The sequence below is a fragment of the Parapedobacter composti genome, from assembly GCF_900112315.1.
GTDB classification, from domain to species: Bacteria; Bacteroidota; Bacteroidia; order Sphingobacteriales; family Sphingobacteriaceae; genus Parapedobacter; species Parapedobacter composti.
In genome coordinates this window covers 1-115,343 of record NZ_FOLL01000014.1, presented here as the reverse complement: position 1 = coordinate 115,343, position 115,343 = coordinate 1, and the positions used below count along the sequence as shown (strand labels likewise).

The following is a 115,343-nucleotide window of genomic DNA, read 5'->3' as shown; positions in this document are numbered from 1 at the left end:
GGCGCCAATGGTGTCATATTGGTTACGACCAATCGGGGGCAAATGGGCCAGCAGGCCCGGGTAAACTATAATAGCTTCACCGGCATAAAAAATGTATTCGGCAAATTTCCGATGATGACCGGGCCTGACATGGTGAAACTCCGACAGTTGAATGTGCCGTACAACACATACGGCCAGGATGAAGCGGAAGATGTAGATACCGATTGGCAGGACTTGTTGTACCGAACAGCTACCATGACCAGTCATGACGTTAGCATTTCCAGTGGCACGGAACGGGGCAACTATGCCTTCGGCGGTGGTTACTTACTTGATCAGGCCGTCATCCCGACTCAGCAATTCAGCCGCTATGCTCTGCGGGGCAGCGTTGATCAGGAAGTCGGCAGGTATTTCCGTTTCGGCATCACTACGAATAATAACTTTAACTACACGGAAGGCACTCAGGTGAACGCAGGAAACCTGCTTAGAATATCACCTCTGGCAAATCCGTTCAACGAGGATGGTTCATGGAAGCGAACCGTGCGATCATCCATAGATGAGCCATGGGTTTACTCAAGGGATATTGTAGAAAATTTGCGGGACCAGTGGTTAAGTGAAACCCGGGCATTTGCCAGTTTTAATTCGCTGTACGGTCAGGTGGATATACCGTGGATTGAAGGGCTGAAATACCGTGTCAACATCGGGTTAGACTATCGGCAGAGCAATGGAGGGGCGTATACCGGCGAGGGGATAACGAGTACTAATCCGACAACGATATCCTCCGCGTCGATCAGTAATCAGCATACATATCACTGGCTTGTAGAAAACCTGTTGACCTATGACCGCACCTTTGGTGGTGTCCATAATCTGAATGTGGTGGCCTTGTATTCGGCGGAGCAAAATAGGATGAACAGGTCGCGCATTGCAGCTACTGGCATCCCGGCAGACCACTTTCAGTTTTATAACCTGGGCCAGGCTACCGGAGAAATTACGATTCCTCCCGGCGACCAGTGGTATGAAGTATGGGGCCTGATGTCCTACATGGGGCGTATCATGTACTCTTATGACGACCGATATATGGTTACGGCTACTTTACGTTCTGACGGCTCTTCGCGGCTTGCTCCAGGGCATAAATGGCATACCTACCCTGCGGTGTCTGTGGGATGGAACATAGCGCAGGAGTCATTTATGCAGGGTATCAGCGCAATCAATATGCTGAAGCTTCGTGTAGGCTGGGGACAGACCTCCAACCAGGCCGTTAACCCCTACGCTACACTCGGCCGTTTGGATACCAGGCCATATAACTTTGGAAGCCAATATGCCGTCGGAAATTTGGTGAACCAGCTGCCAAGCCCGCATCTGGGATGGGAATTCTCCAATACAGCGAACTTCGGATTGGACTTTTCGCTGCTGAATCAGCGCCTGTCGGGCACCGTGGAATATTACATCACGAAGACCGAGGATCTTTTGTTAAATAAAGGGCTGCCTCCGACTTCGGGCGTGAGCTCCATAACGGAAAACGTGGGACGTACGCAGAATAAAGGTATCGAACTTGCGCTTAACGGCATTATTCTGGATAATCACAACGGTTGGACCTGGGAAGCAGGCATTAACCTGTATGCCAACCGTAATAGGTTGGTAGCACTGGCTTCGGGAACCGATAGGAACATAGATAACTGGTGGTTTGTAGGGCATCCGATTGATGTTATCTATGATTTCAAACGGATAGGGCTTTGGCAGGAGGGCGATCCTCACCGCGAGATTCTGGAACCGGGCGAGAACACGCTGGGCATGATCAAGGTGGAATATACCGGAGATTATGACGCCAACGGCGTGCCTACACGTGCAATCCATGAGAACTATGATAGGCAGGTTATCAGCCTGGAGCCCAATTTCCAGGGAGGCTTTAATACCCGTGTAGCTTACAAAGGATTTGACCTGAGTGCGGTGGGTATCTTCAAAAGCGGTGGGATTCTCAATAGCACCATTTATGGATCGGGGGGATACCTGAATTTGCTGAACGGACGGAACGGCAACGTTAAGGTGGATTACTGGACGCCGGAAAACACGGACGCCAAGTATCCCAACCCTGAGAGCATCAGGTCCGGCGATAACCTGAAGTACATGAGTACAATGGGATACTTCGATGCATCGTATCTGAAGATACGGACCATCACGCTGGGCTATGATTTCAGCCAATTCAAGCGGGCGGGCATCAACCTTCGGGTGTACGCCACTGCGCAGAATCCGTTTGTAATGTTTTCGCCTTATCATCGGGAGTCTGGCATGGATCCGGAAACGAATTCTTTTGGTAACGAAAATGCGGCCGTTAATCTTTCTGAAAGCCGGAGACGCATTTTGACCCTGGGTACGAATACGCCTTCTACGCGGAATTTCTTGTTTGGTGTTAACCTTACATTTTAAATGAATAGACTATGAAACGGATAAATGTAATATCTTATCTCGCAATAACGTTGATGACGTTGTACACGGTGTCGTGTTCCAAGATATTGGACGAGCAACCGCGCCATATTTTTGAGCCCGCTTTTTTCAGGACAGAAAAAGGGGTTTATGGTGGATTGACAGCCATGTATGCCCACCTGCGCTGGATTTATGGGCAGCCTTACTACTATGCGAGTCTGGAGTCTGGTACCGATGAATACACCTGGGGCCAAAGTGGGAACGATGGTAATTTCAGGTCGGTGGATTTTGATGGTGGAATCCAGCTTACATCCGAAAACAGCCGCAGTGACGCCATCTGGGGCGTAGCTTTCAACAATATTAATACCGCCAACGGCATTATTGAAAATGCAGAATCTGTAGGAACCATTTCGGCAGCATTGATTGCGGAAGCCCGGTTCTTCCGCGCATTTGACTACTTCCTCCTGGTGCAGACGTTTGGCGGGGTGCCGTTGGATCTGGGTGCAGGAGAGCTAAGGTTTAATACCAGTGCATCGACCACTTCGGTGAGAAACACCGTGCCCGAAGTTTATACCCGGGCGATATTTCCCGACTTGCTGGCGGCGGTGAACGATTTGCCCGTTGAACCACGAGTAACCGGCGGCGCTACCAAAACGCTTGCCCGCCTATACCTGGCAAAGGCTTACCTGACCTATGCCTGGTGGTTGGAAAACCCAAATAACATTCCGACTTATCCAGAAACCGCCCGCACCGACCCGGATGGGCATAATGCGCAATGGTATTTTCAGCAGGCCTATAATATTGCTACCCAGGCCATTGATGACCCGGGTCCATTTGGGCTGGAAGAGACCTTTTACGACCTGCACGTGGGCGGTAACGATCGGAACAAGGAAATGCTTTTGTATGCCGACCGCACGCAGGAAAGCGAATTTTACAACGGAGCATGCATAAATTGCTTCGATTCGGAGGGGGCTCCCCGAAATTCGGCCATCTGGATGGTCACATGGAATTATACCGAGATAAGAAGTGCGGCAAATCCGGACGGAACCGGAGGCGTGAGTTCAGTGCAGCGCGAAGCGGTCCAGGCGCTGGGACGGCCCTGGACACGCATAGCCCCAACGATCGGTGCGATACAGCATACCTTTGCAGACAAAACCTTTGATTCGCGATACGATGGTACATTCACCACCGTTTACCGCGGAAACTGGCCTAAGGGCGGAACACCCAATGCCGTTCTGTACAACGCGAATGATATGCCGATTTATCCGGGCGAACCTGTTTTGACGTTTCTGGACGACGAATCGCAAGCGGCCAACATTGTGTATCCTTCCGGAGGAAATTTTCCCGGTAAGGCTTATCCCGGAGTAGGGGCGGGTGTGTTACCCGGCCGGGCGGATTTCGTTATTTCCCCGCGTGGCATAGGCCGCAGGGTATATCCAGGGCTTTGGAAAATGGGCGTTTATCGAACAGATAACGGCAGCGGATTGGGAGAACCCAATGCCACCAGTACACGTCCGTTCAAGATTGCAAAATTTTCGGAACTTTACTTCGTAGCGGCTGAGGCGGCGGTGAAGGGGGCAGCCACGGTGGCGGGTAAAAGTGCACGCGACCTCATTAATGTGATTCGGGCACGAGCCGGCAAGTGGCGTTGGCACAATGCTGGAGATGTCGAAAAAATCGAAGATAACAGCGCAGCGATGATCGCTGCTACGCCGGCAACGATAGATATCAATTATATACTGGCCGAACGTTCGCGCGAATATTTCGGCGAAGGGTATCGTTGGTATGACCTTATCCGTACACAAAAGTGGAATGAGCTCGCCGGCACCTACGAGATTTGCGGTACTGAATTTGGCGATCATACCCCGCAAACGGTGACGCGCAATATGCAGCCGCATCACTACCTGCGCCCTATACCACAAGGTCAGCTCGACGCTTTGGAAATGAGTCCTGAAGAAAAGCGGGCTTACCAAAATCCGCATTATGATTAACAGATCTGGCGCTGTGGCGACCAAAATCTCCAAACCGGTAAGGATAGCCGCCAGGAAAAAGGCCATCCTTACCGGTATGCTGACACGTTATTGACTCCGAAGTACTTCACGTGAAGGCAGTTTTGTGATTATGATGCGATATGTCTCTGTTGTAAATGCTATGGATATAAAACGGCAATGAAACTTTCCCGATACTTGTGGCTATCCGTGACGTTAGGACACTTCACAGGTTTCCATGAGCACTGTGATGAAAATTGGTCTTGCGAATGCCGATGATTATTTTTTTAAAACACTCTTGTTGTCTTTTTGTGTTGGCCGTAACTTACATGGGGTTTTCATGCAGGTTATCCGCACAACCCAGTTCAGCCCGGAACCCCATCATATATGCCGATGTTCCGGATGCATCGATGATTCGGGTAGGTGGCAGTTATTACATGAGCAGTACCACCATGCATATGGTTCCCGGTGTACCCATCATGAAGTCGGACGACCTGGTCAACTGGAAACTGGTGGGGTATGCTTATGACACGCTGGCAAATACCGATGAGTTTAGTCTTGTGGATGGTAAAAATGCCTACGGGCAGGGCTCATGGGCCAGCAGTATCCGATACTACAACGGTACTTACTATGTGTCTACGTTCTCCCAAACGACAGGTAAAACATATATCTTTTCTACGAAGGATATCGAATCAGGACCGTGGAAACGGTCTGCATTCAGCCCAAGTTATCACGATAACTCGCTGTTTTTTGATGATGACGGACGTGTGTATATGATTTATGGCGGAGGGACGCTCCGCTTACTTGAATTGAATGACGACCTTTCGGGCCTGAAACCAGGTACTACCGAACGGGTGATCATCGAAAATGCGACCGCGCCGTCCGGCCCGAATGTCATGCTGCCTGCGGAAGGCTCGCAACTGTTCAAGGTGAACGGCTTTTATTACCTGTTTAACATCAGCTGGCCGCGGGGTGGGATGCGCACGGTAATTGTCCACCGTGCAGACAAGTTGACCGGGCCGTGGGAAGGGCGCGTAGCCCTGCAGGATAAGGGGGTGGCCCAGGGCGGGCTGATCAACACTCCTGAAGGGGACTGGTATGCATACCTGTTCAGAGATTACGGTGCGGTTGGCCGTATCCCGTATCTGGTGCCGGTAACGTGGGCTGACGGTTGGCCGGTGCTCGGGAAGGATGGCAAAGTGCCGGATGAGCTCGAACTGCCCGCATGTTCAGGGCCGATGCCGGGGATCGTCGCGTCAGACGAATTTGAACGGCGCAACGATGACCCCGCATTGCCATTGGTATGGCAATGGAACCATAATCCGGTAGACAGCCTTTGGTCCATCAGCGAACGGTCGGGTTACCTGCGCCTGCGAACGGGGCGTTTGGATACAGTTTTTGTACAGGCAAGGAATACCTTAACACAGCGTACATTTGGTCCGGAATCTGCGGCCGAGACCGTTATCGATATTTCTCAGATGAAAGACGGTGACGTGGCAGGCTTGGCGTTGCTGCAGCATAAATTTGGTTTTGTAGGTGTCGTTGAAGCCGAAGGGGACAGGTCAATCGTGATGGTCAGCGCCGAATCGGGCGAACCCGTGGAAATGGCGCGTGTCCCGCTAAACCAGCCGATGGTATACCTCAGAGCCGAATGCGATTTCACCGATCGCAGGGATATGGGCTATTTTTACTACAGTCTGGACGGAGATCGGTGGACTCCCATTGGTACCGCATTGCATATGGAATACACCCTGCCGCATTTCATGGGTTATCGTTTTGGCCTGTTCAATTATGCAACGAAGGTCGTTGGAGGGTTTGTTGATTTTGATTACTTGAGGATTTCAGGGAAATGAGCGATAAAATCAGTATTGGGTTGTATAATAGTCAAAAGGATACAAAATGTAACATACATACGTATTTGTGAAACATAAGCATGGACGCCAGAAGGTGTTTGCTGTGTAGATTTGTGCCCCGCTGCCCTCGATCGGAGCTGCGCTGACTGATATATATGTAAATGTAAAGGAATTAATTTGTTGTAAGAACATGAGAAACGTACTGGCATTTTCGATGGCACTGACAGCATTCGGCTATCTGGCTTGCAATGCACAACGAGGAGAACAGGAAATGGGGCCTGTTTTCAAGGAATTCACTTATCGCGGAGACGATCAGGTATACAAAGAACATCCGCTAGAACCCGATGAGTTTTACTCGCCGATACTCCAGGGTACCTATCCTGACCCCAGCATCACCCGTAAAGGAGGTGATTACTACCTCGTGTGTTCGTCGTTTGCCTTTTTTCCCGGTGTACCAATCTTCCATTCCACCGATCTGGTTAACTGGACGCAAATCGGCCATGTGCTGGATAGGACTTCACAGCTTAAGGTCGACTCCGCAGGTATGAGCATGGGCGTCTATGCACCCGCTATCCGATACAATCCTGTCAACGAGACCTTTTACATGATCACCACCCAATTTGCCGGAGGGTTCGGTAACATCGTGGTGAAAACCAAGAATCCCCATCAGGGGTGGAGCGATCCCATTAAACTCGCCTTCGATGGGATAGACCCATCGCTTTTCTTCGACGATGACGGCAAAGCTTACGTGGTACACAATGATGCGCCTGACAAGGGAAAGGAGCGGTACCAGGGGCATCGGGTCATCAAGATCTGGGATTACGATTTGGAAAAAGATCGGGTTGTGCCGGGTACGGATAAAATCATCGTAGATGGTGGAGTGGATATCAGCAAAAAGCCCATCTGGATCGAGGCACCGCATATTTACAAGAAGAACGGCCGCTACTACCTCATGTGTGCGGAGGGCGGTACGGGCGACAACCACAGCGAAGTCATTTTCTCCAGCGACCAACCGCGGGGACCGTACGTCCCGGCGGCCGAAAACCCGATATTATCGCAACGCCACCTGCCGAAAGACAGGCCGTACAAGGTAGACTGGGCGGGACATGCCGATTTGGTGGAAGGACCGGACGGACGGTACTACGGGGTGTTTCTGGGTATCCGGCCGAATGAAAAGGGCAGAGTGAATACGGGACGGGAGACGTTTATACTGCCCGTCGACTGGACCGGGGAATTTCCGGTTTTCAAGGGGGGCATGCAACCGTTGTCACCTAAGCTGAAAATGCCCGCAGGTGTAAAAAACAAGACCGGCGAGCATGGTTACTTCCCTAACGGTAACTTCATCTTCGAAGAAGACTTTAAGGGTGGTGTGCTGGACCTCCGGTGGTTTGGTTTAAGAGGGCCTCGTGAGCGGTTTATCAGTTTGACCGAAGAGGGTTTGCGCATCACGCCGTTTGCTACAAGTATCGACGAAATCAAACCGACTTCGACATTATTTTACCGCCAACAGCACAACGCCTTTACCGCAACGACCACGTTGGATTATGCGCCCGCGTCCGAAAAAGATCTGGCCGGACTGGTATGTTTACAGAAAGAGACTTACCACTACGTGTTCGGTGTGACGAAAATGGGAGACGACCACTACATTGTGCTGCAGCGTACCGAAGATGGTAACGCTGCCGTACTGGCCAGCGAAGTGGTAGATTTGGACAAACCGATACGGCTGCAGGTAACCGCTGAAGGCAATGATTATCGGTTCAACTACGCCGAGGGCGGAGGCGGCTTCAGAAACCTGGGCGGCACCGTTTCGGGAGATATTTTATCGACGAATGTGGCGGGCGGATTTACCGGTGCGCTGATCGGATTGTACGCGACTTCGGTAAATGACATTCTGCCCAATAAGTGAACGTGTTGAAGAGGAGCCTTATATACCTGTTATTATTGTTGGTTTGCTTGTGCCGTCCGGCGTTCGGCCAAGACAGTTTCTATCGGAGAACTTTTCCCTTGGAGCGTGTCAAGCTGCTGGACGGCCCTTTTAAACAGGCTTGCGAGCTGAATATCCGGGTACTACTTGCGTATGATGTCGACCGGCTGCTTGCTCCTTACCTCAAGGAAGCGGGATTGACCCCGAAAGGTGAGAGCTTCCCGAACTGGCTTGGTTTGGACGGTCACGTGGGCGGCCATTACCTGTCTGCGCTGGCAATCCACTATGCTGCGACAGGCGACACAGCGTGTAAACAACGCATGGAGTACATGATATCGGAGCTGTCCAAGTGCCAAGAGCATAACGGCGATGGTTATGTGGGCGGTGTACCCAACGGAAAGGAGGCGTGGGCCGAAATCCGCAGCGGCAATACCGCGGTCGTCTGGCAATTCTGGGTGCCCTGGTATAACCTGCACAAGACCTATGCGGGTCTACGGGATGCGTGGATCTACGCTGGCAATGAGACGGCCAAAGCGATGTTTCTGGAGTTATGCGACTGGGGGGTGGAGCTCATCGATCACCTTGATGACCAGCAAATGGAAGCGATGCTAGCCAATGAGTTCGGCGGCATGAATGAGGTGTATGCCGATGCGTACGGCATTACCGGGGACAGGAGATACCTTGAAGCCGCCAAACGGTTTTCGCACCGCGAAATCTTGGATTGCATGGCCGCGGGCATAGACAACTTGGATAACAAACACGCGAATACGCAAGTGCCCAAAGCCGTCGGTTACCAACGGGTAGCTGAGCTCGGTGGGGAACCAGCGTATGGCGAAGCAGCGAAGTTCTTCTGGCAGACAGTGGCCTATAATCGCTCGCTGGCCTTGGGGGGCAATAGCCGCCGCGAGCATTTTCCTTCGAAAGATGATGCCATCAGCTACGTATATGAACGCGAAGGTCCCGAATCGTGCAACACGAACAATATGCTGAGGCTTACCGCCGGACTATTCCGGATGGATCATGAGGCGGAATACATGGATTTCTACGAGAGGGCGCTGTATAACCACATCTTATCAACACAACATCCCGTGCATGGGGGCTATGTGTATTTTACACCTGCACGTCCGGCGCATTACCGCGTTTATTCGGCTCCGAACAGCGCTATGTGGTGCTGCGTGGGTACGGGGATGGAAAACCACGGTAAATACGGGGAAATGATATATGGTTATACGGGTGATTCGTTGCTGGTCAATCTCTTTATCGCATCTGAACTGAACTGGGAAGAACAGGGGCTGCGGCTTATCCAGGATACGCGGTTTCCGGATGAAGAAACCAGTAGGATGACAGTAAGGGTAGATAAACCTATGCACCTTACTGTATTAGTGCGGTATCCGCGATGGGTCGGCGCCGGGAAAATGCAGGTCAATGTGGGAGGACGAAACTATGCATCGGGTGCTTCTCCTGCATCTTACGTTGCCATAACCCGAGAGTGGCACGATGGGGACGTGATTGAGATGGCTATGCCCATGGAGATGGCCGTTGAGGAATTGCCGGATGTGCCGGATTACGTGGCCATTATGCGGGGCCCCATCTTGTTGGGAGCGCGGGTGGGCGACCACCGACTTGACGGGTTGATCGCCGACGATCACCGTTGGGCACACATCGCCCACGGTCCGTTGGTCTCATTGTTTGAAGCCCCAGCCTTGATTGCCGACCGCGAAACTTTGCTGAAAGCACTTAGGGCGATGCAACCGATGGTGGGTAAGCCGATGAGCTATACCGTACCGAAGTTTTTGCAACGCGAAAACGACAGCAGTTTGGTCCTGGAGCCGTTTTACCGTATCCACGACAGTCGTTATATGATGTATTGGCTGGCCGTAACACCTGAGCGCTACGCCGAAATCGTGGCCGAGAAGAAAGCGGAAGAAGAGCGGCGTTTGGCACTTGACCGACGAACCATCGATGCGGTTACGCCGGGAGAACAGCAGCCTGAGGTAGACCATGCGATGAAGACACACCAATCCCATACGGGCAGGCATCGCGACGCTTCGTGGCGGAGTGCACGCGACGGGGGGTATTTCCAATATGAGCTGGAAACGAAAGGTAGGCAGGACCTGGTATTGATGGTGAGATATTGGGGGGCTGAACCCGAAGGCCGAACCGTTGATATACTGATCGATGGCCAACGGTTGGGCGTGGAAGACATAACCGGTGAGCGGGACGAACAACGATTCAGGGATGTCGTATATCCCATCCCGAATACGCTGGTTAAGAATAAAGCATACATCACGGTGCGGTTTCAGTCGGCAGCAGGCCGAGAGACCGGGCGCGTGTTCCATATACGTTTGATGGAAAGTAATTGATGGCCGCTTAGATACCGAGCCGTAAAGCTAAGGCTTAAATAAAAGCTGGCTAAACCGAAATAAATCCTTTTTCCACACGGCAAAGTCATGTTTGCCGCCCGCTTCCACATGATAGACGTGGGGTATCCCGTTTGTGTCGAGGTATTCGTGCAACTGCTGGCTGATCCGGATGAGATTGTCCTGGCCGCCGCACGACACCCAAAGCAGGCTAAGCGCTTTGCCGGCAGCTTTTGGATCGGGAATCAATTCGACCGGCGGTTTGGTGTTCGGGGCGGAAGAAAAGCCGCCTACCCAAGCGAACTTATCGAGGTTACCCAACCCAATGTTCAGCGATTGTCCACCGCCCATAGATAGCCCCGCGATTGCGCGGTGTTCGCGGTCCATGTAAACCGGGTAGTTGGCTTCGATGTACGGGATGAGGTCCGTAAGCAAATCCTTTTCGAATGCTGCGAATGCTGCCACCTTTTCCCGGTCGAAGATATTACCCTCGGCGCGGTCATTTTTCATGGCCCTGCCGTTGGGAAGGACAACCAGCATCGGAGCCAGTTTTTCCCCGGCGTAGAGATTGTCCAGAATGACATGAGGTTGACCGTTGGTTAACCATTCAAACTCATCCCCTCCTATGCCGTGCAAGAGATACAGTACGGAATATTTGGCATCCTTGGTAAATCCCGGAGGGGTGTAAACCAACGCTGTCCGGTCGTTTCCGACCGTTTTGGATGGATAGTGAATCGTGTCGACCTTCCCTTTCATAATGTCCGCTGTGACAACGTCAAAGTAGTCCGGGATAGTGGGTAGGATTTCTTGGGACTGCGCTTGGCTTAGCCCAAGGGAAACATACAGCAAGAAGGCAATTTTCTTTTCCATGGTTTGATGATATTTATTGTGGTTTATACATTTAATCGCAGACAGCCTGACTGGTTGTTTGGCAACAGACAATTACAAACCTACATACTAATCTTGAATCGTACAACCCGATTGCCGACAATCAATGATTTTTAGATTTGATTTATATTGCTGATTTTCTGTTGTTTGTGTGGTAATGTAACATGCCCGATGATTTATGTAACATGTTTTTTTTGCTTTCTTTTTTTGCTGTGTTATCATTGCGTCTCAGTTTCAAAATCACAGGCTGAAGATTATTAACCAAGTATTATTAACCTTTTATTCGACTTTGATTATGAGAGCTGGCCGTTTTGTTCCCGTTTAAAAAAGTGTTTTAATAACATTTATAAAGGTGGCCCGTGTGAGCTAACGCTTGGTGCTACAGATAGTGCTACCTGAATTTTTGGACCATATAAACCAATGAAGTGATGTTAAACCTAATTGATACCTAAAGGGTAATTGAACCGCTAATACACACCGTTTACCTAGAGTGTCTTGATGCTGCACTCCATGGAAACGAATGACCTGACATTGATTAACTTAATTGAATAAACATGATCATAAATTTTTATCCGATTAAATGCTGGAAAGATTTATGGAGGTATACGCATCGAAAAGGGGGGGGGCTGTTGCCCTTTTTGGTGATGATTTATCTCCAGCTTTCAGCACAAGATTACCGGCAGGTACAGGGAATCGTAATGGATGCCGCTGAGACGCCGATAGCAGGAGCATCGGTAGCCGTGAAGGGAACAAGTATCGCTGTGGCGACGGACAATAACGGCCGTTTCGTTTTGCGCATACCCAGTGGAAAGCAGGTATTGGTGGTCTCCCATTTGGGGTCGGAACGGCTGGAACTGGCTGTCGAAAATGAAACGGACATCAAAGTGGTATTGAGCAGTGCGGATATTATGCTGGAAGAAACGGTAGTGGTGGGCTATGGCCAGCAAAAGCGTGAAACGGTGGTTGGCGCCATCACCCAAACAACCGGCAAGGTATTGGAGCGAACGGGCGGGGTCTCCAGTCTCGGGGCTGCGTTGACCGGTAATTTGCCGGGTTTGGTCACGCATGCGAGCACCGGGATGCCCGGCGAGGAAAACCCTCGTATTGTTATCCGGGGGCAAAACAGCTGGAACGGCAACGACCCATTGATATTGGTGGATGGCGTGGAGCGACCGGAGTTTTTCAGTCAGATGGATATTTTGTCGGTCGAATCTATATCGGTGCTTAAAGATGCGTCGGCGACAGCGGTGTTCGGTTCCCGGGGCGCCAACGGTGTCATCATCGTGACCACCAAACGGGGGGCTGAGGGTAGAGCGGAGATCACTGGGCGGGTAAACACTACGTCCAAATTTGTTTCGCAGCTACCCGGTAAGATGGATGCTTATGATGCAATAGGTGTTCGCAATCGGGCTATCGAATATGAGCTTTCATTGAACCCAGCCAGTTGGAACGATATCATCCCTTATGATATTCGGTATAAATACCGTTCGCCGCTTAATCAGGAAGAAGCCGAACGATACCCTAACGTCGACTGGCAGGATCTGATGTTTAAGGATTATGCGATGGCATATAATGCCAACGTTGCTATCCGGGGAGGCACGAGGGTCACCAAATATTTCTCGAGCGTCGATTACCAAAAGGAAGGCGATTTGTTCCGGCAATTTGAAAATAATCGCGGATACACGCCCGGATACGATTACAATCGGTTGAACTTTAGGAGTAATTTGGATTTCCAGTTAACACCGTCCACCAAACTGCAATCCAATCTTAGCGGTACCTACGGCGTTCGAAAAAGCCCCTGGGGCGGAGGGAATGAATACGGATTCTGGATCGCCGCCTACCAGAATCCACCCGATGCATTGATTCCACGGTATTCAGACGGAACGTGGGGCTATTATCAACCGAATGAGCAGGCAGCCTTGAATTCCATAAGAATACTGTCGCTCGGGGGAGTATCCTATACCACCACCGCCCAATTGTCCACCAATTTCGTGCTCGACCAACAATTGGATATGCTGCTGAAAGGCTTGAATTTCAAAGGGACGCTGGCGGTAGACAATCGTTTCGTGGAAACGGGGAGGGGTGTAAATGACCTTTACAACAGTTTTCAGCAAAAATGGATCAATCCGCGGACCGGTCAGGTCATTTTTAAAGAGGCTTTCGACAGCCAAACCGGCTTTGATTATTATGATCAAGGGGCCGCTTGGTCGCCTACCGGCGGAAGCGTAAGCGGCGGGCAGACACAGCGTAGGCTATTCTACCAGTTGCAGTTGAACTATGCGGGTACAGTTGCCAATGACCACAATTACACGGCGATGGGCTTGATGAGCCGTCAGGAGGAAGCTACCGGAAGCATGGTGCCGCGCTACCGCGAAGATTGGGTGTTCCGGGGAACCTATAACTTCCGCAACAAGTACATGGTCGAATATAACGGAGCCTACAATGGCTCGGAACAGTTTGCCCCCGAATATCGGTTCGGATTTTTTTCATCCGGCGGAGTGGGGTGGAACATTTCCGAAGAGCCGTTTATGAAGAAGGTAAAGGGCCTCGACCTGTTGAAGATCAGCGCATCTTACGGGGAAGTCGGTGCCGATAATATCGGTCCGGATCGCTTTCTGTTCATGAACCAGTGGGCATATGGCGATGCGTCTCAATTGGGCGTGGTTGGTGAAGCCGGAGAATTCAGCCCATACACTTGGTACCGCGAAACGATGGTGGGCAATCCTGCGGTTCGATGGGAAACTGCCTATAAATACAATCTCGCCCTTGATTTCGGTTTCCTCGATGGTCTCATCGGTGGAAGGTTAGACTTTTTCCAGGATAACCGCAAAGATATCCTAATGGCAGGCGATCGATCGGTACCGAGCTATTACGGCACGGACGCCCCCGCGGCGAACCTGGGCCGCATGCGGACCAAAGGTTTTGAACTGACGCTTAACTTCAACCATACGTTTAGCAACGGCATCCGCATATGGGCCGACTTTGCCATGACGCACGCCAAGGATGAAGTGCTTTTCCGCGATGATCCGCAGCTGTTGCACGATTACCAGAAGCAGCAGGGGTATCAGCTCGGCCAAGCACGCACGCACATCGGCCATGGGTATTACAACACTTGGGATGAGCTTTATGCCAGCACGCCGCACAATACTAACGATGCCAATAAATTGCCCGGGAACTACCATATCCTCGACATCAACGGGGATGGCATAATCGATGCATTTGATTCGGCTCCCTACGGGTATTCCGGTATACCGCAGAATACGTACAACACCAATCTCGGGTTCGAATGGAAGGGCTTCAACGTGTTCCTCCAATTCTACGGCGTTAACAACGTTTCCAGGCAAGTCGTATTCAACAGTTTGACAGGCCAGGTAAACCGGGTTTACGAAGAGGGAACCTATTGGTCGAAGGATAATATCCATGCGGACGTTCCCATGCCGCGGTGGCAGACACTGACCGCCGGGTTCAACGCCGGACACCGCTATTTCTACGATGGCTCTTACCTGCGGCTGAAAAATGCTGAAATCGGCTACCGTTTCCAACCTGAATGGACGCGACGGCTTGGCGTAGCCGATTTCCGCGTATTCGTCAGTGGCAACAACTTGTTGTTGTGGACGGATATGCCCGACGACCGGGAATCTAACTTCGCCGGCACGGGCTGGGCTTCGCAAGGGGCGTACCCCACCGTGAGGCGGTTGAACCTGGGCTGCAATGTTACCTTTTAATACAGATGGTTATGATAATGAATATAAAATCCAAGTTTATACGTAGCCTGCTGGTGCCGGCAGTGCTGGTAGTGTCCTCCTGTGAGCATTATCTGGAACGGACACCGGAGTCAATTATTTCAGAGGAAATTGCTTTCCAGAATTTTGTCAATTTCCAGGGATTTACCGAAGAGTTGTACCATTGTGTGCCCAATTTTGCAACCAGTTACTGGACCACTTCCTTCAACTGGGGCGACGATGAAATCCAATCCACAGCAAACAACTTCCATTTCGGCGTGAAAATCGAAAACGGTGATTTCTGGGGATGGCAGGTCGAACATGATGGGTGGGGAGCCGGTTGGATGGACAAAAGCTATGTGCGTACATCCTACAATTCGGGTAGTGTAGACCAGGATCGTATCGACAAGGGACTTTGGATACTGGCGTGGTATGGAATCCGTAAAACCAACCTGGGGTTGGAAAACCTGCATATGCTGACCGACGGTACACAGGAGGAGCGTAACTTGATTGAGGGGCAACTGCTTTTTTTCAGAGGATGGTTTCATTTTCAGTTGATCCAATATTTCGGAGGGCTTCCCTACATTGACAGGGTACTCCCGGCAGACGAACCGTTTCGTGAACCTCGCCTGAGCTACCACGAATGTGCGGAAAAAGCCGCGGCGGATTTCAGGCGGGCGGCGGACTTGCTACCCATCAATTGGGACGATACCGAGGCAGGCAGACGAACCCTTGGCAAGAATGCGTTGCGCGCCAACAAGATCATGGCGTTGGGCTACCTGGGCAAGAATCTGCTTTGGGCAGGTAGCCCATTGATGAATTATGAGTCTACGGGCAGCCGAACCTACAATACAGATTATTGCCGGCGGGCAGCGGACGCTTTCGGCGAACTGCTTCAATTGGTGGAAAGCGGGCAGACGCAATATGCATTGATGCCATTTGCGAACTATCACATGAATTTTTACACCTATGGTCAGAACTGGGCCATACCTGGTGGCACGGAAGCTATTTTCCGTCCACCTTACCACCGGGGCAACCATACAAACTGGGGCGCATCAAAACAGTATTTGCCAGCGCACATTGGCGACGGTGACATCAAGTTCCTGCCCACTGCCAACTATGTAAATTTTTACGGTATGGCCAATGGGCTGCCGCTTCCGGATGACATTACCAAGCCCGACCCGGAGTCCGGCTACGACCCGGAATTTCCCTGGCGTGGGCGTGATCCGCGGTTTTATAACAACATACTTTTTGATGGCGTGAAAGTGGTGCAAGGCTCCATACCGGCAAACATGGCGGGAGAACGGTATGCCAACCTATTCACCGGAGGAAGTTACCGCAACGTCAGTACGGGAAGCCGAACGGGCTACGTGAACCGGAAGTTCATTCCAATTACGGCCAACAACATCGACAGGGGATTCGACTATGGATATGCGCTCCATATCATGATTCCTTATATGCGGTTGGCCGACATCTACCTGATGTATGCAGAGTCGGTAGCAGTCGGGTACAGCTCGCCATCGGGGCAGTCTTCGACTTTTGCCAAGACGGCTGAGGATGCGGTGAATGTCATCCGCCAGCGCGCTGGTGTTGAACCGGTGCATGCCAGATTTTTAGGGTCAACCGAGGCCTTTTTGCCCGAATTGCGCCGCGAGCGCGCCGTTGAGCTGGCGATGGAAAGCCATCGGTTCAACGACCTGAGAAGGTGGTTGCTTTTGATTGAGCGGCCATACACCATCAAGACATCCATTGAATTTGATAGGGCCGGGGAGTTCAATACGGAAGATCCAGCAGAGAACCGGGTGGTAAACCTGAGGGAAGCAGTGATTTTGGAGCGTAATTTCAGCGAAAAGCATTATTGGTTGCCGCTGAAGGTCGCTGATGTGACGTTGTACCCGGAGTTTCACCAGAATCCGGGTTGGTAATGGCATGCTGAAAATTAAATGGAGAAATGACAATGAAAGATATACGATTAGCGATGGTGTGTAGTGTCACCATGACGCTGTTTTCGGCGACATTGCAAGCACAGGACACCATCAAAGCGAATATAGGTGATTCCGTCCAGGTGGCCTTCCGGACAGTCGAATCCCACGAGTTGACGGGAGGAGTGGCCTATGTGGACGTCCCGCAACTGCTGGACAAAAATTATTTTACCTACTCCCTATCGGAAATGGAAGCTTTTGCTGCTGGCTTTCACGGCAACCTGTGGGGGAATAATTCGTTTCTGGTGCTGGTAGACGGCGTGCCGCGCGATGCAGGCAGTGTAATGCCCACGGAAATCGAACAGGTAACCTTTTTGAAGGGCGTTGCGGCCGTAGCGCTTTATGGCAGCCGCGCGGCAAAGGGAGTTGTGATGATCACAACTAAACGAGGACGGGCCGCTGAGCAGACTGTTGAGGTACGGGCAAATGCAGGCCTGCATACCGTAAGACGCTATCCGCAATACCTGGGGTCTGCGGAATACATGACGCTATATAACGAAGCGCGGTTGAACGATGGTTTGGGTGCGCTATATTCAGCAGAAGATATTTATCACCATGCTGCGGGCGCCAACCCGTACCGGTATCCCAATGTGGACTATTATTCGCCCGAATACCTGAAGAATACCTACAATCGCTATGACGCCACTGTGGAAATAGCGGGAGGGAACCAGCGGGCAGCATATTACACCAACTTCGGTTACTGGTCAGAGGGCACGCTCCTGAACTTCGGGCAGGCTGCTGACAATAAAAATGAGCGGTTTAATATTCGTGGCAATGTAGATATGAACATCAACCAGTTTATTGATGCCAAGGTAGACGCAGCCGCAATTTTTTACAATGGAAAAGGGGTGAATACCGATTACTGGAACGGTGCGGCAACCCTAAGGCCACACAGGTTTGCACCGCTGATTCCAATAAGCATGATTGAAGCGGACGATGAGGAGTCGATGAGGTTGGTGGGGCTCAGCAGTAATCTGATCGATGGAAGGTTCCTTCTCGGTGGAACGCAACTGGATCAGACGAATCCGTTTGCTGATATCTATGCAGGTGGTTCGAACACCTACACCAGCCGTCAATTCCAGTTCAATACTGCGGTAGACTTTGACCTCCGGAATGTACTGCCCGGGTTGTCGTTCAGCTCGATGTTCGGAATGGACTACGCAACATCCTATAATCAATCGTTCAACCATGAGTACGCAGTATACGAGCCTGTATGGAATAATTATGCAGGGGACGACCTGATCGGCAGCCTGACCCGCTATGGCCAGGATGCCAGTTCGCGCACCCAGAATATCAGCAACAGTGCATTCAGGCAGACAATCGCCGCATCAGGCCAGCTCAACTACCGGCGGCAGTTCGATAGCCGGCACAACGTTTCGGCCACGCTGCTGGCCGGAGGCTTCCAACAGACTACTTCCGGTGTTTACCACAAGACGAGCAATGCAAACCTTGGTTTACATGCAGGATATAACTACCAGGGTACCTACTATGCCGAATTCAATGGTGCTTTGGTCCACTCAGCCCGGCTTCCCGAACGCAACCGGCAAGCCTTTAACCCAACTGCTACGATTGGATGGCGGATCAGCAACGAGCCTTTTATCGCTGGCTCATCGGCGATAGACAACCTGATGGTGTCGGTATCAGGCGGGATCCTGCATACCGATTTGGATATTGCCGACTATTACCTGTATGAGGCCATTTACGCGAACGCCGGGGATGAAGGTGGCGCATGGTATGGCTGGCGAGACATGTCGGCGGGCGAACGGACAACGGACTCCAGGCGTGGCGCGAACCCCAACCTGACTTTTCCCAAACGGGAAGAGGTCAGCGTAAACCTGAATGCATCCTTTTTCAACCAACTGGTATCCTTCAACGCGTCGTGGTTCGCAAGCCGGATGAAGGGATTGGTTGTCCAGAACGGAAACTTATTTCCGAGTTATTTTACCACGGGCTGGCCGGTGTCTTCTTTCATTCCTTATGTGAATTATGACGAAGATGAGCGTTCCGGTTTTGATTTCGATTTGCAACTGAATAAAAAAGTCGGCAATGCGGATTTGAGTTTGGGTTTGACCGGTACGTACTACAAAGCGATAGCAACCCGAAGGGCTGATATTTTTGAGGACAACTATCAGAACAGGATAGGCAGGGAACTGGATGCAATCTGGGGATTGCAGGCGGAAGGATTTTTCAGCAGCGTCGAGGAGATTGAAAATTCGCCTACGCAGGCATTCGGCCAGGTGCGGCCCGGCGACATTAAATACAAGGACCAAAACAACGACGGCGTTATCAATGCTCAAGACGCGGTCTATCTCGGTCGGGGTGGCTGGTTCGGCGCACCGTTTACCGCTGGGATACACCTGACTGCAAAATACCGCAACCTTACCGTATTTGTGCTGGGAATGGCCAGGACAGGAGCTTATGCCCTGCGCGACAACTCCTATTTCTGGATTGCAGGCGAAAGCAAGTATTCGGAGGTGGTGAGAGGGCGTTGGACCCCGGAAACCAGTGGCCAGGCGACCTATCCGCGGTTGACGACACTGAATGGAAATAACAATTTCAGATCATCCGACTTTTGGCTTTACAGTACAGACCGGTTTGATCTGGCCAGGGTACAGGTCTCCTACACGTTGCCAAAGCGTATCATCGGTGATGGCTTTTTCAACGAGCTTGGGGTATATATAAACGGGGCAAACCTGCTGACCATTTCCCCCAACCGGAAAATCATGGAGTTGAATATTGGAAGTGCACCCCAAACACGGTTTTTTAACGTTGGCGCGAAGGTGCTGTTTTAGTTAGCTACAAAAAATGAAAAGCGATGAATAAGAAACTTGTATATGTAGTTGTGGTGCTTGTCGCGGCATCGGGTTGTTCCGATCTTTTTGAACCGGCCATCCGGAACAACCGGGATTTGAGTGACATCCACGATGAGCCAAAGTACGCTGCCGGATTGTTGTACAATGGCTATACACGGCTCCCTACGAATGGCTGGTCTTTCAGCGATATGGCCACGGATAATGCCGTTTCCAATGACGAAACCAATGCATATTATACTGTGGCCACAGGGCAATGGGCTTCAGACAACAATCCCCTGAATCAATGGACAAATTCAAGGGCAGCTATCCAATACCTCAATCTGATGCTGGAAGAGGTCGATATGGTAAAATTTTCCGATGATCCGGTAATCAATCAGCTTTTTGTTGAGCGCACGAAAGGGGAAGCTTACGGACTGCGGGCGCTGTTCATGTATCATTTGCTCCAGGCACATGGCGGCGACGCCAATGGCGAATTGTTGGGTGTGCCAATCGTGCTGGAACCGGAAGACCCATCTTCCGATTTTAATCAGCCGAGAGCTACGTTCGAGGCCTGTATGCAGCAGCTGTACAGTGATGTGGAGACAGCACTCGGCTTGCTACCCCATGATTACGAAGATGTCAGCAACGTATCAGCAATACCGGCCAAATACACCTCGCTGGGCATTGGGGTTAGCGAATATAACCGGGTGTTCGGACAAGTGATGCGTTTGCGGCTGTCGGGGCGTATCCTGCGGGCGGTACGCGCACAGGCAGCATTGCTGGCGGCAAGCCCGGCATTCAGCCACGGGAACACCACCACTTGGGCTGATGCAGCGAACTATGCTGCCGAAGTGATCGATCTAAACGGCGGGATTACCGGATTGGCACCCAACGGGGTTACGTGGTACGACAACCGCAACGAAATCGATGGGCTTGGGTCTGGAGTAAACCCGCGTGAAATCCTCTGGCGTACAAACATCGAAGGAACAAGCAGCACTCTGGAGGCGCAGCATTTCCCGCCCACGCTATATGGAGCCGGATTGCTGAACCCAACCCAAAACCTGGTCGATGCATTTCCGATGGCCAACGGCTATCCCATTACTGCGGAACAGGCACAATATAATGATAACACACCCTATGCAAACCGGGATCCCCGGCTACAGCAATTTATTATTGTCAATGGAAGTACAGCAGGGGCCAACAATACGGCCATTTACACAGCAGTAGACGGAGGCACCAATGACGGGCTGAACCGGGTAGAGACATCCACACGTACCGGCTATTATATGCGTAAGCTGCTGCGGGGCGATGTTAACCTCAATCCAACCAGTGTTAACGCCCAACGGCACATCAAACCGCATATCCGGTATACCGAAATTTACCTGATTTATGCCGAAGCGGCTAATGAAGCATGGGGGCCGACTGCTACCGGTGGCAATAACTATTCCGCCTATGACGTAATCAAAGCTATCCGTCAACGGGCAGGGATTGGCCTCGACAATGGTGATGCCTATTTAGAGTCGGTCAAAGCAGATCAGGCAGCCATGCGGGAGTTAATCCGTAATGAGCGCAGGTTGGAACTCTGCTTTGAGGGATTCCGTTTTTGGGATCTGCGCCGTTGGAAGGCCAACCTTACCGAGACAGCAAAGGGCGACCACATCGAAAACGGAAATCACCGAATTATCGATGTAGAAGATCGGGTGTACCGGGATTTTATGATTTACGGTCCAATACCGTATAGCGAAATATTGAAATTCAGTGCATTACGGCAAAATAACGGGTGGTGAGTACTGCGGAGTCAATTGGAGGTTGTTTTAGAAGATAAATCATTTAGACATGAAACATATAGTTTATATCAGCGTAATACTTGTCACGTGCTTCACATCGTGTAAGAATGACGACTGGGAGTTCCCGGACTTTGACTACCAGACTGTGTATTTTGCCTATCAGTACCCGGTGCGTACCATTACGTTAGGGGAGGATATTTTTGATACGACGCTCGATAACGAGGGCAAATTTCGGATCATGGCCACCACGGGAGGCGTGTATACCACACGAAAGGATATCATTATTGATTTCGTGGTGGATGATGCGCTATGCCAGGGGTTGTTATTCGGAGGGGGCGACGGCGATGTGGTACCGATGCCGTCAAACTACTATGCATTGGCTTCTGATCGCATGGTCATTCCAGCTGGGGAAATCGCGGGTGGCGTGGAAGTACAGCTGACAGACGCTTTTTTTGCCGATCCTTTGGCGCTGAAGCGGACGTATGTGGTACCGGTACGGATGACGGGCGTCAATGGCGCAGACTCTATTCTGTCTGGAGTTCCGTTAGTCGCTAATCCGCAGCGGAGTGTCCCCGCGCATTGGGAGGTGGCACCCAAAGACTTTACCTTATACGCGGTGAAATATATCAACCCGTGGCATGGCTTTTACCTGAGAAGGGGCAAAGACGTCATTACCGGAAAGAACGGAAATGCTTCCCTGACCCGCACGGTTATTCGGCATGCCGAATTTATAGAGAACGACGAAGTCAATCAGTTGGTTACCCGATCCCGGGGCGAAGTGGAGTTTCCATTGGCATTTCCAGATGTCGACGGCGTCAATGTCACAGCTGATATTCTGCTGACGTTTGACGAGGATGGCAACTGCAACGTGACTTCGGCGGCGGCCGGATACACCGCATCGGGCAGCGGTAAGTTTGTAAAGCGTGGGGAAAAGAACAGTTGGGGAGCGCAGGACCGCGACGCGATTTACCTGGAATACGAGATCGACTTACCCCAGATGCATATTGCCGCAACGGATACACTGGTCGTCCGCAACAGGGGGGTATCAATGGAAACATTTACCCCCGTATTAAAGTAAATCTAACCATTTAGCAAAAGTAAGATGAACCAACTATGTAAAATGGGCTTACCGGCAATAGCGTTGTTCATGGCAGCCGCTTGTAATGAGTATGAGCCACTTGCCTTCCATGCAGTTAAGCCCGAGAGCGTGGTCCTGCAGGAGGATATTGATTCATACGATGCGCTAAAGTCGTATATCGATAGAAGCGTCCACAACCAGTTCAAATTAGGGGGGGCGACTTCCCTTTCCAGCTATGTCCAAAAAGGGGTGATGTACCGGCTGATGAACAGAAATTTTGACGAGATAACCCTGGGCTATGCAATGAAACACGGCGCAGTGGTACAGGCCGACGGCAGCCTTGCCCTGTCGGACGTGGCTGGTTTCTTGGCGATGGCCAACGCGGCAGGCTTATCCGTATATGGCCACACGCTGTGCTGGCATGCCAATCAAAATGCCGCTTACCTCAATAAGCTGATAGAACCAACGGTCATTCCCGGGACAGCCGAACCGACCTTGGGTGGTAATGAGATCGGAAATTCGGATTTCGAGTCGGGGATCGATGGCTGGAGCGGCTGGGGCAATAATTCCACAATGAACCAAAGCCAGCAAGGCGAGGGCGCTGACGGCTCGGGGTATGCACTTATGTTTATCAATCCATCCCAGGTGAATGCGTGGGAAGCACAGGTGGCCTATGACTTTGCGGTGGAGCTGCAATCAGGGGCAAAGTATGTGTTGAATTTTAAGGTGAAGGCCAATAAAACGGGGACCATAAGCGCTAATCTGCAGGATCCCTCCAATTACGCGGGGCGTGGAGACTTCGGGTCAGTAGATTTGACAACCAGCTGGCAGGAGGTCACCTTGGAAACCGTTGTTTCAGGCGAAAATGCTAAGCGTTTTCTTTTCAATTATGGAAACTTTGACGGTACGGTATGGATTGACGATATTTCATTACGAATATATAACGAGTCGGGCGGCGGAGGAGATGCCGGCTATGCGTATACATTTACCAATCAGTCTGCGGTAAACTTCTGGGAAGCACAGGTAGCGTATGATTTGCCGAATTTGGAAAACAATCAGGAATACGTGCTGAAGTTTGCCGTAAAGGCCACGGAAGCAGGGACTATACGTGCTGAAGTGCAGTCTACGTCGGATTATTCGTCCAATAGCTTCGGCACTTTCGCGGTAAGTCCGGCATGGCACGAATATGAATTTACGACTACTACAACCAAAGGCGACCGCAACCGGCTTGTAATCAGTTTTGGCGACTATGTGGGTACGGTGTATATCGACAATGTGTCGCTAACCGTTAAAAACAGTGCTTCAAATTTGATTGCAAACGGTGATTTTGAGAGCGGGACCGACCAAGGGTGGGCGGGATGGGGGAATGGATCGACCAGAGGCGTGTCAGCGTACGGAGAAGGCTTCGGTGGAGTGGGCGATCAAATCATTGAAAAGACCCCCGAGGAAAAGAAGGAGATTTTGACAACGGCTTTGGAAACCTGGATAGCGGGCATGATGGAAGTCGCGAAGGACCATGTACACGCATGGGATGTGGTCAATGAGCCCATGTCAGACTGGCCGGATCCTTATCAGTTGAAAACAGGCGTGGGAAAAACGGATATGGCCAGCGACGAGTTTTACTGGCAGGACTATTTAGGAGCGGATTATGCCGTAGTAGCTTTTAAGTTGGCGGAGCAGTATGGCAAGCCGGGTGACCTGCTGTTCATCAACGACTACGGCCTGGAATCAAGCCTGGATAAGTGCAAGGGCCTGATTGAATATGCAAAATACATCGAAAGTCAGGGAGCACGGGTAGATGGAATAGGTACGCAGATGCATATCAGCACATCCAATGACAAGGAGCGGATAGCAGAGATGTTCGAACTGTTGGCCGCTACAGGGAAGTTGATAAAAATATCGGAACTTGACATTGGTGTGGGCGTGCCGACAGCCCAGGCGACCGAGCAAGATTATCAAGCACAGGCGGAGATGTACCGATACGTGGTCGAAAAGTATTTTGAGCTGATTCCTCCGGCACAGCGTTACGGCATTACGGTCTGGAGTCCGCTGGATAGTCCCCAAGGTTCAAGCTGGCGGGCGGGTGAGCCGATTGGATTGTGGACGGAAGGGTATGTCAGGAAGCCGGCTTATGCAGCTTTTGCCGAAGCGTTAACCGGCCAATAAAATAACGCACGTGTGTATGACAAAACAGGTGCTTAGACTCTTTTTGCTTTTGGTAGTAGTGACAGGTTATGCTGCTGCGCAAGAACGATCACTGACGCTATGGTACGATGCCCCTGCGGGCGACGACTGGCTGCGTGCGCTACCCATTGGCAATGGCTTCCAGGGGGCCATGGTATATGGCAACGTGGAAAAGGACGAAATCCAACTCAATGAGGGTACGGTATGGACAGGAAGCCCAAATCGGAACGATAGTCCGACGGCACTGGCCGCATTACCGGAAATTAGGAAGCTGATTTTTGAAGGCAAGCACCGCGAAGCGCAAACACTTGCGGACCAAACCATGATGGCCGGGAAGTCGAACGGTCAAGCATTTCAGCCCGTGGGCAGTTTGCACCTAATCTTTCCGGACCATCAGGAGCCTACTTCCTACCGGCGCGAACTGGATATCGAGCGGGCCATAGCGGCGACAGAATATGAGATAGATGGGATTACTTACCGCCGGGAATATTTCGCGTCAAATCCGGCGCGCCTGATCATTATCCGGTTGACGGCCAGTAAGCGCGGGTCGCTGCGTTTTGATGTTGCGTTGTCTACGCCGCAGCCGGAAGCAACTGTCGAATGCAGCGGTAACATATGTAGTATTAGCGGGGCCACCGGGGGTTTTGAATCCGTGCCGGGCGGGGCACTTCGGTTTCAGTGCTTGGCCCAAGTGCGAGTCAGCGGTGGGAAACTGACTGCCACAAACGGGCGCCTCCATGTTACGGATGCAAATGCTGCCACAATTTTAGTCAGCATAGGCACCAATCATATCCATTACGCTGATTTAGGGGGCGACGAAGCAAAAAGGGCAAAAAAATACCTCATCAATGCGCGCGGCAAATCCTATAAGCGCCTGGTGGATGAACATGTCAAACAATATCAGCCGCTATTCAACCGGGTTGCCTTACAAATCGGCAAACCGTCTCCCTCGTCGAAGCCAACGGACGAACGATTGGCAGCGTTCCGGCAGGGGATGGACCTTGATATGGTCAATCTGTATTTTCAATACGGCCGTTACCTGTTGATCGCTTCTTCCCAACCGGGCGGGCAACCCGCCAACCTTCAAGGGATTTGGAATAAGGATATGAGTCCGCCCTGGGACAGCAAATACACGATTAATATCAATACGCAGATGAATTATTGGCCAGCGGAGCGGACCAATCTGCCGGAAACTCATCAACCACTATTTGACCTCATTAAGGATATTTCTGATACCGGAAAGGAAACTGCGCGGGTGATGTATGGAAGCGGAGGATGGGTTGCCCACCACAATACAGATCTGTGGCGTATTACTGGGCCGGTAGACGGTGTTTTCTGGGGTATGTGGCCCATGGGCGGTGCTTGGCTTTCGCAACATTTATGGGAACATTATCTGTACCATGGGGATCTGGAATTTTTGCGGCATGTTTATCCGATTTTAAAAGGAAGCGCGGCATTTTTTGTCGATTACCTTATACCGGAACCCACGCATGGCTGGCTGTTGGTGTCGCCCAGTATCTCTCCCGAAAACGCACCCCAAAGCCGCCCAGGAGTGTCGATTGACGCCGGTACGACCATGGATAACCAATTGGTTTTTGATGTATTTGATGCGACCATCCGGGCGGCCGATGTGTTGGGCACTGATGAGGCGTTTGCAACCTTGTTGAAGGAAAAGCAGGCCTTGTTGCCGCCGATGCAGGTCGGCAGGCATGGTCAGCTACAGGAATGGTTGGCCGATTTGGATGATCCGGAGGATAAACATCGGCATATTTCGCACCTATACGGACTGTTTCCATCCCGGCAAATATCGCCGTTTCGGACACCCGGCCTTTTTGCGGCGGCGCGGGTGACCTTGGAACAGCGCGGCGATGTCAGCACCGGTTGGAGTATGGGGTGGAAAGTAAATTGGTGGGCGCGTATGTTGGACGGAAACCGTGCGTGGAAGCTGATCCGGGAGCAGTTAAGCCCGGTGGGAACAAACAAGGACGGAGGCGGTAGCTATCCGAACCTCCTTGATGCCCACCCTCCATTTCAAATTGACGGTAATTTCGGCTGTACCTCAGGAATTGCCGAAATGCTTCTGCAAAGCCACGATGGGGCTATTCACCTATTACCTGCCCTGCCTGATGATTGGAAACCAACTGGATCGGTAAGTGGTTTGCGCGCGCTTGGCGGCTTTGTTATCGAACACTTAGCATGGAAGAATGGCCGGATTACCCGGCTCACTATACGCTCTGAACTTGGCGGAAACCTCCGGTTGCGATTGGGCGCGCCGATGCCACATGCTAACCTGAAGGCGGCATCGGATGGTGCAAACCCAAATCCATTCTTTTATGTGCCGGCAATAAACCAGCACATAGACAAACAATTGGTATATCCCGATGGGATGTCTGATGTGTTTGAATATGATATAGCCACACAAAAAGGCAAGACTTATCATGTTTTATAAGGTATTCGGTTGATAGTTGTCGAATAAACACTTAAATTCGCAGAACGCCATTTATATACCAAAAACGTAAGTTATGTTCCGATACATTTTCTTTTTATCAGCCGCATTGCTATGTTCGAGGTGTGCGTCTGCCCAATCAGGTAAACTCTTTACTGTAGACTCGGAACTTTCCAGCAGCATGGTCACGGACGTCCATCAGGGACGGAGTGGCTACGTATGGATTGCAACCGAAGATGGGTTAAATAGATTCGACGGTATCAAATTCAAGGTGTATAGGCACAACGAGCACGACCCTCATTCCGTGCTGAACGATATGGCGTTGGTTCTTGCCGAGGATAAGCAGGGGCAGATGTACGTAGGTTACATTAATGGTGTTCAATACTACGATGCTGCGAGCGATTCGTTTCATCATATCCCGCTTAAACTTCAGAATGGTCAGGAAATAGCTGCCCATGTCTTGACCATCGTCCAACGAAAAAACGGCCAGATGCTTATTGGAACGTCGGGCCACGGCATATTTGAACTGCAACAGAGGTCTGGCCGGTGGGAGGGTACTAAGCTTGAAGGGCTGGTGCCAAGCAATATGATCATCCGGATATTCGAAGACCAAAAAGAAAATCTTTGGATTGCGACGGAAGACAACGGGTTATTCAGGTTCGGCGACGGAAAACTAACGGATTACTTTGCAGCTAAAAAAGTCCAGAATAATGTGGTGTCCAGTATATGCGAAGACAAATACGGTACGATCTTCGTCGGCAATATGAGCGGTGGACTATTCCGATACAACACGATTGACGATGCGTTTGTTCGGGTACATTATAGTGGCGGAGGGGATCTTGCCGTGGCAGATTTGCTGGTCAGTTCGCGGAATGAGTTGTACATAGCTACCAACGGAGCGGGGATGAAACTATACGATGAGGAATCAGGCGTGGTTAAGGACATGGACCTGACGATGACGACGTTCGATTTCAATACAACAAAAATAAACTCGATCCTTGAAGACAATGCTGGAAACATCTGGATGGGTATGTACCAACGCGGAGTATTTTTGCTGCCCACGCATAAAAACAGCTTTGGCTATATCGGGTATAAATCGGTAAACCGTAATTTGATTGGTTCAAATTGCGTGATGTCGATATTTGAGGATAGTAAGGGCACGTTTTGGATTGGCACTGATAACGACGGACTATATGCCCTGGGTCCAGATGGCGGTTCGAGCAGGCATTACGGGTGCCGCGGTGGAGTACGGTCGGTACCTTCCACCATTATGTCCATTTATGAAGACTCATATGGAGATCTCTGGATTGGCTCCTATTCGGATGGTTTAGCAAAGTTTAACCCGCACACCGGTCAAAGCACCTACTTAACGGAGCTTGTGGATAAAAACGGAGATTACGTACAGCGCATATACGGGCTACGGGAGGATAAGGAACAGCGCCTTTGGATAGCCTCCATGGGATCTGGACTGTTCTGTCTCGATTTGAAATCCGGTACCATCCGTAATTTTAGCGCCGTTGACGGCACGGTATACCGCCCGGATGGCAACTATCTACCCAACGATTGGATCAATTGTCTACTGTTATCGAGAAATAATAAGCTTTACATCGGCACTTTTGATGGGTTAGCCTGTTTGGATTTGGAAAATGAAAATTTTGTGACGGCGTTTGGGACCAACCGGTTGCTCAGTAACACGGTGGTGTATTCACTTCATGACGACGATAAAGGGCATTTGTGGGCGGGTACTTCCCGGGGACTGGTATGCCTCAATATTGCTACCCTTGAAATGAATATCTTTGATATGGATAACGGCCTGCCCAGCAACCTCATCTGTGCTGTGGAGGGAGGTCCAAACGGGGATATCTGGGTAAGTACGAACCGCGGAATCGCAAAAATGGACGTATCGGAATCCCGATTTTTGAATTTTTATGCCGGGGATGGACTTCAGGGCAACGAGTTTATGACCAAGGTTTCGCTCGCGGCGAAAAACGGGGATTTATATTTTGGAGGAATACACGGCGTCACTTACTTCAGACCCGGCGAAATCCACATTCAAAATAAAAAACGGATCGTGAACATTGTTGATTTTTACGTGCGTGATAAGGCGGTGAGAAAAGGTATGAAATCCGGGCGCTATGCGATTGTGGATACCGCGGTAAACCATGCGCAAACATTTCATTTGGACTACCGTGACAATTCATTCAGTGTGGAATTTTCCACGATGGATTTCAATGACTCCGAAAGGGTTTCATACGTGTATTCACTAAATAACAACGAATGGCTTGCTTTGCGGCCGGGCAACAATCGCCTGGCGTTCGACAACCTGGAGGCCGGTGAATATCGCTTGCGCATCCGTGCCCGATCAAACGATACATTTTCCGATATTAAGGAGGCCCGGATTATCATTCATCCTGTTTGGTTCCAGTCTACATTGGCCAAATGGATGTATGCGCTGGTAACGATTATGATTTCGGTTGCCATTGCAAAGGCCTATCGAAACCGGCGACGCATACAACAACAAATGCAGGTCCATCAGCAAGCCGAAGCGGTCAACGAGGCCAAGCTACAGTTTTTTATCAACATTGCACATGAAATCCGAACGCCATTGACCCTAATCATCAGTCCGCTGAAAAAACTCATCGAAAACGATGGGGATGGTAAACGTGGGCATTTGTATGCTATCATGAATCGCAATGCGCGTCGCATGCTCGACTTGGTCAACCAACTGATGGATATCCGGAAGATTGAAAAGGGACAAATGAGTCTGCAGGTTGAGTGCGTGGATATGGTTAAGTTTACCAAGGCAATCTGCTCAATGTTTGAAGAGCAACTTGATGCAAAAGATATTACCCTGACGGTGGAGAGCCCGTGTAGCCAACTGTTCGCTAACATCGACCCAAGGAATTTCGATAAGGTGTTGATGAATATCCTTGCTAATGCCTGTAGATTTACGCCGATGGGCGGCACCATAAAGGTCACATTGGAAGCTGTTGAGGGGCACGGGTCGAAAGGCAGCCCTGAATATATGCGGATTGCGGTGTCAGACTCCGGACCAACCATTGATGAGCAAGAGGCTGAACGCCTATTCGAATGTTTCTATCAATCGAAAAGCCATGGCGATCGAAACCGCCAAGGTACCGGTATCGGACTTTACCTGGCCAAGCAGTTGGTCGAGCTGCATGGGGGAACGATCGGCGTTGAAAACCTAAAGGAAAACGGATGCCAGTTTGTTTTGATACTGCCGATTGAGCTTGAAGCGGCATCAACGCGTGTCGTTTCGGCACCCGAAAAAGGGGTAGCAGTGGAACAAGACCAGGTGATGCTTGACGTGGCACAGGGACCTGAAGGAACGAAAAAGCGGGCGCAACGGCTTGTCATCATCGATGACGACAGTGAGATACGCGCTTATCTCCATGGCGAATTTAGCGATGACTATACGGTAACGATATATACAGACGGTTCCGAAGCATATCCAGGCATCTTGAAAGAACCGCCAGAGGTGGTAATCAGCGACATCATGATGCCCGGCATGGACGGATTCACACTATGTCGCAAAATCAAGAGCAGTCCGTTGGTGAACCACATACCCGTTGTACTCCTTACGGCAAAAGCCGAAGATTCAGACAATGCAAAGGGATTGGAATGCGGTGCCGATGCGTACGTTGTTAAACCGTTTCATGTAGACGTTCTACGGAAACTAGTGAAAAGTTTGATCAGAAACAGGCAGCTTATTCGAAATAGCGAAAGAGAACAACAGTTCAAGTCGCAATTTATTTCCAAGATTGACCTTAAGAGCGCCGATGAAAAACTGATGGAGAAAGTACATCGCATCATCGAAGAGAATTTAAACAATCCACGTTTGAGTGTTGAGATGATTGCTACGGAAATCGGAATAAGTAGGGTGCACTTGCACCGGAAGCTGAAGGAACTAACGAACCTGACCACGCGGGACCTCATCCGGAATATCCGGTTGAATCAAGCCGCCGATTTGATTGGCAAAAAGAACTTAACGGTATCGGAGGTCGCCTATGCAGTCGGTTATTCTGACGTTAACCATTTTTCGGTGTCCTTTAAGCAACTGTACGGTGTGCCGCCAACGGATTATGTAATAGACGCCGCTACCTACGCTCGTCAGGATTGACGGCAAAATTTTTTGAGAAATCCTTTTGCAATCGGTTGCATTTGTGAGTTTTTGTTTTTATCTTAGCTGTGGAATGAGACCAAGCATAAACCGGAATGGTATTTTCTTTATTGCTTAAGGCTTTAATGCCAACGTTGGTTTTATGTCGGCGGCGTTTGTCAAACAGAGAAATTTAATATCAAAGAAGAATGAAAGTTCATAGACGCTTGTGGCTATCCGTGGCTTGTACCGGGGTAGCTTTATTTGTAGGTTGCCAAGGGTGTGACGACCCTATGGAACAGCACATAACATTAAAGCAGGTCTTCCAAGATGATTTTTTGGTGGGAACCGCACTGAGTCTTGGTCAGATCAATGAAACAGACGCACCCACCGATTCATTGATCAAACGGCAATTCAATGCCATCACGGCAGAGAACATTATGAAGGCCGAAATCGTCCACCCGGAGTGGGATAGGTTTGACTTTGAGGCCGCAGATAAATTTGTGGCGTATGGACGGAAAAACAACATGCATATCGTGGGACACACCTTGATCTGGCACAGCCAGCTTCCACCGTTTGTCTCGCGGATCAGCAGCGCTGACTCACTGCGCCAATTTATGCAACACCATATCGGCACTGTTGCCGGACGGTACGCGGACGAGGTTGACGGCTGGGATGTGGTGAACGAGGCGCTGAATGAAGACGGTAGCCTACGTCAATCGATTTTTTATAACCTCCTCGGTGAGCAATACTTGGTAGACGCGTTTAAATTGGCAGAAGAGGCTGCGCCAAGCGCCGAGCTGTACTACAACGATTATAATAACGAACAACCGGCAAAGCGCGAAGGGTGCATTGCACTTATTAAAAAACTCCAGGAAGCCGGTGCCCGTATTGATGGGGTGGGCATACAGGGGCATTGGCATGCCGGCCGTGTGCCTTTCGATGAAATTGAGAAAAGCATTGAGGCCTATGCTGCACTGGGACTGAAGGTAATGATTACCGAACTTGATCTTGAGGTGCTTCCGCGCGACTTCCAGGGTGCCGACGTGAACCAGCGCATGGCCGCGGGCGACCGTTCGCTGAATCCGTATGCAGACGGACTGCCGGACAGTGTGGGACATCAACTGGCGGCGGACTATGAAAACCTGTTTAAGCTTTTTCTGAAACACAAAGACAAAATCAGCCGGGTAACGTTTTGGGGCGTAAATGACGGGCAATCGTGGCTGAACTACTGGCCGATAGCCGGAAGGACGAATTATCCGCTGCTTTTTGACCGGAATAACCAGCCTAAAGAGGCCTTCCGCCGAGTTGTAGCAATTAAAAATAACTTCAATCGATAACTTTATGCTTGACACAGAAACGATGCAACAGCAACAGCGGGTTAGGGCCGAAAGACTGTCGGTAACCGAAAAAGTGGGGTACAGCCTGGGCGATTTGGCTGCGAATCTGGTGTTTCAGACACTGATCACGTACCTCGCTTATTTTTATACCGATATTTACGGCCTCAGTACGGACCACGCTTCTGTTGTTATGCTGGTAGTGGGACTGGTTGCCGCATTTGCGTTCAATCCCATTGTGGGTGCCCTTGCTGACCGGACCGAATCGCGGTGGGGCAAGTTCCGCCCATGGATATTGTGGACGGCCATTCCGCTCGGTGTGGTTGCATTGCTGGCATTCAGTACACCCCAATTTTCATACAAGGGCAAACTTATTTATGCGGTGGTCACTTACACCTTGTTGCTGCTGCTGTATGCGGCAAACAATTTGCCTTACTCTGCGTTGAGCGGTGTCATCACGGGCGATATGAGCGATCGGAACAGTCTATCCGCCTACCGCTTTGTCGCCGTTATGTTCGCGCAGTTTTTCGTGCAGGTGTTCATGTTGCCCATCATCGAAACTGCAGGGGGGGGGGATCGGGCGGTGGGCATTGAAAAGGTGATGACATGGTTGGCTGTAATCGGTACGGCCATGCTGTTGATCACGTTTTTCACGACAAAGGAGCGTGTCGTGCCCAAGCCGGAACAGAAATCCAGTTTGCGGGAAGATTTGAATGACCTGTTCCGGAGCCGGCCATGGATCGTTATGTTAGTGCTGACAACACTGGTTTTCGTGACGCTGGCCATGAAGGGCGGAGCCTATGTATATTATTTCAAAAACTACGTGGATACCGGCAGCCTGGCCCGGTTTGTCGGCCCGATAACGGAACGCCTTGCTGGCCTTGGCCTTAATTTTTTCGGGGAAGATCCTTCATCCGCTGGCTTCGGGTTATTCAATGCTGGGGGGATAGTTTTCATGATCGTCGGCATCACGCTGTCAAAAGGATTGGCTGATCGGCATGGCAAACGGGATGTATTTGGCATTGCACTGTTTATTTCAACACTATTCTTGCTGCTGTTTTACTTGTTCCCCCCGCAGGCAGTGGGACTGATGTTCGGGGCGCAGATGCTGCACGGTTTTTTTTATGGCATCACCATACCGCTGCTGTGGGCGATGATAGCCGATGTGGCGGATTATAGCGAGTGGAAAAACAACCGCCGTGCCACGGGCATCATCTTTTCGGCAATGATGGTGGGGCTGAAGGTTGGCCTTAGCCTTGGAAGCTCCCTGCTGGCTGGGATACTCAGCCGCTACCATTACATCCCCAACAGTGATGTCGCCCAAACAGCGTCCGCTATTCATGGCACCAAGCTGTTAGTGAGTGTTTTCCCCGCTATTCCGTTTTTGATAGGTGCGGGACTGCTTTTTTTCTACGAAATCAATAAGGAAACAGAATCACGGATAGAAACCGATTTGCAAAAACGACGGAACAAGTAATCACCAATCACTAACCACCAGTCACCAATCACTAACCACTAATCACCAATAAAAAACACCATGCCAGAAGAACCGATTGATCATATCGATTTTGAAGAACTGAATAAAAGGGCAATTTCGAATCCATTGGTTACCCACCTTTTCACCGCCGATCCGTCCGCCCATGTTTTCGGCGGGAAAATCTATATTTACCCATCGCACGACATCGATGCGGGGGTCCCTTTTGATGATTTGGGCAACCATTTTGCAATGGAGGATTACCATGTGTTTTCCATGGAACACCCCGGAGCTGAGGTAATAGACCATGGGATTGCCCTGCACATCCGGGATGTGCCCTGGGCGGAAAAGCAGCTATGGGCTCCCGATGCCGCCGAAAAAAACGGGACCTATTACCTGTTTTTTCCGGCTAAAGATTACGACGGTATCTTTCGCATCGGCGTGGCTACAAGCGATTCGCCTGCCGGCCCGTTCATCCCACAGCCGCAGGCCATGAAAAACAGCTTTTCCATTGACCCCGCCGTGTTCAAGGATAACGATGAGGATTACTATATGTACTTTGGTGGGATATGGGGCGGACAATTGCAGCGGTGGCGAACCGGAACATTCAACGGGGTGGGAGAGGGACCGTTCGCGCACTTGCCTGCGGCTGATGAACCCGCATTGTGTGCAAAAGTGGCCAGATTAAGCGGTGACCTATTGGAGTTTGACGAAGAGCCAAGAGATGTCGTATTATTGGATGAAAATGGGCGGCCCCTCAGACAAGGCGATACAGAACGACGGTTTTTCGAGGCGCCCTGGGTACATCGGTACAACGGCAAATATTATTTTTCCTATTCCACCGGTGATACGCATTATATCTGTTATGCCATCGGCGATAACCCTTACGGGCCATTTACTTACCGCGGTAAAATACTGAACCCCGTGGTAGGGTGGACTTCCCACCATTCCATTGTGGAGTTTGCCGGAAAATGGTACTTGTTTTACCATGATTCCAGCCTTTCCAAAGGCATAACGCATTTGCGTTCGATGAAAGTAGCGGAACTGACTTATGACGAGGCCGGTGATATCCGGACAATAAACCCCTATGGTAAACCGTGACGATGAAGTACCTATTGATATACCTATTGTGGTCGATAGTGCTGATGCAACCTGCCCTTGCAGACGTGAAGCTGCCAAGGCTAATCAGCGACGGGATGGTATTGCAGCGGGATACTGATGTACGGATTTGGGGATGGGCCGCCCCGCAGGAATCCATTGTACTCACGTTTGCTGGGCAAACCTATCGGGTACGCGCGGATAAGCAGGGGGATTGGGATTTACGGCTCCCTCCGATGGAAGCGGGCGGCCCCTATACGCTGGAAATCCGGGCCGATAACCGGATTACCGTCAAGGACGTTTTGATTGGCGATGTATGGTTCTGTTCGGGGCAGTCCAATATGGTGCTGCCCATGGAACGTATCAAAGAAAAATACCCCGATGCCATCGCCCGCGCGATGTATCCGGAAATCCGGAACTTTTTTGTCCCCACGGCGGCGGATGTCAATGGGACGCATGCCGATCTTCCCGGAGGGCAATGGGTAGCTACAACGCCCGAAAGCGTATACGCAATGGGTGGTCTTACGTTTTTCTTTGCCCGGCAATTGTATGAGAAGCATGGCGTGCCCATCGGTATCATCAATGCAAGTGTTGGCGGTACGCCCGTGCAGGCATGGGCGAGCGGGGAAGCTTTGGCCGGTATCGAGCCGTATGCATCCCGTTTGGCCTGGTTGCGGGATAGCGCTTCGCAGGAACCAAACCATGCGCACCGCGAATTGCGCCCGGCGGATCTGTACGGAGAACCCGTTGACAAGGGACTGTCCGGACCATTGCCATGGTTTGATTCCGCATTTCAACCGGAGGGTTGGCGGAAATTCTGGATGCCGGGATATTGGGACGACCAGGGAACGCGGAACCTTCATGGGGTACTTTGGTTCCGGAAGGAGGTCGATATTCCTCCGGCGATGGCGGGCCGTCCGGCAAAACTGTTTATGGGGCGTATCGTGGATGCCGATGAGACATACGTCAACGGCGTAAAAGTGGGAAACATTACCTATCAATATCCGCCGAGGCGGTATGAAGTGCCGGGGGGAGTGTTAAAGGCGGGCTCAAATGTGATTGTGGTGCGGGTGACCAACACCGAAGGAAAAGGGGGGTTCGTCCCCGACAAAAATTATATGTTGACCGATGGGAACGATACTATCGATTTGCGCGGCGATTGGCGTTACCAGGTAGGGTTGGTGCAGCCTCCCCGCGTTGTACATGCAGAATCCCGGCTGAATCCGCAGAATGAACCTGGCGGTCTGTTCAATACCATGGTGGCTCCGGCCACCCGTTATGCGGTTAAGGGGTTTCTTTGGTATCAAGGCGAGTCCAATACTCGTCATCCGGAGAATTACGGTTTATTGCTCACCACGTTGATTGCCGACTGGCGGGAAAGGTGGGGGCTGGGTGAATTGCCTTTTATCTATGCGCAGTTGCCCAATTTCATGGAAGTGGATTTTTTACCTGCGGAAAGTAACTGGGCGGCCCTCCGTGAGCAGCAGTTGCAGACATTGGCGGTTCAACGCACGGCTATGGCGGTGACCATTGATCTGGGAGAGTGGAATGATATTCATCCGCTCAATAAGAAGGACGTCGGCGAGCGTATGGCGCTCGCTGCGGAAGGGTTGGCCTATGGCGATACTGCGACAGTGTATTCCGGCCCCTTAGCCACATCAGCCAGTGTAACAGGCAATCGAATCACGGTTTCGTTTGCCCACACCGGAAGCGGTTTAACAATAGGGAAAGGCGATGAATTATGCCATTTCGCCATTGCCGGTGCAGACGGGCGGTTTGTGTGGGGGAAAGCACGTATAGCTGGGGATACGGTAACCGTATGGCATGATGCGATTCCGGAACCGCGTTATGTCCGGTATGCGTGGGCCGATAACCCGGAGTGCGCAAACCTGTACAATCGGGAAGGCCTGCCTGCATCGCCCTTCCGCATCGATGTGGATGATTTCCGGTAGCTATCGTTTTTTTCTTATTTTATTTGGGTTTTTTGAATGAATTTTAACAGCTTTGGTGAGGTTTTGCCTTATTTATTTGTTTTTGCCTGAGTTTATGACGCCTTTTGTGTCGGGCATGGAGCGGAAAACCCAATATTCCAAGCGATGGCTTCAAGTAAAGGATTGATTTTTGAACGGATCTACTATAGTTACTATAAGCCACTATACTTTTTTACTGTTGAGCTCTTGGGCGATGCGCAGGATGCGCAGGATGTTGTAGCGGAAACGTTTGTGAAATATTACCAACGGCAGGAACGGTTTATGGAAGAGCAGCACGCCAAAGCATTCCTGTTTATGACCGCCCGGCATGCTGCGCTGAATAGTATCCGTAACAGGAAAAACCATGAAGCGAAAGCGGATGCGGTTGCCAGAGAGCTAACAAGCGATAACAATTCCTTTTTTGATAAATTAGTGTTGACCGAACTTATTCGGCAAATTGCGGCAGAGGTAGACAAGTTGCCCGAAATGCAGCGGAAGGTATTTATATCGGCGTATTTCGACGGCAAGACCACCGAGGAAATCGCTCTGGAATTAGGGATTAATGCCGAATCGGTGTACAACAATAAAAAACGGGCGCTCAATAAACTCCGGCTGGTCTTTAAAGATAGCGATATCGCCTTGTTTATTTGTTTTTTTAAGTTGTTTTGGCTGAATTAGGTCGTATTCCTCGGGAAAATACATTTTTTTTCTTTTTGCAGGATAGATTCCGGCAATTGAAGTGTTACAGATCCGTTACTTAGTGAATTAATGGACGAACACGCCGAATATATCGCACAGCTGTTGTTGAAGCACATCAACGGGACACTTAGTGAAAATGAAGCGCTGGAACTGCGGGCATGGGCGGCAGAGAAATCCTCCCACGCGGCCTTGCTGGAACAAGTGAATTCCGCCACCTTTGTCACCGAAAAGTTGCGTGCTTATCAAGGCAGGGCAATACCCCGGCCCGACGAAATTCCCGCGCTCCGGAATGCGATGGCGAACAGGGGCAGCCGTCTCCGTTATCTACGGGGGTGGTTACCGTATGCGGCGGCAATAGTGTTCGTTTTGTTTGTAGGAGTGCTCACCTATCAATTAAGCTCCAAGGTCAGCAACCCCCAAAATGATGGTATGGCAGCGGATATCCAGCCGGGGGGCAATCGTGCCACCCTGGTGCTGGAAAATGGCAGCACGATTGATTTAAGTGCTGAACATAGCGGCATCATTGTTGGGCAAACGATTAAATATATTGACGGATCCATGGTCCGTATCCCTGACAAGACCGTATCGCGGGGGCGGAAAGATGCCGCTAAGCCCGGCGCGGTCACGGAAGATGGCGCCTCCAATTATTTAGCGCTCGTTACGCCGAGGGGCGGCCAATACCAGGTTACCCTTCCGGATGGAACACGCGTATGGCTCAATGCAGCCTCTTCACTCAGGTATCCAAGCCGGTTTATGGGCGATGAGCGTATCGTTGAGTTGGAAGGGGAGGCCTATTTCGAAGTGAGTGAGCGATGGTCCGAAAATAGTGACCGATCCGCTGCCAAGCAGCCATTCTTGGTCAAAACGAAAGCGCAAACCGTCGTTGTACTTGGTACGCGGTTCAACGTCGCGGCTTATCCCGATGAGCCGGAAACGAAGACCACATTGATAGAAGGGGCCGTACTGGTGTCGCCCGTAGCCGATCGGCCGTCGACGGCAATCCTGAAACCCGGCCAACAAGCAATACTTAGCAATGGGCAACTAAACGTACGGAAGCTTGATGCCGCGCTGGAAGTGGCGTGGATTAACGGATATTTTACGTTTGAAAACGAAACCGTCCAGAGCATCATGCGCAAGGCTGTACGTTGGTACGACCGGCTGGAAGTGGAATACGAAGGAATCCCCGATAAACGGTATACGGGAGGGTTCTCAAGAAAATCTTCATTGTCGCAATTCCTGCAAATTTTAGAACTTAATAATATCCGGTACGAAAGAAAAGCAAATAAAGTTGTCATCAAACCATAGGCAAGGAAAGCCTATGGGCAGTTTATTTTCTATTTAACATCAACAGACTATGGAACAACAATACCCACCAGATTAAATCAATCAAATCACACCTAATTCCGCGGTTCCTGGCAGAGGAACACCAAACTAACAACAAAGTTATAATCTAACCAACAAAAAAAATGAGTTTGTTTATTAAGCTCTTTGAACTCTTATGTCATATAGGAAAACACCGGGCTGCACCCTTTTTAGCTGGCCACAGGTCCTTTTACCGCAAGGTTAACGGGGTCTTCTTTTTATTCATATTATCTACGTTGCAAGTATCCGCTGTCGTTATTGAACTGTGGGCGCAGCCGGTAGATCTCTCATTGAAAGAAGCGTCGCTTGAAAGCACGTTGAAGGAAATCACTAAGCAAAGCGGTTATATCTTCTGGTACGAAGAGGGACTGCTCAAGAATAGCAATAAGGTGACCCTCAGGGGAAGGGATATGGACGTGAAACAAGTGCTGGAGCAGATCTTTGAAAAACAGCCCTTAACCTATGAGATTGTGGGGAATACCGTGGTGTTGAAGAAGAAAGAGGCGGTATATGTCGACCCCGCCGCCGGCCGCAGGGTACAGGAAAACATCCGGGTGAGCGGGGAAGTGACAGATACGGCAGGAATGAAGCTGCCCAGTGTGTCGGTTTTCGTGAAAGGGAAAAGTAACCTGGGGACAACGACCGATCTTAATGGAAAATATGTGTTGGATGTGCCGGAAAATGCGATATTGGTGTTCAGCATGGTGGGGTATGAGACCGCCGAAATCGCAGTGTCGGGCCGGATAAACATTGATGTCGTGCTCAGCCCGTCCGCATCGCAATTGGATGATGTGGTGGTTGTCGGTTTTGGTCGGCAGAAACGAACCGACATGATCGGATCCGTGGTTTCGGTAAAGCCGGAGCAACTCAAGGTGCCTTCCAGTAACCTGACAACCGCATTGGCCGGCCGGGTGGCCGGCATGATTGCCTTCCAACGAAGCGGTGAACCCGGCATGGACAACGCAGACTTTTTCATCCGGGGGGTGACCACATTTGGCTATAAAGTGGACCCGTTGATTCTGATTGACAACGTAGAAGTTACAACAACGGATCTGGCACGTTTACAAGTGGATGATATTGCCGACTTTTCCATCATGAAGGATGCCACGGCAACGGCGGTATACGGGGCCAGGGGCGCAAACGGCGTCATCCTCATCACCACCAAAGAAGGCAAGGAAGGACCGGCCAATATTTCGTTGCGGGTGGAAAATTCCGTTTCCACACCCACCAGAAACGTGGAACTGGCCGATCCCGTAACCTATATGAAAATGGCAAATGAGGCGATACTCACCCGGGATCCGCTGGGCTTTCTGCCATTTTCGCAACGGAAAATTGAACGCACCGCAGCGGGCGGGAACCCGTTGGAATATCCTGCAACGGATTGGCGGCAGGCGCTGCTCAAGGATTACACCATGAACCAGCGGGTCAACCTCAGCGTTAACGGAGGCGGCAAGGTGGCCCGGTACTTTGTGTCGGGCGCGCTCAATCAAGATAACGGGGTACTGAAGGTGGATAGAAGGAGCAATTTCAACAATAACATCGATCTGAAAACCTATTCCCTGCGAAGCAACGTTAATATCAACCTCAGCAAGACCACCGAGCTGATTGTCCGGTTGAGCGGGTCGTTCGACGATTACACCGGTCCGATTGATGGCGGAACCAAGGTGTACCGCGATATCATGCGTACCAGCCCGGTACTGTTTGCGCCGTATTATCCTGCCGAGGGCGAATATTCATGGGTGAAGCATATCATGTTTGGCAACTTTGGAACCGGCGGGTATCTGAATCCGTATGCAGACATGGTGAAGGGTTACCGGGAATACTCGCGTTCCATGACACTGGCGCAATTGGAACTAAAGCAGAATCTGTCGTTCCTTACCGAAGGGCTGGCGTTCAGAGCACTGGCCAATACGACGAGAAACGCCTATTTTTCAGTGGGTAGGCAGTATAACCCATTTTATTACGAGTTTAGGGGCGAAAGCCCATTATCGCCGGGTACGTACACCTATTACCTCATCAACGAGAACCAAGGAACCGAATATCTTGATTACAATGAAGGGGAAAAGACGGTGAGTTCGGTGTTCTATATGGAAGCGGCGTTGAGCTATAACCGGACGTTTAACGACAAGCACGCACTGAGCGGTATGTTGGTAAATATCATGCGAAACCAACTGAATGGCAATGCCGGCGACCTGCAGTTATCATTGCCTTTCCGCAACCTCGGTGTATCTGGCCGGTTTACCTATGCTTATGACAGCCGGTATTATGCTGAGTTCAATTTCGGGTTCAATGGTTCCGAGCGTTTTTACAAAACCAACCGCTTCGGGTTTTTCCCATCTTTCGGTTTGGCGTGGAGTGTCTCAAACGAAAAGTTCTGGGAAGATTTGAAGCCGGTTGTGTCTAACCTGCGTATCCGGGGAACCTACGGACTGGTAGGAAACGATGCGATTGGAAGCCCCAGCGATCGCTTTTTCTACTTGTCTAACGTGAACATGAATTCATCCGACCGTAGCCATGCCTTTGGAAGGGAGCGGGGCAACTCGAAAAATGGTATTTCCATCACCCGGTACTCCAATCCGGATATCACTTGGGAAACCGGCTATAAAACGAATATCGCGTTGGAGCTTGGACTGCTTGACAAATTACAGCTTACCGCAGACTACTTCAATGAACATCGTAAAAACATTTTGATGGTGCGCTCAGATATTCCAACGACAATGGGGCTGTCGGCCGACATATCGGCCAATCTCGGAGAGGCATGGGGAGAAGGTGTCGACCTGTCCGCCAACTTTTCGCACAGCTTTTCGCAGCACCTCTGGATGCAAAGCATGGCCAATTTTACGTATGCGACCAGCAAATACAAAGTGTATGAAGAACCGCTATACGACGAGCATTGGTTAACCCGGGTGGGGTACCCCATCTCGGTTAGGAGAGGATACATCGCCGAACGGTTGTTTGTAGACGATGATGAGGTAGCTAATTCACCCCAGCAGCATTTCGGTGAAGTGCGGGGTGGCGATATCAAATACATGGACATCAATGGCGACGGCCAGATTACGGAGCTAGACCAGGTTCCGATGGGCTATCCGCAGACGCCTGAAATCAACTATGGATTCGGTGTGTCGGTAGGTTATAAGTCGTTCGACATCTCGGTATTCTTTCAGGGATTGGCAAGGGAATCCTTTTGGATCGACCCCCAGGCAACTGCACCATTCAGACGTTATACCTATTCGGGTGAATCGTTTCCTGAAGAAGCAATTCTGCAGAACCAGGTGCTGAAGGCATATGCAGACAGCTATTGGTCTGAAGAAAACCGGAATGTTTATGCGCTGTGGCCACGGCTGAGTCCGGAAGGAGGAAATACAAACAATGAGCAGAACAGCACTTGGTTTATGCGCGATGGTACATTCCTGCGGCTGAAACAACTGGAAATGGGATATTCGCTGCCTAAACACCTGATTTCAAAAATCCATGCCCAACGGCTCAGGGTGTACCTCAACGGCACTAACTTGCTCACGTGGAGCAAATTCAAGCTGTGGGATGTAGAAATGGCCGGAAACGGTCTGGGGTATCCTATCCAACGGGTATTCAATATTGGTATCCAACTTTCATTCTAAGACGATTAAAGATGAAGAAAATTATCATATTGCTTGTGTCGCTTGCGGGTTTCAATTCCTGTAATTACCTGGATATTGTACCCGACAATGTGGCCACGTTAGAAAACGCATTTACCATGCGCAACACCGCGGAGCGGTTTCTCTTTACCTGCTATTCATATTTACCCAATGAAGGCGGTATTCCATCGAGCCCGTCACTTATTGGCCACGAAATCTGGCCATTATATACCTACACCAGCAATACAACGGCTTATGTCAGGGGCGAACAGAATATCGTTGCTCCGGTATTGAACTGGTGGGATGGCCTGAACGGTGGAATCGATATGTATCAGGCGATCCGCGACTGCAACATCTTTATTGACAATATCTACTCCGTACCGGATATGACGATGGAAGAGAAACAGCGCTGGGAGGCGGAAGTGAAGTTCCTGAAGGCTTATTACCATTTTTTGCTGATGAGAATGTATGGGCCTATCCCGATTATCCGGGAAAACTTACCCATAGATGCCGGGTTGGATGAGGTGCGGGTATCACGGGAGCCCGTGGATGTGGGGTTCAACTACATCGTGCAACTGCTCGATGAGGCCATACCGCACCTGCCACTGATTATTACAGATGAAGGTATGGAATTGGGCCGGATCACGCGGCCGATTGCCATGTCCATTAAAGCACAAGTACTGGTGACCGCAGCCAGCCCTTTATTCAATGGCAACAGCGATTATAGTACTTATATTGATAAGATAAACGGCGCGTTGTTCAACCCCGAGTTTGATAATGAAAAGTGGCGGCTGGCCATGGAAGCCGCTAAAGCCGCCATTGACATATGCCACGAAGCTGACTTGAAGCTATACAAGTTCCAGCCAGGCGCGGGACAACGGCTTTCCGACACGACGGTTACCCAGATGAGTATCCGAAATGTGGTAGCTGAGCGATGGAACAGTGAGATTATCTGGACGTGGACGGGGGCGACCGCAACACAGACGGCGCTGACACCGCGCACCTGGGATCCCGAACGGAGCCATGATGGCATGCAGGGACGCTATGGGCCGCCGTTAAGCTTCGTTAGCCTTTTTTATACCGACAATGGCGTGCCGATAGAGGAAGATAAGGAATGGGATTATAATGGCCGCTTCGATTTAAAAGTTGCAGGGGAGGCGGATAAATACAATATTAAGCAGGGTTATACGACCGCGAAATTTCATTTTAACCGGGAGAATCGGTTTTACGCATCCACCGGTTTTGACGGAGGTATCTGGTATGGGCAAGGCAAGTTTGATGATAATGACACCTGGCATCTGGAAGGAAAAGAAGGTCAATATACAGCAAGGCAAATCTCGAATCGGTATTCGCCGACCGGTTATTGGCCGAAGAAATTGATTAATTATCTCAACGTTATCGGTGTGTCCAGTTACTCTGTGGTGGCGTATTACTGGCCGAATATGCGCCTGGCCGACCTGTACTTACTGTATGCCGAAGCCGCTAACGAATACCTTGGCCCGAATGACGAAACGTTTAAGTATTTGGATTTGGTGAGGGAACGCGCCGGTCTACCCGCTGTTGAGGATGCATGGACCATGTACTCGAGAAACCCAACGAAAATCGAAACCAAAGAAGGGTTAAGGGAGATCATCCATCGGGAGCGCCGGATTGAGCTGGCGTATGAGTCGAAAAGCTTGTGGGACCTGCTACGCTGGAAAAAAGCTCAGGAGGAGCTTAGCAAACCGGTAACAGGTTGGGATCTGTTCCAGCCGGAGGCGGAATATTATTACCGAGAAACGTTCATCTTTGAACGTGGCTTCCGCCAACGCGATTACTTCCAGCCTATCAGGGAATATAATATTGTCAGGAACAGGAACCTCCTGCAAAGTCCAGGTTGGTAGCTGTTCGGTGCAAAAGCATGTTAGATGGCTAAATCAGAAAATAATGCGGTGAAACGCCTTAAAACGAATACCCCGATGAAGAGTTTATTGAAATTTGTAGTATATGTAGCAGGCTTAGGAGTTTCCGTCCTTGCCTGCAAGGAAGAGGAAAGAAAACCCGTCACCAGCGGGGAAAAGCCAAGTAAAGTACAGGAATATGAGGTGAAAAATTTTGCTGGAGGTGCAGATATCATTTACACCGTGCCGGATGAGCATGTGGCTTACGTGGTGGCCGCCTATGAAATCAAACCTGGAGTCAGGCGGGAGGCAAGATCGTCCAAGTATACCAGTAAGATCACGGTAGAAGGGTTTCCTGTGGAGGGGGAGTATGAAGTAACCTTATATACCGTAGGCCGTAATGAGCAGCGGTCAGAACCCATTACGGTGCTGGTAAATCCGTCGCGCCCCCCGGTGCTTTTAACGTTTGAAACGTTGAATATCTCCGCAGATTTCGGTGGGATAACTATCCAGGGAGAAAATGAATTGGAGGGTGAATTGGCATACGAAGTAATATCCCGTAACGATAAAGGGGAATGGGAAGCTGTTAGTCAGTATTACAGCGGTATACGAAATGTTAATTGGTCGGTACGGGGGCTTGAAGCGAAGGAATATGAGTTAGGCGTTTTTGTACGTGATCGCTGGCTGAATTATTCAGACACGTTATTCGTAACGGTAACCCCCTATAATGAGTTCATGATTGATATGTCAAACTTCACCGAGACAAATTTGCCCGGTGACGAAACCCGTTTAGAGGGTACGAGGAGGATGTCATATCTATTTGACGGCAGAAAATTGAGTCATACCTATGCTTATTATACGCAAGCCGGTACGGGGATGCCCCAGCGTTTTACGGTTTTCTTGCAAGGCACGTACAAACTCAGCCGCATCATCAACTGGCAGAATGTTACCAACGAAACCATCGCTTACAATTCCTCTAACCCGAAGCGGTTCCGGGTTTGGGGAAGCATGGAACCCAATCCGGATGGATCGCTTGATGATACCTGGTATCTATTAGGTGAATTTGAAAACATTAAACCCTCAGGTTCGCCGATAGGAACCAATACACAAGAAGACAACGAACGAGCCAGAGCCGGTGACGAATACGTGTTCAATAGGGATATTCCCCCAGTACGCTATATACGGATAGAAACTCTGGAAGTTTGGGGAAACACCGGACGTGTATATTATACAGAACTGGAGATTTACGGCGACCACGCCGATTAGCAGGTAAAAAATGTAATACTATGAAATTACGATTGAATATAAGGAATGTAATGTTAGCGCTCTGGGCTTTACCTATGCTGTTAGGAGCGTGTACTCCCATGGATCATTACTATAAGGATTTGATTGAAATGGGGGATAGGCAATATGTAGGGAAGGTATCGGATGTGCGGGTTTATACCGGGAATGAACGGTTGAAGATAGTCTGGGCAACGCCATCGGATCCAAGTGCAGAGCGTATTGTTGTATACTGGAATAATCGGCTGGACTCTGTTGAACAACGCCTTGATCATCAAGTGGACACCGGATTCATCGCCATTAATGGGCTTGCGGAGGGGCCATATACCTTTAATATGGTCACGTTTGACAAATCGGGAAACCGGTCGCTCTCCGTTGAGCTCAATGCGCAGGTATACGGCCCGAGATTCCAGTCGACCCTCAGAAACCGGGTGGTCGAACGGGCAGGGGAATTGCCGAATTCCGCGGTAATCAATTGGTATGAGGAGTTTTCCGAAACTATGGTCCATACCGAAGTGCGGTACACGGATATGGACGGTACCGTCCATACTGTCACGTTTCCGAAAGACGAGATGCGGCTAAGCCTGCCCAATGCGGATGTAACGCTGCCGGTTTCGCACAGGAGTTTCTTCGTGCCGCAGCCAGCAGCCTTGGACACCTTTGTCACCGAGTTTGAGACAATCCAGATCCCGCCGCCGCAATTCGACGTGTATGACGGTGTAGCAATGTCAGCCAGTTCAAGCGGAAGGCGGGCCATCGATTTAGCTACGGGGGCAGTATATACACTGACCGAGGCCAACAGCCTTCAGGGACAAATTGATTTACTTTTGGCTAATTCGTCTTCCTCAGCGATGAATTTTATAGCGCCCGGCAACAGCGGTGTGACGGGCTGGTCGGCGTTGACCTATATCAACAGTGACTGGACCAACCGGAATAACGGCACCATGGTGAAATATTCCAATCCGACTCCAGCGGAAATAGAAGCATTCAATGCGTTAACCACTGTCCGGCAATTATATAACGCTTATAATAAAGCGTTGATTGACGTGCCGGAGCGTCCGGAATATTCGTTGACAAATGAGGGTCCGGGCGGCCGTGTACGGGAGATCAATGCAGGGGATATTATCTATTATTGGCTGGAAGGGCGCGGTCTGGCTGTAGCCATACAGGTGTTAGCGGTAAATCCAGGCAATTCCGGCGGTATGGATCTAAAAATCAAGACCGGGCGTTTCATGCCATAGCACATATATAGCGGGATAACAACCGCAAGCAACGTATCGGGGGCTTCTGCGTAACGCAGAAGCCCCCATTGTATTAGTTAAGCTGCTTGTATCGCCGCTGTTGAGTGGCGTGTTTTATATCAGCCGATAAATATCGTTTACATCAACGCGCGGTATCGAAGATGTTGGGGGCCATGGTCAGCATTCGGCTGTTAATGTTTGTGCCACCGTTGTTCGCCAGCACCGCGATCACGGTGTTATTGCTCTTGCAAATCAGTAGCGCAGCGTTGAAGCCGTTGGTAGCTCCGTCGTGGTGCAGGCATTCCAGACCACCGACCGTACGCAATGTCCAAGCCAATCCCTTTCTGGTACTGCCCGATTGCATGGTTTGCCGATGGGTTTCCAGCGCAAGATGGCCGATAGGAGAATTGTCTGTGTCAATTTGATGCCGGCCATACGCCAAAAGGTCTTTGATGGTGGAATGCACGGCTCCCGAACCTTTGAGCGCACCCGTTTCATTCGGATCGCGGTAGGCTACTTGGTTACCACTGCTGCTGTATCCCACAGCGATGTTTGCATTTTCGGTGCCCCAATCGGGGTATTCCGTTAATCGCGTCTTGGTACGGGTAAGGTTTAGGGGGGCGGCGATTAGGTTCTCCAATTTTTGTCCGTAGCGCATGCCGATGTTGCGTTCGATGATTGTGCTTAATGTGCCGAAGCCGAAGTTGGAGTAGAGATACGTACTTCCCGGAGTGCTGCCCAGTTCGACCAGTTTAAGCGCTTCATATAGCCTTAAGCTGTCATATGAACTTCTTGAACCGGAGAAATTGGCCGGTTCCCGAGGCAGCCCGGCGGTATGGTTGAGCAGGTGTTTGAAAGTAACTTCCTGGCCTCCACGTTCCAGCACCGGAATATCTGATGGCAGGTACGGACCTATTTTTTCATCGACCGTGATGCCCTTTTCCCGCAAGAAGTCTACTGCCATGATGGCGGCGAAGGTTTTTGATATGGAGCCGATTTCGTATACCGTATGTTCATCAGGAACTCTCGCTGTTCCACGGACCAGTTCGCCCATATTATAGAAGTATTCTTCGCCGTTTACTGAAATCCCAATACTGATACCTACCGCTTGTGTTTGGGAGATATAGGGCCGATACGCATCGGTTACAATTTGTCGGTAGGGATCTTCTGTGCCGGGAGTATCCGGCCCTCCATCCTGTGGTTTGGTTCCGTCTTTTGCACATCCCCATAACATTAGGGCCGCCAGATAGCATCTCGCAAGGGTTTTTATTGTCTTCATATGGTTACTTTTTTAGTTTTTTCAACAGGTTGTCCATTAATCGTTTTTTCGCTTCATCTCCATGTTTTTGTATTTCCGTATTAAGGGCATCAATAGCCTTGTAATCTATGATGTATGAGGTAAAGTCGCCTTGTTCATGGAGCCATTGGTCAGCATCAACGTTGGTTCTGCAAAGTGTTTTCTTCAATACTTCGTGGAGGTGTTTTTTAGGCCATTCGTACGCACGGCCTTTTAAGATGGCATCCACCGTATTCCGGATTACCACCATGTAGGGTGAGTATGTATTGTTCAGTAGAATTATGGTGGACTTGTCATCGATATACCGCTTCATGAGCGTGTAATTTCCCGGCCAGGCACCTGTATGGAACACCTCTCTGCCTTTGCCGTCGGGTGGCAACACACGCCATCCATATCCATAGTGGCCGGGCGTATTGGGCACGCTTACCATGGGGCTGAACATTTCCTGCAAACTGCTGTCGGGCAGAATACCATCGGTATAGAGCAGGCTGTCCCATTTCAACAGGTCGTCTACCGTAGAGGTGAGTCTGCCCGGTCCGAGCCGACCGCTGAGGTAACCCACATAGGCATAACGCTGCTGTGTTTCGGGCCGGACATATTGGCAAGCCTCCGAATCCCAGACAACACCGGGTGCATAACCAGGGGTTCTGAAGATCGTGTTGCGTACAAAAAAGCCGGTGGATGACATGGCATGCGGCGCGAAAATGCGTTGATGCAGGAAGACATCCAGCGGTATGCCCGAACATGCTTCCACAATTTCGGCCAGCAATACATAGCCCAGGTTGCTGTATTGATAGGTGCTTCCGGGAGGAAATTGCAGCGGTGGTTTTTCAACATGAAGGAAATGAATGATGTCTTTGTTATACACCAGATCGGAAGTATGCCAGTTTTCCCGGAAATACTTTTCGTAGTCTGGCACGCCGGAAGTATGCGTAAGCAATTGCCGGATGGTGATTCCTTCGTAAGGCAACGCCGGCGTGAAATACCGGTTGATATCGTCATCGAGGCGAAGTTTTCCTTCATCGCGCAACAGCATGATTGCCGTGGCCGTAAATTGTTTGGATACCGAAGCGATTTCCGTTTGGCTTTGGGGTAAGAAGGGCGTCCCTGTCTCGAAATTTCCGACACCGAACCCTGCACGGAATATCAACTTGCCTTGGTCTTTTACGGCTACGGCACCGTTAAACATATCGTGTTCATGCAAGTACGTAAATAACGCCTCGAGTTGCTGCCGCTTGCCGCCGGTCTGTTGTTGTCCATAGACGCCGAGCGAAACAGCCATCATTAATAACAGGAGTGATACATTGGGTTTTATATTCATCTGAATTGATTTTTCTATATAAACGTACATCCGGAGTTACCCGGATGTACGTTGGATGCATGTTTCAATTGGCTTATTCGGGCCAGAAGGCGCAGCAATTTGCTGCGCGGTTACCCAGTTCGCCAAAAAACGAAATGGAGGGAGTGGTCGTGCTGGTAAAGGTCAGGTACTTTCCCCCGCCGGAAGGAGCCGATTGCGTTTCACTGATGACAAAGTCGTGGGCTTCCAAGAAATTATCCATAAGGCGGCTGTCTCTGATGAGCGCAGCATTTCCGTCTTCGCTGTTGAACAGCAGCCGGATACGGTCGTCATAGTGCAGTGCCGGGACATAGCGGTAGAAGGCACTGGTCCGGGATCCCGTGGCCGTATAATAGTAAACCAATATCCGCAGGCGTGCAAATTCCGGATCAAATACAAAAAGCATCTGGTGTAATTGGCGTCCGGAACTGTTTTGCAGGTCGGTTTTCACGGCGGTCCACAGATCCCTGAATCCCTGCGATTGTGCGGGATCGTCTGGGTTGATTAGGACGGACGTGTAGTACGGCGCATCCACGGGATTTTCGATTTTGAAAAACTTATCGAGGGATGGTGTACTTGGCAGGGGCCAGTTGTCGTTGTCGATAGCGGGGACGTTGGTCAGCGTACCAAACACAAATGAAGACGGGTTGTCGGTACGGAAGAAACCACCCAAACGGGTTCCTTCCGTGGGATGTACTGAAATGGTTTCGTCCACCCAACGTACGCGAAAGTCATGTTCTTCCAGGAAATAAGCAAGCAAGGGGGAAATTATGGGCCCCAAAATATTGCCATTCCCGTTTTGACGTACAAACTCCAGCCTTCCAACCCCGTTGTCGTCGAGCGCCATGGTATAGGTCCAACGCGCCAACACCTTGTTAGACGATGCCCTTAAGTGGTAGAGAGCCACCACGTCCACGGTGTCGCGCTGTCCGAAACGGATGTACATGGAGTGTAGCATTCGTCCGCTAGACCCGCTATAGACCCATTCATGCACATTTTGTACCGCTTGATCCCATCGTTCTTTGAAATCCTGTGGGAGATCCGGGTTCAAGGGATCAATGGCTATGGCATTATATCCGCTGGCGGGGTTTTTCAATACTTCAAATAGCTGCTCGCCCACGGGTTCCTGTGGGGTATCTTCCGGCAAGGGGAAAGACTCTCGCTCAGGCATGCAGGCTACCATCATGCCTAAGATTACACATGCCGTTATAATATTGTTCATGGTTTTCATATCCAGTGTTGTGATGTTAGTTTCTGCTATATCCGGGGTTTGGTTCCATATTCGGGTTAGCCTGTAATTCAGTTCTTGAAATAGGCAGCACGAACCCATTATTGGGATACGATAGCGACTGCGTCCGATCCGACTGGATATGCTGGATACCCATTTTTTTTCGGTTGGTGTCGAACAGCCGATTTCCTTCAAAGGCCAATTCTTTTCTGCGTTCAAGGATGATGCGTTGTACCAGTGCATCGCCGGTTAAGGTAATGTCGTTAGCTTCTGGGTCTGCACGTTGTACGATGGTGTTCAGGTCGGCCTGCGCACCTGCGTAGAACGTTGCGTTTGTTTTGCCTATTTCGGCCCTCGCCTCAGCACGGATGAGGTATACTTCGGAGAGGCGGATGACTTTGATATGATCATCCATTGAAGTAGCTCCCCGGGGGTATTTACGGATGATATATGCCGGGGTTTCGGCGCTTGGCCGGCTTCCAACCTCAATCAACTGCTTCCGCACATCCGTGTCGGCATAGGTGTTGTAAAGGTCGGCCGAGGCCAGCCCGTCGCCGTAACCTTCCGGCTCAACGAAATAGCCGATACCGTCAGTTCCGGGACGGTCTATTGCACTGTTTACGATCTCGAAAATTGATTCTGAGCTAAAATTTTCCGCCCAGCTTGCCACATACTCCGCATTGCCCAGCAAGGAGTGTGAGTTGCCATCAATAACATCGGTAGCATAGCGTTCGGCTTGTTCCCAGTCTTCCCGGTATAAATGCACCTTTGCCAACAGGGCCTGTATGGCCGGAACCGTAAGACGTCCGTTGTTTTGAGTGGAGTTTACCAACGACAATGCCCTTTCAAAGTCGGCTACAATTTGATCATATACCGCTTTTACGCTCGCTCTTGCCGGCTTTACCAATTCCATTGAGGGTTCAATCAGCAAGGGGACACCCAAGTGCGAAGCATCGGGGCTATAATTGTAAGGTTGCCCGTAAAGGCGGACCATGTCAAAATAGCACAGCGCCCGGGCAGCGTACATTTCGCCGATAAGCTCGTTGGCCTGTGCTTGCAGCGTTGTGTTTAGCTCCAGTGCTTCACCTCGATCAATGGCCAGGTTGGCGTTCACAATCAGCCGCCACATCTGGTACCAGGTGTCTGTGGCGTTGCCGTCTTCAGCGTTCATGCGGAAGAAGTCGTAATTGATATATCGGCCAGAATTGCGCCGGCTTACGAACATGTTGTCTCCGATGATTTCCGGATAAAGAAGAAAACTGCGGTTGTAATAATGGATACTTTGGAACTTATCATAAACACCATTGGTTGCAGCCTTCAAACTGGGAACATCCACAATGGTTCGCCTGAGATCCAAGCCTTGGGGATTTTCCAATTCCAGAAAGCTGGTACTGCATGCCGTTGACAATACCAGCATCGTTCCATATATGAAAAGTCTTTTCATCTTGTTTGAGTGTTAGTTTGTGTTAAAACTGAATATCCAATCCGATGAGCATTTGCCTGGCCATGGGCGCATCGCTCGTACCTATTCCACCACCTACGAAGCTTTCGGGGTCTCTGGGCAAGTAGGGATCCCTGATCCAGGTCCACAGGTTGTTAGCGCGGAAATACACAGAACTTCTGGAGACGGGGAGGTTCAGCTTCTTCAGCGGCAGATCGTAGCGCAACGTAACGTCCCGCAACCGGATATAACCACCATCATACATAAATCGTGTGGAGTTTTGCTCCCCGCTTAACCCCGATTGTGTGCCGCGAAACACGATTTTAGGGCTGAACGCGTCATCACCGGGTTGGCGCCAGCGCGTGTTGTAGGTTAGCCGGGGCAGTGCCCTGAAGTCAGCTGCGCCGGCACTGCCGTCTGTAAATAGGTTTGTGAACCCTCCGAACAGTTTATTGCCCCAATTGTAATATAGCTGGAACGAGAGAGAAAGACCTTTGTAGCTGAATGTGTTGGTAAGCCCGCCGAAATGGGAAGGGAGGGCGCTGCCTTGGTAGAACGGCATCGCATCGGCATAGCTATTGGTGGTGGCTGTTTTCGTGCCGTCTGTCCAGTACAGCGCTTCTCCGGTCTGCGGGTGCACGCCGGCGTATCCCCTGAGGTAATAACTATAATAATCCCGGCCTACATCGCGCCGGAAATTACCCGACAGGATTGGCATATCGTCAGCCAGCTTTAGGATGGTGTTATTCAGTGTGCTGAAATTTAGCGCACTGTGCCAATTGAATCCTCCTGTTTTATAAGATTTGACGATGGTTCCCGCCAATTCGAGCTCGATTCCGGAGTTTTTGAATGACCCGATGTTATCGTCATAGGTTGTAATGCCGTTTGTTCTCGATACTTCGACAGAGAAGAGTAAATCTTGGGTTGTCCGCACGTAATAATCAAATGAGCCGCTTAGCCGGCCGTTGAAGAACGAGAAATCTGTACCGATATCGAAGGGTTTGTTCTTTTCCCATACCAGGTTGTCGTTTTCAATCTGGCTCAAGCCGAAGCCGGGCTCACCATTGTAGTCTTGCCCAACCGCATACAAACCCAGATGCGGGTAGTAACCGCCGGCTTCGTTGCCGTTTACGCCGTAGCTCGACCGTAATTTCAGTTGATCGATCCAGGTGTAAGCCTGCATAAATGGTTCTTGGTGGATGTTCCAGCCAATACCAATGGACCAGAAGTTGCCATATCGGTTGTTACGCCCGAACGTAGATACACCGTCCCTTCGTATTGATGCACTGAGGTAATATTTCTGTTGATAGTTGAAATTGGTATTTAAGAAATATGCCGCGTAAGCTCGCGCATATTCGTAGCTGTCTGCCGCTGCCGGAACGGATGCATTGGCTAAAGGGTATTTGTTTGGAGCCGTGTAATTCCGGGCGTAGGTGTTGACTGTCTTGCGGTCGAACCGTTGCGCTTCCTGGCCTAACGTGGCATCGATTCCAATTTCACTGAACTGTTTGTTGTATTTCAGTATGTTATAGACGTTCCATGTGTGGTGACGCACGTTGTAGTTCCGTCCGCGGCCGTTATCGTTTCGGGCATCCCCAAACATCGGATTGTCATACCGGAACTCATCGGCGAAGTTCATGTCTATATTGGCCCTCGATTCGAATGCGATACCGTTCCAGATGTCTAATTGCGCTCCTATGTTACCCTTAAGGTTATAAAAGCGGGAATCATAAATGTTTTCATTGGTAATGGCCACTGGATTGAACGTGTTTGAAATCCCCTCGTTGTAGGTGCCATCATCGTTGTAAGCCCTAAGCCAGGGCTGGATGCGGTACATACTGTACACCGGGTTTACAAAAAAGTTTCCGTTGGGCGGGGTGTTCAGGTTTTGGTAGCCGGCAGACAGTCCCGCATCCAATTTCAGTCGCTGGGTCAGCTGGTTGGTCAAACTCAGCCTGCCCGTCATCCGTTGATAGCCATTACCCAATGTGGTGCCTTCCTCGTCATAATAACCCAACGAAGTATAGTAGGTGCTTTTATCATTTCCGCCTGAAGCCGAAACGTTGTATTGTGCATAATTGCCGGTACGGGTAAGTAAATCATACCAATCGGTATCCACATCGGGGTTTATTCCTTGTGCAATCAGGTATTGCACAGCATCATCATGATTATCAATACGGATGTCGGAGCTGTTAATAACGCCTTCGGCGAGGAGTTCAATCATTTCATTGGTGTTCAATGGACGCATCCGATCTTCTGCCATTATCCGGGAGATGCCGCGCTGGATGGATGCGTTTATCCGGCTTCGCCCCGACTGGCCGGACTTGGTGGTAATGAGGATTACCCCATTAGCAGCACGGGAACCGTAGATAGAGGTAGCTGAAGCGTCTTTAAGAACCGTCACACTTTCAATGTCATTGGGATTGATTAGTGCTTGTGCCGTGGAAGATGTGGCAATACTGCCGATATTGCCGGTGACAATCGGAATGCCATCCACCACATATAGGGGGGTATTGCCCGCTTGGTGGGAACCAATGCCACGGATACGGACATTAGGAAATGCCCCTGGTGCTCCACTACCACTTGTTGCTATCAGCCCCGGAACGTTACCCTGCAAGCTTTCCATGAAGGTGACACGCGGCCTTGATTCAAGCTGTTCGGCTTTGACGGTTGTGGCAGATCCCGTAAAGGATTCTTTGGTTTGGGTGCCGTAGGCAACACGGATTTCCACGTCGTCAAGCGTCTGCCAGGAGATTTCCAAGGCGATAGTCAGAAAGCTGTCGGACGCCTTCACCTCCCTGGAGGTATATCCAACATAAGATATCCGCAGCACAGCGTCGGTTGGCACGTTAGGGATGCTGAATTCTCCCAAAGCGTTGGATGTGGCTTGTTGTTGCGTAGCTGGCACATAGATGGTCGCCCCCGTCAAGGGTTTGCCGCCTTCATCAGTCACTTTTCCCTGTACCGTCGTTTGCAGTGCCGGTACCTGTTGCTCAGTTTGGTTGCGTGCCGGTATCAGGTAAATGATTTTATTTAATATCTTGTAATCAAAGGGCTGTCCCTTGAAAGCAAGTTTCAGCGCATCTTCCAGCGATGCTTCATTCACGGCAATCGAAACGGGCTTAGCTTTATCCAAGTAACCTTTTTCATACAGAAAGTTATAACCGGTTTGTTTCCGTATTTCTTTCATAACGCTTCTTAAGGAAGCTTCTTTCACATTCAATGTTAAATGTTGGGCATAGCTGGCAGCGCTGACCTGAAAGCATATTAAGCAAGTAAATAAGGCGGTTAAATTCATTGTCCACCATGATTTTGATAAGTTGCAGCGGGACGGTAGGTAGGCCCATAGTCCTTCCCGTTTGTCCAATAAAGTACAATTCATACCTTTGTGTAGTTGGTTAAGTGATTGGGGTAATCTGATCCAATTTTGCGCTTATCCTTAACAAACAGCTTACTGTTCCAGCAGTAAGCCATCCCGGCTCCACAGGCCGGGATTTTTGCTAAGCTTTTTCATATCAGGTTCTAATAGCTCATATAAATCCTCCTTGTTTTAAGTTGTTTATCTACCTGTTCAGTCAGTTTGAATTCGATATTGCAGGTTTCCGAGATCATGGTCATCAGATCGGATAGGTTTACATCTCTGGGAAGTATGCCATCCAGTTTCTTTTCCGGCAGGTCGCCGGCGAGCACCTCAACATTGTACCAACGGCCGATGATTTGCAAGACCTCTTCAATGTCGGTATTATCGAAGTAGAATAGGCCGTTAATCCAGGCGATAGCGTCACCGGCGTCTACGGAATTGACATGAATCTGGTTGTTTCCCGAAAACACGACCGCTTGCTGGTTGGGGATTAGCTGTTGTGGCGACCCGAAGTTAGGAGTGATTTCAACGGTACCTTCTTGTAAGATGGTCTTTGTATAACCGTCGGAGGGATAAGCAGAAACGTTGAATTTTGTACCAAGTACTTTTAAACGTTGGTCTGCTGTTTCGACAACAAAAGGCCATGGCTCAGCGGATACCGGTTTTGCCACTTCGAAATACGCTTCGCCGGTTAGTTCTACCACGCGCTCTGTTTTTTCAAATTGCGAAGGATAGGTAAGCGATGAGGCAGCGTTAAGCCATACCGTGGTGCCGTCAGGCAAGGTAAGCCGATATTGCCCGCCTTTGGGTGTAGACAATTTGGCGGTGTGTGCTGTATTGTTGTTTTTCGGAATGCCCGTAATCAGCGGGGTTCCATCGTTATAAAACAGTCCGGTGTCCGATAAGATAACCCCTTCATGCTGACTACTAAGGTCAATGACTGTGCCGTCAGCCAACTCGAGTACCGCATGATTGCTGCCGGGTTTTATGCGGCTTGCGTCTACGGTCTGTTCTTCCGGCTGGTGGCTCATGCCGATATATAACGCAACAGCAATCACAGCCAGTATGACTGCCGCAATGGAGGCAATTACGCGGCCGCGCGTCCAACGGCGGCCCACTGCTCTTTCCGGACCATCGGAAATAATGGAGAGGAATGTCCCAAGTGGGGGATCGGGAAGGGTATCCCACTCTTCATTAGGCGTAAAATGCTGGAAATAGTGTGCAAGCAATTCCTTCAATCGTGTGTCGTAGTGGCCGCTTTGGATGCGCGATTGGAACTCCAACCGCTCCGCCGGGGTGGCTGTTTTTTGCACGTAGCGCTGAAATAGATAGTCGAACCGCTCCATTTTCGTTTAAAGAGTGGTTTGCTTGGGAAAAGGTAGTATAAGATGTAGGAAAAAATGTATTTTTTCTTAAAAAAAGAGGTGGGTGGTTAAAATTATGGCTATTTTAACTGGAAAATGATGTTTAAGTTCTTTTTTGATTGATTTGACGGCGTGGTATATCTGTGTTTTTACCGTTTCTTTTGAAATTCCAAGCCGTTGGGCAATTTCGGCGTATTTAAGGTGTTGATAGCGGCTCAGCTTGTAAATTTTCTTTTGTTGTTCCGGCAACTTTTCTACCGCCTGTTCGAGTAAAGCGCGATAAATTCCGCTGTTATCTTCCTCGGCTTCCAATTCGTACTCGTGCTCCCACTGTATTTGCTGTTCTACCAACGGCTGTAGTTTCTTTTCGGCAGCCCGCTTTTTCAATACGGCAAACGTCTGGTTGCGGCATGAAATAAATAGATAGCCGCTGAAGCTGGTAACACGTTTTAAGTGCGCTCTACCGTGCCAGATGTTGATAAAAGTGTCTTGAACGATTTCCTGTGCAATATCCCGGGATTCGATTAAGCGTAAAACCGCTTGTCCCAATGGCCGGTAATAGTGGTGAAAGAGTAAACCGAACGCATGTTCATCTCCTTCAGCAATTTTCTGCAACAGTTCGGGCTCGTTTGGTAGGGGTTTAATCGCCATTCCCTCAAAAATACCAAACCTTTGGTCATTTTTGGCGAATGATATGTTTTTTTTACCAAAAATGGCTTACAGCCCGTTCGCCCTTGCGGTAATTTCGGCGATGTCCAGTACCGCTACTTCTTGTTCTTTATCTTTGGCTTTAATGCCGTCGCGCAGCATGGTCATACAGAATGGGCAGGCTGCGGCAATGACATCCGCTCCGGTAGATAGTGCCTCCTCCGTGCGTTCAACGTTGATTTCTTTATGTCCCTTTTCGGGTTCTTTGAACAGTTGGGCTCCGCCTGCACCGCAGCATAAGCCATTGCTGCGGCAGCGCTTCATTTCTACCAACTGGGTATCAAGGCTTTCCAACACCTTGCGCGGTGCCTCGTACACACCGTTGCCCCGGCCAAGATAACAGGGGTCGTGGTACGTAATGCGCCGCCCTTTGAAGGACTCGCCCCCTTCCGCTTTTAATTTACCTTCGTCAATCAATTGCTGAAGGAGCTGTGTGTGGTGGATGACGTCAAAATGTCCACCTAAACCCGGATACTCGTTTTTCAGGGTATTGAAGCAATGGGGGCAGGCTGTAACAATCTTCTTTACGTCATAGCCATTGAGCAGTTCAATATTCGCCATTGCCTGCAACTGGAAAAGGAATTCATTGCCGGCACGTTTTGCCGGATCACCGGTACAGGTTTCTTCTGTGCCGAGCACAGCGAATTTTATGCCTACGTGCTGGAGGATTTTGCAGATATCACGAGTAATACGTTGAGCACGGTCGTCAAAGCTTCCCGCACAGCCCACCCAAAACAGGATATCCGGCATTTCGCCCCGGGCAGCCATTTCGGCCATCGTCGGTATGTTGAGTTCGTTCATGTTGTTAGATGCTTTTATGCAGTAAGCTTAGGTCACCGATCACCGATCACCGACCCCCGATCACCATCCACCCACCTGGCCCTATCCGCTTGGGCATATTTCCACGGCGCGCCGTTGTTCTCTACATTGCTGAACATCGTATGGAGACTCGTTGGCGCCTGGGATTCTTCCATAACCGTATAGCGCCGCAACTCCATAATGATGTCCAATGGATTGATGCTAACCGGACAGGCCTCCACGCAGGCATTGCAGGTGGTGCAGGCCCAGATTTCTTCACGGCTGATATAATCGTCCAGCAGTGCCTTCCCATCGTCTTTAAATCCCTTGTTTTTCCGCGTATTCCGGCCTACTTCAACCATCCGGTCACGGGTGTCCATCATGATTTTCCGAGGTGATAACAGTTTACCTGTCATGCTGGCCGGGCATACCGACGTGCACCTCCCGCATTCGGTACAGGTATAGGCATCGAGCAAGTGCTTCCACGTCAGATCCTGGATATCTTTTGCTCCGAAACGGGACGGTGGCCCCGCATTTTCCGGAACATACGAAGGGTCGAGCATGGCTTTCACTTCATTGGTTACACTATCCATGTTCGTAAAGCGTCCTTTGGGTTCCGGGTTGGCGAAATACGTATTGGGAAACGCCAACAGGATGTGCAAGTGCTTGGAATAAGGCAGGTAGTTCAGGAAAGCGAGCACCCCGATGATATGAAACCACCAGCAACCGCGCTCCAGTGCAATCAGGGCGGTGGTGTTTTCCGGCAATACCGGTGTAAGCCATCCACTTACCGGAAACGCACCGGCTTGTACATAGGGCGGCACACCGAGCGATTGTAATTTATAATCCGCCGCATTCATCGTGAGGAAAGCGGCCATCAGCACGATTTCAGCAATAAGAATCAGATTCGCATCTGTGCGCGGCCAGGTGGTCATTTCCACACCGAAAAAGCGCCTCAGACGGGCGATGTTGCGCCGGGCCAGAAAAACCACACAGCCTACCAGTACCGCCAACGCCAGCCATTCAAACGCGCCAATAAGGAAGGAATAAAACGGGCCGGAACCTGCAAACACGCGATGGGTGCCGAAGAGTCCATCGATGACGATTTCGAGCAATTCAATATTGATAATGATAAAGCCGAGATAGACAAACAGGTGCAGCAAGGCCGGAAATGGGCGCTTGAACATCTTTTTCTGTCCGAAAGCTACCAGCAGCATCTGCCGCCACCGATCGGCATGCCGGTCGGCCCGATGTTCGGCCTTGCCTAACCGGATGTTTTGTATAATCTTAAGCGCATTGGTGGTGGCCCATGCGAATGCAGCGATGAGCAATAGACCGAATATGACTTGGCTTACCATCTATCCCCAGGGTTTATGTACGAAATTAAGCAATATAAATTACTATGCAAGCATAATAATTTATTTAGGATGTATTTAAAGTGGGGTGGGGGGTGGAGTGCTGGGCAATAAAAAAGCGGAATGCCTTCGCGTTCCGCTTTTTTATTTTTATCCTGAAACCGGTATCCGTTTATTCATTTGACGGTGCGGCGGCCGGGGTTGATCCACTGATTCCCAGTTTAGCTTTTACATCGGCTGTGAGGTCGTCTCCGCCGGCAAAATAAGCAAGGCCCGGATTGGCGATGTCAAACACGTAGGCGTAGCCCTTCTCTTTGGCCACGCTCTGCACAGCAGTGTTTGCCTTTTGGAATATCGGAGCGAACAATTCTTCTTGTTTTTTCTGCAACTCTTGCTGCGCAATTTGCTGCACTTCCTGCATCCGCCGATCCATCTCCTGCAGTTCAACGGTTAGGGTCTGCAATTTAGCGTCGATGGAATCTTTGTTGGCTTCACTGCGGTTCCGTTGCAGCTCCTGCGCCTGAAGGAGCTTCTTCTGGGCTTCGGCGCCCATTTGCTGCAGCTCATCTTCCTTGGTTTTCTGCAGGTTTTCGAACTCCGTATTGGCCGTCTTGAATTCCGGCATGGATTGGATGATGTCATTGGAGTTCACGTGTCCAATCTTTTGTTGTGCGCTGACAAGTCCGGTTGATAGAAACAGCACGGCAACCACCACTACACCTTTAAACAGATTTTTCATCTTATTGTTCATCTTGATTTTACTTATTGTTCGGGGTATTCCCTTTTTTTTGTTGTTGACTATTATGGATTTGTTATACTATTGTTACACATTGAACGATTGCGGCGCAATGATACGAAACGGATTAGTTTTCTGCAAGAGAAGGATCGGGCTTGTACCCTAAACGCCTTATCACGTCATCGCTTTTATCGAGCCGTGGATTGGCGTAGAGGAAAGTGACCTCACTGCCTTTATCCAGTATGATGTCTAAGCCCTGGTCTGTAGCAACCGCCTGTATGGCCTGCGCCACCCGTTCCTGGATGGGCTGGATAAGCTTTACCCGCTCCTGGAAGAGGTCGCCTTCAAACCCGAATTTCTGGCGTTGGAACTCCTTGGCCTCACGTTCTCTCAGCACGATTTCATCTTCCCGCTTTCTCCGCATTTCCTGGCTTAGCAGCACCTGGTCTTCCTGGTATTTTTTATACAACTTTTCGATTTCCGCGAAGCGGTTGTCCACTTCCTCCTGCCATTGCACAGACAGTGCGTCCAGCTGCTTTTGCGCAGCGATGTACTCGGGGATGTGTTTCAGGATGTATTCGGTATCTACATAAGCAAACCGTTGCGCAAATGCGGCCGACGAAGCTACTATCGACAACGCAACGACACCTATTATTTTTTTCATGGTCATCATATTATACTGTTGTGAATTAACATAACTACAAAAGTAATTCCATTTTTGATAAGTTGGCGAATTAGTTAAAGCCGCCCATCTGCTGCATGATGCTAAAGGTAAAGTTTTGGCGCCATGTGCTCGACGGTACCCCCGGTATGGGGTCAAACGCATGGCCGTAATCGATGCCCAGCAATCCGAAGATGGGGAGGAAGATGCGTGCACCCACTCCTACGGAACGGCGTACCTTAAAGGGATTGAAGTCGCGGAAATTATTCCAGGTATTACCACCTTCGGCGAAAGCCAACACGAACACCGTAGCCTGGTCGTTCAGCATCACGGGATGCCGGAGCTCCAGCTGGTATTTGTTATAGATGGGGCTGCCGGAATTACGGGCAATGTTGACATTAGCGCCGTCCGGTATTACCATCCCGTTCGCGTAACCGCGCATAGCAATAATTTCAGAACCCTGGAGGAAATCAAAGCCCATCATGCCGTCGCCACCCAGTTTAAACCGTTCGAAAGCCGACTGCCCCGTAACGCTGCTATACGTGCCCAAGAAGCCGAACTGCGCCTGGGCCTTTAGCACCAGTTTGCCGGTAATCCGGGTAAACCATTGCGAGTCGAATTTCCATTTGTGGTATTCTGTCCAGCGATAGAACTCACTGTGAGGTGCAGTAGGATAGTTAATGTTGTTGAACAGCGAATAAGGCGGGGTCACCTGCACGGTAAACCGCAGGTGTGATCCGGATGTCGGATAGATGGGCGCGTCCACCGAGTTGCGGCTGATTTCCTGTGTAAGGTTGATATTGTAAGACGTACCGTTTTCAAACAGGAAGCCGGGATAATTCTGCAGCTTGTATTGCTGGAAGCTGGCCGAATAATTGACCTGGAAATAGTTGTCCGGCCATTGCAGGCGTTTACCCAAGCTTACGGTAACCCCGTTCATCCAGATCCGATTCAATTCAGAGTCTCGTACAATCTGCCGGCCCGTCAAGAAATCAAATCCGCCGAACGATGATGACGATGTAAAGGCACTCACCCCGAAATAAATGGGCTTTTTTCCGCCCAGCCAAGGTTCGGAAAACGAGAAGCTATACGATTGGTAGCGTTTCCCGCTGGTTTGCCCACGAATGCTCAACCGTTGGCCATCGCCCCTCGGAAGGGGCTTCCAGGCACTTTTATCGAAAAAGTTGCGGGTAGAGAAATTGTTGAATGACAAGCCCAGGGTGCCAATGACCTGTCCGGCACCGAAACCGCCGGAGAGCTCCACCTGATCAGATGGTTTTTCCGCTACCTGGTATTCGATATCCACCGTCCCCTCCGCGTGGTTGAGGTTGGTGGGCACAGGGTTGGTCTTCTGTTCGTCAAATGTGCCCAACTGTGCGATTTCCCGTGTGCTCCGCATCAGGAGTTCCTTGGAGAATTTCTGTCCCGGTTTGGTATAGATGGAGCGCAGTAACACGCGGTCGTTGGTTACGTCGTTGCCCTTCAGGATGATTTTGTTAACCGTGTATTGCGCTCCTTCATAGATCCGTAGGTCCAAATCAATCGTATCGTTGTAAATTCTCGTCTGCACCGGATCTACGGTGAAGGTGAGGTAGCCGTCATTGAGGTAAAGCGAAGAAATGTCATCGCTGTTACGGGTGGGACCCATTAGTTTCGTGTTCAGCTTTTCCTCGCTGAACACTTCACCTTTTTCAATGCCGAGGATAACGTTCAGGATGGAATCCGAATATTTGGCGTTTCCTTGCCAGGTGATGTTGCCGAAATAATATTTGGGGCCTTCATAAAGGTCGATGTCGACAATCACATTCCGGTCGTTATATTTATAGAACGTGTCCTTGAGGATTTCCGCATCGCGGTATCCGCGGGCGTGCATTTTACTGATTAAATTTTCTTTGGCCTCTTTGTATTTTTCTTCCTTGAATTTGCCCGGACCGGTAATCCGCCACCAGGTGCGCTGCCGTACCCCCTTAAAAAATTTACGGAGCTGGCGCTGCGAAAAGTCCTCGTTGCCCGTGAAGTTGATGCGGTGGGCGCGTACCTTCCGGTTGCGTTCTACATTGACCACCAGAATTTGGTTATTAGCCTGCGTCGTGTCCTTCACCGGCGCCATGGTAATTTCAGGATACAGGTATCCCTTTTCGCTCAGGTAGCGGGTGATGGTATTCCGGGTGGTGTTCATCAAATTTTCATTGACGATTTTGCCGGTGTTTTCGTTCAGTTTTTTGCGTACTTCCTCGGTTTGGGTTTTGCTTAGCCCCTCGATGTCTATACGGGTAAGCCGGGGCCGCTCCTCCACGTGGATGTTGAAGAAAATCGAATCGCCCTTTATCGCATCGGCGTAGAGTACCACTTCGTCAAACAAACCCTGGGCCATCAGGTTTTTGACCACACCCGAGGTGGCGTCGCTCGGCACCTCTATCCGGGAGCCCACTACCAGTTTGGATATCGTAATCAGCACATCGTTGTCAAGGTATTGGGTGCCGCTTACGGTTACCCCTCCGATGATGTAATTCTGGGGGTTGAGGTAGCTGAACACCTCGGAGTCATCCACAGGTATACCGCGTTGTTGGGCAATGGTAGGGTTTACTGCCAAAAGGGTAATAACTGCAAAAAAGAATATTCGCTTCATCTATCTATTTTATCGCCGCTAAAGTACATTAAACAGTTGTTAATTTTTGTTAAAAGGTGATTTTTTGGGTTAGGCTCCCTATTTCGTCAATTGTTCGCTGGTCAGGCCGAAACGGCGTTCCCGCTTTTGGTAATCGGCGATGGCTTCAAACAGGTCGGTCCGCCTGAATTCGGGCCACATCTTTTCGGTGAAGTACAATTCAGCATAAGCAAGCTGCCATAGGAGGTAATTGCTGATGCGTTGTTCGCCGCTGGTACGGATCAGCAATTCCGGATCGGGCATGCCGCGCGTAGCGAGGTGCTGGGCAAATGTGGTTTCGTCAATCTCATCGGCCGAAAGGGTGCCTGCCTGCACCTGCCGGGCCAGTTGCCGTGCCGCTTCCGTGATTTCCCAGCGGGCGCTGTAACTGAGGGCCAGCGTAAGCGTGCAGTTGGTATTGCCTGCGGTTTTCTCCATCGCTTCCTGTAAACGGCTGCGGCATTTATCGGGCAGCTTGCCAAGATCGCCGATGGCATGGAGTTTTACGCCATTTTCCATGAGGGTTTTGGTTTCTTTATTGATGGTATTTACCAGCAATTCCATCAGCGCGGATACCTCCAGTTTTGGCCGGTTCCAATTTTCCGTTGAGAATGCATAAAGCGTAAGGAATTTGATGCCGATTTCTACGGCTCCCTCAACGGTATCGCGTACGGCGGCCACGCCGTTCTGGTGGCCGAATACCCGCAATTTGCCCCGCTCTTTGGCCCACCTACCGTTGCCATCCATAATGATGGCAACATGCTGGGGTAGCTGTGCCATGTTAATCGTTTCCTTGATATCCATCCGTTTATATTGGGGCAAAGTTAGTATAATTTTTTTTAAGCGCGCTTATTGCCATTCGGGGCATCCTCCTTTGAAGAGGGTATATGACAGGGTAATCCCGATGGTCATAAATGAATCATAGGGCCGCCCGTCACCGCGTTGCGCACCCGGCACAGCAATGGGTGAGCCCCGGTAGGCGAGGTAATCCCAATCGGCCCGGCTTATGGAAAGCGATGGCGGGGGCGACATGGGGTAATTGCCGCCCACGTCGTCGAGGTAGTCTGTCAGCGCCAGCCGGTATCCCAGCTCAACACCCACTGACCACGGCCCCCGGAGGTTGTATTTAAAGCCCGCACCGAATGGCACGGTAAAGGCGTAACGTCCGTAGGGGCGGGGGTTGTCTTGTTCATGGTATTCCGTTTGCATGTCCCTGAGGTTTACCCGTTCATATTCGCCGTTGGCCGGCCCAGGCAGCCACCATTTGGGATTGAAAGCAATGCCGCCAAACCCCGCAAAAATATAGGGCGTATAGACGATTCTGCCGCGTTGGGGCAGCCATTTGAAAAAATTGAAATCCAGCAGCAGAGACGCCTCGGCAATGCTGCCGAAAAAACCAAGGTTACGCGCTTGCCGCTGCGCTATCCGCGAGTCACCGTCATAGGCATACGTGTTTGCATAGGCGAAGTTGCCGCGCAAGCCCCAGGTGTGGTTAATGTTATATTTAACGAAAGCGCCCGCCGACCAATCGTTGAAGGCCAAGGGATTTTCAGGATTCAGATCGCCCATATAACCCGAGCCACCGCCCTGTATCCCGAACTCCCACTCCTGTGCATCAGCGGCGGCAAGCCCAAAAAAGGCAACAAGCATTATCAGTTTACGAAGCACCGTGTTGTGTGATGTTTAATTTGTAAAGATAGGATATTTTGTTGAATGGTGGTTGTTGAATGGTGGCTGCTCAATAATTCCGGGCATCCAGGCCCCACAGCAGTTTGTTGCGTAAATTGGCGAAATAACTGTAATTTTTTAAACGGATCAGGTTTACCTGATAATGCGCTTTGGTAATCTGCAGCCGGATGTCGGTAGACAGCGCCGTGGTTTGGGAGTCGCACGACAGCAGGAATTTCCCGCTGCGGCTTTCGATTTGCAAATCCACGGTCATGTCATCTGAAACCACAACGGGCCTGACGTTGAGGTTGTGCGGCGATATGGGGGTAATGACGAAATTACCGCTTCCCGGCGTGATGATAGGGCCCCCGCAGCTCAGCGAATAGGCCGTAGACCCTGTGGGGGTGGCTACAATGATACCATCTGCCCAATAGGCATTCAGTAGTTCGCCGTTGAGGTGCGCGGTCACGGTAATCATTGCCGAGCTGTCCGACTTGAACAGCGTGATGTCGTTAAGTGCAAAATGGTTTCCGTCGAACAGCGCAATCTGATCGGATTGCACAGCCAGTAATGTCCGTTTCTGAATATTGTATTCGCCCACCAGGATGGCTTCTATTGAGGGGACGATGTCATCTTTGCCGATGTCGGCCAAAAAGCCCAATCTCCCGAAGTTGATGCCCGCCACCGGTAGGCCGGAATCGCCCACGATGGACACGGCGGCCAGCATGGTGCCATCGCCGCCCAGGCTCAGCATAAAGCCGATGTCTGCCGGCAGTTGGGGGTAATGGGTATAAGTATGCCAGGATTGCGGGTAATTGATTTGTTGCCCGAGAAAGTTATGGAAGCCTTCATAAATCCACAGTTCGGCGTTCTGCGCAGCCAGGAGGTCAAACAGGCGCTGAACATAAGGAATGACTGATGGATGAAACTCCCTTCCGTAAACCGCAATCTTCATAGTTGTTACATGTTGATATAATTCATCAGTTGCTCATAGCGGTCGCGGGAATTATCGTGATTGTTTTCCTCGTTATAGGTGGCTTTCACGGTATAGTCATGCCTGAGGAAAGCCGCAGTAATGGATGAAATATCGGTTCTGTTCACTTTAACGGTCACCTCCAAACGGGAAGAATCCGAGAATGCCCGCACGTAGGAATTTAAGATTTGTGCGTTTTCAGACTCCACGATGTGGGCAATGTGAGACAACGCATTGTCGCGCTGGCCCATTTCCAGTACGATGATGCCGCCGGGTTGCTGTATGCCCATGGCCTCGTTGAGGGCCATAATCAGCTCAAGGGGGGTAATGGCCCCCAGGTAATGATGTTGTTCGTCCAATACGGGAAGCACGTCCAGTTGGTGTATCCGGAAAAAAAGCACGGCATCGTAGATATGCTGGGTACGGTAGACATGGATTTGCTGGTACGTGATATTTACCCCACGCAGGCTATTCCCCGGATCCGGTAAGCCGGAGAGGATTTCATAAGATACGAGGCCGAGGTAAAGGCCGTCCTTCACCACGGGCAGGTGGGTAAGCCGTAAATCGGCCATCCGGTCCAGCACAAAACGTATGCTGTCTGACGGGCTGACCGCATAACTGCGTTCCGTTATGATTTGACCTGTGTTCATGTCTTGTGCCTCCTTATTTGGTTAAACAACCAAAACGGCTAACCGTTTAACCGGTTGGCCAAAATTACTGGCTTTATATGATATCAACGATTATTTTACATTATTTTTTCGCGGATTACCGATTCGTAGAAGGAATAAAACAGCGCGATGACAATATCAGAACTTTTCCTACTTTTGGCTGCTGAATTATTCTGGAGGCTTTCCATGAGCGGAAAAAAGCCGGTGCCGGGATTTTCGGTGGAGGCAAGATTTGGAAAATAAAGAAAGATATATCGTCGTCAGGGATGTCATCCGGCGAAAAAACCCGAGGTTGCTCCGCTGGATGCCGAGGTTTGTTTTGCGTTATATCGAGCGCATCGTACATGAAGACGACATTAACCGGATTATGGCCAGCATAGGCCATTTGCATGGGCTGGATTTCGTAGATGCGCTAATCGAAGAACTGGGCGTGAAGGTTGAACTCCGCGGAGCGGAAAACATCCCCCGCGAAGGCGGTGTGATTTTCGCTTCCAACCATCCACTGGGTGGGCTGGACGGCATAGCCTTTATGCATGCCCTCGGCAAATACCGCCGGGACATCAAGTTCCTGGTAAATGATATCCTCCTGAACATCAAAAACCTCGAACCCTTGTTTATCGGAATAAATAAGCACGGTATCCAGGGAAAGCGCGGACTGGAACAGATTGAAGAGGCCTATGCGCAAGATCACGCGTTGCTGGTATTTCCGGCCGGACTGGTATCGCGCAAGCGGGCCGGGAAGATTGCTGATCTGGAATGGAAGAAGAGCTTTATCAGCAAAGCGAAAAAATATCGGAAGGACGTTGTACCCGTCTATATCGACGGCAGAAATTCGAGCTTTTTTTATAACTTTGCACGTTTCAGGGAATTCCTTGGCGTCAAGGCGAACATCGAGATGTTTTACCTTGCAGATGAAATGTTTGCGCAGAAGAACAAAAAAGTAACAATATGTATAGGAAAACAGATTTCTTATACCTATTTTGACAGCTCCAAGAGTGAAAAGGGGTGGGCTGAGGAAATGAAGAAAGTGGTCTACGACTTAGCTCCTGAAAACTAACTATATGCAAGAAATAATCGCACCTATTAACCGTAATCTTATAAAAAAGGAGCTTACGCAAGAGGTATTCGTCCGCTATACGAACAACGGCAACAATGAAATATACCTGGTAAACCACCATAATGCCCCGAACACGGTGCGCGAAATCGGTCGGTTGCGCGAGCTTACTTTCCGGGCAGCGGGAGGGGGAACGGGGCTGGCCCTGGATTTGGATGACAACGATACCTGTTCGGATGCTTATGACCAATTAATCGCCTGGAATCCGGAAGACGAGGAAATCATCGCGGGATACCGGCTCATTAAATGCAGGGACGTGGGCGTGAACAGCCAGGGCGAAATCAACCTGTCCACTGCCCATTATTTTCATTTTTCGCAGAAGTTTATCCGTGATTACCTGCCGTATACCATTGAGCTGGGGCGTTCGTTCGTGCAGCCGAAATACCAGCCCAATAAAGACAACCGCAAGGGGCTGTTTTCGTTGGATAACCTTTGGGATGGCCTGGGCGCTGTGGTGAAACTCAATCCGGACGTAAAGTACCTGTTTGGCAAGGTAACGATGTACCCCCACTATAACCGCGAAGCCCGGGATTTGCTGATTTACTTCATGCATCATTATTTTCCCGATCAGGATCGGTTGGTGTGGCCAATCAGACCGCTGGGCTATTTCGGCGACGTAAGCCATTTCCGCGGGCTGTTCGAAGGCTTGGACTATAAGGATGCTTATAAAATCCTGAACGGAAAAGTACGCGCGCTGGGCGAGAACATACCGCCGCTCATCAATACCTACATGAATCTATCCTCCACGATGAAGACATTCGGTACCGCCATCAATGACGAATTCGGCACGGTGGAGGAAACAGGCATCATGATTACCATTGATGACATCTTCGAAAGCAAAAAAGAGCGACATATCTCAACGTATGAACGCGATCGCACCATGGGCAGCCGGAACGTGGATGCCCCCGGGCAGTAGCGAGTAGTGTAACCTGCGAGTAGTAACCTGGGGGCTCTCGGTTTACTGTAAAAGTGCTTTCGCCACCTGCGAGATGGTCCGGCCATCGGCTTTTCCCGCCAATCGCTGGTTGGCCGCGGCCATTACTTTGCCCATATCTTTCGGGCTGGATGCGCCGGTCTGGGCAATGATTTGCCTGACCTCTTCTTCAATTTCTGCTTGGCTCAATTGCTTGGGAAGGTAGCTTTCTATAACGGCCAGTTCTTCCATTTCAATCTGGTAAAGGTCGTCGCGGTTTTGCTGTTGGTAGATGTCGGCCGACTCCCTGCGCTGCTTGGCCAGTTTTTGCAATACCTTGATCTCAGCCTCTTCTGTAAGCGCCTCGGCAGGACCCTTCTCCGTTTTGGCCAAAAGGATAGCCGCCTTGATCGCGCGGAGGCCACGGAGCCGTGCATTGTCTTTGGCCAGCATGGCCGATTTGATATCCTGGTCTATTTTGTCTTGCAGTGCCATGTCGTTGTTTTTATGGTGTTCAAAGGTACTAAATTATTTTTTTCGTATCACGGTCGTTGCGTTGGCCTGTGCCGTGGGCATGATAAGCATGTCATTGACGTTGACATGACCTGGCCGGGACACGGCGAACCAGACCGCTTCTGCAATGTCCCCGGCCATTAATGGCTCGAGATTTTCATACACCTTGGCCGCGCGCGCTTCATCGCCCTTGAAGCGCACCGTTGAAAACTCGGTTTCTACCATGCCCGGGTGGATGGCAGTCACCCGGATGCCTTTATCCAGCAGATCAATGCGCATGCCTTGGGTCAGCGCATCCACGGCATGTTTGGTGGCGCAGTATACGTTGCCGTTTGGGTATACTTCCTTGCCGGCGATAGACCCGATATTGACGATATGCCCACTCTGGCGTGCCACCATGATGGGCGATACCGCTCGGGTGACATACAGCAAACCTTTGACATTGGTGTCTATCATCCGATCCCAGTCGCCGATATCTCCGGCATGGATGGGGTCAAGCCCCTGGCTGAGTCCGGCATTATTGATAAGCACGTCTACCTGTTGCCATTCACCGGGCAGGTTGCTGAATGCGGAAAACACCTCCCCCGCATCGCGCACATCAAGCGCGAGCAGATGGGTATTGACCCCATATTCGTCTTCTAATTCAGCAGCCAAGGCTTCCAGGCGGTTAATACGGCGGGCTGCAAGCAGCAAATCAAACCCCTCGCGCGCAAATACCCTGGCACAGGCTTCACCGATGCCCGCACTTGCCCCCGTTATGAATACTGTTTTTTTAGCCATTTTATTTAAGATTTGAGATATCAAACCGATCACCCACCACCGATCACCCACCACCGACCACCGACCCCCACCAACTACTCAAAAAACAGGCTGATCTGGAAATTCCGGAGCATCAGCCGCTGTATGGGGTGGTTATACATATTCGGTTCCCGTGCATCCAGGAGGTTGCCGATGCTTTGCACCCACCTGACCTCGGGCGACATTTTAAAGAAATCGAAATACAGGTCGAAACCAATGCCCGCTTCGTATGAAAAATAACCGGGTTTGGTTTTTAATAACTTATCTACCGGGGGATTGCCAGCATCATCATACCGTTTGCCGGATACCACGTTTATCGAGTACTTGCCGCCGCCGATGAGGTATCCGCGGTAGTTGCCCTTCCGGTCGGATTTAAATTTAAGCAGCAGTGGCAGGTCAATGTAGGATGCCCGTACCAAGGCCGTCAATTGCTGTTCATGGTTACCCGTGCCCAATGGCGTGTAACGGTAATCCACCGTTTTATTGGAGAACGCCAGCGTGGGGGTAAACCGGAGGTTGGTGTTTTCCGTAAGCTTCAGATCGGCCAGCAACCCCAGTCCGACGCCTTGGTAAACCGGCGAGGATACACCGTAAAGCGAGTCGGCGGTCCATGACCCATCGGGTGTCACGAACGGAGCTTGCCAATCGCGTTTTAAGGCAATTTTGTAGTCGGCACTGATGTGATGGAAACTGAAACCAAAATGCAGAGGCTCATCATCCACGCCGCCGCCCCAGCGCTGCACCCGTTGCTGGCCGTATACCGGGCAGCATGCCCACAGGAGCACGCCAATGGTATATGCGACGGATGCCCTGTATTTCATTTTGTGCCGATGTAGATGGTGCAGATGCCAAAAGTCTGCGGGCGGCATTCGGTATAACCGAAACCCGCCCGGCGCATGATGGAGGTAAACCGTTCCCCGTCGGGAAACTGTGCTACCGACTCGGGAAGATACGTATAAGCCCGGCTATCTTTGGAAAACAGCCTGCCGATGAGCGGCAGGACGCGGGTTGAGTAAAAGCCGTAGAGCTGTTTTACCGGAAATTTCCTGGGGTTGGAAAACTCCAGGATAACGGCTTTGCCTCCCGGCTTCAATACACGGCACATATCGGCGAGCCCTTTTTCCAGATGTTCAAAGTTACGGACACCGAAGGCAACCGTCACCGCGTCGAAGGTGCCGTTGTCAAACGGCAGGTTTTCCGAATCGCCCAGCAATACCTCAAACCGGTTTTGAAGCCCTTTTTTCGTGATCTTTTCCCGGGCCACCTCCAGCATTCCCTGAGAAATGTCCACGCCGGTGATTTTCCGGGGATTCAGGATCCTGATGGCTTCCAGCGCGAAGTCGCCGGTGCCTGTGGCTACATCGAGGAGGTGTTGCGGGTTAACCGCTTTCAGTGCACGGATAGCCTTTCTCCGCCAGATGATATCAATGCCGAACGACAAAAAATGGTTAAGGAAATCGTAGGTGCCCGAAATGTTGTCAAACATATCGGCTACCTGCTGTTTTTTCCCCGCGTCGGTGTCGCCGTACGGCTTTACTGTCTCGGATGTCGTCATGATAACGCAAAGATAAGGTTTATGGTTGATGATCCATCCCCGCAGCGGTATTTATGCGGAAATTCCAGCACGTTTTTTGCTTATCTTCGCGCAATGAATCAACATCGGTCAAAGTTATCAACATCAGTGGAATTGGCTGGCTTCCAACGGCCGGCTTGGGTTTCCAACATTTTTTGCACAGCCGATGTTGAAAAGCTGGCAGGCTAATTGGGCTTGTTTCAAGCCGAAAGGTCTGCTGAAATGGCGGCTGTGAAAATGCTGTTCAGAACTTGGCCAACGGTGGCCCGGTGAAAATCCATACCTTTGTTCTGCTTAGTTTTGGAAGGGATGCCGCCGATGCTTAATTAATAAACGAATAAGGAAACATGATGACTAATGAGAACGAACAGGCCTCCGGCCGGGGCAACGCGTCTTCACGGGGTTCGTACGCCGAACGGCGTACGCGGTTGAACAACCTGGTGAGCGGCCTAGGAAAAATCCCTCCCCAGGCCGTGGATCTTGAGGAAGCCGTATTGGGTGCGCTGATGCTGGAAAAGAACGCACTCAGCGAGGTGATTGATATCCTCAAACCGGAATCGTTCTATGTAGAAGCGCATCAAAAGATTTTCGAGGCGATATATAACCTGTTTCAGAAAACTTCGCCGATAGATTTGCTCACGGTAACGGCCGAACTCCGCAAGATGGGAGCGCTGGAAATGGTCGGGGGAGCATACTACATCACCCAGCTTACCGATCGCGTGGTGTCTGCTGCCAACATCGAATACCATGCCCGTATCATCTCGCAGAAGTACATCCAGCGGGAACTGATAAAGGTATCCACAGAAATCATCAACAACGCCTATGAGGATACCACTGATATTTTTGATTTGCTGGATCATGCGGAAAAAAGCCTCTTTGATATCGCCCAGAATAACCTCAGGCGTGATACGCGCAAGATGGATGACATCATGCGGGAAGCCGTTGAGGCCCTGGAAACGCTCCGTGACCGTACCGACGGGCTTACGGGCATACCATCGGGCTTTACCGAGCTGGATCGGATGACTTCAGGTTGGCAACCTTCGGATCTGGTGATAGTGGCTGCGCGGCCGGCCATGGGTAAAACGGCGTTTGTTTTGAGCTGTGCCCGCAACGCAGCGGTAGACCATACCAAGCCGGTGGTGGTGTTTTCGCTGGAGATGTCGTCCGTACAGCTTGTAAACCGGCTTATCGCGGGGGAGACGGAAATCGAGCAGGAGAAACTCCGTAAAGGTAGTTTAGCTGACCACGAATGGACGCAGCTCCACTCACGTATCGGCCGGCTTACGCAGGCACCCCTGCTGATTGACGATACACCCGCCCTCAATATCTTTGAATTCCGGGCCAAATGCCGGAGGCTTAAGGCACAGTATGATATTCAGTTGGTTATTGTAGACTACCTGCAACTGATGCATGGCAAGAACGACGGAAAAGGGGGCAACCGGGAGCAGGAAATCGGTAGTATTTCCCGCTCGTTGAAGTCGGTAGCCAAGGAACTGAACATCCCCGTCATCGCACTCTCGCAGCTCAGCCGTGCGGTGGAAAGCCGACCAGGCGGCAGCAAGCGGCCCATGCTTTCGGATCTGCGTGAATCGGGTTCCATCGAGCAGGATGCAGACATGGTGCTTTTCCTTTACCGGCCGGAATATTACGGGCTCACGGAAGACGAGGCCGGGCGCCCCACGGCCGGTGTGGGCGAGGTCATCATCGCCAAGCACCGGAACGGCGAGACCGGTACGGTACAGCTCCGTTTCGTAGGCAAATACGTGAAATTCACCGATTTGGAAGACGACTTTTCGTTTGGCGGTGACGGCGCATTCCCCGATCCCGGATCGTTCTCTTCCGGCATAGCGCCCTCATCTTCGTTTGATCAGCCGGGAAGCATCATCCGGCAATCGCGTATGAACGACATGAATGACGATTCGCCGTTTTGATTAATTACCCGTATCTTTACGCCTCAGTTCAACATATTAGCAAGACAAGAGGAATTAAATTTTGGATTATTTAGCAGGTTTAAACCCTTCGCAGCGGGCCGCGGTAGAGCATACCGAAGGTCCGGTTATGATTGTGGCCGGCGCAGGATCCGGGAAAACGCGGGTAATCACCTACCGGGTAGCCCACCTGATACGCCGGGGCGTGGATCCCTTCAACATCCTGGTGCTTACGTTTACCAACAAAGCGGCCAAGGAAATGCGCGAGCGCATTATGAAGGTGGTGGGCGATGAAGCCAAGAACATCTGGATGGGCACTTTCCATTCGGTGTTCGCCAAAATACTGCGGGTAGAGGCTGAGCATATCGGTTACCCGCGCAATTTTACCATTTACGATACAGACGATAGCAAGAGCCTGCTCCGCAGCATCCTGAAAGAAATGCAGCTGGACGACAAACTCTACAACGCCAGTTTTGTCTATAACCGGATTTCCTCGGCCAAAAACAACCTGATATCCGCACAGGAGTACCTGAGCAGCGAACAGATACAGGCAGAAGACCATTCCAATGGCAGGGGGCAGCTGGGGCAGATTTACATGACCTATACGCAGCGCTGTTACAAAGCAGGGGCCATGGATTTTGATGATTTGCTGTTCAAAACCAACGTGCTCTTCCGCGAACATCCCGATGTCTTGCATAAATACCAGCATAAATTCAAATACCTGATGGTAGATGAGTATCAGGATACGAATTTTTCGCAGTACTTAATCGTGCGCAAACTCGCCGCCATCAATGAAAACATCTGCGTGGTGGGCGACGATGCGCAAAGTATTTATGCCTTCCGCGGGGCCAACATCCAGAATATCCTGAACTTCGAGAAAGACTACCCCGATTTAAAGGTCTTTAAACTGGAGCAAAACTACCGCTCCACGCAGAACATCGTTAATGCTGCCAACAGCATTATCGCCAATAATAAAAACCAGCTGAAAAAGAACGTTTTCTCAGAAAACGAACAGGGCGAAAAGATTAAGGTGTGCAGGGCATTCAGCGATAATGAAGAAGGCAAGATTGTAGCGGAAGCCATTTCGCAGGAGCGGGCGCTGAAGGGATTGGCCTACCGCGACTTTGCCATTTTGTACCGTACGAACGCGCAGTCACGGGCCATGGAAGAAGCCCTGCGGAAAATCAACATCCCCTATAAAATTTACGGAGGCACCTCGTTTTACCAGCGCAAGGAGATCAAAGATCTGATAGCGTATTTCCGGCTTACGTTCAACCCGAATGATGAAGAGGCCATAAAACGGGTAATCAACTATCCCCGCAGGGGCATCGGCGACACCACGGTAGACCGTATCCTCATTGCTGCCGATAAGCACCAGCGCACATTATGGGAAGTTATCAGCCAGGCGCCGGTTTACCTGGATGGCCGCAGTGCGGGCGCCGTGGGGGCTTTTGCCACCATGATTCAGGGCTTCCAGGTTGTAGCAAAGAACCATTCGGCGTTTGATGCGGCTATGCATATCGCCCAGCATTCAGGAATCTTGAAAGACCTGTATGCCGATAAATCGGTAGAAGGACTCAGCCGTTACGAAAATATCCAGGAACTGCTCAACGGTATCAAGGAATTCACCGAACGTGAAGACATCGCTGAGAAAGGGCTGGATGTGTTCATGCAGGATGTGGCTTTGCTGACCAATGACGATAATGACAAGGATCCGAATGCCGATACGGTTTCGCTGATGACCATACACTCATCCAAAGGGCTTGAATTCCCTCATGTGTTTATCGTGGGATTGGAAGAAAACCTGTTCCCGTCACAGTTATCGCTCAATTCGAGAAGCGAATTGGAAGAGGAACGCCGGCTGTTTTACGTGGCCGTGACCCGCGCGGAGAAAAAGCTGACACTCAGCTATGCCACCTCGCGCTACCGTTGGGGCACATTGAACAACTGTGAGCCCAGCCGATTTCTGGATGAGCTGAATCCGGCTTGCCTGGAGCTGGACTTCAGGTCGCGCCCCGCACCTGAGAACGCGGGATCTTTTGCTGATGAACGGCAAGCCTGGGGGCAGCGGGATGTCTTTACCAGGCCCAAACCCAAGGTGATGCCCAAAACCACGGCCATGCTGCCCAAGGCACACACCCCTACGCCGGGCTTCGCGCCATCGGATACGAGTAACCTGCAAGTGGGTATGGAAGTGGAGCATGAACGCTTCGGGTTCGGTAAGGTAATAAACCTGGAAGGCAGCAAAAACGACGTGAAGGCAACAATTTTCTTCAAAGAATTGGGGCAGAAGCAATTGTTGCTTAAATTTGCCAAATTGAGAATCGTATAATTATACCCAATGGAATTTGACTATAACAGCACACGACCCAAACTGATTTTAGCGGAATACGGCCGTAACGTGCAGAACATGGTAGACTATATCTGTTCACTGCCCACAAAAGAGGAACGCAACCGCCACGCCCAGGTTGTCATTGACATGATGGGGTTCCTTAATCCGCATCTGCGCGATGTGGCCGATTTCAAGCATAAGCTTTGGGATCACTTGCACATCATATCAGACTTCAAGATCGATGTGGATTCTCCCTATCCCGTTCCCGAACGGGACGCCATCCATCCCAAACCGGAGCTGCTGGACTATCCGCAGCACCGCATCAGGTATAAGCATTACGGCTATACCATCGAACGGATGATTGAACGGGCGAAGAAAATCGCAGATCCTGAAAAAAAGAAAAGCATGACGCTTGCTATCGCCAACTTTATGAAGATGGCATACCTGACGTGGAACAAAGATTCGGTTGAAGACGATACCATCATTGCCGATCTGCGCGAATTGTCGAACGGCGAATTGCAGCTGGGGCCTGACGTGAGCCTTACCAAGCTCGACTTCAAAACACCGCCGCCGGGCAGCCGTACAAAAGGTGGCAATGTACCGCAGCAGAACGGCAACGGAAAAGGCAAGAAGCAACAAAAGAAAAAGAAAAAACATTGACGGCATTTGAAATATACGGCGGAAAGCCGCTGAAAGGTGAAATCATCCCGCAGGGAGCTAAAAACGAGGCGCTCCAGATCCTGTCGGCCGTGTTGCTGACGGAAGAGGAAGTGACGGTGAGTAACGTCCCGGACATCAAAGACGTGAATAAGCTCATCGAGCTGCTCGGCGACCTGGGTGTGCAAGTGACCCGTAAAAGCAAGGATACCTATGTATTCCGTGCGAAGGATATCAACCTGGATTATTTCAAGTCTCCTGAATTCAAGACCAAAGGCAGCGGCCTTAGGGGATCCATCATGATTGTGGGGCCCTTGCTGGCCCGGTTCGGCCGGGCAGCCATCCCCAAGCCGGGCGGCGACAAGATAGGCCGGCGGAGGCTCGATACCCATTTCCTGGGGTTCGAGAAGCTTGGTGCGCGTTTCCACTACGATCCGGATACGCATTTTTTCAACGTAGACGCAACGGACCTCAAGGGAACGTATATCTTGCTGGATGAAGCATCGGTAACCGGAACGGCCAACGTGGTGATGGCCGCGGTATTGGCCAAAGGCACAACAACCATTTACAATGCGGCATGCGAGCCGTATCTTCAGCAACTGTGCCGGATGCTGAACAGGATGGGAGCTAAAATATCCGGAATCGGGTCCAACCTGCTTACCATCGAGGGTGTCGGGCAACTGGGCGGAACGGAACACCGCATGTTGCCGGACATGATCGAGATCGGCTCCTTCATGGGGCTGGCTGCGATGACAGAATCGGAGATAACCATCAAGGATGTGCATTTCCATGAGCTGGGCATCATCCCCACGGTATTTTCCAAGCTGGGAATACAGTTCGAACTGCGGGGCGACGACATTTATATCCCGTCGCAAAGCAGTTACGAGATCGATACCTTTATCGACGGGTCTATCCTCACGATTGCCGATGCTCCCTGGCCCGGGTTCACACCGGATCTGCTGAGCATTGTGCTGGTCGTGGCCACACAGGCCAAAGGCAACGTGCTTATTCATCAGAAGATGTTTGAGAGCCGGCTGTTTTTTGTAGACAAGCTGATAGATATGGGGGCGCAGATTATCCTCTGCGATCCGCACCGGGCGACGGTGATCGGCCTTAACAAAGCCTTTAAACTGCGCGGCATTGAAATGACATCGCCCGATATCCGGGCGGGGGTGTCACTGCTGATTGCCGCCCTGTCGGCCCAGGGCAAGTCCGTTATCCATAATATCGCGCAGATTGAGCGGGGATACCAGGACATCGGGCAGCGCCTTCAGGCATTGGGCGCGTCCATCAAACGCATCGATGCGAACCCGCAGTCACTGGCGCTTTAAAACAATTTTCCTCATGGATTGTTTATATTCAGTCATTTATTAACTTAATCATTATAATCATGGAAAAAACATTGTTATTCGTAAGCGCAGGTATGTTGGCGTTGGCGTCATGCGTAAGCAATCCCGATGGTAAAAGAGCAGAAACGACCGATGGTGTCGAAACCGCGGAAATGACCGCAGACGGCACTGCTCTGACGGTGGATACCGCAGCATCATCCGTGGTATGGACCGGCCGTAAGGTGAGCGGCCAGCACCACGGTACTGTTAAGATCAAATCCGGCTCACTGACGGTTGATGAAGGCAAGCTCACGGGTGGTAATTTCGTTATTGACCTCAATACCATCACCAACCAGGATTTGGATGGCGAATACAAAACCAAACTGGAAGACCATCTGCGGTCTGATGACTTCTTCGACGTGGCCAACCATCCCGAGGCCCGGTTTGAGATTACCGGCGTCAGGGAAGGCAGCGAAGCAAACGCTGTGGTTGTTTCCGGCAACCTGACGATTCGCGGGGTAACCAAAAACATCACCTTTGATGCCGATGTAGAGGAGGCGAGTGACACGGCGGTGAAGGCAACTGCTGATTTCAATATTGCCCGTGAAGACTGGGGCATCACGTATTCCGGCCAGGCAGATGATTTGATAAGCAAAGAAATCAATCTGAAGATAACACTGGTTGCGGGCGCTTAAGCGTGCCAAGCAGCGAAGAAAAGAAGCCCGGGACGTCTGACGTTCCGGGCTTTTTCGATTGCCGACTAAGCGGAGATGGCATTGATAATGTCATACTGCGTGATGATGGCGATATGGCCTGTTTCATCTTCCACCAATACCGCCTGGTTATCTTTATGGATCAGTGAAGATATTTTGTCAATGGAGGTGCGGAGGTCTACGAAAGGGAACGGCGGTGTGCATATCTCCGCCACGTTGGCCGATTTCAGGGCCGGGTTTTCCAGCAGGGCATGCAGAATGTCAGCTTCGGTGACCTTACCAATGACCATGCCTTGTTGGGTAACCGGAATCTGCGAAATATTGAGCGTCTTCATCAGGTTGAACGTTTCAATGACCGATTGTTCCACGTCGGCGGTAACGATGGGTACATGGCCCCGCTTCCGCAGAATGGCCTGTGCGGTGAGTTTTTCATCTTGCAGGAAACCCCGTTCGCGTAGCCAATCATCATTGTACATCTTGCCCATATAGCGCGACCCATGGTCGTGCAGGATGACAACCACCACGGCATCGTCCGTCAGGCGGTCTTTGAGCTGCAGTAGCCCGGCTATGGCCGCTCCGGCTGAATTTCCGGCAAAAATCCCTTCCCGGCGGGCAATCTCACGGGTCATCAGGGCGGCGTCTTTATCGGTCACTTTCTCAAACAGGTCAATAATGTCAAAATCCACGTTTTTCGGCAGGAAATCCTCGCCGATGCCCTCCGTAATGTACGGGTATATTTCGTTTTTGTCAAAGACGCCGGTTTCCTTGTATTTTTTGAATACGGAGCCGTAGGTATCGATGCCCCAGATACGGATGTCCGGATTCTTTTCCCTGAGGTACCTGCCAGCCCCGCTGATGGTGCCGCCTGTGCCCACGCCGGCTACCAGGTGGGTGACTTTCCCTTCCGTCTGTTCCCAGATTTCGGGTCCGGTCTGCTCGTAGTGGGCCTGCGTATTTGACAGGTTATCGTATTGGTTGGCTTTCCACGAATTGGGGATTTCCCGTGCCAGCCGGCTGGATACCGAATAATAGGAGCGGGGGTCATCCGGGTCGACATTCGTGGGACATACGATCACCTCTGCGCCAAATGCCCGCAGCGCATCTATCTTCTCCTTGGATTGTTTATCCGTGGTGGTGAATATGCATTTATAGCCTTTGACAGCCGCGGCGATGGCCAGTCCCATGCCCGTGTTCCCCGATGTCCCTTCTATGATGGTGCCCCCCGGTTTGAGCAGGCCCGCCCGTTCGGCATCTTCAATCATTTTTATGGCCATGCGGTCTTTGATGGAGTTGCCGGGGTTGGTGGTTTCCACTTTAACCAGCACGGTCCCCTTTACCCCTTGGGTGATGTTGTTCAGTTTAACCAGGGGCGTATTGCCAATCGTTTCCAGGATGTTGTTATACCACATGGTGTGCGTGTCCGTTAAAATTTCAGGTGCTTCACCGTCAGCCCATTATTGATGAGCTGCTTAAGCGACTCTATGCCTATTTTCAGGTGTGTTTCCACAAAATTAGCCGTTACGCTTGAATCACTTTCCACGGTTTTCACCCCTTCGGGGATCATGGGCTGGTCAGACACCAGCAGCAGCGCGCCCGTAGGGATTTTATTGGCAAAGCCCACGGAGAATATCGTGGCCGTTTCCATGTCTACCAGCATGGCCCGGATGCTTTTGAGATATCGTTTGAAATCTTTGTCGTGTTCCCATACCCGCCTGTTCGTCGTGTAAACGGTACCCGTCCAGTAATCGAGGGAGTGGTCGCGTATGGTGGTGGATATGGCTTTCTGCAGGGCGAAAGCGGGCAATGCCGGCACTTCCGGCGGGAAATAGTCATTTGACGTTCCTTCGCCCCTTATGGCGGCGATGGGCAATACCAGATCGCCTATTTTGTTTTTTTTCTTCAGCCCGCCGGCCTTACCCAGAAACAGCACCGCTTTCGGGCTGATGGCCGACAGCAAATCCATAACCGTTGCGGCCATGGGGCTGCCCATGCCGAAGTTAATGATGGTGATGCCGTCGGCCGTCACACTTTGCATGGGTTTATCCAGTCCGAAAACGGGCGCATGGCCATGCATTTCAGAAAAACGCCTCACGTAATCCGAAAAATTGGTCAGCAGGATATATTCCCCGAACTCGTCCAGCGGCCGGTTGGTATAGCGGGGCAGCCAATTGTTGACGATGTCTTCCTTGGATTTCAATCCGGGTTTGATGGGGCTTTGCACGGGCGTATGTTTTTTTGTCGGCATAACAGTTTACGCTTATCAATTTCCGGCAGGTAATACAAAGATAAAAAAAATCCCCCGGCAATGCGGGGGATTTTTTAAGCGGCCTTCAGTTTTTTCAGGTCCGATTTTTCGAACTTATGTTTCGCATATTCGAGCGATATGTAAAGCTCTTTCTGCTCGTTGCGGTTCTTGGCGGAGGGTATTTCAAACATGGCATCCAGCATGATGGCCTCGCAGATGGAACGGAGGCCGCGGGCGCCCAGTTTGAATTCATCGGCCTTATCCACGATAAAGCGGAACACGTCCTCTTCGAATTTCAGTTCCACACCTTCGTAATCAAACAGTTTCTTGTACTGTTTAATCAACGCGTTTTTGGGTTCGGTGAGGATGTTCAGCAGGGTGTTCTTATCCAGCGGGTTCAAGTAGGTCAATACCGGTAACCGCCCGATGAGTTCGGGAATGAGCCCGTAATTTTTCAGATCCTGCGGCGTGATGTATTTATAGAGGTTGTTCGTGTCAATCTCCGTATCTTCTTTGTTCACTTTGTACCCGATTGTCTGTGTACGCAGGCGGTTGGCAATTTTCTTCTGTATGCCGTCAAATGCTCCCCCGCAGATGAACAGGATGTTGTTGGTGTTTACCGCAATCATCTTTTGGTCCGGGTGCTTGCGCCCGCCCTGCGGCGGAACATTCACGATGGTACCTTCGAGGATTTTGAGCAGCGCCTGCTGTACACCTTCGCCGGAAACGTCGCGCGTTATGGACGGGTTGTCGCTTTTGCGGGCAATCTTGTCAATTTCATCGATATAGATGATGCCCCGCTCGGCGGCGGCAACATCATAATCCGCGGCCTGTAGTAGGCGCGTAAGGATGCTTTCCACGTCTTCGCCCACGTAGCCTGCTTCCGTTAATACGGTGGCGTCGCAGATACAGAACGGCACATTGAGGATTTTGGCAATCGTTTTGGCCAAAAGCGTTTTTCCGGTACCCGTTTCGCCCACCATGATGATGTTCGATTTTTCTATCTCGATTTCATCCTTATCCACCTTTTGGTTGAGCCGTTTGTAGTGGTTGTACACAGACACCGCCATCACTTTCTTTGCATCGTCCTGCCCAATCACATATTGGTCCAGGTGTTCTTTGATTTCGATGGGCCGTATCAGCTTCAGCGTGGTTTGCAGCGCTTTGCTTTTACGGAGATTCATCTCTTCGGTGAGGATTTCGCTGGCCTGCGTGATGCAGCGGTCGCAGATATGCGCGCCATCACCCGCAATGAGCATCAGCGCATCCTGTTTACGGATGCCGCAGAACGAACACGCCACCTCCTTCATGTTTTTTGCCATGTTTTATTTCTCCTTTTTTGCCACCAGCACTTCATCCACCATACCGTGTTCTTTGGCTTCCACGGCAGTCATCCAGAAGTCACGGTCAGAAGCTTTTTCCACCCAGTCATAAGGTTTTCCGGAGTGGCTGGCGATAATTTCATACAATTCCTTCTTCAGTTTCAGCATTTCCCGGAGGTTGATTTCCATATCCGCCGCTACACCCTGTGCACCGCCTGAGGGTTGGTGTATCATCACCCGCGAGTGCGTCAACGCCGCGCGTTTGCCTTTGGCTCCGGCACAAAGCAACACGGCACCCATGGATGCCGCCATGCCCGTACAGATGGTAGCCACATCGGGCGAGATGTATTGCATGGTATCGTAGATGCCCAGTCCGGCATATACGCTGCCGCCCGGGGAGTTGATGTAAATCTGGATGTCGCGTTGTGCGTCGGCAGACTGCAGGAAAAGCAGCTGCGCCTGTATGATGTTGGCCACCTGATCCGTCACGGCATCACCCAGAAAGATGATGCGGTCCATCATCAGCCGGGAAAACACGTCCATCTGTGCAACGTTCAGCTGCCGTTCTTCAATAATGTACGGAGTAAGTGCGGCAGGAAACCTGCGTTCCGCCCGCGAAATAAAGCCATCCACGTGGTGGCTTCCGATACGGTGGTGTTTGATAGCGTATTTTCTGAATTCGTTTTTATCTATGCTCATGATGCTAATGCTATTAGTTCAGCTAATATAGGGGATTCCGTTTAAAATTTTATCTGTTAAGTGTTATATTACTTGATAATGTTACTTGGCAAACATCGCGCCATAGGCAGCCAGCCGCGGTCCACTGCCAAAATGCCGCATGGTCAGCCTGACAGGGTGTCGGGCGGATAATCCGGCAGGTCCGCCAGAAATTCCACACGGCCTTCCGCGAAATGGATGCGGCAGTAGTAATGCTCAAGGCCGTTGCTCACCAGCAGCAGGGGGATGCGGTGTACCGAGTTGTATCGTGCAATCTGTTCAAACGCGGCCTGCGTTATCTTCACCGAAGGGGCCTTGAATTCGGCCAGCAGTATTTTGTTGCCCAGGTTGTTATAAATGACCAAATCGCTGCGCCGTGGCATGTCATGCAGCTTAAGCCCCCCTTCCAGCTTGATGAGCGCACGGGGGTATTTTTTGGCGCTGATGAGGTGATGCACCCAATGCTGGCGTACCCACTCCTCCGGGGTGAGCACCAGTTGTTTCCGGCGCAGTTCATCAAATATGAAAAGCCTGGTGCCTGCCCGTTGGATTCTGGCCGGATACGCCGGCAAATTGAGCGGTATGGGGGTAAACATCCCGCGAACTTATGAAACTTGCCGGTAAAAGGCAAGCCCGGTCGGGCAGCGGTCGTTGAAAACAGGCTTTTGCAGATGCCAACATAATGTTTAATTTGGCAACGCAAAAATGTAACATTACCCGACACCGGCTTACCGGGACAGCCAATGGATGCGAATAAGATAATAGCGGATATCAAAGGGAGAAAACTGCAGCCGGTATACCTGCTGCACGGCGAAGATCCCTATTACATTGACCTCGTGAGCGATGCCATCGAAAACGGGGTGCTCGATGATGCACAGAAAGGGTTTGACCAGACGGTGCTGTACGGCAAAGACACTGATTTTGCCACGGTCATCAACGCGGCCAAGCGCTATCCGATGATGAGCGACTATCAGGTGATTATCGTGAAGGAAGCGCAGAACCTCAAGTGGAAAGACGACGAGCTGCTACTGAGCTACCTTGAAAATCCGATGAAGAGCACCGTACTGGTGCTGGCTTACAAACACGGCAAATTCGACAAACGTAAGAAAGCCTACAAAGCCGCGGAAAAGGCGGGGGTGGTCCTGGAGTCGGCCAAATTGTATGACGATAAGGTAGCCCCCTGGATAGCCGCCTTCGTCAAAGGCCGGGGGTGGGCCATCCATCCTGCGGCCTCAGCACTGATGGCCGAATACCTGGGCAATGATCTCTCCAAAGTGGTCAACGAGCTGGAGAAACTGATGCTCAATGTGCCCAAAGGGCAGGAGATCTCCACCCAAGATATTGAGCGCAACATCGGTATCAGCAAAGATTTCAACGTGTTTGAGTTAAATACGGCGCTGGCCCGGAGAGACGCCGCCAAAGCCTTCCAGATTGTAGACTATTTTGCGGCCAACCCGCGCAACAACCCGATTCAGGTGATATTGGGCGCCATGGGAGGCTACTTCACGAAAATCCTGAAATACCATTACCTCCAGGACAAGTCGCCGCAGGCAGTAGCCAAGGAGCTGGGGGTGCACCCCTTCTTTACCAAGGAATACGACATGGCGGCCCGCAGTTACGGGCGCAGGAAGACATTTGACATCATAACATACCTGCGTGAATGCGATCTGAAGTCAAAAGGCCTGAATGCAGTGAATGTAGAACAGGGCGATCTGCTCAAAGAATTGGTGTATAAAATTCTCTATTAACGTTAACCGATGAACAAATTTTTACCGATTTTAATTGTACTGTTGGGCTGCTCAAGCTTGCAAGCGCAAGCCCAGCGCAGGGGCAGCTATACACTGCTTCAGGCAGGTGGCATCTACGGACTGGCCACCACGGCCGACCATGACCCGAGGCATGGCTATCAATTCCAGTTTATGTTTGGGCGCAACTTCTATGATAGACTATACCTCGGACTGGGTATCGGCAACGAAGTCTACCGGGGCCGGACGACGTTGGCCAACGGCAACCGATCTACCCACCGGGTAAACACGTTGCCGATATTTGCCGATTTCAGGGCGCCCATTGCACAGCTATCCCCGTTGGGCAGGCTGGGCACCATGGTCAATGCCGGATATGCCCCAAGTATCGGAAGCGATTACTTCAGAGGGTTCATGGGGAAAGCCGGACTCACCTACGGGCATCTGCTGGTAGACGGCTCGTCACTGTTAATCAGTGCCGGTTACGGTTTCCAGCAATTCGGTTCGCGTTTTTTTTCCGATCGGCATGTGCAGCACAACCTATTTGTTACCGTGGGACTGTTTGTGCACTGAGCTCTAGGCCTGTTTTTTAAGCATACATGGCCTGCCGCTGTTCCTTCACGGCTTCGCTGCTGATGTAGTCGTCATAGTCCATCAGCTTGTCGATGATGCCCTTCGGGGTCAGTTCAATGATGCGGTTGGCTACGGTCTGCGTCAGCTCATGATCTCGCGAGGTGAACAGGATATTGCCGCGGAAATCTTTCATGCCGTTGTTCAGCGCCGTGATGGATTCCAAGTCAAGGTGGTTGGTAGGTTCATCAAACAACAACGTGTTGGCCTGCTGAAGCATCATCCGGGAGAACATACAGCGCATCTTTTCGCCGCCGGAAAGCACCGAACATTTTTTGAGCACCTCCTCGCCGGAGAACAGCATTTTGCCTAGGAAACCCCGGATGAACTGCTCGTCTTTGTCGGTGGATGAATACTCCCGGAGCCAGTCGATCAAGTTTTCGTTTTTGCCCTCGAAGTACGGTGTGTTATCCATGGGTATGTCGGCAATACTGATGGTAACCCCCCATTTGAAGCTGCCGGTGTAATCCTCATCACGGCCCGCCAGTATTTCGTAGAAAGCGGTGGTTGCCAAGCTGTTTTGTGAGAGCACGGCAATCTTATCGCCTTTGTTTACCATAAAGCTCACGTCGCTGAACAGTACTTCGCCATTTACGGTTTTACCCAGCTTTTCTACCTGCAGAATCTGGTCGCCGGCCTCCCGAGCCATGGTGTTGAACATGATGGCCGGATACTTCCGGTTGGAGGGCTTGATTTCTTCGAGGTTGATTTTTTCCAGCGCTTTCTTGCGGCTGGTTGCTTGGCGTGATTTGGAAGCATTGGCGCTGAAACGGCGGATGAACTCCTGCAGTTCCTTCACCTTGTCTTCCACCTTCTTATTCTGCTCGGCACGTTGCTTGGCCGCCAGTTGGCTGGATTCATACCAGAACGTATAGTTACCCGTATAAATGGTCATTTTGCCGAAGTCGATATCCACCACATGTGTACATACCGCATCGAGGAAGTGGCGGTCGTGCGACACCACCAGCACAATGGCTTCATAACCGGCAAGGAAATCCTCCAGCCAGGCAATGGTTTCGATATCCAGGTCGTTTGTAGGCTCATCCAGCAGCAGGATATCCGGATTGCCGAAGAGTGCCTGGGCCAGCAATACGCGTACTTTCTGGTTGCCGTCCAGTTCTTTAACCAATTTATAATGCAAATCTTCCGTAATGCCCAGGTTACTCAGCAACGTTGCCGCATCACTCTCGGCGTTCCAGCCGTCCATCTCGGCGAACCTGGCCTCCAGCTCCCCCGCACGCTCGCCGTCGGCATCGGAAAAGTCTTCCTTCGCATAGATGGCATCTTTTTCCTTCATGATGTCATAAAGCTCCTTGTGGCCCATCATCACCGTCTCGATAACCGGAAACTCGTCAAAGGCATAGTGATCCTGTTTCAGTACGGCCATCCGCTCGCCGGGTGTGATGCTTACCGAGCCCGTGGTGGGGTCAACATCGCCGGAAATGATTTTCAGGAAGGTTGATTTGCCTGCGCCGTTGGCACCGATGATGCCATAGCAATTGCCTTGCGTGAATTTGAGGTTAACCTCTTCGAACAATACGCGCTTGCCGTAGCGCAGCGATAAATTGGATACATTAATCATGGCCGCAAAGGTAACAAATTTCAGGCAGGGTTGGCATACCTTTCGGCACGGCGGTTATTCAGAAAATTAAGCCCCCTACCGCGTAATCAAAGCCGTCTCCAGCACGACGTGCTCAAATTCATACACCGGGTAACGGCTTTCGATCAGCTGGATGAGCAGCTCCATCGCCATGCGGCCCATCCCGAACGCCGGTTGCCGAACGCAGGTAAAGCCAGGCTGGATAAGGTCCAGCACTTCTGAATTGGAAAAGCCGGCCACGGCGGGTTGCCGGTCTTTCGGTATCAGCTGGTTATATGCGCTCAGGCACCCCATGCTCAGGCGATCGCTGGCCACGAATATCGCATCGGGCGGCTCTTGGAGATTGATGAAATACCGTACGGCGTCTTCCACTTCCTGCTGCACCCGGCCTCCGTGATGGCAGTAGCGGATAAGCGTTTCGTCCAATCGCAGTCCATTCGACTTTAACGCTGCTTCGTACCCTTCCAGCCGTTCCGCGGTGATGGAAAGGTGGGGGGCATTGGCCAGGTGAGCTATCCTCCGGAAGCCGCTGTCGATGAGCGACTGGGTGGCCTTACGGGCACCATCGCGGTTATCCGCGGTGACGGTATGGGTATCAAACGCGTGGATGATACGGTCAAAGAACACAATGGGCAGCCCCTGCCCGTGCAGGTTCGTAATATGGGAAAAATCTTTGGTCTCGGCAGACATGGAGATGAGCAGCCCATCCACTGCGCGGTTGGCCAGGTGCTGGATATTGACCACTTCACGCTCATAAGAGTCGTGGCTTTGGGAAATGATGACATGGTAGCCCTTGCCGTAGGCAACAGACTCGATGCCATCTATGGCCTGCGAAAAAAAACTGTTGGCCACTTCGCAAACCACCACGCCAATGGAATAGCTGCGCCCCTGGCGTAGGCTGGACGCCATGGGATTGCGGCGGTAATTGTGCTTTTCCGCATATTCCAGTACGCGCTTTTTGGTCTCCTCATTAATCTCATAGCTATCGCTTAGCGCGCGGGATACAGTAGAGGGCGAAAGCGCCAACGCTTGGGCGATATCTTTGATGGTAATGGGTTTGAACACGGCTTATACAATTGTTTCACGCAAAAATACACTAAGTTTTCCGGAACTCCATGCGCCTGGCTGAAAATGTGTCCGGTCCAAAACCAGGTCTAAGGATTTATGCAATCGATACCGGTATCGATTGCGTAAATTTAACTTTCGGTTAAGTTTATTGTATTATATTGGTTTATAGTGTTTTATGTATAAATCGTTTGATGGGGTGCAGGATGCGGCAGGATGCCAAAACATGTGCTTATCCATAATATTGTGAACGCTAACCAAGAGAAGAATAGCTTCAGGAAACTGAAATTAACTAATGCGTAAATAGTACGGTAAACTTAAAGTCAATCTCGTTTTGCGTCGGTATAAACCATCAATGATGACGGGCATGTTTGCAGAACCAGCCCACGGGGAAAGAAATCCCGAAGCTGCCGGAACCATGAACAGGCGGAATTTCCTGTCGGCGGCGGCCGGTTTTTCGCTCCTGCTGCCGCAGGTTGCCCTGGGCGGCTGGCGCACATCCCCTGAACCGCGCCTTTCTGCGTTTAGCAAGCAATTGCGGCCGGTGGGGCGGGCCTTGGAATCGGAGGGGTATTATGTTTGGTGCAGCAGCCCCATATTCGGGGAGGACGGAAAGGTTCATGTCTTCTATTCCCGCTGGCCGGCAGACAAAGGCATGAGCGGATGGATCAGCAAATCGGAAATAGCCCATGCCGTGGCAGACAGCCCTGAAGGACCCTTTGCATACGTCGGCACGGTGTTGGCTCCCCGGCCGGGTTTCTGGGATGCAACCACCTGTCATAATCCACTGATAAAACAGGTGAACGGAAAGTATTGCCTGTTCTATATGGGCAATTCCAATGGCAAAACCAATACCAAGCGCATCGGGCTGGCCACCGCTTCTTCGTTGTACGGCCCCTGGGAACGGGGGGATGCCCCGCTGCTGGAATCCGGTGCGCCGGGGGAATGGGACGATCATTGCACCACCAACCCGGCTTTTGTGGAGGCGCCCGACGGAACTTGCCAGCTTTTTTACAAGTCGTGGAATACGTATGAATACGAGCATAGCGATCACCCCTCCATCCGGGGCAACCGCAAGTACGGCTTGGCGACTGCTGCCGATGTGCACGGGCCATATAGGCGGCATCCCGCCAACCCCGTACTCGATTTTTCCAGCAGGGGCGGCAATGCCCAGTTTGAGGACGCCTTCGTATGGCGGGAAAACGGCACGTATTTCCTTATCGCACGGGATATGGGCGTATATAACCATGAGGTAGGCCTCATTATGGAGTCAGCTGATGGTATCCATTGGTCAGAACCGCTTATTGCCTACCATGAATTGGCACATTACGTAAATGAGCCGCCGGCTCCGGCGCATCTGAAGCGTTACGGCCGGCTCGAAAGGCCTATGCTGCTGATGCGGGATGGAAAGCCGGCTTACCTCTTTTGTGCTGCCCAAGGTGGAAAATTTAGCACGTCCAGTGCGTTTGTGTTGCGTTATGAACAAAAATAAAGACGATGAGAATATAACTACAAAACCATGTTGCCTGATTTTGAAACGCACCTTTTCCGGAGGCTAACCAATTACAAAAGGTAGCGGCCTGAATTAACACCGCCTGCAATTACGCGGGTGGGGCAAAAGTTTGTGATGCTTTGTTTGTCCGGTAGCGGACTGTACCTAATTAAACCAATTGAAGTATGATGCATAAACCTATTTGTAGATTTTTATGGGCCTGTTTTTTACCCCTGTTTTTCTGGCAATGCCAGAAACAGCCTTGGGAAGAACATTACGAACGGCCCGACTGGCTGCGCGGAAATGCGTGGGAAGTGCTGGAAGCAAGGGGTAATTTCGGTATGTTTCTGGAGGCGGCGGAGCGCGCCGGCTTCAAAGACGTGCTCACAGGCAAGGTCATCGCCACGGTGATGGCTCCCGATGACGCGGCTATGCAGCAGTATTTGCAGAAACATAGCATCACGTCCATAACCGGCATGCCGATAACGGAGCTGCGCAAATTGATAGGCTTCCACCTGATTTACTACGCGTATGATCAGCAAAAGCTTGCGAACTACCAGCCGTTCGGTTTTGGTCTGGAAATACCGGACAACGCAGGCCTGTACTACAAGCACCGCACGCGCAGCCGCGACACGGTCTCGGTTTGGCGCGACCCGGCCACGCAGCTCAACCGCACCGTGTTCCATAAAGATCGCTTCCTGCCCATATTTTCCCAACGGCATTTCCAGACCAAGGGTATCGATGCGCAGCGCAACTACGAATATTTCTATCCGCAAAGCGCCTGGAGCGCCGGAGCGGATGGATTTCACGTCGGTAATGCCGCCGTATCCGAGTACGCCATACCGACAGACAACGGCTATGTATACGTCATTGATGAGGTATTGGAGCCCCTGGAAACGGTACACAGCCTGTTGAAAAACGAGCCGGATTACAGCACGTTCATGGCCATCTATGACCGGTTTATCGATTTTTGGTACGACGAAAGCACAAGTGCTCAATACAGCGGGCTGGCTGATTCGCTGTACATCGTCACCCACGGCTCATTGCCGCAGATTGCATCGGAGTGGTCGTACAACGGCGAGTCGGGCATGCCTGACTATGCCAACCTACCGGAATTGACTTACCGGGCATTTAACGTGTTTGCGCCGAACAACCAGGCGCTCAACGATTTCTTCCAATCCTATTGGAGCAATTACTATTCATCTATCGATGAGGTCAACCTGCAGCCGTTGTCCCTGTTGCTAACCAACCACGTTTACCAAGGCAATATTGTATTCCCGGATGAAGTCGTGCAGGGCGATAAAATCACCAGCACATTCGGCAACCCGATTACCTTTGATCCTTATACGGAAGTAGCTGATCGGGGCATCGCCACCAACGGGGTGTATTACGGGCTCAATAAAGTCATTGTGCCGGGGATGTTCTACAGCGTTACCGGGCCATTGCTGCAAAACCCCAATTATAAGATGTTCCTGCATATGGCCGTGCAATCCAATGTGATACCACCGTTGATGAGCCAGGTGTTAGACTATACCCTGTTCGTTCCGTCAGATCAAGTGTTGCTCAATACGCTGGTGGGCGAAAGCCACCTGTTCTGGAACGAGGGCCATCCACTGCGCTTCGGCGATGAAGCGGTGGAAATAGAAAACAACGACGGCATCCGGGTCCCGCTGGGGGTAGGTACCATGAGCCAGCTGGTTTCCAACCATATCATTACCGGCCGTATCACGCAATTTTCGGGTAAGCAGGTGTTCCGCACGCGCAATCCATTCAGCTATATTTACGTAACGGACCAAGGCGTGGCTTCATCGGCAACCTACAATAACGGCAGGTTCTTGCCCGTGCAGGAAATCGCGGGCAATTGGACCAACGGGGTGGTTTATGCCGTCGATGAGGCATTGCAGCGGGAAGTGGGCAGTATCAAGTTCTTAATCACGGGTGCGTCGTCTACCACCAGTCCGCTGCATGAGTTTTCCGAGTTTGCCATGCTGCTCAACCGCGCCGGATTGCTGCCCACGGGGGCGCCCCTGTCGTTTCTGTTGGGTGAGCGCTTTTTACTGTTTGCCCCTACGAACGAAGCCATCCGTGCGGCCCTGCAAGCCGGCGGTATTATCCCCGAAGACAATGCCGCATTGGCGGAGTACCTCAAGTATTATTTTGTGCCTATAAACGAAAATTCGCTGAGCGATTATCCGTTCCCGGGGTTTGGCGTGCAGGGCCAGTGGAATACGGCCCGCACGGTTCAGGGCGGCCGATCGACGCTCACCGTGATCGACCAGGGCACTGGGCTGTCGGTTCAGGATGCCGCCGGGCAGACGGCAGCGGTCGTCAGCGAATTTCCCAAAACGTTTAACGACGGAGCAATTTACCAAATCGACAGGTTACTTACTGCAAATTAATAGAGAATGAAAGGAAAAATAATCGTATTGTGCTGGTTGTTGCTGTGGTCGGGATGGTCAGTAGCGCAGCAGTCCAATATTCTTCGCGGCAGCATTTCAGACGAGCAGGGGAACCCGTTGGCGGGCGCAACCGTGTTCATTGAAAATCAAGATAAACGGAACCTCAAGGGGTCGTCTACCGACGCCAACGGGCTCTTTCAGCTGGAGGTGCCCAACCAACCTGATTTGACCGTGGTGTTTTCATGCATCGGTTTTCAGACGCAACGGATACCCTACAGCGGCCAGCGGGCCCTGCAGATACGCCTGAAGATGGCAGATATGCAAATCGATGAAGTCACCATCGAAGCCCGTGGCACCAAGCAAATCAACAGCATGGGCATATCTTACCGGGATCAGGTGTCTTCTACCGAACGGTTTGACCTGAAGGAGGTGGAAACCATGCCCTTCGCGTCCATCGAAGAGGGGTTGCAGGGACGTATGGCTAACGTAGACATTGTTACCAGTGCCGATCCGGGCGCCCGCAACTCGATCCGCATCCGGGGTACCTCCTCACTCAATGCCAATGCCGATCCGCTCATCGTCATCGACGGCGTGCCGTACCCGACGACCATCCAGGATGGGTTCGATTTCGCTACGGCCAACGATGAGGATTTCGGCGCGCTGGTTAACATTTCGCCCAACGATATCGAGTCCATCGAAGTGCTGAAGGATGCGGCTGCAACAGCGATATGGGGGTCGCAGGGCGCCAACGGCGTGCTACTGTTCACCACCAAGCGAGGGCGTTCAGGCAAAACCCGCATATCGTTTTCCAGCAAGCTGGACATGCGCCGCGAGCCGGATCCCATCCCGCTGCTCGACGGCAACCAGTACGTCAGCCTGATCCAGGATGCCGTCTGGAATTCGGTGAATGACCTGGGGTATGCAGCCGGATCCGGTTACCTTGATCTGCTCTATAATACCAATGAGATCAACTTTAACCCCGACTGGGTATATTTCGACGAGTATAACCAGAATACGCAGTGGGTCAACCACGTCAACCAGTTGGGGTACTTTGTGGATAATTCGCTCTCCATAAGCGGCGGGGGCGACAAGGCTACTTACCGGCTTTCGCTGGGCATGCTGGATGACGTAGGTACTACCATCGGTACGGACCTTAAGCGGTACAACGCCTTGCTGGCGGTAAACTACCGGTTTTCAAACAAGCTGGAGGTGATGGCTGATATGGCTTACACCCGGAGCAACCAGAATAATTCCTGGACGGCCGGCGGTTTGGCGTCGCCCCGCGGCATTGCCATGACGCGCATGCCCAATATGAGCCCCTGGGTCATCGGGGCGAACGGGCAACCCACCAATGAATATTTTACGCCGCGGGTAAACTTCCAGGGCGGGTTTGAAGAAGGCAGTATGGCAAACAAAGTGTACAACCCGGTGGCGATGGTGCACGAGTCGGTCAACCGGACAAACAGTGAAAATGCCCGGGCCAACTTCCGCCTCCGGTATGATGTTGTGCCCAGTTTGCAGTACCACGGTATGGTTGGTTTCGACATGCGTTCAAGCAAAAACCGCCGGTTCTTGCCGCAGTCCGTTACGGGGGTATCCTGGGTGAATGAATATTTCAACCAAGCGTCAGACCGCATTACGGATGCACTGAACCTGACCACCGAAAACCGGTTTCTGTATAACAAACTGTTCGGTGAAGATCATAACCTGATCGGCAATGCCATTCTCCGCACCACCGAAGAGCTGAGCTACCCCTACAGCAGTGAAACATCGGGCAACGCGTCGTCGGGAATGTCCGACCCGGCGTTGGGCGGCAATGTCGTCTCGATAGCATCAGATTTCAGTGCCATCCGCCGGATTGCCGGCATTGCCAACGTATTCTATTCCTATAAGGGCAAATACAACATCAACGGGGGCTATACCTGGGAAGCCAACAACAGCATCGGCCGGGAGCACCGTTGGGGCAGGTTTCCCGCCGTGGGGGCTGCGTGGTTGTTCGGTGATGAACCATTTATGCAGCGGCTGAACTTTTTCGATTTGGCCAAGCTCCGTTACAGTTGGGGGCGCACGGGCAATGCACCCAGCGGTGCATGGCGGTATCTGGGCACATTTTCCCCGCTGGTGCCGGGCTATATGGATATGCCGGCTATCCGGCCGCAGCGCATGCAGCTGGAAAACCTGCGGTGGGAAACAATCACCCAATCCAACTTCGGCCTCGAACTGGCCATGCTGGACAACCGCCTTTTCGTCACCATGGAGCGGTATGACCGCCGCACGACGGATGTGCTGCATAGAGATGTACGCATTCCGGGGTCAACGGGCTTTTCGCAACTGGCCTGGTTTAACAGCGGGGAGCTGTACAACCGCGGGTGGGAACTGATTGTCAACTACGACGTGATCCGGAAATCCGACTGGGGGTTACAGATGATGCTCAACTTCTCCCGCAACCAAAACGAAGTGGTGGAGCTTCCGGAAAATATGCAGTTTGAAAACTATGTGTTTGACAATAAGCGCTATGCACACCGCATTGTAGAGGGCAATCCTGTCGGTTCGTTTTATGGCTACCGCTACCTCGGGGTATACCAAAACCAGGACGAAACCTATGCCCGTGACCTGAACGGCAATCTGATCTACAACCTCAATGGCGAGCCGGTGTTTATGACGTATAACAACCAGCGGCAGGCATACCCCGGTGATGCCCGGTATGCAGACATCAACGGCGACGGGGTTATTGATCAGTATGACATCGTGTACCTGGGTAATGCCATGCCCTTGTTTACGGGGGGGCTCAGCCTGACACTGCGTTACAAAGGATTCACGCTGAGTTCCTTTTTCCACGGCCGGTTCGGCAACAAGGTGGTCAACGAGGCACGGATGAATACCGAGGATATGCGGGGAACGAGCAACCAAAGCCAGGCGGTGCTGCGCCGGTGGCGGCACGAAGGCGACCAGACCGACATCCCCCGGGCGCTGTTCGGCGAGGGGTATAACATTCTGGGGTCGGATCGGTTCGTGGAAGACGCCTCGTTTGTACGGCTCCGCAACCTTTCCTTGCGTTATTCCCTGCCCAAACCCTTTTTGCAGCGGTTCAATATCCAGCGCTTTGATGTGTTCATGACCATCCAAGACCTGATCACCTGGACGAACTATACGGGCATGGACCCCGAAGTATCCCTGAGGCCCAATGATGTTTATATGCTGAGTAGAGACAATGCGTCAACGCCACGGCCGCGGCGTTATGCGGTAGGGCTTATGTTTGACTTTTAATGTGGATAACGATGAAACGAATCTGGATATATAGCTTGGTATTGCTGGCGCTGCTGCCAGCGGCGGGTTGCAACAAGTGGTTGGATGTGCTGCCGGAAAACCAACAGGTAACAGACCTTTACTGGCAGGATAAAGAAGAGGCGGAGGCCGTGCTTGGTGCAGCTTACGTGCGGTTCCGGGGCACGCTGCAGCACCAGTTGATCTGGGGCGAAGCCCGGGGAAACGGACTGGCCCTGTTGGGTTCCGTCCCCGCTTCTATCTTCCGGCTCAAGCAATTTGAGATACTGCCCAACAATGAATGGGCCCAATGGAGCGGCTTTTACGAGGTAATCAACTACGCCAACATGGTTATTAAATATGCTCCCGAGGTGGTTGCGCGCGATCCGTCGTTCAGCCAGCCCGTGATGCAGTCGCTGCTCTCTGAAGCGTATTTCCTGCGTGGGTTGTGCTACTTTATCTTGGTGCGCAATTTCCGGGAGGTGCCGCTGATTACCGAACCTTACATGAACGATCTGTACACCTTTGACGTGGCCAAATCGGCCGAAGCGGAGATTTACCAACAAATCATCACCGATCTGGAGACCGCCATTCCGGCCAGCAAGGAGGTATGGCCGCAGGTGTGGGAAAATAAGGGCCGGGCCACCAAATGGGCCATCTATGCCCTGCTGGCCGATGTGTATCTGTGGACGGAGCAATATGAACAGGCCATTGCCGCATGCGATAGGGTTCTGCAATCGGGCTGGGTGGGGCTTATCGACGGGGTGGTCAACAACCGGAACCATTGGTTTACCATGTTCAGCGAAGGCAACAGCAACGAAAGTATTTTTGAGCTGCAGTTCGATTTCGCCCGCCAGCAAACCAACGATATGACGCAGTGGTTCGGCACCGGACCGTATACGTGGATTATCTCGCCGCTGATGGTTGAGCAATTCAACCTGTCTGCAGAAGATATCCGTGGCAATGGCGCATCTTACAACGCCACCACATTCCGGTTGTGGAAATACCTGGGGGCTGAGGCCAACACCACCGTTCCACGACCCAACAATGATCAAAACTGGATACTCTACCGGATGGCCGATATCTACCTCATGAAGGCAGAAGCCCTGATTATGCTGGGCGAATCCCACTACGCGGAGGCACTGACCCTGGTCAACCGGATACGGCAACGTGCCGGAATTTCCGTGCCCCTGGGCGTGGGCTCCAGCGAATTGGAAATGCTGGATATCGTGCTGAATGAGCGGGCCCTGGAATTTCTGGGCGAAGGCAAGCGGTGGTATGATATCCTCCGCGTGGCCAAGCGCAACCAATATCAGTATAAGGAATACCTGATTAGCCAGGTTTTGCTGGGTGTGCAGGGAGGGTCAGCCCCGGTCATCCGCTCGAAGCTGCTGAACGAAAACAGCCACTACCTGCCCATCCATATCGATGAATTGCTGTCGAACAGGCTGTTGGAGCAAAACCCGTATTACGATAATGTTAATTAAAAAGGAGAAGGCCATGAATACGAAGATATTTCTTTTTGCAAAGCGCTGCGGTCTCTTGATGCTGCTGAGCCTCGCTTTCCAGACCTGTAAAGACGCTTTTGAAGACCAGACCTTCACCGCGTATGAAGAACTTCCCATCGGGATGTACCTGCGTGAACACAGCGACGAATACGGCCGCTGGGTGGAGCTGATGGAACACGCGGGCATGTACGCCACCCTTAACCTGCGGACCACCTATACGTTTTTCGTGCCTACCAATGCGGGGGTCGAACGGTATTTGCAGGCACACGGCTACGGTGCGGTAACCGATATCCCGCGGGAGGAAGCGGCTTACCTGGTCCGCTATCACCTGATTCACCTGGCTAAGGTAGACCTCGGGCAATTCCAAAGCGGTGCCATTAACGACCGCAACGCAACCGACGACAACCTGTTCGTCGAGTTCAGGGACGGCGGTCTTGACGCGGTATACCTGAATGGCGAATCGCGGTTCCTGCGGTTTGATATCCAGGCTACCAACGGTGTTATCCATGTCATTGAAGACGTGCTGGAGCCGCTCACCGCTACCATCGCTGATCGCCTGGAGACGGGTGATTTCGGTATTTTCCGTGAAGCGGTCATCGCCACGGGCTATGAAACCATGCTGCGGACGGTTTATACCGAAGAAATCGGCCCGGGCGGCTTCCCCATTGAAGTGCGGTACCATTATACGCTGTTTGCGGTGAGTGATGCCACCTTTGCCGCCGCGGGCATCCAGTCGCTCGCCCAACTGGCTGAACGCCTGGGCGCCGGCACCGGATCGTATAACAGTCCGGAAAATCCGCTGCACCAATACATCTCCTATCACCTGCTGACCCAATTGCGCTCTTATTCCGAGCTGGGGCAGTTCCCCGAGGGGGAAACCGTGAAAAACCTCAATACGCTGGCCGGCAGCCAGCTCATCAGCGTCACCGATCGGGGAGGCGAACTGTTGCTGAATTACGATCCCGAACGGGACAGCGAAATCCGCTTTTTGGAGTTTGACATTCCCTGCAAAAACGGCGTGGTGCATGAAGTGGACCACTGGATGCCGCTGTTTGCACCGCCCCCCGTGGTGGTGGTGTGGGAGGTAACCGATTATCCGGATTTGGCGGCAAACGTAACGCAATACCGGAATCCGAGCCTCGGCGCGCAATACGACCGCGTGTTCCAGCAGGGCGAACTGGAGAGTTTCCGTTGGGTTTCCCAGCCCGAAGACCGGGCGGGCGTGCTCACCTACCGGAACAACCGGGCGGCGGATGGTATCTGGTATTCCGAGGTGTTGAACCATGACCACCTGCGCATCGAACTGGGCGAGTCAGGCTGGATCGAGATGGAAACACCGGTCATCGTGCAGGGAACATACCGGTTGACGCTGGTATGGCCCAGTCCGCGGCAGGCCAACCCCACGGGGATTTGCGCATTTGCACTCGACGGGCAGATGCTGCGCGAACGCCATACCATCTCGAATACCAGCAGCGATCGTGTCCTGACGGAAACGCTGGGTACGGTGACGTTTGAGGAAACCACCTCCCATACGTTGCGCGTGATCTCGCTTGACGGACGGTTAATCACCTTGGATTATATTCGTTTTGAACCTATACAATAAACAACATGGTCATGAAAACATGGTATAAAATAATGTTCGTCGCATGCCTGGCAGTAGCTGCCAGCGCGTGCCGGCAAAAAGTCTGGGACGATCATTTCAACAGCACCGGCGATGGTGATGCAATCGTGTCGCCGTTGAATCTGCTGGACTACCTGAAATCGGTGCCGGAGTACAGCCGGTTCGTCGAGAAATTGGAAGAACTGGAAATTGCCGGCCAACTGACCCGCGACCAGAATTTATCGGTATGGGTGGTGCCCAATGCTGTCATGGACCAACTGGCCGGCATGGGGCTCGATGAGCGGTACGTGATGAACTATCACTTGAATCTGCTCACGTTCGACTATACGAAGCTGAAATCCGGGCTCCGGATACAGACCCTGAGCGGCAAATACATCCAAGTGGAGCGCGTTTCGGATGAGATCATGGTGGGCGACTCCCGCATCACTAAGGGTAACCAATTGTGCCGGAACGGGGTGGTACACGAGATAGACGCCCTCATGCGGCCCGATGAAAGCATTTATGATTACCTGGAGGCTTTGGGCACCGAATACTCCATCATCCGCGACTCGGTACTTGCGCTGAACGATACCATATTTGACGTCGCCAACAGTGTGCCCATCGGGGTAGATCCCACGGGCAATACCTTATATGACTCGGTATTCGTTATCACCAACCCCATTTTTAATGCGGCCAACATCCGGTCGGAATTTTCGCAGGTGACCATGTTCCTGCCCAGCAACGCCGTGATACAGCAGTGTTTCGAAGACCTGGGTACCCTGTACGACCAGTTTGGCAAGGATTTCCTTCGGGAAGACAGCCTGAAAGCCTATCAATGGATCCGCGAAGCCGTGTTCTATAACCGCGTCATCGAAGATTACGGAAGTGAGCGCGACCTCGTATCGGCATTCGGCCGTCTCTGGCGTACGGATGTACAACAGGTAAATGCCGATTTCCGGCGTATGAGCAATGGGCGGGTATATGAGGTTACACACCTGAAAATACCGAATAACGTGCACATCGCCATGATCAAGCAGTTATTCCATTACTATGAGTTTGTGCCCGAAGCAGACAGGCCGGCCTTGTTCACGCTCAATAACGTCACGGACATCGTGCCCACCAACCGTGATCACGTCACATTCCCGACGCTGGGTATCGAACTCACGTACCGCACCCTGGTGGTGCGGGGGGCGCTGATTCCCGGCCAACCGGCCAGCATTGATTTTACGCCCATAATGCTGGAGAACAATCCTGACGGATCGGTCGGCTACCGGGTGGTGGAGGTACCGCCGGGCGAGTATAACCTGTATATGGGATTCCGGTCGAGCACGCACCCCTTCGTGAACATCTATGTAGACGGGCGGCAAATAGCCAACCGGCTGAATGTAGAACCCTCTACCCCCTGGAACTACGACCGGAATACCAACACGGTATCCGGCACGCGGTACAACGGTTGGGGCGGGTTGGTCGGGCCCGTGACGATTGATGGCGACGGGGTGAGGAGTTTCCGGATTAAAGTTGAATTTGCTGGACTTAGTACGGGCTCCGCCGAAACCTTGGAGCCCTACCATTGGGCCTTGGTGCCAACCCAGAATAACTATTAATGAAGATATGATCGTGATAAATTCTTTGAAACTGTCGCTGTGGTGGATAATCCTGGGTATGGCCATTACGGCCCATGCGCAGCAAGACAGCGTGGTCGTAACCGGTCAGGTAACCAGCGGTTACGATGGCAAGCCTTTGGCCCGTGCCGTGGTATCCGTGCCCGGGTTTGAAATGATGGTAGAAACCGGCACAGACGGAAACTACCGGGTGGTCTTGCCATCCGAAGCGTCTGAAATCATGTTTTGGTCTCCGGGCTACTACCGGACCACGTTTCCCCTATTGGATCGGCGCGAGCTGAACGTAACGCTGGTGCCAGATAGCCGGCCGAATTACTACGACGAGGAGCTGGTAACCAACCCGCTGCACCGCGATGCAGCGGCCATTTACCAGCGTGATTTCCGCCGCGGCGCGCTTCATGTAGAAAGTGTGCTGCAGGGGCGTTTTTCCGGGCTTAACGTCATCAATAAGAGCGGGATGCCCGGAGAGGGGGGCGCGATGTACTTCCGGGGCGTCCGTTCGTTTGAGGGGGATAATTCACCCCTAATGGTCATCAACGGCGTTCCCTACCTGCCTGAATCGAGCAACTCCGCTGTTATTGGCGGCTATTCGCGCAACCCGTTGCTCCCGCTTAACCTGCGCGATATCCAGGAGGTGCGATTATTGAAGGGCGCCGAAACGGCGGTGTACGGTTCCATGGGGTCAAACGGCGTGCTGGTGATCGAGACCGCCAAACCGGCCGACCTGGAGACCGTTATTGAGTTCAACGGGCATTATGGCGTGGCCCAGAACCCCGCCACGCTCCCGGTGCTGGGGCCCGGCGATTTCAAAAGTTATATCGGCGACGTGGGGCTGACACAGTTCGACGACATGGGCGAAATGCTCAATTTCTTCCCGTTCCTGCGCGACGACCCTGACTATTATTTCAACTTTCTGTATAACTCGCAGACAGACTGGCAGGGCCTGATTTACCGGCCGGCGTTTGTGACCGACAATCACCTGCGCGTTCGGGGCGGCGATGCCGTGGCAAAGTATAACCTTTCGCTGGGGGCTACCAACCAGGGCGGTGCATTGGATAACAGCTCGTTGACGCGCTATTCTACCCGCATGAACGCTACGGTGACCCTCGGGCAGAAATTCGACTTTCTCGGAACGGTGGGATTCACTTACCAGAACGCCAACCTGCACGAGCAGGGTATGCTAACTGCAACCAACCCCATCCTCACGGCGTTGAGCCGGGCGCCTATCCTGAGCCCTTATACCAAAGACGAGCTCAATAATGAGCTGCCCAGCTACGATGTGGTGCGGCAGTTTAACGTAAGCAATCCGCTGGCGGTACTCAATACGGCACAGATGCGGCTCGGCGGCTATGACGTCTTCGTCAATGCCGGCATCAGCTACCGACCGGACACGTATTGGACAATTGGTACGACGCTCGGCATTTTCTCCAGCTTTATGCGCCATACCGCCTTCATACCGGGGGTAAGCAGCCGTACCGTGATGCCGCTGGAAAACGGTGTGGCCTTAAATACCTCGCGTGCGGGTGCGGCGCAGGTATCCAACCTGTTTTACCGGCTCAACGGGCAGTATGAGCGGCAAATCGGGGTGCACCGCGTGGAAGCGGGCGGCGGCTACCAGTTTATCATCGCCCATTCCGAGCTGGATGCCGGCAGCGGCCGGAACACGCCCTCTGACTTTTACCGGACCATCAGTAATGTCAGTGTAGACGGCCGGCAGTTCCAGGGATATATTGAACCGTGGAACTGGATGAGTGTGTATGGCTTTGGCCGCTACCACTGGAACAACCTGCTGACGCTTTCGGCCTACTTCTCGGCAGATGGTACTTCGTCTACGGGCAACGGTACCGATCGCTTTGGCCTGTTCCCGGGCGGTGAAGTGCGGTGGCGCGTGGCCAATATGGAAGGCTTGCACGCCGTAACCTGGCTGGACCAACTGGACCTGCGGGTGGGGTATGCCCTCACGGGCAACAGCCGGTATTCATCCAAGCTGAGCAGGCCTTCATACGGCAGCCAGTTGTACCGGCAGCTTTCGGGCATCGTGGTGGCCAATGTGCCGAACGATGCGCTGCGCTGGGAGGATAACCAGACGTTTGATGCGGCCATAGACATTGGGGCGCTCAACAAACGGGTGCGGGCTACCGTTGGTTATTACCAAACCCTTTCCAAAAATGTGATACAGACGATGGCCGCATCGCCGGTCACTGGCTTGGACTTCCGGTTTGTCAACGGGGCCGAGATCAGCAACCGCGGTGTGGAGGTGGATATTTCCGCAACGCTGATAGAACAGCGCGATGTTGGCCTGACGGTGGGGGGCACGTGGAGCACGTATCGCAGTGAAATCCAAAGCCTGGCCGGCGACGGCCAGCGTGTCTTCGAACTGAGCAACGGTGTGGCGCTGGTGTCGGCAGTGGGGCATGCACCGTATGCCTTTTACGGCCATGTCGCCAATGAGGTAATCCCGTCGGCCAGCGCGGCCCAGTCCCTGGGCCTGGTCGACTACAAGGGGCTTCCGTTTGAGGCGGGCGACATCCGGTTTACCGACCTGAACCATGACGGGGTTATTGACCGTGCTGACCGGACGATTATCGGCGATCCGAACCCTGATTTTTTCGGCGGTGCCTTTGTTGATGTCCGCTATAAGCAGCTGTCGCTGTCGGCCTATTTCAATTTCAGCTACGGTAACCAAATCTACAACGCCGTGCGCAGGCATTCGGAATCCATGAACCGGTATGATAATCAGTCAACCGCCGTGCTGCGGCGCTGGAAAGCAGACGGGCAGGTAACAGACATGCCCCGTGCTGAGTACGGCGACCCACGGGAAAACAGCCGCTTTTCTTCCCGCTGGATCGAAGACGGTTCTTTTCTCCGCCTGTCTAACTTAGCCCTGCGTTACCGGATACAACGGGCAGCCGTACGCGTGCTTGAGGGGGCCGAAATCTATGTGATGGGCGAAAACCTCGTCACCTGGACCAAATACCTCGGGCTCGATCCGGAAACTGCGTACGCGCACAACCCGATGTATTTGGGGCTGGACTTCGGTAATGTAGCACAACCCCGGACGTTCAGGGCGGGGATAAATTTGACATTCTAACATGTACGATATGATGATGAAACGACAGTTGACAATCCTTGGGTGCGGCCTGCTGCTGCTCTCAGCAAGCTGTTCCAGCTTCTTTGACGTGGATGCAGATGACATGCTGAAAGAGGAGGATTACATCGGCGAAAGCAACGAACTGTATTCAGGATATATGGGCATTGCCGCTAAAGTGCAGGATGTGGCCGACCATGCTATATTTTTGTCGGAGCTGCGAAGCGACCTGCTGGAGCCTACCGCCAATGCCCCCCAGGAGCTGTGGGATATCTACAACCACCAGTCGCTGGAAGGCAACTCCTTCGCCGATCCGCGGGGCTACTATGCCGTGATCCTCAATGCCAACAACTTTATCCATAAGGCTTTTGAATACCGTACCAAGTATCCACGGGCAGTAGACGAAAGCCATTTCGGCCCGTTGGTCAGCGGGGCAATCCGCTTTAAGGTATGGGCCTACCTCATGCTCGGCAAGCTGTATGGGCAGGCCGCCTATACCGATGCACCCAATGTAAAGCTGGACGAACTCCACACCATTCCCGTACTGGGCATGGATGAACTGGTTAACCGGCTGATCCAGCTGATGGAGGTGGGCACCAACCAAATCAACGGCCAGTTGGTGCTGAACTGGGGGAATGTGCTGTTCCCCGGGGTTAACGCTGCCGACCAGGATCTGGTGTGGAATATGATTTGCCCGTCGCCCGAGCCGCTCCTGATGGAATTGTACCTTTGGGCCGGTCAGTATAGCCGGGTGGTGGAAATCGGGATGCCGTTTATTTATGACAATGGGGGCAACCGTTACAAAATCGGGAACGATGACTACAATGCAGAGTGGATACAGGTGTTTACCCGCAACCCGGTGACCAAAACACGGGTACTCATCAATATCGTGCCGTTCGATTTTGAACGCAACCAGACCAACCGGCTAATCCGCTTCTTTTCCAATACTTACCCCTCGGTGTATTACCTCCGTCCTACGGAAGTGGCCATGAACCGCTTCAGGCGGCAGGTACGGCAAGACGGGCATACCATCGGTGATTTTTACCGCGGTGAAAATTACACGTTTGTGCAGCAGAATGGCGACTGGCTAATCCGTAAATTCTCACGCGATCGGGAAATAGCATCCGAAATCCATAAGAACAACGTGCACATTGTCTTATACCGCGATGCCGATGTGCACTTTTTCATCCTGGAAGCACTCAATCAACTGGAGCTGTTTGATGAGGCCGAGGCCTTGCTGAACGGGGGAATAAACCTCTACCTGTCTACACATGCGGGCAATCTTCAGTATCCGTTTAACAATGAAGTATGGAATGCGCAGTTGAACCGGAACTGGGGCATCCGCCGGCGGGTAGACTTAGGCCCCGTTTATCCGGCAGGCCTATCGAAAAACGACCTCAATACGCCGGAGAAAGTGGAGGCTTATAAACGAGCGCTGGACGAGCTTATTGTGGAAGAAACCCTTATGGAGAGTGCCGGAGAAGCGCGGTCGCTCTTTACGATGATCCGGATGGCCAAGCGCTGGAACGACCCCGCGATATTAGCGGACCGGGTGAGTGCGAAATATGAGGCAGGTATGCGGGAAACGGTACGTACGCGGATGATGAATCCCCAGAACTGGTTTGTGCACTACCCCCTTTAGGGTAGTGCAGCTACCACTCATAAGCTGTTAACCAATTATGTAATCAAAAGACAATGAAGAAATTACTGAACTATTTTTGTGGTATTACAGCCGCCCTCGTGGCGTTGCTTTTGTGGTGTTCGCCAAGCCCGGTTCAGGGGCAGACCCTGGCGTTCCCCGGTGCCGAAGGTTTCGGGCGGTATGCAACCGGCGCACGCGGGCATGCCAACCCCCAAGTATATGTCGTAACCAACCTGAACGACAGCGGCCCCGGCTCGCTGCGTGATGCGGTAAGCCAGCCCGGCAGGTTCGTGGTGTTTGCCGTAGGGGGCGTCATAACGCTCCAGTCGCGCCTTGTCATCCCGCCTAACACAACCATTGCCGGTCAGACCGCACCCGGAGACGGGATTGTGGTATATGGCCGAGGCATATCGTATAGCGGGGCAAACAACGTCATCACGCGTTTCATGCGGTTCCGTTGCGGCGTGAACAGCGGCGCCGGCCGTAATGAAGACGCCCTGGGAATTGCCAACGGGCACGACATGATTTTTGACCATCTGTCGGTCTCCTGGGGAATCGATGAAGTATTCTCCATCAACTGGGATAACCGGGGCACCGACCCCGACAACATTACCATCCAGAACTCCATCATCGGCCAGGGGGTGCACCGCCATAACCATTCTGCCGGTGGCCTCATGGAACCGGGCGGTAAAGTAAGTATCCTCAGGAGCCTGTACCATAGCAACAAAACCCGCAATCCCAAAGTGAAGGGCATCAACGAGTTTGTAAACAACGTGGTGTATAACTTCGGCAATGCAGGCAATACCTACGGGCATTCCGTCTCCGGCGATGGGTACATCATGGGCGGGTCGGCAAGCACTTCCCATGTGAATATCGTTAATAATTATTTTATCGCCGGCCCCCATACGCCGTCAAGAAACACACCTTTTTCCCGGGGTACGCCAACCTTCAACCTGTACGCATCGGGCAACTATTGGGATGATAATAAAGATGGCGCATTGAACGGGTCGTTGATTCCGGAAGACGCCAGCGGCTATCCGGGTGTGGAACCCGGCAACTTCCAGGCACAACCCTACGAATATCCCTATACGCCGAATGCCCTGACGGCCCAACAGGCCTATGATTGGGTGCTGGCCAACGTGGGAGCCAATTTCCCCCGCAGGGATCAGGTGGACGAACTGATCATTGCCGAATTGGCGTCGGTAGGCACCGAGGCGGTATACGTGTACCGCGAAGACGACCTGCCGCTGGCCAATGGCGGGCTGGGTGTGGTGGACGGTGCCCCGGCACCACTGGATACCGATGGCGACGGCATTCCGGACGAGTGGGAAGATGCCAACGGGTTGGACAAGCATGATCCGGCGGACGCCCTTGCGGAAAGCAACATCGATCCGAATTACCTGAACATAGAGGTTTACATCAACAGCCTGGTAGACGGCGAGGCTCCCGATTTTATCCGGCCGCCATCCCAAATTACGCTGGCGGCCGAGTCGGAAGAAGATCCGGAAGGCAGCACCATCACGCTGACGTGGAGCGATAACGGCAATGAAGAAGGTACGGTGGTTATAGAACGCTCAGCCGATGGAGCCGTGTATGCCCAGGTAGCTGCGGTAGCCATAGGTACCGAAACGTATGTAGATAACGAAGGCACGCTGCCCAATACCACTTACTATTACCGGTTAAAAATCGTAACAGGAGATGATGAGTCGTCATCGTATGTATTCCGTTCGATAACCACGCCACCCATTCCAACGGCACCGGAAACGCCGTCGCAGCCCATGCCGGGCGATAGTTACGGCTACGTAGCTATCGATGCCTCCGGGCAGGCCAGTGTGCGGTGGTCCGGCAGTGAAAATACAGCTACCTACCTGGTATTTCTGGGCACATCGGCAGAAAGCCTCGCCCAGGTTGCGGAAGTACCTGCCGCATCCGGGCCGACCGCGGTATTTGAAGGCCTGGAGCACGGCCAAACGTACTTCTGGCGGGTGGATGCGGTTAACGACCGCGGAACAGCCACCGGCGTGGTTTGGTCTTTCCGCGTGACCCCGGAGTTCGAACGTGGCCTGGTAGGCCACTGGGCGTTTGACGAAGAAGAAGGCCCCGAACTCCTCGACGCTTCGCCCTATGAGACACACGGCCTGCTGGGTACCGACGATGTCGGCCAGGTACGTATTTCAGGAATAAAAGGCGGTGCGGTGGATCTGTCCACCGTAGACCGCAATATGTATCCCATCAGCATCCCGCATGCCGATCACCTGTACTTAAGCCACGGGTCATTCTCCATTTCGTTCTGGATGAAAGGGAGTACGGCAGACCTGCCCCCCGACAATAACAGCAGCGCTTACCTGCTCTGCAAAGGTTCCATTACGCGGAACGAGCATACCGGAGCTACGGGGAAACGCTTCAATATTGAGTTAAAAAACAATCAGTTCCGATTTGCCATCGACGACGATAATGACGCTGGCGGCGGAGGTAAGGATGAAGTGGGGATAGACGGCCGCCCGTTTTTCGTGGACGATTGGGTCCACGTGGTTGTTATCCGGGATGCCGAAGCACGGCAGCTCCGCGTTTACCGGAACGGGGAAGTGGTGGGGCAAACCGCTATACAGCGTGCGCTTTCGGGAATCGGGGAGGCCAGCGACCTGGTTATCGGCAACATCGGTGTGCTGGAATTTCTGAGTTCCCAAAATGCGTCGGCCCCCTATACGGGCCAGCTGGATGAACTCCGGTTGTTTAACCACGTGCTGAGCGAACAGGAGATTATGGAAGAATTTGCCCGTGCGGCCGGAGTACAGAAAGCCCATACGCCGGTGCCTGCCCACGGCCAGCGCAGTTCGGAAGCCAACCGCGCCGAGGTCACCTGGGCAGGCGGGGCATTGGCTGAAACGTTCCTGGTTTACTTTGGAACTTCAGCAGATGCGCTGGAGCAGGTCGCCGAACTGCCGGCCACCACCACGTCATATGTTTTCGAAGGCTTGCAGGCCGAGTCGGCCTATTTCTGGCGGGTGGATGCCAAGGCAGGCGAAGATGTTGCTGAAGGCGATACCTGGTCGTTTCAAACCGCGGCGCCGCCCCCCGAAAGCCGTGAACTGGTAGCCCATTACAAGCTGGACGAAACCAGTGGCACTGTAGTGCATGATGCCAGCAAATACGGCAACCACGGCATGTTGCGCGATTTCGGGGAAGACCCCTGGATTGCCGACGGTAAGTTCGGTGGGGGTATCCACTATACCACCACGGCATCTACGGGTGCCATCGTGGTGCCCGCAGCAGCGCAGAACGCGTTTGACGAGCATTCTTTTACGATATCGCTGTGGATGCGGGCCGATGAAAACACCTATGGCCCCACGTCGGCGACCAACAGTTACCTTATCCATAAGGGGGCGTTCGCCTCGGCCGAAGGTGGCAAATGGTACGGCATCCAGCTGCACCACAACGGCAATATCAATTTTTCCATCGATGACGATGTGGTGAAGACCGATGCATCGACCAATGCGAACAATGCCGGACTGTTCAGCGGGGAGTGGAAGCATGTGGTAGCCGTGCGCGACCGCAATGCCCGCAAGACAAGGCTGTACATCGACGGCGAACTCCTTTCGGAAGTTGACGACGGTACCGAAGGCGGCATCGCCATGCCGGAGATGGACCTCACCATCGGCAACTCCCGGGAGAACCGCCCGTACCGCGACGACCTGGACGATGTCCGCCTATACAACTATGCCCTGTCTGATGAAGAAATCGGCGCCCTTTTCCAGGGGATGGCGGACCGGGAGCTGGTGGCACACTATCGCCTGGACGAAACCTCCGGGAACGTGGTGACAGACTCCAGCCCCTACGGCAACCACGGTGTGTTGCGCGACTTCGGCGACGACCCCTGGATCAGCGACGGTAAACGGGGCGGTGCCATCCATTATACCACCACGGCACCCACCGGCGCCATCGTGGTGCCCGCAGCGGCACAGAACGCATTTGACCAAAACTCGTTTACGATATCATTGTGGATGCGCGGTAATGAGAACACGTATACCCCTTCGGCCAACAACGCCTACCTCATCCATAAGGGAGCGTTCGCCTCGGCCGAAGGCGGCAAATGGTACGGCATCCAGCTGCATCACAACGGCAACATCGTGTTCTCCATAGACGATGACATCGTGAAGACCGACGCGGCGACCAATGCAAATGATGCCGGGCTGTTCAGCGGGGAATGGAAGCATGTGGTGGCCGTGCGCGACCGCGACGCGGGCAAGACGCGCCTGTATATCGACGGTGAACTGAAAGCGGAATCCAACGACGGGACGGTAGAAGGCATCGCCATGCCGGAGATGGATCTCACTATCGGCAACTCCCGCGAGAACCGCCCATACCGGGACGACCTGGACGATGTGCGTTTATACAATTACGCGCTTTCTCCTGAGGAGATTGCCGAACTATTTACCCCGCCGCGGGAAGAACTTCAGCCGGTGGCGCACTACAAGCTGGACGAAACCTCCGGTACGGTGGTTACCGACTCCAGCCCCTACGGCAACCACGGCATGCTGCGGGATTTCGGCGGCAGTCCGTGGATCAGCGACGGTAAACACGGTGGCGCTATCCATTATACTACCACCGCACCTACCGGCGCCATCGTGGTGCCCGCAGCGGCACAGAACGCATTTGACCAAAACTCGTTCACGATATCATTGTGGATGCGCGGTGATGAAAACACGTATACCCCTTCGGCCAACAACGCCTACCTTATCCATAAGGGAGCGTTCGCCTCGGCCGAAGGCGGCAAATGGTACGGCATCCAGTTGCATCACAACGGCAACATCGTGTTCTCCATAGACGATGACATCGTGAAGACCGATGCGGCGACCAATGCAAACAATGCGGGGCTGTTCAACGGGGAATGGAAGCATGTGGTGGCCGTGCGTGACCGCGACGCGGGCAAGACGCGCCTGTATATCGACGGTGAACTGAAAGCGGAATCCAACGACGGGACGGTAGAAGGTATCGCCATGCCGGAGATGGATCTCACCATCGGCAACTCCCGCGAGAACCGCCCATACCGGGACGACCTGGACGATGTGCGGCTATACAACGTCGCGCTGTCGCCTGCGCAGATAAAAAACCTGTTCGAATCAAAGCCAGTGATGAATCCGGTGCAAAATGTCAGTCCGGAAAACGGAGCGACAGACATCCCCGTCTCCGGCACCACGTTCGTCTGGGAGGGCGAGGCTGAATCCTACACGCTTCGGTTAGGCACGTCTCCGGTCGACCTGGCCCCTGTGGCCGAAGGCATCACCGAGCAACTGTACGCCCATACCAGCCTGCTCGCCCATGGAACAACCTATTACTGGCGGGTGGATGCGCTGGCGGAAGGAGGGGTGGAATACGGCGAAACCTGGTCGTTCCAAACGGAAGCCCTGGCGTTACCCGTTATCAATGCCGACGAGGTGCTGGGCGTGAACCAATACAGTACTGAAGGTACGTTGATAGCTCAACTGACCGCCAGTAATCCCGAAGGGGAAGTACTGACCGGCTGGCGGATTACGCAAAACACCGACGTGAACGGAAACGGGATAGCAGCATTTGCATTAAACGCAGAAACCGGCGAACTGACCATTAACGACGCCGGCGATTTCGATTACGAAGAAGGCCGGGTACTGGAAGTGAAAGTGCGGGTGAGCAACAGCCTGGGCGAAAGTGACGAGGCGACCATCCAGGTTGTCGTAAACTTTGTAAATACCCCGCCCTCGTTTGATGAAATAGCAGACGTGGCCTATTGTTTTACGCCCGAAGAACGCACCATCACCATCAGTGGCATCAACGCCGGTCTGGAAGAAGGGCAGTCGGTAGAGCTGTCGCTAAGCGCCAACCCCTCGCGGCTGTTCCACACCCTGTCTATCACCCAGCCGGAAAACGGTGTGGCCCACCTGACCTATACGCCAAAAGCCGGGATTGACGACCAGGTAACCGTAACGGTTACAGCCAAAGACGACGGAGGCACCGCCCACGGCGGGCAGGATACTTACAGCCAGACGTTCACGCTTGCCATCGCCGCACAGCCGGATATCAGTTTGCTGGCCGACAAGCAGCGGCTACAGCGGGGCGAAAGCGTACGCCTGGAGGTGCGGAACAACGCAAGAAGCGCCGTAGCGCTGACATGGACATACAATGACCAGACCATCGAAACGAATGTGCTTACCGCCCGGCTTACGGAGACAACCACCTTCACCGTTAAAGCGGTCAATGAATTCGGCTGTGAAGGCGAAGCGTCTATCACCATAGAAGTATTTGAACCCGAGGCCCTGGAGGTGAGCAACGTGGTGACACCCAATGGCGATGGCATCAACGATACGTGGGTAGTCCGCAACATCGAACATTACCCCGGCAACGAGGTGAAAATATTCGACATTTCCGGTCGGATTATCCACCAGGCCAAAGACTACCAGAACGATTGGAACGGTACCTATCAGGGCAGGCCGCTGGCCGAAGGCACCTACTATTTCATCATCACGTTCGGCGGCGGCCGTGAGCCACAGAAGGGGTACATCAACATTATCAGGGACAACCGATAAAAGGCAACATCATGAACACCAACATAAAAAGCAGCAGTCGCTATATATTGGCCCTCCTCACCACGGTGGTGGCGGTGGGCATCGCTGAGGTGAGCGCCCAGCTATCGCCCATGGGTACGGGCTATTTCCAGAACCCCTACCTGTTCAACCCAGCCCGGGCCGGCATGGAAGGCGGCACCACGCTCAACCTGGGGATACGCGCCACGGCAAATACGATGCCGGGCGCGCCCCGCAACCAAGCCTTTACCGCCGAGCACGGTTTCGGCCGTTCCGGCATCGGGCTGGTGCTGGACAACACTTCGGTAGGGTCTGTGCGGCATACCGGCGGTTCGCTGGGCTATGCCTACCACCTGCCGCTGGCCGCTGACCACCAGCTGCATTTCGGATTGTCGGCCACGCTGTCGCGGAGCCGGTTGGATATGACCAAGGTGAATGCCACGGGGTACGACCCCGTGCTGGCCGCCTACAACGAACGGGGGGCCAGGCTGGATGCCAACTTCGGGCTTGCTTACACCTTTAGCGAACTCTGTGTGGAGTTTGCCATGGGCGATCTGATCCGGAATATCGAGAAAGACGAACGGCAGTTGGTAAACAATCCCCTGTTCTTTTCGGCGGTGAGTTACACGCTGCCCGTAGGCGACGGCAGCGGGTCCATGGCACTTACCCCTAAGGTCTGTTACCGGGGTGCACGGGGTACAGGCAACATCCTCGATGTGGGGCTGGACTTCCGGTTTGCCGAACGCTTCCGCGTACTGGGGTTGTATCACACCTCAGAAAACGCGTCGTTCGGCTTCGGCGCCCGTCTGGGCAACCTGCAGTTGCTGGGCATGTACAGCCTGGAAACTTCCTCGCTGAGCCGCTATGCGGGAAATGCGTTTGAGGTGGGGCTGGGCTGGCGTATCGGGAACTGATATCATCTAAGTGCGACCAGATTTCACCAGGCAGTGCTGGGCCGCTGAAGAAGGACGAGCGACGACAAAACCGCCAATTCCGACAAAACCGCCAATTCCGACAAGCGTTCTTGACAATCGCCGGAACTTTGTATTGCCAAGGGAAAGGTACCGTCCGCGGCACGGAGTAACTGTTTTTTGTTTAACGTTTTAAAAAGGAGTAACATGGCAATTAAATTCAACGTTGTGGAAATCGGCAAGCCGGGGGAACCTGCAGCACCGAAGAAATTCTATGCACGCCCGGTGCACGCCGGGATAATTTCTTTGGAAAGCATGGCAGAGGATATTTCGCACGCATCGTCGCTCACCGAGTCGGACGTTTATGCGGTATTGCAGAGCCTCGTACGGGAGATTCCGCGTAATATTTCACGCGGCTATATTGTGCGGCTCGGCAACCTCGGTGCATTCCGGCTGAGCAGCAACAGTGTGGGGAGCGACACCCCGGAGGAAGTGACTGCGGGTAACATTTTCCGCAAGCGCCTGCTGTTTCATCCAGGTAAGCACGTCAGAACTGTTATGGATAATTTAACTTTTGAGAAAATGAGGTAAAGCAATACTAACCTCAACCTGGGTCTCCGGCCGTCCCGATGTATTTCGGGGCGGCTTTTTTATTGAAAATGGCCAAAAATGACGCTTGGTCATTTTGAAAACGGACTTCGGAGCGATGTTGAAGTGACCGCGGTGACTCCATTAACGCTCTTCGGAGCGTCCGGAAAGCGACTTCGGAGCGTTTTGAACGCAATTTTAGTTGATCATTTATGTCTTATAAGGATAATAAATTTCCAGCTGAAGAAAGGTGTTAACTTTGCAATACGCTACAATGGTGTGTGATAGAATTGTTCTGATGTCTGTGAATTCCATACGCCTCATTACGTGTAGCTGATGTTACCGCCATATTCATTCCGGTTTCCTGCGCTACATTTTTCAGATAAGTTAGCGATTACCTTTTTCACATTTCTCTCAATGCTTGCTTCCGTTTTCAGGTAAGACATATACTTGAGAATTTCAAGGCGTTTGGATGGGACGAGTTGGTCAAAAGCTCGTTTCGCCACAGGGTTTTCTTCCAATGCCTTCATGAGCTTTGAATGCACGGGAACTTCCCTTTTTACAGGGTCGAAGCGGATACTGACTTCTATGATTTCCCCGATTCTCTTGGGAGAATTTTCCAGCATGACTAGGTTGATGTACAGCCTCCAATGCCCCTTGTATTTCATCAGGGTTTGGGTATAAGGCCGTCCGTTTACTGTTCCGCAAACAGGGATGGGACTTTTGTCACGATCTGCCTGTCGGAAGATGTCCCGTAAAATTTCTTCGGGGACAAAGACAAATGGATTGATGCCAATGATTTCCAAACGTGCCTCAAATGTGTGTGACCTGTAGTCCATTTCCCAGAATTTTCTATTTGCTTGGTCAAAACTTCCACCCGATATGTACGGTAGGGAAGGACTGAAAGGGACCTGTTTTATATACCTCACCATTGATGGTCCTGTCTTTGGCATTGAGGATATAGCCCAGCCCGAGCCAAGGGGTAACATACAAGTTCGCCAGGCCGGTATTCCAGCGATAGCCACCACGAATTCCTAAGGAATATTCCATAACATCTTTTTTCCCTGCAGAAGCCGTATGGGTAATGGTTGTTTTGGTTACATTTCCTTCTACACCCACAAAAAAGCCATCCGGTGCTTTTCGAAAAAAACGATCGGCTTTCCAGCCTGCGCCAATGGCCCTTGCCTCAAATCCTTCGTTGCCGTGTGCCCATTTGGGGACATCTAGACCAAATACCCCCAAGTCAAAACGCCAGGCACCTGTGAGATATCCTCCGTGAAGAGAAAAGCCATTCAAGGCGAAAGCGATGGGATCTACTTCTATGTCAAACCCGTGATTTTTTTCAGGCTGGGCGAATACCTCGGTAGGAAATAAGCTCAATGCAAAGAATAGTGTCCGGCTAGGTAATTTTAGCTGTACTCTTATTTTACCGTTTATATTGACGCTTCTTTTCACTTTTCTTCGATGATTTGGCCCTGCTGTTGAAATCAAGGCATAAGTTGATCCAAAATTCAAAGTCAGTTTGATTCCTAAAGCTCTCCGGCTCCACATAGCAATATCCCTTATACGCTTTCCCTTTCATAATCATAGGCAAGAAGCCGGCTCTGGCTGACAGCTCTTCGGTCATTTCGGGATCGAAGCGGCACATCAAATTGTTATTGGTGACTACTAGTGATGCGTTAAGTTTTTAAAATTCATTGTAAAGCATTGTATATAAATATATTATAGTCGTTCTTTGATTTTTTGATTTGAATTGACCTG

General features: G+C 51.7%; 74 protein-coding genes (1 of these 74 running past the window's edge). 43 read left to right on the top strand and 31 right to left on the bottom strand.

What is annotated here, in order from left to right; all coding sequences use genetic code 11:
• From BM030_RS14285 to BM030_RS14265, 5 genes are all read left to right on the top strand, one after another.
• Positions 1-2,400, top strand: the 3' portion of a protein-coding gene (locus tag BM030_RS14285) for a SusC/RagA family TonB-linked outer membrane protein (RefSeq protein WP_211657616.1). 693 nt of this gene lie to the left of the window's left edge; 2,400 of the gene's 3,093 nt are visible here — the last part of the coding sequence; its start codon lies off the left edge, out of view; it ends in the stop codon at positions 2,398-2,400.
• 11 nt (positions 2,401-2,411) lie between these two features.
• Positions 2,412-4,388, top strand: a complete 1,977-nt coding sequence (locus tag BM030_RS14280) for a RagB/SusD family nutrient uptake outer membrane protein (protein ID WP_090974281.1) — start codon at positions 2,412-2,414, stop codon at positions 4,386-4,388.
• Between the two features lie 326 nt (positions 4,389-4,714).
• A complete protein-coding gene (locus BM030_RS14275) occupies positions 4,715-6,238 on the top strand; it encodes a glycoside hydrolase family 43 protein (RefSeq protein ID WP_244518965.1) in 1,524 nt (507 codons plus the stop codon).
• A 190-nt stretch (positions 6,239-6,428) separates the two neighbouring features.
• Positions 6,429-8,144, top strand: coding sequence for a glycoside hydrolase family 43 protein (locus BM030_RS14270; RefSeq protein ID WP_090974279.1), 1,716 nt, complete (start codon positions 6,429-6,431; stop codon positions 8,142-8,144).
• Positions 8,145-8,149: 5 nt separating this feature from the next.
• Entirely contained in the window at positions 8,150-10,525 is a 2,376-nt protein-coding gene (locus BM030_RS14265; protein ID WP_211657615.1) for a glycoside hydrolase family 127 protein, read from the top strand.
• Between the two features lie 27 nt (positions 10,526-10,552).
• On the opposite strand, the gene BM030_RS14260 is transcribed toward BM030_RS14265, so the two are convergent.
• Positions 10,553-11,392: an alpha/beta hydrolase gene (locus BM030_RS14260; RefSeq protein ID WP_090974278.1), complete on the bottom strand. Its 840-nt coding sequence runs from the start codon at positions 11,390-11,392 to the stop codon at positions 10,553-10,555.
• Positions 11,393-11,964: 572 nt separating this feature from the next.
• On the opposite strand from BM030_RS14260, the gene BM030_RS14255 reads away from it, so the two are divergent.
• The 18 genes from BM030_RS14255 (at position 11,965) to BM030_RS14170 (ending at position 47,477) form a co-directional block, all read left to right on the top strand.
• Positions 11,965-15,135 carry a SusC/RagA family TonB-linked outer membrane protein gene (locus BM030_RS14255; RefSeq protein WP_090974277.1) on the top strand — a complete coding sequence of 1,057 codons (3,171 nt, stop codon included), beginning with the start codon at positions 11,965-11,967 and terminating at the stop codon, positions 15,133-15,135.
• An 11-nt stretch (positions 15,136-15,146) separates the two neighbouring features.
• Complete coding sequence (locus BM030_RS14250) at positions 15,147-17,057, top strand: RagB/SusD family nutrient uptake outer membrane protein (RefSeq protein ID WP_090974310.1); 1,911 nt, start codon at positions 15,147-15,149, stop codon at positions 17,055-17,057.
• 32 nt (positions 17,058-17,089) lie between these two features.
• Positions 17,090-19,906, top strand: a complete 2,817-nt coding sequence (locus tag BM030_RS14245) for a SusC/RagA family TonB-linked outer membrane protein (RefSeq protein ID WP_211657614.1) — start codon at positions 17,090-17,092, stop codon at positions 19,904-19,906.
• Between the two features lie 23 nt (positions 19,907-19,929).
• Complete coding sequence (locus BM030_RS14240) at positions 19,930-21,693, top strand: RagB/SusD family nutrient uptake outer membrane protein (protein ID WP_090974275.1); 1,764 nt, start codon at positions 19,930-19,932, stop codon at positions 21,691-21,693.
• A gap of 49 nt (positions 21,694-21,742) precedes the next feature.
• Positions 21,743-22,771 carry a DUF5627 domain-containing protein gene (locus tag BM030_RS14235; protein ID WP_079716126.1) on the top strand — a complete coding sequence of 343 codons (1,029 nt, stop codon included), beginning with the start codon at positions 21,743-21,745 and terminating at the stop codon, positions 22,769-22,771.
• A 24-nt stretch (positions 22,772-22,795) separates the two neighbouring features.
• The gene (locus BM030_RS14230) at positions 22,796-24,937 is read left to right on the top strand and encodes an endo-1,4-beta-xylanase (RefSeq protein WP_090974274.1); all 2,142 of its coding nucleotides are present in this window, start codon (positions 22,796-22,798) and stop codon (positions 24,935-24,937) included.
• A gap of 16 nt (positions 24,938-24,953) precedes the next feature.
• Positions 24,954-27,404 (top strand): glycoside hydrolase family 95 protein, encoded by a 2,451-nt coding sequence (locus BM030_RS14225; protein ID WP_090974273.1) that lies wholly within the window; start codon positions 24,954-24,956, stop codon positions 27,402-27,404.
• 73 nt (positions 27,405-27,477) lie between these two features.
• The gene (locus tag BM030_RS14220) at positions 27,478-31,542 is read left to right on the top strand and encodes a hybrid sensor histidine kinase/response regulator transcription factor (protein ID WP_090974272.1); all 4,065 of its coding nucleotides are present in this window, start codon (positions 27,478-27,480) and stop codon (positions 31,540-31,542) included.
• Positions 31,543-31,730: 188 nt separating this feature from the next.
• On the top strand, positions 31,731-32,861 hold the full coding sequence (locus BM030_RS14215) for an endo-1,4-beta-xylanase (protein WP_211657613.1): 1,131 nt from the start codon (positions 31,731-31,733) through the stop codon (positions 32,859-32,861).
• 4 nt (positions 32,862-32,865) lie between these two features.
• Positions 32,866-34,335 (top strand): MFS transporter, encoded by a 1,470-nt coding sequence (locus BM030_RS14210; RefSeq protein ID WP_211657612.1) that lies wholly within the window; start codon positions 32,866-32,868, stop codon positions 34,333-34,335.
• Between the two features lie 60 nt (positions 34,336-34,395).
• Positions 34,396-35,433: a glycoside hydrolase family 43 protein gene (locus BM030_RS14205; RefSeq protein ID WP_090974269.1), complete on the top strand. Its 1,038-nt coding sequence runs from the start codon at positions 34,396-34,398 to the stop codon at positions 35,431-35,433.
• A 2-nt stretch (positions 35,434-35,435) separates the two neighbouring features.
• Positions 35,436-37,382, top strand: coding sequence for a sialate O-acetylesterase (locus tag BM030_RS14200; protein ID WP_090974268.1), 1,947 nt, complete (start codon positions 35,436-35,438; stop codon positions 37,380-37,382).
• 144 nt (positions 37,383-37,526) lie between these two features.
• Complete coding sequence (locus BM030_RS14195) at positions 37,527-38,078, top strand: RNA polymerase sigma factor (protein WP_090974267.1); 552 nt, start codon at positions 37,527-37,529, stop codon at positions 38,076-38,078.
• Between the two features lie 90 nt (positions 38,079-38,168).
• The gene (locus tag BM030_RS14190; protein WP_090974266.1) at positions 38,169-39,404 is read left to right on the top strand and encodes a FecR family protein; all 1,236 of its coding nucleotides are present in this window, start codon (positions 38,169-38,171) and stop codon (positions 39,402-39,404) included.
• 293 nt (positions 39,405-39,697) lie between these two features.
• Positions 39,698-43,078 (top strand): TonB-dependent receptor, encoded by a 3,381-nt coding sequence (locus BM030_RS14185; RefSeq protein ID WP_244518963.1) that lies wholly within the window; start codon positions 39,698-39,700, stop codon positions 43,076-43,078.
• Between the two features lie 11 nt (positions 43,079-43,089).
• Positions 43,090-44,958, top strand: coding sequence for a RagB/SusD family nutrient uptake outer membrane protein (locus BM030_RS14180; RefSeq protein WP_090974264.1), 1,869 nt, complete (start codon positions 43,090-43,092; stop codon positions 44,956-44,958).
• A gap of 24 nt (positions 44,959-44,982) precedes the next feature.
• A complete protein-coding gene (locus tag BM030_RS14175; RefSeq protein ID WP_090974263.1) occupies positions 44,983-46,221 on the top strand; it encodes a DUF5000 domain-containing lipoprotein in 1,239 nt (412 codons plus the stop codon).
• A gap of 20 nt (positions 46,222-46,241) precedes the next feature.
• Positions 46,242-47,477, top strand: coding sequence for a DUF4998 domain-containing protein (locus BM030_RS14170; RefSeq protein WP_090974262.1), 1,236 nt, complete (start codon positions 46,242-46,244; stop codon positions 47,475-47,477).
• Between the two features lie 142 nt (positions 47,478-47,619).
• Here BM030_RS14170 and BM030_RS14165 read toward each other — a convergent pair whose 3' ends face one another.
• The 16 genes from BM030_RS14165 to BM030_RS14090 form a co-directional block, all read right to left on the bottom strand.
• Complete coding sequence (locus BM030_RS14165; RefSeq protein ID WP_090974261.1) at positions 47,620-48,756, bottom strand: serine hydrolase domain-containing protein; 1,137 nt, start codon at positions 48,754-48,756, stop codon at positions 47,620-47,622.
• Positions 48,757-48,760: 4 nt separating this feature from the next.
• The gene (locus BM030_RS14160) at positions 48,761-50,095 is read right to left on the bottom strand and encodes a serine hydrolase domain-containing protein (RefSeq protein ID WP_170845747.1); all 1,335 of its coding nucleotides are present in this window, start codon (positions 50,093-50,095) and stop codon (positions 48,761-48,763) included.
• Between the two features lie 73 nt (positions 50,096-50,168).
• Positions 50,169-51,335: a hypothetical protein gene (locus BM030_RS14155; RefSeq protein ID WP_139215900.1), complete on the bottom strand. Its 1,167-nt coding sequence runs from the start codon at positions 51,333-51,335 to the stop codon at positions 50,169-50,171.
• A gap of 25 nt (positions 51,336-51,360) precedes the next feature.
• Positions 51,361-52,785, bottom strand: coding sequence for a RagB/SusD family nutrient uptake outer membrane protein (locus tag BM030_RS14150; protein WP_090974258.1), 1,425 nt, complete (start codon positions 52,783-52,785; stop codon positions 51,361-51,363).
• Positions 52,786-52,807: 22 nt separating this feature from the next.
• A complete protein-coding gene (locus BM030_RS14145; RefSeq protein ID WP_170845746.1) occupies positions 52,808-55,972 on the bottom strand; it encodes a SusC/RagA family TonB-linked outer membrane protein in 3,165 nt (1,054 codons plus the stop codon).
• A 332-nt stretch (positions 55,973-56,304) separates the two neighbouring features.
• Entirely contained in the window at positions 56,305-57,489 is a 1,185-nt protein-coding gene (locus BM030_RS14140; protein ID WP_090974256.1) for a FecR family protein, read from the bottom strand.
• Positions 57,490-57,555: 66 nt separating this feature from the next.
• Entirely contained in the window at positions 57,556-58,158 is a 603-nt protein-coding gene (locus tag BM030_RS14135) for an RNA polymerase sigma factor (RefSeq protein ID WP_090974255.1), read from the bottom strand.
• Positions 58,159-58,224: 66 nt separating this feature from the next.
• On the bottom strand, positions 58,225-59,016 hold the full coding sequence (locus BM030_RS14130) for a (Fe-S)-binding protein (RefSeq protein WP_090974254.1): 792 nt from the start codon (positions 59,014-59,016) through the stop codon (positions 58,225-58,227).
• Positions 59,017-59,048: 32 nt separating this feature from the next.
• Positions 59,049-60,371, bottom strand: a complete 1,323-nt coding sequence (locus BM030_RS14125) for a 4Fe-4S dicluster domain-containing protein (protein ID WP_090974253.1) — start codon at positions 60,369-60,371, stop codon at positions 59,049-59,051.
• Positions 60,372-60,540: 169 nt separating this feature from the next.
• The gene (locus BM030_RS14120) at positions 60,541-61,107 is read right to left on the bottom strand and encodes an OmpH/Skp family outer membrane protein (protein ID WP_090974309.1); all 567 of its coding nucleotides are present in this window, start codon (positions 61,105-61,107) and stop codon (positions 60,541-60,543) included.
• 124 nt (positions 61,108-61,231) lie between these two features.
• Positions 61,232-61,768, bottom strand: coding sequence for an OmpH/Skp family outer membrane protein (locus tag BM030_RS14115; RefSeq protein WP_090974308.1), 537 nt, complete (start codon positions 61,766-61,768; stop codon positions 61,232-61,234).
• A gap of 70 nt (positions 61,769-61,838) precedes the next feature.
• Entirely contained in the window at positions 61,839-64,394 is a 2,556-nt protein-coding gene (gene bamA / locus BM030_RS14110; RefSeq protein ID WP_090974252.1) for an outer membrane protein assembly factor BamA, read from the bottom strand.
• A 78-nt stretch (positions 64,395-64,472) separates the two neighbouring features.
• Positions 64,473-65,216: an isoprenyl transferase gene (locus BM030_RS14105; protein WP_090974251.1), complete on the bottom strand. Its 744-nt coding sequence runs from the start codon at positions 65,214-65,216 to the stop codon at positions 64,473-64,475.
• Between the two features lie 45 nt (positions 65,217-65,261).
• Entirely contained in the window at positions 65,262-66,062 is an 801-nt protein-coding gene (porG, locus tag BM030_RS14100; RefSeq protein WP_090974250.1) for a type IX secretion system protein PorG, read from the bottom strand.
• 88 nt (positions 66,063-66,150) lie between these two features.
• On the bottom strand, positions 66,151-67,035 hold the full coding sequence (locus BM030_RS14095) for an NAD kinase (RefSeq protein WP_090974249.1): 885 nt from the start codon (positions 67,033-67,035) through the stop codon (positions 66,151-66,153).
• Positions 67,036-67,040: 5 nt separating this feature from the next.
• The gene (locus tag BM030_RS14090) at positions 67,041-67,703 is read right to left on the bottom strand and encodes a CBS domain-containing protein (RefSeq protein ID WP_090974248.1); all 663 of its coding nucleotides are present in this window, start codon (positions 67,701-67,703) and stop codon (positions 67,041-67,043) included.
• Between the two features lie 250 nt (positions 67,704-67,953).
• Here BM030_RS14090 and BM030_RS14085 point away from each other — a divergent pair, with 250 nt between their 5' ends.
• Both BM030_RS14085 and BM030_RS14080 read left to right on the top strand, forming a co-directional pair.
• Complete coding sequence (locus tag BM030_RS14085) at positions 67,954-68,778, top strand: lyso-glycine lipid O-acyltransferase GlsA (RefSeq protein WP_244518961.1); 825 nt, start codon at positions 67,954-67,956, stop codon at positions 68,776-68,778.
• Positions 68,779-68,782: 4 nt separating this feature from the next.
• A complete protein-coding gene (locus tag BM030_RS14080) occupies positions 68,783-69,751 on the top strand; it encodes a glycine N(alpha)-acyltransferase GlsB (RefSeq protein WP_090974247.1) in 969 nt (322 codons plus the stop codon).
• Between the two features lie 42 nt (positions 69,752-69,793).
• Here the strand turns inward: BM030_RS14080 and BM030_RS14075 are convergent, their stop codons facing one another.
• The 4 genes from BM030_RS14075 to ubiE all read right to left on the bottom strand — a co-directional run bounded on the left by BM030_RS14075 (position 69,794) and on the right by ubiE (position 72,614).
• Complete coding sequence (locus tag BM030_RS14075) at positions 69,794-70,243, bottom strand: GatB/YqeY domain-containing protein (protein WP_090974246.1); 450 nt, start codon at positions 70,241-70,243, stop codon at positions 69,794-69,796.
• Between the two features lie 33 nt (positions 70,244-70,276).
• Positions 70,277-71,041, bottom strand: coding sequence for an SDR family oxidoreductase (locus tag BM030_RS14070; protein WP_090974306.1), 765 nt, complete (start codon positions 71,039-71,041; stop codon positions 70,277-70,279).
• 74 nt (positions 71,042-71,115) lie between these two features.
• Positions 71,116-71,880, bottom strand: a complete 765-nt coding sequence (porT, locus tag BM030_RS14065; RefSeq protein WP_170845745.1) for a type IX secretion/gliding motility protein PorT/SprT — start codon at positions 71,878-71,880, stop codon at positions 71,116-71,118.
• A complete protein-coding gene (ubiE, locus tag BM030_RS14060; RefSeq protein WP_170845744.1) occupies positions 71,877-72,614 on the bottom strand; it encodes a bifunctional demethylmenaquinone methyltransferase/2-methoxy-6-polyprenyl-1,4-benzoquinol methylase UbiE in 738 nt (245 codons plus the stop codon). Before ubiE ends, porT begins: the two co-directional genes overlap by 4 nt.
• Before the next feature lie 368 nt (positions 72,615-72,982).
• Between ubiE and dnaB the strand changes: the two genes are divergently transcribed.
• From dnaB to BM030_RS14035, 5 genes are all read left to right on the top strand, one after another.
• Positions 72,983-74,563, top strand: coding sequence for a replicative DNA helicase (dnaB, locus tag BM030_RS14055; RefSeq protein WP_090974243.1), 1,581 nt, complete (start codon positions 72,983-72,985; stop codon positions 74,561-74,563).
• A 61-nt stretch (positions 74,564-74,624) separates the two neighbouring features.
• A complete protein-coding gene (locus BM030_RS14050) occupies positions 74,625-76,892 on the top strand; it encodes an ATP-dependent helicase (protein WP_090974242.1) in 2,268 nt (755 codons plus the stop codon).
• A 9-nt stretch (positions 76,893-76,901) separates the two neighbouring features.
• Positions 76,902-77,552 (top strand): DUF4290 domain-containing protein, encoded by a 651-nt coding sequence (locus BM030_RS14045; RefSeq protein WP_090974241.1) that lies wholly within the window; start codon positions 76,902-76,904, stop codon positions 77,550-77,552.
• Complete coding sequence (gene murA, locus BM030_RS14040) at positions 77,549-78,880, top strand: UDP-N-acetylglucosamine 1-carboxyvinyltransferase (protein ID WP_090974240.1); 1,332 nt, start codon at positions 77,549-77,551, stop codon at positions 78,878-78,880. The genes BM030_RS14045 and murA overlap by 4 nt, the downstream gene beginning before the upstream one ends.
• Positions 78,881-78,939: 59 nt before the next feature.
• The gene (locus tag BM030_RS14035) at positions 78,940-79,572 is read left to right on the top strand and encodes a YceI family protein (protein WP_090974239.1); all 633 of its coding nucleotides are present in this window, start codon (positions 78,940-78,942) and stop codon (positions 79,570-79,572) included.
• Between the two features lie 65 nt (positions 79,573-79,637).
• Here the strand turns inward: BM030_RS14035 and BM030_RS14030 are convergent, their stop codons facing one another.
• The 5 genes from BM030_RS14030 to BM030_RS14010 form a co-directional block, all read right to left on the bottom strand.
• Positions 79,638-80,999 (bottom strand): pyridoxal-phosphate dependent enzyme, encoded by a 1,362-nt coding sequence (locus BM030_RS14030; protein WP_090974238.1) that lies wholly within the window; start codon positions 80,997-80,999, stop codon positions 79,638-79,640.
• Between the two features lie 14 nt (positions 81,000-81,013).
• Complete coding sequence (locus tag BM030_RS14025) at positions 81,014-81,835, bottom strand: AMP nucleosidase (RefSeq protein ID WP_090974237.1); 822 nt, start codon at positions 81,833-81,835, stop codon at positions 81,014-81,016.
• A gap of 74 nt (positions 81,836-81,909) precedes the next feature.
• Positions 81,910-83,157 carry an ATP-dependent Clp protease ATP-binding subunit ClpX gene (clpX, locus tag BM030_RS14020; RefSeq protein WP_090974236.1) on the bottom strand — a complete coding sequence of 416 codons (1,248 nt, stop codon included), beginning with the start codon at positions 83,155-83,157 and terminating at the stop codon, positions 81,910-81,912.
• 3 nt (positions 83,158-83,160) lie between these two features.
• Complete coding sequence (gene clpP, locus BM030_RS14015) at positions 83,161-83,856, bottom strand: ATP-dependent Clp endopeptidase proteolytic subunit ClpP (protein ID WP_090974235.1); 696 nt, start codon at positions 83,854-83,856, stop codon at positions 83,161-83,163.
• A gap of 143 nt (positions 83,857-83,999) precedes the next feature.
• Positions 84,000-84,470: a type I restriction enzyme HsdR N-terminal domain-containing protein gene (locus tag BM030_RS14010; RefSeq protein ID WP_090974234.1), complete on the bottom strand. Its 471-nt coding sequence runs from the start codon at positions 84,468-84,470 to the stop codon at positions 84,000-84,002.
• Positions 84,471-84,617: 147 nt separating this feature from the next.
• Between BM030_RS14010 and holA the strand changes: the two genes are divergently transcribed.
• Positions 84,618-85,622, top strand: coding sequence for a DNA polymerase III subunit delta (holA, locus tag BM030_RS14005; RefSeq protein ID WP_090974233.1), 1,005 nt, complete (start codon positions 84,618-84,620; stop codon positions 85,620-85,622).
• Between the two features lie 9 nt (positions 85,623-85,631).
• Positions 85,632-86,189 carry a hypothetical protein gene (locus tag BM030_RS14000; RefSeq protein WP_090974232.1) on the top strand — a complete coding sequence of 186 codons (558 nt, stop codon included), beginning with the start codon at positions 85,632-85,634 and terminating at the stop codon, positions 86,187-86,189.
• A gap of 16 nt (positions 86,190-86,205) precedes the next feature.
• On the opposite strand, the gene BM030_RS13995 is transcribed toward BM030_RS14000, so the two are convergent.
• Both BM030_RS13995 and BM030_RS13990 read right to left on the bottom strand, forming a co-directional pair.
• Positions 86,206-87,828, bottom strand: coding sequence for an ABC-F family ATP-binding cassette domain-containing protein (locus BM030_RS13995; RefSeq protein WP_090974231.1), 1,623 nt, complete (start codon positions 87,826-87,828; stop codon positions 86,206-86,208).
• A 75-nt stretch (positions 87,829-87,903) separates the two neighbouring features.
• Entirely contained in the window at positions 87,904-88,911 is a 1,008-nt protein-coding gene (locus tag BM030_RS13990; RefSeq protein ID WP_090974230.1) for a LacI family DNA-binding transcriptional regulator, read from the bottom strand.
• Between the two features lie 367 nt (positions 88,912-89,278).
• Between BM030_RS13990 and BM030_RS13985 the strand changes: the two genes are divergently transcribed.
• The 11 genes from BM030_RS13985 (at position 89,279) to BM030_RS13930 (ending at position 113,585) form a co-directional block, all read left to right on the top strand.
• Positions 89,279-90,403: a glycoside hydrolase family protein gene (locus tag BM030_RS13985; RefSeq protein WP_244518959.1), complete on the top strand. Its 1,125-nt coding sequence runs from the start codon at positions 89,279-89,281 to the stop codon at positions 90,401-90,403.
• Between the two features lie 185 nt (positions 90,404-90,588).
• Positions 90,589-92,802: a fasciclin domain-containing protein gene (locus BM030_RS13980; RefSeq protein ID WP_090974229.1), complete on the top strand. Its 2,214-nt coding sequence runs from the start codon at positions 90,589-90,591 to the stop codon at positions 92,800-92,802.
• Positions 92,803-92,808: 6 nt separating this feature from the next.
• Positions 92,809-96,069, top strand: coding sequence for a SusC/RagA family TonB-linked outer membrane protein (locus tag BM030_RS13975; RefSeq protein ID WP_090974228.1), 3,261 nt, complete (start codon positions 92,809-92,811; stop codon positions 96,067-96,069).
• Between the two features lie 11 nt (positions 96,070-96,080).
• Complete coding sequence (locus BM030_RS13970; protein WP_090974304.1) at positions 96,081-97,553, top strand: RagB/SusD family nutrient uptake outer membrane protein; 1,473 nt, start codon at positions 96,081-96,083, stop codon at positions 97,551-97,553.
• Between the two features lie 13 nt (positions 97,554-97,566).
• Positions 97,567-99,177: a fasciclin domain-containing protein gene (locus BM030_RS13965; protein ID WP_090974303.1), complete on the top strand. Its 1,611-nt coding sequence runs from the start codon at positions 97,567-97,569 to the stop codon at positions 99,175-99,177.
• Between the two features lie 11 nt (positions 99,178-99,188).
• Positions 99,189-100,778, top strand: a complete 1,590-nt coding sequence (locus BM030_RS13960) for a fasciclin domain-containing protein (RefSeq protein ID WP_244518957.1) — start codon at positions 99,189-99,191, stop codon at positions 100,776-100,778.
• A gap of 7 nt (positions 100,779-100,785) precedes the next feature.
• Positions 100,786-103,887 (top strand): SusC/RagA family TonB-linked outer membrane protein, encoded by a 3,102-nt coding sequence (locus tag BM030_RS13955; protein WP_090974227.1) that lies wholly within the window; start codon positions 100,786-100,788, stop codon positions 103,885-103,887.
• A gap of 10 nt (positions 103,888-103,897) precedes the next feature.
• Positions 103,898-105,526, top strand: a complete 1,629-nt coding sequence (locus BM030_RS13950) for a RagB/SusD family protein (protein ID WP_244518955.1) — start codon at positions 103,898-103,900, stop codon at positions 105,524-105,526.
• A gap of 53 nt (positions 105,527-105,579) precedes the next feature.
• Entirely contained in the window at positions 105,580-112,086 is a 6,507-nt protein-coding gene (locus tag BM030_RS13945) for a LamG-like jellyroll fold domain-containing protein (RefSeq protein ID WP_090974226.1), read from the top strand.
• Positions 112,087-112,097: 11 nt separating this feature from the next.
• Positions 112,098-112,997 carry a PorP/SprF family type IX secretion system membrane protein gene (locus BM030_RS13940; protein ID WP_090974225.1) on the top strand — a complete coding sequence of 300 codons (900 nt, stop codon included), beginning with the start codon at positions 112,098-112,100 and terminating at the stop codon, positions 112,995-112,997.
• Between the two features lie 204 nt (positions 112,998-113,201).
• Positions 113,202-113,585, top strand: coding sequence for an HU family DNA-binding protein (locus BM030_RS13930; protein WP_090974223.1), 384 nt, complete (start codon positions 113,202-113,204; stop codon positions 113,583-113,585).
• A 320-nt stretch (positions 113,586-113,905) separates the two neighbouring features.
• Here the strand turns inward: BM030_RS13930 and BM030_RS13920 are convergent, their stop codons facing one another.
• The 3 genes from BM030_RS13920 to BM030_RS20480 are packed head-to-tail and all read right to left on the bottom strand — an operon-like array spanning position 113,906 to position 115,209.
• On the bottom strand, positions 113,906-114,421 hold the full coding sequence (locus BM030_RS13920; RefSeq protein WP_090974221.1) for a YdeI/OmpD-associated family protein: 516 nt from the start codon (positions 114,419-114,421) through the stop codon (positions 113,906-113,908).
• 25 nt (positions 114,422-114,446) lie between these two features.
• Positions 114,447-115,037, bottom strand: coding sequence for a hypothetical protein (locus tag BM030_RS19870; RefSeq protein ID WP_397235870.1), 591 nt, complete (start codon positions 115,035-115,037; stop codon positions 114,447-114,449).
• Positions 115,009-115,209, bottom strand: a complete 201-nt coding sequence (locus tag BM030_RS20480; protein WP_397235909.1) for a hypothetical protein — start codon at positions 115,207-115,209, stop codon at positions 115,009-115,011. Before BM030_RS20480 ends, BM030_RS19870 begins: the two co-directional genes overlap by 29 nt.
• Positions 115,210-115,343 lie beyond the last annotated feature (134 nt).

Excerpts from the sequence above, each read along its gene's own strand:
- BM030_RS14135 (WP_090974255.1), bottom strand. The coding sequence starts at position 58,158 with ATGGCGATTAAACCCCTACCAAACGAGCCCGAACTGTTGCAGAAAATT.
- BM030_RS14145 (WP_170845746.1), bottom strand. The coding sequence starts at position 55,972 with ATGAAAGAAATACGGAAACAAACCGGTTATAACTTTCTGTATGAAAAA.
- BM030_RS14165 (WP_090974261.1), bottom strand. The coding sequence starts at position 48,756 with ATGAAGACAATAAAAACCCTTGCGAGATGCTATCTGGCGGCCCTAATG.
- BM030_RS14250 (WP_090974310.1), top strand. The coding sequence starts at position 15,147 with ATGATAATGAATATAAAATCCAAGTTTATACGTAGCCTGCTGGTGCCG.
- BM030_RS14155 (WP_139215900.1), bottom strand. The coding sequence starts at position 51,335 with ATGAACAATATTATAACGGCATGTGTAATCTTAGGCATGATGGTAGCC.
- BM030_RS13970 (WP_090974304.1), top strand. The coding sequence starts at position 96,081 with ATGAAACGAATCTGGATATATAGCTTGGTATTGCTGGCGCTGCTGCCA.
- BM030_RS14115 (WP_090974308.1), bottom strand. The coding sequence starts at position 61,768 with ATGAAAAAAATAATAGGTGTCGTTGCGTTGTCGATAGTAGCTTCGTCG.
- BM030_RS13995 (WP_090974231.1), bottom strand. The coding sequence starts at position 87,828 with ATGATTAATGTATCCAATTTATCGCTGCGCTACGGCAAGCGCGTATTG.
- bamA (WP_090974252.1), bottom strand. The coding sequence starts at position 64,394 with ATGAAGCGAATATTCTTTTTTGCAGTTATTACCCTTTTGGCAGTAAAC.
- BM030_RS13960 (WP_244518957.1), top strand. The coding sequence starts at position 99,189 with ATGAAAACATGGTATAAAATAATGTTCGTCGCATGCCTGGCAGTAGCT.
- BM030_RS14150 (WP_090974258.1), bottom strand. The coding sequence starts at position 52,785 with ATGAAAAGACTTTTCATATATGGAACGATGCTGGTATTGTCAACGGCA.
- dnaB (WP_090974243.1), top strand. The coding sequence starts at position 72,983 with ATGACTAATGAGAACGAACAGGCCTCCGGCCGGGGCAACGCGTCTTCA.
- BM030_RS14220 (WP_090974272.1), top strand. The coding sequence starts at position 27,478 with ATGTTCCGATACATTTTCTTTTTATCAGCCGCATTGCTATGTTCGAGG.
- BM030_RS14160 (WP_170845747.1), bottom strand. The coding sequence starts at position 50,095 with ATGAATATAAAACCCAATGTATCACTCCTGTTATTAATGATGGCTGTT.
- BM030_RS20480 (WP_397235909.1), bottom strand. The coding sequence starts at position 115,209 with ATGACCGAAGAGCTGTCAGCCAGAGCCGGCTTCTTGCCTATGATTATG.
- BM030_RS14240 (WP_090974275.1), top strand. The coding sequence starts at position 19,930 with ATGAATAAGAAACTTGTATATGTAGTTGTGGTGCTTGTCGCGGCATCG.
- porG (WP_090974250.1), bottom strand. The coding sequence starts at position 66,062 with ATGCTTGTTGCCTTTTTTGGGCTTGCCGCCGCTGATGCACAGGAGTGG.
- BM030_RS14130 (WP_090974254.1), bottom strand. The coding sequence starts at position 59,016 with ATGAACGAACTCAACATACCGACGATGGCCGAAATGGCTGCCCGGGGC.
- BM030_RS14120 (WP_090974309.1), bottom strand. The coding sequence starts at position 61,107 with ATGAAAAATCTGTTTAAAGGTGTAGTGGTGGTTGCCGTGCTGTTTCTA.
- holA (WP_090974233.1), top strand. The coding sequence starts at position 84,618 with ATGGATGCGAATAAGATAATAGCGGATATCAAAGGGAGAAAACTGCAG.
- BM030_RS14125 (WP_090974253.1), bottom strand. The coding sequence starts at position 60,371 with ATGGTAAGCCAAGTCATATTCGGTCTATTGCTCATCGCTGCATTCGCA.
- BM030_RS13980 (WP_090974229.1), top strand. The coding sequence starts at position 90,589 with ATGATGCATAAACCTATTTGTAGATTTTTATGGGCCTGTTTTTTACCC.
- BM030_RS14270 (WP_090974279.1), top strand. The coding sequence starts at position 6,429 with ATGAGAAACGTACTGGCATTTTCGATGGCACTGACAGCATTCGGCTAT.
- BM030_RS14205 (WP_090974269.1), top strand. The coding sequence starts at position 34,396 with ATGCCAGAAGAACCGATTGATCATATCGATTTTGAAGAACTGAATAAA.
- BM030_RS14000 (WP_090974232.1), top strand. The coding sequence starts at position 85,632 with ATGAACAAATTTTTACCGATTTTAATTGTACTGTTGGGCTGCTCAAGC.
- BM030_RS14195 (WP_090974267.1), top strand. The coding sequence starts at position 37,527 with ATGGCTTCAAGTAAAGGATTGATTTTTGAACGGATCTACTATAGTTAC.
- BM030_RS14030 (WP_090974238.1), bottom strand. The coding sequence starts at position 80,999 with ATGTGGTATAACAACATCCTGGAAACGATTGGCAATACGCCCCTGGTT.
- BM030_RS14180 (WP_090974264.1), top strand. The coding sequence starts at position 43,090 with ATGAAGAAAATTATCATATTGCTTGTGTCGCTTGCGGGTTTCAATTCC.
- BM030_RS13975 (WP_090974228.1), top strand. The coding sequence starts at position 92,809 with ATGAAAGGAAAAATAATCGTATTGTGCTGGTTGTTGCTGTGGTCGGGA.
- BM030_RS13950 (WP_244518955.1), top strand. The coding sequence starts at position 103,898 with ATGATGATGAAACGACAGTTGACAATCCTTGGGTGCGGCCTGCTGCTG.
- BM030_RS14230 (WP_090974274.1), top strand. The coding sequence starts at position 22,796 with ATGAACCAACTATGTAAAATGGGCTTACCGGCAATAGCGTTGTTCATG.
- BM030_RS14190 (WP_090974266.1), top strand. The coding sequence starts at position 38,169 with ATGGACGAACACGCCGAATATATCGCACAGCTGTTGTTGAAGCACATC.
- BM030_RS13945 (WP_090974226.1), top strand. The coding sequence starts at position 105,580 with ATGAAGAAATTACTGAACTATTTTTGTGGTATTACAGCCGCCCTCGTG.
- BM030_RS14035 (WP_090974239.1), top strand. The coding sequence starts at position 78,940 with ATGGAAAAAACATTGTTATTCGTAAGCGCAGGTATGTTGGCGTTGGCG.
- clpX (WP_090974236.1), bottom strand. The coding sequence starts at position 83,157 with ATGGCAAAAAACATGAAGGAGGTGGCGTGTTCGTTCTGCGGCATCCGT.
- BM030_RS13930 (WP_090974223.1), top strand. The coding sequence starts at position 113,202 with ATGGCAATTAAATTCAACGTTGTGGAAATCGGCAAGCCGGGGGAACCT.
- BM030_RS14260 (WP_090974278.1), bottom strand. The coding sequence starts at position 11,392 with ATGGAAAAGAAAATTGCCTTCTTGCTGTATGTTTCCCTTGGGCTAAGC.
- BM030_RS14090 (WP_090974248.1), bottom strand. The coding sequence starts at position 67,703 with ATGAACACAGGTCAAATCATAACGGAACGCAGTTATGCGGTCAGCCCG.
- BM030_RS14025 (WP_090974237.1), bottom strand. The coding sequence starts at position 81,835 with ATGCCGACAAAAAAACATACGCCCGTGCAAAGCCCCATCAAACCCGGA.
- BM030_RS14175 (WP_090974263.1), top strand. The coding sequence starts at position 44,983 with ATGGCTAAATCAGAAAATAATGCGGTGAAACGCCTTAAAACGAATACC.
- clpP (WP_090974235.1), bottom strand. The coding sequence starts at position 83,856 with ATGAGCATAGATAAAAACGAATTCAGAAAATACGCTATCAAACACCAC.
- BM030_RS14080 (WP_090974247.1), top strand. The coding sequence starts at position 68,783 with ATGCAAGAAATAATCGCACCTATTAACCGTAATCTTATAAAAAAGGAG.
- BM030_RS13985 (WP_244518959.1), top strand. The coding sequence starts at position 89,279 with ATGTTTGCAGAACCAGCCCACGGGGAAAGAAATCCCGAAGCTGCCGGA.
- BM030_RS14045 (WP_090974241.1), top strand. The coding sequence starts at position 76,902 with ATGGAATTTGACTATAACAGCACACGACCCAAACTGATTTTAGCGGAA.
- BM030_RS14170 (WP_090974262.1), top strand. The coding sequence starts at position 46,242 with ATGAAATTACGATTGAATATAAGGAATGTAATGTTAGCGCTCTGGGCT.
- BM030_RS14095 (WP_090974249.1), bottom strand. The coding sequence starts at position 67,035 with ATGAAGATTGCGGTTTACGGAAGGGAGTTTCATCCATCAGTCATTCCT.
- BM030_RS13965 (WP_090974303.1), top strand. The coding sequence starts at position 97,567 with ATGAATACGAAGATATTTCTTTTTGCAAAGCGCTGCGGTCTCTTGATG.
- BM030_RS13920 (WP_090974221.1), bottom strand. The coding sequence starts at position 114,421 with ATGGACTACAGGTCACACACATTTGAGGCACGTTTGGAAATCATTGGC.
- BM030_RS13940 (WP_090974225.1), top strand. The coding sequence starts at position 112,098 with ATGAACACCAACATAAAAAGCAGCAGTCGCTATATATTGGCCCTCCTC.
- BM030_RS14105 (WP_090974251.1), bottom strand. The coding sequence starts at position 65,216 with ATGGATATCAAGGAAACGATTAACATGGCACAGCTACCCCAGCATGTT.
- BM030_RS14140 (WP_090974256.1), bottom strand. The coding sequence starts at position 57,489 with ATGGAGCGGTTCGACTATCTATTTCAGCGCTACGTGCAAAAAACAGCC.
- ubiE (WP_170845744.1), bottom strand. The coding sequence starts at position 72,614 with ATGACGACATCCGAGACAGTAAAGCCGTACGGCGACACCGACGCGGGG.
- BM030_RS14070 (WP_090974306.1), bottom strand. The coding sequence starts at position 71,041 with ATGGCTAAAAAAACAGTATTCATAACGGGGGCAAGTGCGGGCATCGGT.
- BM030_RS14215 (WP_211657613.1), top strand. The coding sequence starts at position 31,731 with ATGAAAGTTCATAGACGCTTGTGGCTATCCGTGGCTTGTACCGGGGTA.
- BM030_RS14010 (WP_090974234.1), bottom strand. The coding sequence starts at position 84,470 with ATGTTTACCCCCATACCGCTCAATTTGCCGGCGTATCCGGCCAGAATC.
- BM030_RS14280 (WP_090974281.1), top strand. The coding sequence starts at position 2,412 with ATGAAACGGATAAATGTAATATCTTATCTCGCAATAACGTTGATGACG.
- BM030_RS14200 (WP_090974268.1), top strand. The coding sequence starts at position 35,436 with ATGAAGTACCTATTGATATACCTATTGTGGTCGATAGTGCTGATGCAA.
- BM030_RS13955 (WP_090974227.1), top strand. The coding sequence starts at position 100,786 with ATGATCGTGATAAATTCTTTGAAACTGTCGCTGTGGTGGATAATCCTG.
- BM030_RS14210 (WP_211657612.1), top strand. The coding sequence starts at position 32,866 with ATGCTTGACACAGAAACGATGCAACAGCAACAGCGGGTTAGGGCCGAA.
- BM030_RS14275 (WP_244518965.1), top strand. The coding sequence starts at position 4,715 with ATGGGGTTTTCATGCAGGTTATCCGCACAACCCAGTTCAGCCCGGAAC.
- BM030_RS14235 (WP_079716126.1), top strand. The coding sequence starts at position 21,743 with ATGAAACATATAGTTTATATCAGCGTAATACTTGTCACGTGCTTCACA.
- BM030_RS14245 (WP_211657614.1), top strand. The coding sequence starts at position 17,090 with ATGAAAGATATACGATTAGCGATGGTGTGTAGTGTCACCATGACGCTG.
- BM030_RS14225 (WP_090974273.1), top strand. The coding sequence starts at position 24,954 with ATGACAAAACAGGTGCTTAGACTCTTTTTGCTTTTGGTAGTAGTGACA.
- BM030_RS14255 (WP_090974277.1), top strand. The coding sequence starts at position 11,965 with ATGATCATAAATTTTTATCCGATTAAATGCTGGAAAGATTTATGGAGG.
- BM030_RS14075 (WP_090974246.1), bottom strand. The coding sequence starts at position 70,243 with ATGGCACTGCAAGACAAAATAGACCAGGATATCAAATCGGCCATGCTG.
- porT (WP_170845745.1), bottom strand. The coding sequence starts at position 71,880 with ATGAAATACAGGGCATCCGTCGCATATACCATTGGCGTGCTCCTGTGG.